We start from the raw sequence: 115,343 nt of genomic DNA on the forward strand, positions 1-115,343 counted from the left end.
GGCTCTTGATTCGCCAATAAAATTAAAGCTGCCATAGTGGAAGGCCCGGCAATCATAGGCACCGCCAACGGCACGATAAGCGGCTCTTCACCTTCAGGTAAATTCATGATCCCACCTGGTTTTTGGAAAGATCATTTTGATCGCAATTAAAAATAAAATAATGCCGCCAGCAATGCTCACTGTTTCTTGTTCTACTTGTAAGAATTCTAGTAAGGCTTGACCACTAAATAAGAAAACAAACAAGATCACAAGGGCGATACAAAGCTCACGGAAAATGACGAATGTTCTTCTTTTTGGATCTAAAGATTTTAATACCGACATATAAATCGGTAAATTGCCCATAGGATCCATGATTAAAAACAGCATTGTCGCGGCTGCTAAAATATCAAACATAAGTACTCCAAACTGTATTGATGCCGACTAATACTCCGACACTTTAATTACTAAACGGCGCAAGGATAGTCCTTGTGTATGCATAGCACAAGGCATATATTAAAGTTTATGATGTGCTTATATCTTTGGCACTAACTGACGTCTATTAGGGATTTCAAAATGAAAAAATGGTTAGGATTAATCGCAATGACACTAAGCTTAATGGGCTGTGCAGATAATGAAGTGGGTGATGTATCTTTGGGGGTATTTACCACAAAAGATATTAAGCTTGATGCCTTGCAAGACCCTATAATTACCGGGATCACATGTCACATTTCAAGCATTGAAGCGAACCTAGACTTATCAGACCCTTCCGATAGTTCTATTGCGTGTAGGCAGACAGGTGAAATCACCAAACAAATGATTGAACAAATTGATAAATCAGCGTCAGGCGAGGTCGTCTTTAAAAAATCAAAAAGTATCTTTTTTAAAAACATGAAAGTACGTAGGATATTTGATGCTTCCTCGCAAACCATCATGTATGTGTCATATTCAACAAAAGAAACTACGGGAAGCTACAAACATAGTCTATCAACCGTACCCTTATGGGGAACCGATGCTTACATTGAAAGTGTTAATAAGTAAAACAGGCCCTGTTAATAAGGGCCTTAACAAACCGAATTAGAAGGAACCCACTACAGAGAACATCGCATTTATAGGCGCTGCCACTGTTGCTTGATGGGTAGAGTGAGCGTTAGGGAAATACAGCTCGTCAGTGAGGTTTTCGATATTAACCTGCAAACGTAAATCATCTGAAACATCATAAAAAGCACTCGCATCTACTCTGGTGTAACTTGGTAATTTAGCGCTATTACTGTTATTGATAAAACTCTCATCTTGATAAGTCACACCAAGACCGATACCAAATACGTCGCTTACTTGATAGGCACCCCATGCAGAAAATGTATTTTCAGGTAACTCACGAGGGGATAATCCTGTTGGTCCGTTGCGATCAACAATTTCCCCATCTAAGTGACTATAATTAAGCGATATCGACAAGTCTTCGCTAAGCTCACCTAATAGTTGTAATTCAAACCCCGATATTTGTGAATCAATCACGTCCAATGTCGAAGGATCACTGTCTGCTACTTGAGGAGAACTTTGCTCGTTTTCGAATATTGCTGCTGTGAAACTTAATGCCTCTGTAAAATCCCACTTTAAGCCAATCTCTTGGCTTGAGAATGTATTTGGGTCAAGTTGATTGTTGCTACCATTAATATTGGCGTATTGCTCCCCACTTCTTGGCAAAAACGATTCGCTATAGCTGGCGTAAATAGAAATGTTTTCTTGGGGTTTATAGATAATACCCGCGCGAGGCGACACTTCTTGATCTTTACGAGAGCGAGTTTCAAGTACAGCAGGATCAGCATTAAACACTTCAATATCAAAGCTATCAAAACGTGCACCGATCACAATATCAAGGTGCTCTGAAACTTCGATTTCATCTTGAATGAATAATGAGTAGGTGTCTAAATTGACTCGGGTATCGTCATTAAAATCTGTAAATGCAGTTGTAATTGCCTCACCAGTGGCATTAACACCACTAAATGCCCGAAAATTGAGTGGGCGTGACGCAATGAAGCTTTCACGATCATCCATGGTCGAGCTAAACACTGGGTTAAATCTGCTCTGATCAGAGCCGGTTTGAATATACTCCCCACCTACTAGTAAAGTATGACCAAAACTACCGGTTTCAAACTCGTTTACTAACGTTGCAGATAAAATTAGGCTATCACGTACGGTATAGTCGATGTAACCATCTAACTCTACTACATTGCTAGCTTGATCATAAGCAGTCGCATAAAAATTTGCATAAACCTTATCATAATCGCCGTAAAAAGCGCTAAAGTTACCTTTCATGTTATCAGAAAACTGATGGTCTATATTGGCTCTAAATACATGCGCTTCTAATTCATGATAGTTATTATCAGGGTCTGCAAACACAACATCTTCAAGCGCTTCGACGGGTCTGCCATTTGCGTCAGTAGGGATACCCCTATCGATAAAACGCTCATGATTAATATACTCGTAAGACAAATCTAGTAAGGTGTTATCACTAAGTTCAATGCGTGCTGTTGGGTTAAAGCCCAAACGCTCACCATCAAAAAAGTCACGGTGATTTTCAAGTTGCTCATACATTGCATTTATGCGAACAGCTGAGTCATCTCCAGTGGCAAAGTTTGTATCAATCTCGCCGTTGATACCTCCAAACGTATTAAATGCTGCTTTATAAGCTGAAAACTCATCGTTTAGTGTTGCTTTTTTAGAGACACGATTAATGATCCCGCCCGTTCCACCACGTCCAAATAACAAGGCATTGGGGCCACGAAGGATTTCTACTTGCTCAACATTGTATAACGCTCGGTAGTATTGCACATCGTCACGATTACCATCCATGAAAAAATCTGCTGTTGAACGAATACCTCTAAATACGACTGAGTCTCTGTGCCCTTCTCCCTGAGAAGTATTAACACCTGGCGTATAATCTATTAACTCACCAATGCTCGTCACACCACGCAAAGTAATATCCTGTGCGGTGATAATAGAAAGGCTTTGAGGTACATCGATAATAGGTGTAGGCGTTTTTATTGCATTTGACTCGCTGCTAGACAAATACTGGCCTGAAACTGTGATAACTTCGAGCTCTTCGGTACTATCTACAATTGACGTACTTGCGGCGAAAGCTAGGTTTGATGAGATAAGAGCGCAAGTAAGAACGCTAAGCTTGAGTTTCAAAAGGTGATTCTCCGATAAGTATACTTAAGTTGATTGTGTATGTTAATGATAATTATTCCTATTCACACATTATAGTAGAAAGTCACCCAATAACAATCATTAAATCGTATTAATTTGCGCTAACACGATCTATTAGCTACACTTATTTCTGTAATAACAGAAATAAGTGTAGCTAACTATGCAAATAGATAATAAAAAATCTACAAATGGCTCAAATACTGTGCCTTTAAGCCCCGTCATGGAGCAATATATCCTTCATTGGGGAGAAATGGGCACGCGCTGGGGTGTCAATCGAAGTGTTTCTCAAATTCATGCTTTGCTCTACCTTGTGCAAACTCCCTTAAATGCTGAGCAGATATCTTCCACCTTAAATATTGCACGTTCAAATACCAGCAATAGTATTAAAGAACTACTTAGTTGGAATTTAATATCGGTCAAATCTAGATTGGGCGACCGAAGCGATCACTTCATCGTAAAAGGCGACACTTGGGAAATGCTTAAAACCATTGCCCAGCAGCGCAAAAAGCGCGAAATAGACCCCATTATGGCAATGCTGCAAGACTGCGAGACCCAAATGGCAAACGACAGCATAACGCCAGATGTCACAAAACAGCAGATCATCAAAATGCGAGTGTTTTTATCTACGCTGACTAAATGGTATGAACAACTTAATAGGCTTCCCACTTCCAGTTTGCATTCAATTATTAAAATGGGCGCCAAAATAACAAAGTTTCTCCCTAATAAGCATTAATTCATTGAAGGAATGATTTGATATGAAAGATACTGTGACTCCCATTGGTCTTAGGGCAAATCGTAATAACAAGACTAGACAAACAAGTACAAATGTATCTGAAGACATTATTCAATATTACTCTGAAGTCGGCCTAGACTATGAGCCATGGAGCCCTAATTTTAATATGCATTTTGGTTACTTTCGCAAAGGAGTAAACCCATTTCAGCGCGAAGAATTATTAATTGAGATGAATAAGCAGATTCTGAACAGATTATCTATCACCCAAGATGCCGTATCACAAGTATTAGACATGGGGTGCGGAGTAGGTGCCACTGCTCGTTATTGCGCTCAATCATACCCATATAGTTATGTTACAGGCATCACGGTTGTACCATGGCAAATAGATAAGGCACAAACCTTGACGCTAGGTACTGACATCAAGCATAGGATAAGTATTAACTTAATCGACTATCGAGATACTCCTTTTTGTAACGATAGTTTTGATGCTGCTTATGCGATTGAAAGCAGTTGTTATGCAGACAATACCGACAAAGCAAGCTTTATAAATGAGGCTTTTAGAGTGTTAAAACCAGGCGCTAAATTAGTAGTTGCCGATGGTTTTAGAAAAAAGTAAAGAGCAATCCAATTTTCGAAAAAGCCTTCAAACTAGTATGTAAAGGATGGTCTGTAGATACCTTTGCCAATATAAATGATTTTGTTGGCGCAATGAAAAATGCAGGCTTTGAAAACCTTAAAGTAGAAGAAGCATCGTGGCGTGTTTTGCCCAGCGTGTTGCATGTGCCTTGGGTATCTATTAAGTATTTTGTCAGCAGTATCTTATTTAAAAAAGGTAAATTGAGTACTCAAAAACAGCATTTGATTGCGCCTTTGATGGGAATTGTTATTGGTATGCATCGTTTCGACTATGGCTACTATATAATTACGGCACAAAAGCCTAAAACAAGTAAGCGCTAAAGATGGCTATTTTTGCGCGTCATGCAGCGTACATACTATTTGTGTTGACAGCTTGTAGCATTATCGCCTGTCAACCAAATATTGATGCCAATAAAACCGTCGCTATATTACCTGATAATACTTATTTTCAGCCATGGCTTGATGCATCCGAGCAGGTCTTCATCAAACAAAACCCAAGCGCATTAGAAGAACTGGTTAGCTCTATCGAAAGCGCTTTTATTGTTGGAAATGCAAAGGTCCAGGGCAACACTTCTTCGAGTATATCTTTGATTGAAACCCTTAAGCTTGCTGAATTTAATCAATTTCATCCTGCCAAACAAGAGATTTACCTCAAGCAAATCGCGTTGTTAATGATGCACCAAATCAGCCTATCAAGTGATAATTATGTGAACGTAGAGGATAACTTTCAACTAGCGTCAATTAACAAGCCTGTAAACTCTTTAGAAGCTCTGATGAAACAGTATCCTGTGCTAAATAATGGTGAAGTAAAGGTATATTATTTCAATGTGGAACAACAGGTTTTTGCCTACAGTCGCACAATGGGAAAGCAACGCGCCTTTGTTGCTATAAATTTATCATTTGATATACACCAAATGCCCTTGCCTTTTGGCTTTATGACGTCGACCAAGGTTGAGGTGTGGGATTCCGATAGGCTACAAATAGATAGCTTTGTCACACAGCAGGCTATCATGCTGCAGGGATTTAGTATGAAAATTGTCTTTGTCGGCTAAAATTTAGCGAACAAAAGATTACTGAGTATTTACAAAGCTTGCTATACCATATTGGTTGATGGCGGCTAATGCTTTGTCAGATATTCGCTTATTATCTAATACAATAAGCTTTCTTTGATAGACACCTTGCTGCAACATTACGTCTTGGTAGTGAGTTTTAAACAAGTCATAAAAGCTACCGTTATCAAGTGTAATCTCCATCGCTGCTTTGAGGTGTTCGTAAAGCTCAGGTTTTGCTTTATTAATATAGATGAAATCCGCATTTGGATAGACAAAAACAACCTTGTCATCAACATCGATATTGTCATAGGCATAGCGCTCAAGCTCATATGCAATTTCATTAACGCTACGTGAAAAGCAATCGAATTCTTGTTCATTTAACATGGTAAACAAACGTTCATAGATTGGGCTTGTTACAACCTTAAAGCCGTTTTGTTCATATATATAACGATCTGGTAAGGCGGCTCCTAAGCCAATCGAAAAGCCTCTTTGAATAAATTGTTGAGAAGTCCGAATACCGTCAAATTTATTGTTCAATTGATTAATCAAACAAAGCCGAAAACCAAGTAAGCCTCTATCTAAAGGAACATATATCACGAAGTGTTCTGCTTCTCTTTTGCTATCAGCCCCTGCAATCACAATATCGACAGAACCTTCAGCTAATGCGATAAACGCTTGCTCTTGTTCTAGTTCATCTGAGGGAACATAGCTAATCTCACCAAAGTTTCTATCACCGGACTCAGCTAAATTTTGTAAGCTCGCTTGTAAAAATGGTTTTTCATAATTTCGCTCCCAAACCACAACTTGTGAGTCGGCAAACACCTCAAAGGCAATAACACTCAAAAGAAAGCCCAGAAAAAACTTCATTATTGCTTTTATGTCCAAAAATTATGAATACACTTTACACTATAGCCCAAAATGCCTCACAATGTCGTTATATTGAATCACTGCGTACCCGTGAAATTGAATAATTCTCTAATAAGTTATTGCAGTAAACAGATAACAAAATGCTCTCTTGTTGTAGCGTTTATTATCCCATCTGTTTTTGCATTAGAAAACACTACGAGTGTGCAAACACAAGATACACCAGTGAATAATATCGACTCTGCTACACAGGTTGCATTACTTGCAGATAATGCATTTAGGCCTTATAGCTATCTTGAAGATGGTAAACATAAAGGATTGTTAGTCGACATAGTCAAAAAAGTAGATGAACAATTACCACAGTATTCAATCAGTTTAGAGCCCATCAACTGGAACAAAGGAAAAGCACAGGTTCGCGCGGGACAGAGCATTGGTTTGCTAGGTGTCTATTTTCATGGTCATGATTGGCCTTATATGTACCCTTATTCATATCCTATCAATTATGAAACGATTGTAACCGTATGCAATGCCAATTTGGTGAAAGAACCACCCCAAGAATGGCCCAAAGACTACAGTCAATTTAAAATTGGCAATATTGCAGGTTATGATGGGTGGCTGGGCTCAAGAAAAGCCTTGCGCTCTATCAATAACCTTAGTTTTTTTGAATTTCCCAATACAAACTTAGCACTGCTTGGCGTATATAATGAAATTGTCGAATGTACACTTTTTGAAAAAGCGACTTATCAACAAACGCTGATATATTTGCGTGATAAAAAACAAATGGCTGACTTAGACAAATTGTTTATCGCCAATATTTTATCTGTAAACTCGGTGCATATTGGATATTCAGAAAATGGCATTCAAGCAGGCAAGTTTCCTTTTGCCTATGATTTTCAAAAAGCGTTTGATGTTGCTTTTTTTACACTTAACGAAAGTGGCGAGTTAGATGCTATTTTTAAAAAGTATGAAACAAATTACCAATAGCACTATATTACAAACCGGTTTCTACCTGCGCTTTTAGCTTGATATAGCTTTGCATCTGCTACTTTAAGCAATGATCGTATACTTTTGTCATCGTGAGATGAAGACCAAGCAACCCCCATAGAAAAGGTCAACTCCTCATCATGTATAATTTGAGGCTTATGCTGATTATAGCTATCACGTAGCCGCGTGAATAATACTTCGATAAACGCCTCATCTGTGTCGTGCAGCACAATAAGCCATTCCTCTCCACCAAAACGACCGTAACGATCTTGTTTTCGTAGGGTATTCTCGCAAGCTACCACAAATGATTGAAGCGTTTCGTCTCCAATATCATGGCCATATTGATCATTTATGTTTTTAAAGAAATCCAGATCTATCAAGACAAGCACTACTTTCTGTTTAATATTAGCAGCTTGTTTTAACTGAGTTTCAGCATATTGCAAAATAGCTCTTCTATTTGGTGCGCCTGTTAGCTCATCCTTTAGCGCCATCGTTTTGAATTTATTTCGCCTACCAATTTGCCAATAAAGTAAAGCCAATACGAACGCTAACAATAATGAAACAAGGACAGTCACCAATAACCAAATTTTTTGGTTTTGTTCTTGCTCATTTAGTCTTAAGGCATTGAGTTCAACTTCTTTTTGTAAAGCATCATTATTTGCCCGTTGAAGTTCGGTATCAAAAGCAACCTGATACTTCTGTAATTCCTCACGTTGCGTCTGCGCGTTATATTCTTGCTCTACACGATAAGCTTCTTCTTGCTTGTCATATGCTTCTTTGTATTGACCAGTTGCATAAGCTAATTCGGCTTCTAGCCAAAGGTAATAGGCGTCATAATTCAACAAAGAAAGCGGCGACAGAATATCCTTAATAGTCTGAAGTTTTTCCTGAGCCATCGCGAAGTCTTCTGAGCCTATGCTTGTTTCCACTATTCCAAACAACACTTCTATGGAAAACTTCACATTTCCAGAGTCTTCTACTATATCAATAATGGATGAATATAAGTCTAGTGCTTCGTCATGCCGAGACTCGGCACTGGCAATATCGGCTAATAATCTAACTGGATAAACCGAGCCTTGTTCGTCGTCTTGCTGTTTATGTATTATCAGTGCTGAATTGGCTAACTCTTTTGCTTTTTCTAATTTATTGGCCCAGAAATACTCTTGTGCCAAATTATAAGTATCAATAGCCATATCGATTTGATTATTTTTTTGTGTTGAATATTGTAAGCTTAAACTGAAATACTTAATGGCAGCTTCGTGGTCTCGCATTTGCCCATAGCTAGTCCCTAGAGCAGAATAAATGGCACTAGCATTATATTCGTCCCCTACAGACTGAAATAATTCGTAGCTTTTTGTCAACGAGTCAACCGCTGCAGTAGTTTGGCCACTATCTAATTGACTATAGCCAACGTGAACGTAAATACTTGCGAGGTCTTTGCTATTTTCCAGTCGGGCCAATCGTGCTAGGACTGCTTGTTGTCGTTCGACAATGTTTTCCGTTTTACCAAGTAAACCATCGATACTAAGCTGTAACGCCATAAATTGTGTAGTTAAGCCAAAATCGTTAACACTTTGCTCTATTGCGCTTAATTCCTTGATTAGCATTTGTCCCTGATTGGCATCTCCTAATGCCATATGTATGGTGCCTTGCCTAAGCAATGAGCGCATGTATGCCTTAAGCCAATTGCGGCTTTTGCTAATATTCGCTATTGCTTGTAACTGATTTATACGTTCTTGAGGCGAAATGCCATGATCTTCAGAAACATCCGTGATCATTTGGACGGCTTCTTGTTGCGTTTGGGGCACTGGCTCTTGCGCTTCGCTCCCAAAAGCCCACAAGATAAGTATTAGCGCAAGTAAACGTGACAAAAGAACCTCTTAGATAAGAATAAAAAGACCTATAACAAAAAGGCCGAAATAATCTCTTATTTCGGCCTCGTTGCTAGATACATTAACTATTAATGGTCTGTATCTTCATTCGTTTGTCCCTCATTTTGTTTATGGTCAAACGTTGGCGTTAATAATGGACTGTTTCCCTTAACCAAATCCTCTAATCCTCCTTTACCAGATTCAACCAATCCTAGTTCTTGTAAAAGCGCATCGACTACCGGTGCATTTGCTCTGTAGTTTAATGCTGCACCTGTTACTTGCTCTGCAATCGAACCTCCAGCGTTCGATATTGTGCTACCGTTTGCATCAGTAACACTGCCAGTACCATAGCCTTGCAGAATCTTAATACCATCAATGTTTTCTAACGGTTTGACAGCATTTTCGACCACTTGCGGTAAGATTCTTAAAATCGCGAGCGAACGTTGTAATGCAATTTGCTCGTCTTTGAGCGTATTCTCAGCTTCGTGTAATGCTTGCTTACCGGCAGCTTCAACCGATAATACTTTTTCATCGGCTTCTGCTTGCAAGATTTTCGCATCCGCGTTCGCTTTTGCTTCTGTCAAAATTGCTTGTGCGGTATTTTGTGCGGCGTCTCTTTTTGCTTCAGCTTCTACGGTAATACCGACCGCTTCTCGTTCTGCTTCTTTTTTGGCATCAATGACTTCAATTTCTTTAAGTCGGTTAGCGCTAGCGACTTGTCTAGCAGTTGTTACTGCTTCTTCTTTCTCAACTTTGGTTTTTTCCGCTTCGGCTGCTTTTGCTCTTGCAGCAGACTCTTCTTCTGATTTTACCGCAACTGCAATCTGTTTAACCTGCTCTGCCACTTCAACTTCTTGTTGTTGTCTAATACGAGCTTGTTCTAAGGCTTGGCGCTTTGCAATTTCTTGTGTCTCAATTTCTCTTGATTTCTCAATCTCGGCGGCTTCAATGGCTCGATTCTTAGCAATTTCAGCCTCCCGCTCTTCACGTTCTTTATTTTCTCTTTGCTTCGCAATTTCAGCACGTTGCTCTTGACGCTTAAACGCTAAGGTTTGTTCTTGTGTTAATCGTGCTTCTTCTTCATCACGCTTGATATCAAGTGATTGTTTCTCAGCATCTAAATTACGCTGCTCAATCTTAACGCGGTTTTCTTGTTCAATGTCATTTGTTTCTTTGCGTTTTTCTTCGATAATTTTTGCCAATCTGGCTCTACCTTCGGCATCAAACGCATTGTTTTCATTAAAAAACTCTAAATCAGTTTGGTCAAAACCCGTTAAGGATACCGATTCAAGCTCTAAGCCATTTTTCTCAAGATCATTGGCCACACTTTGCTGGACTTTTTGCACAAAATCAGCACGTTGTTCATGCATTTCTGTCATTGTCATTTCAGCAGCAACGGCGCGTAATACATCAACAAACTTAGACTCCATCAGCTTTTTGACTTCTTCAGCACGTGTAGTTCGTGTACCCAATGTTTGGGCGGCCATCGAAATACCATCAGCATTAGGGGCAACGCGCAAGTAAAAATCAGCTTTCACATCAACACGCATTCTATCTTTGGTAATCAATGCATCCTTTTGCGTCTTTTCAACTTCAATGCGCAAAGTATTCATATTTACGGGGATTGTTTCGTGCACGATTGGCAACACGATTGCGCCACCATCTTTAATGACTTTTTCGCCACCAAGTCCGGTTCTGACAAATGCAGTTTCTTTAGTTGCGCGCGTGTATAACTTTGCAAAGACTAAACCTACAACAAGAAAGCCAACAATACCTATACCAATCATCAGCAAAACGAATACGGTACTACTGCTATTTAATTGTTCCATTTTTTTATTCCTTTATTGTCTAAATTAAAAGCTGGTTGCTTGCCAGCCGTTAGGTCCTTTTTGGACGAGTACAACTTGTTGGCCTTGACCAAACTCGTGTTCAGTTTCTAATGGTTCAACCATTACATAATGTTTTTGTTTAAAATCGTCAACAAAGCTCGCTTCAGCGGGTGAGCCCACTTTTGCGGTGCCCGTTGTGATTGTCGCTATACGACCACCAAAGGTATCGCTACCAATCGCTGAGCTTTGGTCCTTTGGCATCAGTTTAGCCAGTGGAATACCAATGCGTCCCGTTAAGACTAAACCTATAAAAAATGCAGCGGGAATACTAATAATTGGGGGGATAAGCCCGCCAAATATGCTGAGTGAAATAAAATTTGCGCTAAACCCAGTAATGCAAAAACAACATAAAAAAAGCAAGATCCAAATCATTAAGGGTAAGCGATTAAGGCTCAACCAACCCAAAAATTGAGTCAATCCGCCTTCGGTTATGCCAGTGCTTACATCGACTTCATAATCAAGTTCGAAAGGTGAAATATTGTCAAATAATGCGGATATACTTAATCCTAGTAGTAATCCTAATCCCTCAAGTATGCCAACAAGTAAAACTATACCGATAGCAACTAAAAATACCGTATTTTGATCTGAGAAAAGAAACTCAAGCATACTCACTCCTTAAGGGCTTTTGATTTTCCAATACGGGTAAGTATAGAGTATTTTGAATGGCGAATAAAAGAAGTCTTTATCTGTGTATATCTTCGATAAAAACCTTTTTTAGTCTTTATTGTGATGTTTAAGGTGTAAATGCGTTTTATGTGTTAGGTCAGTTTTCTTTACCTCAGCTAACGCTTTGTTCAAAACTTCAATTTGTTGCATGAGTGAAGCAGTACTGTCTTTTATCTTTTGACGTGCGCGTTCGTATTGATCTAACTGCTGTGTCTCGGCATTTTGTTTATCGATAAGCAGATTTACTTGCTCTGCAAAATCCAAGGCCTGAGCATTTTGTTTCAAAGAATCAGCATTAATTGCTTTGCTTTTAGTTTGTTCAATATCTTGTTTAATTGCGTGTAGCAGTTGTTGCTGAATGGATATTTTAGCTACAAGTTGCGCTTCACCGGCTCTGATATCGTCTACCTGAGCATGTAAACTTAAAATTTGGTTTTCGAACTCAATAATTTCGTTCACGTTAACAGGCTCATCCATTGAAACAAACTGCCCTTTAAACCACTTAAATAGATTTTCCAGCATGACAAATAATTACCAACAGTGCATGTAGCTTGACACTATACCATCACTTATCTGCATCGTCTGTTGCAAAAGCAGTGTCCGTTAAAGCCAATGGACTATATGGCAAATAACGCGCTGAAAACACAATTTTAGGGTGACAAGTACTAGTGTCCACTACGGGCTTATATTGCATTTTTTTAGCTTTAAACGAAGTAGTAGCTGGATACGTTTCTTCAAATATTTCTTCAATCACAGAGATATCACAAGGAAGATGCCTAATAAGTTCGTTAGCAACCGTTTGTTTTAACAAGCCATTACTTCTTTGTACCCAAACCTGTACCCCTGTATCTCTTATATGAACAATATCTGTTAAGGATTGCTGTATCGTGGTATCCGCGCCTAGAAAATAGCTAATGGCTACAGGCTCACTGATTTGTGATTTAAGCGCACCAAGCACGCTCAAAATAGTCTTATCGTCGTGTTTATTATCTAGAGCATAAGAATGAGTGAGCTCTGTAGGTAAATACCATCCTAAAAAGTGATGGCTATCCACTAAAGATAAAATTTCTAGTCTAGACAATAATGTAAGATTGCGTTGTATTACTTCTGCAAAGTAGTCATGGTTGTTAATGTCTGGATTAGCCATAACATCGTAATAATCCTCAGGCAGATAAAGCCCCAACCAAAACGTCATATTCTTTGTTTTTGCGTAATTAATAATCTTAACTAAGCTTTTGTCGGGTAAATAAAGCTTTTGCTGACCAAATTGAGACCACTGAAACACTATCGAACGGTAACCATCATCATACATCTGGTCAATAAATTGATGCCACTGTTTAATTGAGATGCCATCATCACGGTTTAGGGGTTGATAGAAAATTGTATCAGCACGAGAAGAAGAATTGATAGACACCATAACAATAGTAAGAACAAAACATACAGCCTTATACACAGACGTTCGCCGTCTAATACTCATATGCCACGATTAAAAATACACTACTATCGTCGTTAGTCAGATCACCCGATACTTTGAGTCGCCACTCCAAAGAAATATTAAGGCGATGGATTCTATCAATATCAGTGTCAGGTGTGCTCAAATAACGCCATTGAATACCCAAGCCAAGAGAGCTTTGGTCAAATGTTGAATTGCCATTAATGGTATTTTCAAATTGCCTAATGTCGTATTGCGCTAACGCATAATATTTAAGTACTTGTTTAGAATCAGTATTCAAGCTATCAACATAGCCAATATCAAACCTTCCCAAACCAAGAAATTGACCTGATTCGAGCAACCATAATAAGTCAAAATAGAATTGTCGCTCATACCAAGCATCATCAAAACGCCAGCCTTGACGCCATTCATCTTGGTTAAACATGTCGCCATTTATCCGTAAAAGACCTTCCCAATCTCCCGAGAAGAAACGTTGCGCGCCGAGTGTCGCTCGTATATTTAAATCATCAAAAATTTTATATGTGACACCCAATTCCTTGCTCCAGTCGCTAAGAGGATCATCATCGTTACCATTGCCCGACAATTGAGCATACGCTGACCAATCGCGTGTGCTCGGGTTAAAGAAGTACTCCGCTCTAGCAGTTATATTATTCGTTGGAGCAAGTGCTTGGGAATTATTGTTATTGAAGAAGACTTCGCCAAGAATGCCTCCAGTTCCTTGTGAAGCAAACGCACTAAAGCGCCAATTAAGATCGTTATTACGGTGATACTCGCCTAACTCCCACCGTTTTTCTCTTGCTGATTGGGAATCTATATCGACTAGTTTCGAAATGCTAGTTCTGATGTGCTCAAGAGCGGCGTCGAAATCTTCGTTGGTGGCGGCCAAATATCCTAATTGTTCCCATAGTTCATGTGCATCAGTGAAATCTTGCTCTACTGCGCTTTTCATTAACTCGTAGGCTTTTTCGTTATCGGTATCAAGTAGGCTATATGCCCAAGAAAGTTGAAACGTCATGTTAGTGGGCGCTTTTTGCGACGCAATTTGCCATGCTCTTATTGCTTGCTCGTCTTGCATGGTGTTTTGATAGATCAGTGCTTGCCTTGCCCATTGAGAAGCGTTTAAATCACCATTTTTCAATAGCAAGCGTTGTGATAACTCCTGTGCTTTAACAAAGTCTCGTTTTTTTATCGCGATTTCTGTACCAAGATCTAACCATTCATTCGTATCTTGCTCAGCTAATAGCCAGAACCGTTCAGCTTGCTCCAAATCGTTGAAACCATAACTTATTTGAGCGGCAAGCAAAGCATCTTGCGCTTGCCAGTTTTCGATGCCTAATGATAGTAAGTTGCTCAGACTGTCTTGGCTAAAACCAAGGTCGTGTTGAGCATAGGCGAGCGCTCTAAGATTATTAGGACTAGGATCAGACTCATAGGCCTGTTGCCATAGACTCAATGATTTTGTTTTATCAAGCGCTTGAAGACATAAAGCTTGGGTTTGTAAGTTTTGTGCCGAGGTATCATCAGAGGCTTGCGCGACTAACAAGGCGTCATCGCAATTGCCTTTAATGCGCAGTAACTCTGCCACTTGGTTATGAGCTACATTGGTCGTTAGCAATCTGGCTTGTACGTTTTCAGGTATTGTACGAGACTCGTTTTGGTACAATGATAACAAACGAGAAACAAGTGTTTTATCTAATTCATTTACTGTACGAACAACATATGACTCTAAAAGCGATAGTGCAGATATTTCATTATTTTGCGCTAAATACAAAAAGCTTAGTTTATCCAGTAAAGGTTCTGAGGGCGCCGTTTGATAGAGCAAATTAAAATATTTAGCTGCATTAGATAAGTCATCAACCGCCTCATAAGCAAATGCTAATTCACTAATGAATTCATCTTCCCTATTTAATTGTGTGAGGATAACAATAAGCTTTTGATACGCTTGGTCAGCGATATAACGTTTAATCAATATATCATTTGCATCAGATGGAATTGACGCAGTCAAAAGTAAGGATTCAATTTCTTGCGTTGTTAACAAGCTATCGATGTAACGTAAATGCTGCTCTTTTGCAATTACTTCACCACATGAACGCAATGTTTCTCTTGCTTTGTCACGGTCATTAAAGGTAAGCGCAAGTTCGATCTTTTTGTCACATGGAATATTAAGCTCATCTGAAAGTGAATACGCTAAGGTCTTTATTATTAGTGGCTATAGCGTGTTCAAATTGTTGACTACGCATTTGCGGGCTCAAAGTGTGATGTTGCTCAAGGTAAAGAAAAGCCTTGTCTATCGCCTTTTTATCATTATTAGCAATACTCATCTGCAAGTATTGTTCATATATATCATAGCTTAGCTGACTAGCGGGTTCTTGCTGAGCAAATAATAATGCCTTTTGCATATTACCCGTTTGAATAAGTGAAAATGCATATAGGCGAGACGCCTGTTCATTCTTTTCTTCAACATCAAGGCTTTCATAAATCTCTTCTACAACCTGAGGTAATTCAAGTGTTGCGGCTAGCACAAGTCGTTGCTGCTTAATCTCTTTATTATCGCTTTTTAATGCCGTTAATAAATCATAAGCAGATTGATTTTCACCTCTGTTTATCAGTCGTGAAGCCAATACGCTTGAAATTTCTTGCCTTTGTGCAGGCTGCGCGTCGGCAACAAGCGTTAACAAGCGTTGATCTATTACCAGTGATTCGTCTTGAATTTGCGCTTCAACTAAAGTTGACAGTAAATTTCCACGAGCTTGTTCGGGTAGCGTTTCATAGGTTTTGAATGCTTCGGTAAACTGTTTAGCTTGGACTTGCAGCTCAAACTTAAATACTTTGAAAGGGCTGTGATTTGGCGCAAGCTCAATGGCTTTTTCAAGCTCTTTTGCCGCTTCATCTAGTTGGTTTTGCGCTTGATAGCGGTAGGCCATATCTACATAAGGATAAGATACAAATTTTTCATAATCACTTAATTCTTCTTGAGAAAAGCCAACTGAAGGAAAGCATCCGACAACAATTGCAAGCAAAATGATCACTTTATTCATTCTTTCACTCCGCTTGCAAAGTGTGTACTTAAAAGTGAATTAATGCTTTGTTGACGCTGGTTTTGTAAAGACAATACAGTATCTACAACCTTTTCACTAATTAAGCTATTTTTTACCAAATAATCACCAAGCTTTTCACCACGATTATAGTCGAAACCGATTATAATCTGATTAAACACCGTTTGCTCAATCAAACCAGCTTGTTGCAAAGCATCACCGAATTGCACTTGTGAGCTGTAATACTGATCTAAGACGGATTTTGCATCTTCAGTGCTAATGTCTCCAGCACTTACTCGTTCATCTAATTCAGGGTGTGGATTGCAAGATTCATCACCTAAGTAATGATAACGCATCCCCAAGGTAGCGGCACCTTGTTGACACAGTTGATGCTGAATTTTGCAGGCTAACTGCCTACCTATTGATGAAAGGTAAACAGGGGATAGACTATTTTCGCTTGTAATAATTAAGGTGTCTTGGATTTTGCGCAAGGGTAATATTCGATATTTTAGTGCGATAGATTTTGGTATAGCTGAAATCACATCGCTTGGAATATCAAACGGTTCAATATATTCATAAGTCGTATCAGCTTGAATCGCTAAGGCATTACCCAATTGATCTAAGGTGATTATATTCAAACGCAATAGTGTTTGGCCAATTTTTTCATCACTTAAGCGCTTCTCTAAAGCATGCACTATTTGTTCGTTCGATACTTCAAAACGCTCCATCAAAATGGAACCTAAAGAGACTAATCGAGTTCTTATACTCAAGGTTGGATATTCATGTTCAGTCTTATCCCATGCAACTCTTTTGAAGCCGCCTTTTTGAGTAAGTACTAATTTGATGGCTCTAATATTAGCCAAGAAGTTAATAATATTTCCCCAGAATAAACGAAGAGGACTGAGCAAGGCTTCAATGATGCCATAATATCTGCGAACAAAAATAATGCGTTGAACTACTCTGTTTAGGAAAAAACAGAAATTGGCAATGATGAGTAATTCAGGTAACCAGCCTTCTCTAAATATCGATAAAAAACGATACCCCTCTGGAAAGAATAGGCTGGCGAGATAAATCAGGGCAATCTGTATAATGATTAATGTTGCCAAGAAACTTAAAAAATAGGCAATAACGCCTTTTCTGTCTCGCCATAAAAAGTAGTTTAAGCGCCAATTACCAGACCATCTATGTGACTGAAACCCTTGAAACACAATGCCGACTATCCAACGCGCCTTTTGTTTAACCGCCGCTGATACGGTAGAGGGGAAATATTCCCTTACACACACAACGTTGCCACCTATTTTGCTGCGGCTTGCCGACGTTTCAGCAAATGATGCATATTTGTTATCGCTAACAGAAAATTGTACAAACACCTCTTCCATGCCCCAGGTTTTGAGCCTAAAACCGATGTCATAGTCTTCCGTTAGCGATTGAATATCAAAAGGCAAGCCGTCACCTTCTTCTAATAGTTTTAAAATTGCCCGACGACTAAAACAAGTACCCACCCCCGCGCTTGGTACTTGTCCAGCGAATGCTTCACGAACAACTACATCTTTGCCATGCATCTCTGAAAATTCATCAAGATAATGCCCTGAAGTAAACTTTAGGGGGCTTCTAGCAAAAGGATATACTGGCAATTGGATAAGGTCTTTCCACTGCAATAAATAGTTAAACAAGCGCAATTCCATTGCAGATACGACATCCTCAGCATCGTGCAAAATAAAGCCTGCAAATTTTACTTTGGTTTTCTCTTCAAACTGCAAAATTGAAGCAATTACATTATTTAGACAGTCAGCTTTGCTAGTGGGACTCTGGTCTAGCACAAACCACTTTGTGCACATTGGGAAAGCGTGCGCAGACAGCATCAACATCATCTTGTGTGGCAAGATCATTGGGATAAGTGCCAACAAATATTTGATAATTTTCATAGTCGAACTCGATTGCAGCAAGTTCCGCCATTTTGCCAACAACACCGACCTCTTGCCATGCCGGCACCATTATAGCAAGTGGTTTTTCTTTTTGCTTGAGTAGCGTTTCTTCGTCAAACTTGTCACGTTTTCGATAAACAAAGAGGGCTCGCCAAACACGTCTTCCCCAATAATAGATATCAATAAACACATCATCAATTGCAAAAATTAGCATCAATATCATGAGCGCTAATGCAATATAACGTAAACCGTAAAGATAATTGATGAAGAGATCTAACAGGGTCATTAAAAACACCAAAAGCTGCTAGAGAGCAGCTTTAGAGGGATGAGAAAAAAATGTTGTGTCCTATAAAAACCGCCTAGAGCCCACCAATAAGATGACACCAAGTAGGCTTAAAATCAAAGCAGAACCTTCCGAAACATTGGCTCTTACCAACAAAGGCGCAACGTTGATGGTTGCATTTGCTAATGCTGAAGGGGCTGTGTATCCAAGCCTTTGATTCGCATCTGCATCTAAAAATCCAAAGAAACAGTTATCGCCATTTACCGGGCAACCATTCACGGTTGGGTCAATAAAATCAGCCAACCATGTCTGCTCAAAGTCACCTGTTATGTAAGTCCCAAAATTCCAGTAGGTGTAACCTTGATTATCGAATCCATCAATAAAAGCTGGACCGAAACCGTTGAGTTCAAAAAACAGCTCAGACCCTACATTCTGGTCAACCGACCAACCTGTGTTAACTAAATCGGTATCGAACCAATTCAATACATCATAAAATTCTTGCACTGTCGCCCAACGCCAATCGCCACCAACAAAGTTGTTGTAATCAGCAAGGCTTTGTTGTTGCCCTTGAGCATCACCAAGCGTGTCTACCCACTCTAAACGCAATAAATCTAGTGACAAATCTTTATTTGTCCAATAGTTATTAGCGCTATCAGACGTGTAATTAACGCCTTCAATTAATGATGCATTTGCGCTAGTGCCAACAATCAGAAGGCTTAATATCAAAAATCGCTTAATATACTGCATGCGTTTTGACCCTTTGTTAAAAACTATACCTACATAATTATACATATACTTAATGCCCTCAACAAGTATTTGATCTTTTTTTATACAAATTTATTAGCATAAATAAGGCCAAGTTTTATTAAAACCTATTAATGAGCGATTATTTTATTGCAAACAAGACAAAAAACCCATTCGAAACGCCTGTTATAAGCCATACTAGTATTAGCCGCTTGGGATATCTTTGGGCACAGTAAATGCAAACTGATAGATTGATTAACAACCATAAAACAAGCATTAGTTCGCCAAATAGTAATAAAGCGCCAATAAACAAGCATATTCCTATCGTTCCACTTAAGTAATATTGGTTAAGAACACTATCCTTTGTGGCAAAATGTGAGCGGTAAAACAAGGAGTGTTCTTCAATAAAGCGAGCTACCGAAAGTTGAATAAGACTTGCTTGCAAAATGAATAGCTGTAAGCACATAAAACTAACAAACAGAGAAAAATCAGGACGATTCATGCACACAATATAGCCTGACAGATACACGAGTGAAGCTGTACTTATGGTGATAAATAACCTGCTTTGTCCATGGTTGTTAGATGAGGATTGTAGAAAGTTTAACCAAAATCTTAGATTCGAGGGTGCAATACGAGGCCACTGGAGCTTCGGCAACGAAACAAAGTACAAAATGAAGATAAGCGATAGGAAAAACAATAATACCGCCATCAAGTTTGCTTGCGCAGGCATCACTGCATGGGTAATAAAGGCTAATAGACTTAGGCAAAAAAACGTATTTAGCTTTTGCGCATGATAAATACTCAAAAGTGCACATAAGATTTGAATAAACACAAATAAAAAGCCATGCAATGCCAAGTCCCATTCACTTGGCGAGATTGCCAACAACACACCAATATTGATAATGAGTAAGGGGCTGCTGATAAATAACAAGCCTAGATCCGCCCCCAATTGTTTAAATTGGTGTTGATTGATGCTAGCGAGATACAAAGTATATCGCTGGCCTAAAATCGCCTTACTTAGCATAAAATAGATGCACGTTTGAAAGAGCAACATAGCCCATGCAATTGCAGTACTTTCATTTACTGAGGTAGTTGGGTCCAAAAAGATACCAAATGCTAGCAGGAGTGCAAAAAAAAGCGCCGGAATCGCAATGCCCAAAAACATTACAATCGCTAGTATTAATTGCTCAAATTGTTTTGCCCAATGTTTGATTTCGAATACGTAGATACTTTTTCGAAGTAAAAAATAGTGCATTGTTTACTATTGTACTGACTGAATATTAAAGCCTTTGCTGGCATACAAACTAGGATCGTTTGTCGCTATAATGATGCTACCTTCAAAGGCTTCTATTTCATCAAACAAAGTGCTCTGACTAGCTGCATCTAGCGCAATATTTGGCTCATCAAGCAAGAGTACTTTTGGCTGGCGCATAAAGGCAGAAATTATATTGAGTTTTTTTAGATTCCCAGCAGATAGTGCTCCAATGTGCTTATTGAGGTGGGGCATTAAGCCGAAGCTCTTAGTAAGTTTTTCTGGAAAAGGCTTATCAAAAAGGGATTGATTCAACGCTAACACATCCGTTACTGACATAAATTCTGGCACCCGAATGGCATCTGACGCTAGTGCGAAAGCCCGCTTCGGGTTTGACGAACTGTCATCTTCAAACAAAATTTTACCATCTTGTACGTCAATAAGTTTTGCAAGCAAACACAAAAGTGTAGTTTTCCCACTCCCGTTGCTACCCGTTATGCATTCGCGACGATGCTTAAAATCTATCGAAAAATTATCAAAAACAATATTATGCTTATAACGATGCGTTAATTGTTCAATGGATAACATTCGCAAATAGCCTCTTTTACCTAATCAGTAAACCTTACTGTACTTTGACGCTCGCGATTTACGTGCAATTGAGTTACATCTGGGCGTGAATAATGGCCAACGGGATCAAAATTTTGCCTTTCTTGTCTTACTTTTTTGTGATCAAGTTCAACGACAAAGACACCTTCACTACCCACTTGAGGTTCAAGAATCCATGTGCCATCCGGTGCCGCTACACATGATGCACCACTGGCAAGCACATCTTTGGCATTTGCCATGATTTCATCATACATGGGCGTATCTTTTGGAAAATCTTGCTTGCGCATCAACCCTGATACAGATACCACAAAGCTTCGACCCTCTTTGGCAATAAATCGAGTAATGTCGTGAGTATTATGTTCACCGCCTTAGCCAACTAGCTACATGCAAATCTTCACCTTGTGCATACAATGATGCTCGTGCAAGCGGCATCCAATTTTCCCAACAATTTAAGCTTCCTAGCGTAAAATCTTTAAGCGGAAAAGTACGTAAACCATGACCATCTCCAGGCCCCCATGCAAGGCGTTCTTCATAGGTTGGCATAAGCTTTCGGTGAACATTAACTATCTCTCCTTGGGCATCAATATAAACCAAGGAACAATAGATAGTATGTCCTCCACGATCCCCTGCGCGCTCGGCGATGCCTAACACAAGCCCCGTTGAATAGTGCTTGGCAGCTTCACAAATTGTATTTAAATCGCCTCTTTCAATGCTTACTGCCTGATCAAGATACAAAGAATGCATATCTTTTTGACGAGGAGAGTTAAAAGCAGCGCCACCTGTTAGCTCCAGCCAAAACGGATAACCCGGTAACAGACATTCACCAAAAGTGACTAATTCAGCGCCTTTATTGGCGGCCTCAGCAATAGCATCTATTACTTTTTGCGTAGTTGCTAACCTATCGAGCCACACTGGTGCAATCTGGGCTAGCGCCACTTTTATAGTTGAATTTGTCACTATTAAATTCCTTAAGAGCTTCTATTTTGTTCATAAACTGAGACGATTGCTTTTGAAAATCGTTCAGGACTTTTGGGATCCATATTAAAATATAGCGAAGGTTCGATAAGTTCGACCTCTATAATTTCAAGGCCTCTTCGAGTATCTAGCATATCTACTCTGGCATATAGTGTTTTACTAGGTAAAGCATTAATAGTTTTACTGGCCAAGGTTTTCATCGCTTCGCTTGGTTCTATGGTTTGTAATTGACCACCATGTTCTTCTTGTACTCTAAAATCATCCTGTTTAGGTGCTTTATTAATTGCGTGACTATACGCGCCATCGAAGTAAAATAATGAAAACTCGCCTTTTTGTATAATACTGTCTTCAAACGCTTGCACCATAATAGACTTGTCCCCAAAGGATAGCTTAATGTCATGCTGTTGATTCAAAAACTCAGCTTTGGTCAAACGATAAGTAAAATCGGCATTAGCACTAATGCAAGGCTTGATAATTATTTCGGATGCTTGGAAGTAGTTGAACGCGTTAAGGATAATTGGTTCATCAAATCGGTCTAACCACATGGTAGGAAGTACCGGAATATTATCAGCGGCTAATTGCTTTAAATATGTTTTTGATATGTTCCACTTCATCAAGTCAATCGGATTTTGAAGAAGTGCAGAAGACGAATTGATTTTTTCAAGACACTTCATGAATGCTTTTGGGTATGACTGATAATCCCAGGTACTTCGAACCACTACCATTTCATATTGATCATAATCTACTTTATCATCATGCCATGATAACTCTTCAAGTTGCCACCCCATGCTGTTCATATATGGTTTGCAAAGCATGTCGTATACAAAAAAATCTTCTAGATCGTTTGTGCTTAAAAATACACACTTTTTCATTATCTAACCTACTAATAGTATTAATAGTTTTAGCTTATGGGAATTGCCATGCAAGGTAAACAAATTCTTATGTTGATGGGGTTTTAGTAGATACACAAAATAGTGATTTACTTAGAAATAAAGGTTCCATTGTTATCGTTGGCAACAGCCGTCATTAACGTAGAAAATTTTACTGTCTCGCCAGTTAAATTACGTGATTGAGGTCTAAAACCAATAGCGTGAATACGCGCGATTTTGTCGCCATTAGCATTGGTGTTAAGCTGATTAATTGCTTGTAGACTTGCGTCATAAGAACGCCCATTAAAATCATCACCAAATACATATAACGCTAGAGAGTTTGTTCGCTTACCATAGGTCGCTAGGGCCGCTTCAATTCCTTCAACTGGTGAACTATTCGAATTCCCGTTCCAACTTCTCATCATCTCCAAGACAGCTCTTCTGGTAGCAGGAGTGTCTTTACGCCATTTACCTTGGGTATTGGCAAGTAAAAATTCGCCATTATCTGATATTACTTGAAAACCTTTTACTTGAGGGTGGTTATTCAAAACCTCACGCATATTATTAATGACGCGATTCCACATACTTTTCATGCTACCTGAGGTATCAACAATGAAAATGACATAGTCACTATCTACTGGTATGCCCCCTACTTCGTCATCCCTTTCTTGAGCCGTGCCCACTGAAATTGCTGCACGTTCACGTTGTTCAAGTACAGCTTCTAGGCCAGAAGCTTGATCAGTTAATGCCATCAAGTCACGCTGGGCTCGCGCAATTTCAGCTTCAAGTTGTTGTGCTTTACTTTGATTGCTTGCCCCCTCATTTTTTGCTTGTTGACGTTTGGTTGACTGCATTAAAAGTTGTGATTCAAGCGTATCAATCGTTGTCTGCGCTTTACTCAAAGCTTGAATACTTTGTGTGATATCAGCAAGATCAGCGTCTTGACTAAACTCACCATCATCCCCGTTTCGTGCAAGCAAAATAATCATCACAACTGCGCCAAATGCACAAGAAATAACGTCTAAAAAAGACAAGCTAAAGACTTCTACTGGCGCCCTACTTTTGCGTCTACTCATGGCCATGTCCCTGCAGGACTAATAAAAGTACCGCCAGTACTGTTTGCCCATTGCCAGTAAAAGGCGGCTGCTTGAGGATCACCCTCAAGTGGTAATAAGATTACGTTGACCTTCACCCCTGCAGGTGCACTTTTATTTAAAGTATGAGAAAAGGCCTGTAATCTGCATTCACCGGTGATGGTCGCTTGCTGTCCGAAAATCGGGTCACAATTACGAGTTGAATTAAACCCAGAATTTGCATTTACCAAAGAAGGTAGGCCATCTGTAATAATGTATAAATCCGTCATATTTGGCATAGCTTGCTCGATGGTCTTGAGACCTTGTTGAAGATTAGTACCGTTTTGAGGCACTATTTCAGTCACATCGGCCACTAGCCGTTCCATGCTAGCACTGACACGCGCTGAATTAATGGGATTCATGCCATGCACTGTCGCGCTTTTATTAAACGACACAAGGCTGACTTGCGAATCATCAGGGACACGAGCGAGCATCCACCTTGCAATATTTTGAGTACGTAACCACTTTGGGCCCATTCGTTTAACTTGGTCACTTGACAGCTTTCGTTTGATAACGTCAATTAATACTTCGTCGGTCATCGAAGCACTACTATCAAGCAAAATACCAATCCGCTTACCTGACACGATTAAGCCCAACAGGTATTTTTCTTCTGATACATCTGGTAGCGCTAGTGTGTCATCCGCAACTAAAGGAGCAGCGGCAGCAATAGCATCTTCAAGCTCTGCGATAATAGCTTCTTGTTGAGCTATCGCTTGTTGTAGTCCTTGCTGCTTGATTTGTAATTGCGCAATATTGTTTGCTTGTTCATCCGCAGTTGCTTGTTCATTAGCAATTAAAGACTGCTGCGCAGCAATACTGCTGTTTAAGGCTTGTTGTTGATCCTGTGACGCTGCAAGTTCTTGTTTAAGACGTTCAATTTCATCACTAGGGATATTAGTATTTTCATTAAAATCCACCAAGATCAGAATCAACAAGACAGCACCAAGACCACATGCCATGACGTCTAAAAACGCCAAATTAAACCCTGTGTCTTGGCGTTTTCTTAGCATAATATTGCTTGCTTAACGATCATAATGTTGTGCATTTATGCAGAACTTGCCGAAGAGTCAACATCGTCAGTGTGTAAAGCGCTCAATAGATGCTTTTCACAATTCTTTTGGGTATTTATAACCATCTCATCTTGACGCTGATTGAGTACATGCAAAATGTACATTAGCAAAATAGAAATAACCAACGACACAAGGGTAGAGTTAAACGCGACGCCCAATTTATCTACCATTCCCGAAATATCACCTGATACTGCCTCTTCGGCCTTAGCAAGCGCAGAACCGATGCCTCTTACTGTACCAATAAAGCCAATGCTAGGAATCGCCCAAATAAAGTAGCGAATCATGCTATTACCTGATTCGAGTTGGGCACCTAATATTTCAACACTATCGGTAATTGCATCAGCAGCATGTTGGACATTATTTGTATTTTTGTAGCGCTTTAGACAATTAATCCAAGTCGACATCGAACTGTTTTGTGAATAAGCGCTGCTTTGAAGTTCATTAAGCGCTTTATCAACGTCTAATGCACGCTCTTTGTCATAGTTAACAAGATAGTCCATAGTGAAAAGTGGCTCTTCATGAAAAACAATTCGCTGATATTTGTAGATAATTAAATACGCACAAAATATCCCAATTGTAATACTAGCCTGTTGTTCAAAATCCTTCAGAATCACCCATAAATTAGTGGTTGCCTCACTACCGTTTGCGATCAAAGCTGCTTCAGCAAAAGGTCGCACCGCACCTTCATATAGCAAGTGCACAAGGGCCAATATTGCCAAAAACACAATAAGTGAGACGACCGGCTTGGGATTCATGTTGCTTTGCTCAGACGCAATTTTGCTCATAATAAAACTCTTTTATTGTGTGATGAATTAAATATCACTTGGTAAGGTTGCGGGTGAATCAAGACTGATTTGTGCCACAGTAACACTGGTGCCAACCAAAACCATTAGCACCAAAAGACAGCCCATAAACAAGCGGCGTCTGCTTTTAACTATTTTCATCGTTTTTACTCCCACTTTATTGATCATAACGGGCAATTCTAAAGCCGATTGTATCTTTTCCTTCAATCGCGAAATCTCGAAACGAAACACGTAACTCTCTTAAACGACCACTGGTATAGTTAGAACCCTTAACCACGAAAGCATCTCCACTCATTGCACCGGTATAATCCACAAATGTATTACTTAGGTCAGGGACACTGTTAGTGTATCTGTCATTAACCCATTCACTTACATTACCTGCTAAATCAAATAAACCAGCGCGGTCTGCTGGAAAACTGGCAACATCGGCGATTCCTGCAAAACCATCATCGTAGTCTTGTAAGTATATTGCTTGCTGTTGTTGCCTAGACTCATCCCCAAAGTTGCCCGTGTTTCTGCGGATGTTTTCTTGATTACCCCAAATATAGGTTGTCGATGAAGATCGCATCGCCTTTTTAGCTAGCCATTCCCATTCCGCTTCGGTAGGCAATCGATACCCTGTAGATAGATTATTGAACCCAAGATACCTAGCACCACTAAAGCGGTAAAACGGAGGAAGACCTTCTTGTTCACTTAACCAGTTGCAAAAACGCGCAGCGTCAACCCAACTTACATTAGTCATAGCTTGTTTACTTGTTTCGTTTTGACCCAAGGCCTTTGCAAACTGAGCTCGTGTAATTTCTGTTTCTGATACCCAAAAGCGGCGGTCAAAATCCACTGAAACTTGATGTTCGTTACGCCTTCTTCCTCTTTCATTTGCTGGAGACCCAAGGACAAATGCATCACCTGAAAAGCGCTTCATCTTGATACCTATTTGCTCAACAAATAACGGTACTCCCTCTTGCCGTCTTGCTTCAAACTCGGTAAGCAGTTGCACTTTTATTGGTGTGCGCTGATTAGGCTTTGGGGTCACCACTTGAGTAACTGTACGATATCCTGGAGCGCTAACTTCAACAGTTTGCGCAAGCGAAGGAAAACTATCACTAAATGGCGTGTTGCCCTTACGAACACCATTAATTTTCACAGTTGCTGGTACATTACTAGCAACACTAAGTTGGCCAAACAAGGCTTGAAGAACAATATCAAGGTCCGTGCGGGTTTTTGTGTTAACGTTTACTTCTTGTTTAAAGGTGGTAAACCCAGGCTTTTGATACTCAACACTATGGGACAAATTTGCATCTAACATCACGGGGCCAAGCGAGACTGATTTTCCGTTAATAAGCAACACACCATCACTTGGGTTGGCAGAAATATTTAAGGTACCTTGCTTAGCGGCTAATTGATACTTTCGGATTTGTTCAGGCCTATTTAGCGTAAGCTCTATGCTTTCTTCAATGCTTTGGTAGTCGTTACTAGTTAGTACGATTTCATAAATTCCGCCATCTTTACTCAAAGTAATGGGAGTTTGTCCTATCTGTATGCCATCAATCGACAAACTCGCACCTTGGGGCACTGAATCAATACTGATGCTTCCCTCAAATGAGCTTAGCGTGAAGCGCATATCGATTTGCTGGGCTCTCTTGGTGGTAATTGTTTTTGTTTGACCCAGATAGTAAGGGTTATCCAGCGTAATATCATAAGTCCCGGGGGAAAGTTGGTGCACAAATTCTTTACCAACATGCACAAGCTCACCATCAACTGACCACTGACTTTGTTCTGCAAGCGCTTGGGAAACGTCATTATCTATTATTGCGTTTATAGTTGAAGGACTAGGTTGTAATACAATCTCGATATTTGATGGACTTGACTGGCTAACAATAGCCTTCGCTGGAACAAAAGTATCTGCGGTAACGTTAATAGTGACCTCAGATCCTAAGGTATATACTTTATTATTGGTAATCCATGCTATCCCAGATTCAAGGGAGATCTGTGCATTGGGCAGAGCTTCTTTAGGTCCCACAATGATGTTGTAGCCTTTGACTAAAAATAGCCAGAAAATAAATAGTAATACGACTATCAGAGTCAAACCGCCTGACAGCACATAAACACCAATACCCTTGCGTTGCGCTTTTTTTATTCGTTTATCGATATCTGGTTGAGTAGTGCTAGATGTCAACACTTCGCTATCTTGTTTATCTTGCTCTGTTTCGTTTGGAGATGTCATGATAATTGTGATTCGATATAGTGATTAATTAAATAAGCTCATCACATGCAAGAGATACAGTGATGGGGGTATTGGCAACGACATCAAATGGTAGTCGTTTATTCTTAAATCCGTCTCTTGTGGCCTGTAATACATAACTACCCGGTGTGAGTTGAATGGTTTTTTGCTCGTGTGAACCAACGTGTCCTACCCCAATGACAATTAAATAACTCTCGCCATCTGATTGTACTGTGATATCAACGGGGTCCGAATAATTTTCAAGAGACTGAGCAACTTGTGCGATCATGCCTTGTAAACTCGGTGAATTTAAAGAAGGCGCAAACGCATTTTGCAGCGCATTTTGGGCTGCATTACGAATATTTTCATCAGCTAAACGCTCGGGTCGTGCAGCAAACAAGGCTAAAGACTTTTTTGCATTGACAACCTTACTCGCTTTTTCAGACAAGGCTATTAGCTCAGCATCATTAGGATATTTTTTCAATAAGACATTTACCTGAGATAAAACGCCATCCCAATCGTCGCTTTGTGCTTTTGCTAAAAGGCTTTTCTTACTCCCAGCAAGCGATTGACTTGCCTTCGCTTGATCAAGCTTTGCTTGCAATACGGAAATACCTTGGCTCCTAGAACGAATTTTCTTTGCTTGATTCAACAAAGTTTGCGCATCCGATAACTTACCCTCATCAAATGCTCTATTTGCTTGTTTTAGTGCATCAGTAAACCGATTATTTTGACGTTCAAGCTGCGCTTTGGTTAGACGTGATTCTAACTCTGTGCGTTTTGGGTCAAGGCTGATAATCGCTTTTATAAGCGATATTTGCTTATCTAAGTCTCGCTCTAAATCTGCAACAAATAAGTCCTGTAATAAGACTTCAATCTCAGAGAAAGCCTCGATTCTTGATTTTAAAGACAATGCTTCAGGGTTATTAGGCATCAAAGAGAGTGCTTGGTTAATTTCGATGCTTGCTCTGGCAATATCCTCTTGTTCAAAAAACTGTCTTGCCGCGTTGATATGACTTTCGGTCTGCGTCTCCCACTGATTAATGATTTGATTTGCATCTGCAAATAACTGTTCTAAATTGGTGTTTGCTTGCATAAACATGCCTTGCGCAAAGGCTGTTAACGTTCGGTCTTTGAGTAAGTTAAGTGCACTAATTGATTGCAATTCAAAGTCAGCAAGCACGACTTGGTCAATTTTTGTTTGCACTTCAATCTCATACTGCGTTAATTTTGATTGAAAGGATGACCTAAGCTCAGAGATTTCGTTCTCAGATAAATCTGTTTGCCTAGGATTTATTACTTGTGATTCTGCGTCTGTACTAGGCGTGTTCAATAAGTCGAGAAGTTTAGGCGCAGAAATAAGCAAAGCCAACAGGACAATGATGGCTAGGGCTATGGCGAATACTTTTTTTTGTTTAGCTTGATGCGCTAAGCGGTGCGCTTTAATTTGCGCATCTGCTTGATTGTCAGCTTGTGCTAGTTGATTATCATTATCGGATGACACTGTATTATTCTCTCCTAGATCTACAGTTGAACATCAGGCGTAGCTTCTTCTTCGAAGATTTTTCTCAAGTGAGTTTTCCATTGCAAATACTGCTCTTGCGCAGTGCCTTGTAACTCAACTACTTCATCTTCAAATTCCATTTCAATGGGACCTACGCTTAAATCTAGAGCCTGACCTTGCTCTTCAATAACTGCATTTTGTACTTTCAGACGTGAATTGTTTTTAAATGCTTCATTAATGGCATATACCGAACCTATACCAGCTAACACACCTCCGATTTCCATCGCTGTTCGATCGCTATCTCCTCGTTCTTTTTCTGAGCCTTTGGCAATTAAAATAGCACCCAAAATGGCAGCTCCTATACCTAATGCGGCTTTTGAATTACGCTCTGACCGAGCTTTCTCAGCAGCAATGATCTCAGGAAGTGTCTCATTTTGCCATGTCGTATAGGCATCTTTGGTCTCTGCCTGAAATACATCATAATTATCTTGTAACTTATCCACAAACAATAGCTCTTGCGCTCGAAGGTCTGCGATGCGTTTAAGCATTGGGTCATTGGGGTCTGGCATTTTGCTTAGTGAAAACTTGTAATAGCGTTGCCCCTGGAACGCTCTATTTCAGATTCAATAAAATCATCATAATTTTCTGGCGAATAGTACCTTGCGTAGCGCATCAACGACATATTTTTGATATACGTTTTATCCTCGGTAGACATTTTTTGCAGCAACGATACAACATAATCACTTGCTCTTAAAAATAGAGGCTCATAGGGATTTCTATTGGCATTTCGCTGATCACGTTTAAAGCCAGGAGAAACTTCATGCTCAAATTGTTCAACCCCCAAAATCTCACCTGTGCTATCTAGTACCATAATTTCAATACCAACATCTTTGCTGGTTGACTCAAGGATAGTTCCCAATACAAACAAATCTGACGGAGTGCTAGCATCTGGCACAACACTCACACTACCAAAGACTCTTTCATCGTCCATCGCCGACTTTAAGTCCGCAGCAAATAGCTTTGCTTCAGTTCTTCTTAGTTGTGGCCAAATTCCCTGCTCGTCCAACTCTGCGGTATCAATCAAACCAAAACTATCTTTGGGAAATCCTGGCTCGAAAGTGGGTATAGCGACATCTAAAAACACTTCGGCATTCACTAACTCATTCGGGTTGGCGCTATCTTGAGTGATTTGAGTTGCCTGAGCAGAAGGGCCAACCAAAATAGGCTGGTTACCCACTCGGTTAGATGTGCTATTGCAACCTGCTAGTACTACACAAACAGCCATTAAGGCTAATGAAGATTTACGCAGTAAGTTATCGGTAAGGCTTTTCACAATTACTTCCTTTTGTCGTCCACTTTACAATGGCGGGTGTTAATTACATTTATAGTCGTTATATTGTTGCTTGAGCCCATCAAGCATAGTGGTATCGCTTGTTTTTTGAATCTCGGCATATAAAAGCTTACAGATGATTCTATCATTATCTTTAGGTGCAACCACTTCTCTTTGGCTTGCATTAATTGTTTCGCTTTGCGGGCTTGTTTGCGGATTAGTAATAGGATCATCCGGATTAGTAGGCGAACCATTAGTCGTGTTAGATGTACCTTGGCCATCTTGGGTAGACTGCTGGGCTTCTCCTTGACCTTCTGCTGACCCCGCTGAAGAGCCATTGCCATTGCCACCACCACTGAACGATTCTTGAACGGCACTGACACAAGTACTAAAGCTATTAATAGAGTCTGTTAAAGAACCATCAAGTAATGCGATTCTCTCTTCTTTGGTCAATAATTGGGGATCTACATCTTCAATAGCCACTTGCGAACATTCATAAGCGGTCGTCGGTACAGGCGCTTGTTGGGCATATGCTAAGGGAACAGCCACTACACAAAGGACAAGTCCTAAAGTATTCAATATTTTTGAACGCTGATCGCTTCTATATGTGTTGCTCACCTTTGTTTTATTTAGCCTCATAAGCTGTCACCTTTACCGTCGTACATCTTATTCATAATAAACCTTAGAGTAGCATAATTATAAAAAGGTTCTGTAATTATACATAATTACCATGCGCTTATGGCTAGACAACTGCCTAATCGCGCAAAGAATGCAAATCCTTCCAATTCAAATCATACTTACGTAAATATTTTTGCAAACGACTTGAGTCGTTTGTCATCGATTTTTCTAAACGACTAACGTCATAAAGCGCACGGCCTGCCGATGCCATAGAGCCATGTTCAAGGCATACCGACAACACAAAACTCAACTGGTGTTTTTCAAAATAATCAAGTTTCGCACACCGGCTATGACCAATCGCTTTTTCTACAAGCTTGTCATTTTGCATGGGTGCCTGAGGCATTTTAGTATTTGACAACAGCCGTTTACTAAGCGATTTTCCTAACATCGCGAGATCTTTAACTGACTCTGTGAAACTTGCTAATTGTTCTTCATTTTGCAGCGACGCATTATCCGAACTTATAACTTTTGTGCCATGATTTTGATGAGCACTTGGTTTTATCTCGACACTATTATTACTTGACGAGGCAAACGAAAAGCAATTTAACATTCCCTTATAAACATTATCCTGTATTTTTTGCCCGAAAGTCTGAGCAAGTTCAAAATTTATAAACTGCCTTTCAGCCAACATTAGCATCGCTGTTTTCACAATGTCAGATGCGGTGGTAAGGTGAAAAAACAAGTTTGCAGCCTTAAATTCATCTTGATGTTCTTGACTCCATGACTTTAGGCGCTCGTATATCGCATTGTATGGCTGAGAAGACGAAACTAACATCGCTTGCATCACTACTGTGGTATCAGGCGATATTTTAGTAATGTCTTGTTTAAGCACTAAAGCCAATTTTTCACTTTGGGGATTTTTTGTATCATAAAACAAGAAAAGTTTGTCAAAAACGCAGTCGCTTTGTGCACATAAGCCAACGGAGGGACGCCATTTGTCCCATCTATTTATTCGCTGGCTAGCATAATCTTGTGTGGTGCTGACAAAACTTATAGCAATATTAGTAGATTGACTCATTATTATCTTACTGGATAATTATTATATCTATTAATATATGGGTATTTACATAAAATAGCCCATTGTTTTATCGACAAACTACCAATTATGTTCACAAAGAAACCTAGCGCCGCACACAGCCTCTTGTTTACTCTTGAGTTAAGGGCTAATCTTTGGCTAATTTATTATATTTAACAAAACAAAAGTGATGTCAAAGCAAATGAGTGTTTACTTAGTGGGAGGCGCCGTTAGAGACAAACTGCTTAATAGGGCTGTTTTTGATAGAGACTATGTTGTTGTTGGCGCTTCTCCTCAAACAATGAAGCAAGAGGGTTTCATTCCTGTTGGTAAAGACTTCCCAGTTTACCTTCACCCTAAAACAAAAGAAGAATATGCCTTAGCTAGAACGGAACGTAAAACATCAGCTGGGTATACCGGCTTTAGCGTTGATGCAAGTACCAGTGTGACACTAGAAGAGGATCTTGCTAGGCGTGATTTGACGATAAATGCGATGGCTCAAGACCATAGCGGCAATATTATTGACCCATTTAATGGGCAAAAAGATCTTCATGAGAAAGTACTCAAACATACTACTAATGCCTTTCAAGAAGATCCCGTAAGAGTATTGCGAATTGCGCGATTCAGAGCCAGATATGGTTATGAGTGGAGCATTGATAAGGGTACATGCGACTTAATCACGACCATGAGAGACAATGGTGAATTAGATGCCTTAGTGCCTGAGCGTGTGTGGAAGGAAACGGAAAAAGCATTAGGTGAGCGCGAGCCTCAATTATTTTTTGAAACCTTAGATGAGCTTGGCGTTCTTTTTGATATTTTCCCTGAAATTTTCGTGATGAAAGGGGTAAAGCAGCCGCCGCAACATCATCCAGAAGGTGATGTCTTTATTCATACAATGCTTGCTTTAAAGCGTGCCGCCGAGCTAGGTTTTGATAAACCTACGCGATTTGCAGCGCTTTGCCATGATTTTGGTAAGCCAATTTGTATGGAGCAACGAGGAAACCTGCATGGCCATGAAAAAGCAGGCATTGATATCATTATTACTTTTTGTGAGCGCCTAAAAGTGCCCAATATCTATCGAGATCTGAGCGTTTTGACTAGTGAATATCACCTGCATTGCCACAGGCTATTTGATTTAACTCCTAAAACTATTTTCAAGTTTATAGTAAAAAGCTTCAACGCCATCAAAAAACCTGAGCGTTTTACACAATTTATTCAAGCTTGTCAGTGCGATGCGCAAGGTAGAGGGGAAAAACTTAAACAAAGGCCTTATGTTACAGCTGACTTTGCTTTTGCCATTTTGCGTGATTTAACAGCCTTAGATAACAAAGGGATTATCCAAAGTGCGATAGAAGCAGGTCGTAAGGGTGAAGCACTAGGGGAAGCCTTAAAACAGGCACAAATTAATCAAATTAAAGCAACAAAACTTAGGTTTTCAAAAGAAGAATAGCGCCTTGCTCAGCAGTTAGTATTGGCTTTACAAGCGCTTTACGACAAGTCTCAGGCAGAAATGCTTGATACGCTTGAGCTAAACCTCCAACATGTGCAATTTTTGTTATGCCAGCTTGATTCAAAAAATCATACAAGCATGTTATGTAATCGACACCCTGTTTAATCAATCGCGACGCATAATCGTTGTTGGCTATTGCATGCTCAAATACCATTGGAGCAAGTTGTGCAAACAATGCCGGTTTTGCCTGTGAATATTGACTCACCAAATCGGCGCTTAAACTGCACTTATGATATTCAAACAAGTCAGTTGTAAACTCATCAAATTCATTAAAGCCATCGATGGTTGCTAATAAGTGATGAATAGCTAGTTTTCCCAACCAAGCACCGCTGGCTTCATCCCCCAGTATAAATCCATGGCCACCCAAACGTATGCGCGTATCGCCCATTACTCCTAAAGCTGAAGAGCCGGTTCCAGTAATAATAAGACCACCTTCTGCTTGGCCATGGGCACCTGCTAAGGCAACTTGCAAGTCTTCAAATAGCGTCGTTTGCATGAAACCAAATGCGCATAGTTTATTTTTTTGCGATTCTGAAAGAGAATTTATACCTGCAAGGCCAAAACCTGCTTTTGTCATCAAATAAGCATCTTGGCCTAAATTAGCTTGTTTAAAAAGCGCATCACATGTTTGTCTAATATGTAGCAAAGCGCTTGTAAAATCTGAAGAGACGTTCGCCGCGCCACAATGAGCTGTAGCGAGCAAATTTCCCTGTCTATCCTCAAGCCTTGCACGACACTTTGTACCCCCGCCATCGACACCAAGGTAATATTGCGGATCCGTCACTAAAAATACCCTTCGCGCTTCTTCTTTTCCATAGAGCCTGTTTGGTCTTTATCTAACAAACGCCCTTCACGTTCACTTGTTTTGCTAGTAATCATTTCAGTCACAATACCTTCAAGCGTATCAGCGTTGCTCAATACTGCGCCTGTTTGTGGATAGCAACCTAAAGTACGAAAACGAATCATACGTTCTTGAAGACTACCTTTTTCTTTTTCGCTTAGGTGTGGCAGCATTCGCTCATCATCAAGAGCCAAGATTTGGCCACTTTCCTCATCAACCCAACTCAGGCGCGAAGCGGCAAAGTACAATGGAACGATGTCTATCTGTTCTTTTAGAATATATAACCAAATATCAAGCTCTGTCCAATTAGACAAGGGGAATACTCTTACCGATTGCCCTTTATCTATTTGCGTATTATAAATTGACCATAGCTCTGGGCGTTGACTCTTGGGGTCCCACTGATGATGTTCATTTCTAACTGAAAACACCCTTTCCTTAGCACGTGATTTTTCTTCGTCGCGCCTTGCTCCACCGAGCGCTGCATCAAATTTATGTGCATCGACCGCTTGCTTTAACGCTATGGTTTTCATGTGATCATTATACTTTACGGAACCAGACTCGATTGGGTGCACTCCCATGTCTAGGGCTTCTTGATTAATATGTACAATCAAATCAAATCCAAGCTTTTGCTGAAGATTATCTCTGAACGTTCCCATTTCATGGAACTCCCAAGTTGTATCAATATGCAATAAAGTAAAGGGAATTTTATTTGGTGCAAATGCCTTTCTTGCTAAGTGCAACATCACGGTTGAATCTTTGCCAATGGAGTAAAACATGCATGGGTTATCAAAACTTGCAGCAACTTCTCGCAAGATATGAATGGCCTCTGCCTCAAGTTGCTGTAAGTGAGAGAAATTATGCATATTGACCCTTAATGTGTACTTTATTTATTTGCACATTATACGCAAAAAGTATAACAAGCTTTAATTTGTTTATACCAAAACTTAGCGTTGTTTCGAATATCAAAGATGAAATGGCTTTAAAGGCATAGAAAAGCATGCAGCCTTGCTAAAAGCTTTCAAATGATTTTGAAAAATATGGAGATCATGATTCAGATAGGACGCTTCGTCCTGTACCTAACTAATCAATTGTCGCTTTGCCGTCTAGTTTATAGACCTTGCCACCTTTCATCACCATATCTACATTTTGTAGAAGATTAATGTAACGCAGCACATCGCCTTTTACGGCAATAATATCAGCATACTTGCCTGCTTTAATAGAACCTGACTTGTCACTTACTTTCATTAACACCGCCGGCCAGTATGTCGCTGCTCGGATAGTATCCATAGCCGATATTTCCATCTCATCTACCCAAAATGCCATTTCATTCCAAGTACTTTGGCAATGGAATTTGGTCGGGATGCCGCTATCGGTGCCAATAAGCATAACTACACCAGCATTTCGTAGCTGTTTAAGTTTGTTCTTAAGCGTAGGTTTACGTAAAGGTGTTAATTGCATGTAGTCGAGTTGCCCTACATTTTGTAGTGAAGCTCGAATATCTTTTATGGTGCTATCTTTTAAGCCACGATGCCAGCATTTATTGTCCAAGCGTTCTGGATTGGCTACGGTTAAATCATAGTTCCATAAACCTTCAACCGTCGGTGTCCAATAAAGTGGTCCGCCTGCAACTCGACCTTTTGCGGTGCGTTCAATCAATTGTTCAATTATATCGTCAGGATAAGCAGGCGCAGTAGTTAACCCTGTGTGCTCAAAATTATCGACACCTATTTGTAAGCCTCTTCTAATTTCATCAGGTTTGTGTGAGTGCGCAACCACAATCAATTCCCGTTCATGGGCCTGATCAACAATAGCTTGTGCAACCTCTAAGTCCATCATGTCATGGTCGATTAATTTGATAATGTCCACACCAGCATCAGCTAATCGATTTACCTTTTTCTTTGCATCTTGGACACTTTGTACTCCCCACCTGAAAGCTTCAGTGCCAGGATACGCTTTATGTTGCAAAAAAGGGCCTGATACATAAAGTCTTGGACCCGGTATGTCTCCATTGTCAATTTGGGTTTTAATGTCAATAGACTCTTTTAGAGGGGCGCCTAGATCTCGAGCGCTGGTAACGCCTGCAAGCAGCAATTGCACTGCACTGGCAGGCATAATCTCGGTACCTAATTTATCGATATATGCTTTGTCCCAATAGGTATAGTCCGAATGCCCATTTAACATCAAATGGGCGTGGTTTTCCCAAAGACCTTAGCAAAACATCCATCCCTTCTGTAGAAATAATTTCGTAGCCTTCAGGAACAGCTAAGGTATCAACGCTGCCCACTTTTTCTATCAAACCGTCTTTTATTAATATCACGCTATTTGCGATAGGCTGATGGCCATAACCATCAATTAGACGACCGCCAACCAGCGCTTTGGTGTCGGCAAAAAGTGGAGCAGACAGGACAACACAAATGATGAGTATGAAGACTTTTGATATAGACATAGAATGAGTCACTTTTTTATTTTTTGAATGCTTAGTATGGTAATTATGGTGGCAAAACACAAATTGGCTTGATAGCATAAATTTTCGCCGATTGTTGATTCAAACTTTTTGCAAACTTGGAGTGTTTATGACCTTTTTCAAAAGCATGCTTCTTATAGGCTTATTAGTGCTAGCTGGATGTGCATCCTATACCACACTCTGGTGGAAGTGTTCAGTTAAGCGGGCTAGCTGATGCTGACATAAATGTATTGATGTCTAAGGAGCCTGCTGCAAATTTTCCCGCCAATATCGCAACTGCAAGAATTCAGGCACTATGGATACGTGTCACACACAGCCAGTAGCTTTGGTACAGGTAGATACAGTATTGTTAGTACCCGTGAAGTCGAAAGTGAGCAAGATTTTGAACGATTATTAAATCTACCTGAAGTTGCAGGTCTTGCCCCCTTGAACCGCATATTATTGCCATCAAACCTAGACTCAATTAAAGCGTTACGTGAAGCCTCTGCTCGCTTGCAAGCTGATATCTTACTAATTTATACATTTGATACGACGTTTCACGTAGGAGAGCAAAAATATGCACCACTGAACGTTTTTACTTTAGGCTTTCTTAAAAATAAAGAAGTGTCTGTCATAACTACCGTCTCGGCTGCCTTTTTTGACGTTCGTACTGAGTATTTATATGGCCTAAGTGAAGCAACCGCTAAACAAACAAAGAGCTCAAGTGTTTGGAGTACCTCAAATGCAGTCGATGATATGCGCGTTATTACTGAAAAGCAGGCTTTTCAGAAACTAATTCCTGAAATAGAGAATACTTGGTCAACGATTCTTTCAAAGCATGTTTTGACTGGCCAAGTATCCGGACATTAGCCACAAATACCCCGCCTAGCACCAATTTACAACATGGTTTCTAGGCGTTTCTTGGCCTTTTCAAAATGCGCTTCAAGCTTCGGAATTTGGGCATCACCGTAACCCTCTTTTAGCCTAGTGCGAGCATTTTCAAGGATATTTAACAGTAATTGCGCTGATTGTTTTTGAACTTGTGGGTCGACGCTACCGACTTGACCAATCCAAATAGGGCTCGATTCAGCGTATAAATAACTGTCTTGCGCTGGCCAGCCTGTATTATTTCCTAAAACTCGTGCGGTCACCCATCCTCCAACTGGTAAGCTTAACTTTCCACTATAAGATGTACTTTTGCCCTGATTCGGCAAAATGGTATCAACGACCTTCCCATTTACATATATCTCGATTGACTCAACGGGCAACGCACTGTGCAGATTAAGTGACCAATTAAGCGTTTGTCCGCCTTTAGCAACTGCTTCTCCTGGCCCCTTCTCGTCTAGCAAAAATTCTAGCATCGGTCCGTTGGACACAACACTTTTACCTTGCTTGAGCGCATTTTCAAAACTTGAGCGAGACAAGGGTTTTTCTGGTTTTACATAAACACGCGTCGAGCCAATAGGCATTGTATGATAGTAATTGTTCATGACATCACTACCCGCTGTTGCTGCAAGAGGTACTCCAATATTTAGAATCTGATGCCAAACAGCCGCAGTTCCAATCTCGTCAGTCCATAAACATGCAAGCTCAATCACATCGGTATGTTGAAGTACCGCATCTGCTACTAAGCCAATCGGTATACTTGAAAAGTTATCTGGAACAAGTGGGTTTTGAATAGCAACTGGATGAACATATCCGCCTAGACCACCACTTTTGTGCGCGTGTTCAAGTGGCTCAGCATTGGCCCGATCGTCGTCTTTGTAAATCTCATAAAATGGCCCCCAAATCCAAGGCCAGAATAATTCATCCATGCCAAAAATACCGATGTGCCCTAAAAAATGAGATCGCACTTCTTGACCAAAATAAATAATAGGTGATTGACTACGCTCCCAACCCCATAAGGACTGTTGCAAAAAACGATTGTGCAAATTAGCAAGCAAAGGCACCCCTACATCAACTCCTTCCGCTATCATGTCCGGCACAATATCGGAAGGATCTAGACGATAAGTACCGCCATAGTTCAAATGAAAATGAGTATCTGCTGAATACCATCCTTTAGAAGAGGCGTCCCAAATACGTTCAAGTGCAATCTCACCTGTTATCGTTTGGTCTTTTTTTAAGTTAAATGTTTGTGTAACCGCTTGCGTTTCGAAACCATAAACAGCGGTAACAGTAATCTTTCCTACAGGTGCTAATAATTCAATGTCCCCTGCGCTAGAAGAATAGAAAAACACATTACTATGTTCCATTTCTTTTCTTACTGCACCAATATCAGGGGCGATTGGATGACCTTGTGCATCAACAACCTTGAGTCTTACAGGCATTGGTTTACCATCAACCTTGGTGGTTAAACGTATTCGGCCAATGTTTTGACCCCAATCCCAATTATTAATAAGCAGTTGGCGCGCATCTCCCCCCACCACTGGTATCTGATAAATACGTTTTTGTTCGTTTTCGTCCGCTTCTGCAAAGTATATTGTCTGCCCGTCTGCACTAAATGAAGGACTCAATGGCATACCTTTATTTTTGCTTAACAGAACTGAAGTATGTGGCGATTCAATCGCCAATAGCCTAAGCTCCCAGCCACCGTCATATGGCCAAACATATGCCATATATTTTCCATCAGGCGAAATTGAAAAATCGGCTTGTGCAGTAATGCCATCACTGATTAAGGTTGTTGCGCTTTGAGAGTCGATATCAAAACGTTTAATGCTGTCTTTGGTATTTTGTTTATTGACATACACTATAGTTTTGCCATCAGAACTCATGCTGGGTTTACGAAAAACTTCACGGCGTCCTTGTTGAGTATTTGGTAAAAATAAACGGCTTGTTTGGCTGGCAATTTCATATGTCCAGATATCCATTGGGCCTGAACGAGAAGATGAATATAATATCGACGTATCATCATTTGAAAAACTTGGATCAAGATGTATAGCATCTGTATCTTCAATGACGGTTTCACTAAGTGTATCAAGCGCCACTGTCACCAAACTTATCGCTTTTTTGTTTACTCTGACAAACACTAGCTGATTACTATCATTTGACCAAGCTGGCCTAGCGTCAACTCCTGCTGCTTGAGTAATTCGACGAGCCTGCTTTGTCGCTAAGTCATACACCCAAATCCAACCGCGAGAAGCAAATGCAAGTGATTTGCCATCAGGTGATAAAGCGGGATCTGTTGCTCCTGCATTGAAGATGGGGACTTCAAAGCCCTCTAAATAAACATGATGTCCAAAATTTTCAATTAATGGGTAGGAATTAGTCCACTCTGCATGACTAAAAAACGCAGTGCTTAAAAGGGTTGCGGCTAACCATTTCTTCATGATGATCTACATATTGATAGCAAATTATTGTTTAGTAAGCATAATCCTATCGTCACCACTTAGCAATATTGACACTTTTTTGTATTTATTGAGCTTGCGCGTGGCATACTACTGCTGGCTTACGCCTCAAATTTCTGCCAAGGCCCTGTAATTGCCAAGGTAGCTGTTGGTGAATATAGATTTACAAACAGGGTGTTTCCATCAGGAGAAAAACATGCGCCTGCTGGCTCTGTTTGCCAGCGTACTTTTGCAAAATCGTATATATCGCCATCTGGTGTAACGCCTTTTAAATTATTATTTACGGTATCTGAGTATTGATCTTCACAAACCAATAAATGACCGTTAGGTGCGACGGCTATGTTATCACCATAATTAAACGAGGCTTTGTCTGCGCTTTCAAGAAACAAGCTCAAAATGCCAGGTTTAATATGTTCTTTGTCCGTACCCTCAAACTCTGATGGCCGATAGCGCATTATTTGGCCGAGCTTTTTGGCTCCTCCATTAGTACAGCAAAAATACATTTCTCCATTTTCATAGTAAATTCCTTCGCCTCTAGCAAATAGCGCAGCGCCTTTTTCAAAGCCTCTCACTCTTAAATCATCTTGTTCGGAATCAACATTATCTAAATCGACCCAAGTTACTGTCTTTTCTTGATTTAGCATCAAGGTGCTAGATTCCCAATTACGGGTATCAAATTTAGGTGCACCCAAGACAATAAGTGCTTGAAGTTTGCCCCCTTTTTGCAATTGACCCGCTTGATTAGGGATAAATCGATAAAAAAGACTATCGTGACGATCTTCAGTCAAATACACAATACCTGTTTTAGGGTCTACAACAGCTGCTTCGTGATTAAAACGTCCCATTTGTTTTAATGGAACAGGGTCAACAAGACCTGTTGCTTTTGACGGAACTTCAAACACGTAGCCGTGGTTCTTATTTATCGTATCTGAGGCCGTTGCGACCGTTTCTTCACATGTTAACCAAGACCCCCATGGTGTTGTGCCCCCTGAACAATTTCTGATAGTGCCTAACAAAGACATAAACTGCTTTTCAACTTTACCTGTTTTTAAGTTATAAACCATATGGCTCGTTCCACTAAGGTAATGGATAACCTTGCTTATCGCTATCAAACGCCTTTGATGCCAATGTTTGACTGACTTTTGCATCACTATCGCTTTTCATAGGTGATAATTCATGATTCCTAATTAACGCGACTGTATGTTCGTCAATGGGAATACAACCCATGCCATCGGCTCTGTCGGGCACTTTCAAACCGTCATCCATTAATTCACCAAGCTGTGAAATGACTTTGTAACTGAACCCTTTTGGCAAATCTAACATCCCTTTAGGATCGGGTATCAAAGGACCGTATGCACGATTTCGCCCCATCAATACGTTTAAGCTAGGACTTGCATGCAAATGACTTGCTAAGCCCGCTAATGCTAGTGCAAGTAAACCTTTATTGAACTGTCTTCTGTTTAGCATACGTATTCCTTTAAATAAGATGGTAGCAATGATTAAATTGTGCTTTAATTTTTTTACGATATGTTATAATGTATCAAAATATCAAAGCTTACATCAAACTTCAATCACCAACTGATAAGTGAGTAATGAATGTTAACCCGATTTTTACTATTAATATTACTTTGTTGTAGCAACACTGTTGTTTTCGCACAAAAACATATACATGGTCAAGGTCAACTGCTGATTGCACAAGACGCGAATCAATGGCAGTTTCAATTCATCTTGCCTGCAGGGGATATTTTAGGCTTTGAGCACGCGCCTCAAACCGAACAACAATTTAAGGCGGTAGATGGATTCATCCAAAAGATCAATGAAACCAGCAAAATAATGACACTTCCTTCACAGTGCCAAGTAAGCTCTGCATCCCACTCTCTTGAGAACTTAACAGCGCATAATCAAGACAAACATTCCCATAAGCATTCCCACGATGATAAGCATAATCACATTGATATCAGCATAACTTATTTAGCAACATGTGAAGCTACTCCTGATTCGATTGATGTCACTTTATTGTCATGGGCAAACTCCATTAACACTATTGATGCTCAGTGGATAAGCACGTCACGGCAAGGCGCTACAGCATTAAATCAAAATAATAGAATAATCAGGCTGAACGAATGAATAGCAACACCAATATTTCATTTTATGTAGTTGGCACTTCATTATTGAAGAGGGTGTCATGAAGCGCTTGGTAAACATAAGTGATAAAGCCGCAATTGCTTTGTCGTTTATTTGTGTGCTGCACTGTATAGCTATTCCGCTAATTCTTATCGCAATTCCATCTCTTTCGGGAATATTTGGAATTAATGATGAGCATTTTCATCTTCTACTATTATTTGGTGTTATTCCCATTAGCGTCTTTGCAGTAACCTTCGGCTATATTCATCATCGTAGTAAAAATGTGTTTTTTATAAGTGCGCTAGGCATGTTGGTACTGGCAGTAACTGCGGTGTTTGGCCACGATATCGTATCAGAACAAGGCGAAGTATTGATGACCTTGATAGGCTCGTTATTAATCGCTTATGGTCATATACGCAACTTTCGGCTCCGACAGAAAAAACAACGCGCTAACATCTAGCACCTCGTCTAATTATTTAAGCCCAACGCCAAGTCAGGAAATTTATTATGAGTCATACTACCTCAAATAGTCTGCCAACAAATCCACCTATAAAAAGGCTTCCCGTAACCGTTTTGTCCGGATTTTTGGGAGCGGGTAAAACAACTGTATTAAGCCACGTTTTACAAAATAGAGAAGGTAAAAAAGTGGCCGTCATCGTAAATGATATGAGTGAAATAAATATTGATGCCGATTTAGTCAAAAAAGAAGTATCGCTTAATCATAGTGAAGAAAAACTTGTCGAGATGAGCAACGGGTGCATATGTTGTACCTTGCGAGAAGACTTACTTGTTGAAGTAGGCAGACTAGCTGAAGAAGGTAAATTTGATTACTTACTTATTGAATCTACAGGAATTTCTGAGCCAATGCCAGTCGCTGAAACCTTCACATTTGCGGATGAGAACGGCATATCACTAGGCGACATCGCGCAACTTGATACCATGGTGACTGTGGTAGATGCCGTCAATTTTTTAAAAGACTATGAAGAAGCCAAGTACTTACAAGAAACGGGCGAATCGCTGGGGGATGGGGACGAACGTACCGTTGCTGATTTGTTAATCGACCAGGTTGAGTTTGCGGACATTCTGTTGGTGAGTAAAACAGATCTAGTAGATGAATCTGAGCTTGACCGATTACAAGCGATTTTAAAAACCCTTAATACCAGTGCTCGCATCATTCCGATTAGCAAGGGTATGGTCGATATTAATGCAATCATTGGTACTGAGTTATTTGATTTTGACAAAGCCCAACAAGCGCTAGGATGGCTGCAAGAAATGCGCGGTGAGCATGTACCTGAGACACAAGAATATGGAATCAGCAGCTTTACCTACTCTGCAAGACGCCCATTTTACCCCGAAAAGTTTTATTCGTTTTTGCACGATTCCGAAGGTTACGGAAAGCTTTTGCGTTCAAAAGGCTACTTTTGGCTTGCAACTCGTCCGCAATTTGCTGGGCAATGGAATCAAGCAGGCGGCATTGCTCATTATGGATACGGTGGAATGTTTTGGATGGCTGTACCAAGGGACCAATGGCCAACTGACAAAGAGTATCTCAAGTCTATTGAAAAACAATGGGAGGAGCCTTTTGGCGATATGCGACAAGAGCTGGTTTTTATTGGTCAAGGTCTAGATCAACATGCAATAACGCAAGCCTTAGATAACTGCTTATTAAGCGATAAGGACTTAATGAGTGGGCAAAAAGCATGGTTAGAGTTTAATGACCCATTTCCAGCATGGGAGCAATAAAATGGAATTACAATTTAACGATAGCGCTTCTACTCAAAACTCACATACACTATTTGAGACTGAAAACTCTGTGACGCATCGACATGCTTGTTCATCGTCATCTCCAGAGATTTTAACAAATATCTATAAAGAGCAGTGTAATATCGCGATATGGCAGCGCTCGCTTGACCAGAATTTTATATTAGCACTACAAAATGACATCAAAAACAGGCCTTTACCGAACACAAACATACAAATTTCTTCAACTACTATCCAACAAGATATCGCAAAGATTGCCTATGATCGAGATTATGGCGAAGAATTTCGCAATGAAATAGCACAGACAATCGATATGTTTTGTACGCTGTTTGATGCGCCGAAGGTTGGACTGCGACTATCAACACTAAATACAGCAATGTGCCCGCGTTTTCATGTTGATAAAGTCCCTTGCCGCTTAGTTAGTACCTATGCAGGGGCAGGAACGCAATGGCTCGAACATAACAGCGTTGATCGTTCCAAACTTGGTCATGGTAGTGCAGGTAAAGCCGATGAAGTCTCTGGTCTTTATAAAAAGCCAAGTGATATTAGGCAGCTTGAGTGTGGACATGTTGCTTTACTAAAAGGCGAAACGTGGGAAAACAATGAAGGTGCAGGGCTAGTACATCGCTCACCTGCTCTAAAACCTAAGGATGCACGTATATTAATGACTTTGGATTTTGTGCTCTAAACCGGCATGACTTTCCAACAAATTCAATTGCTCAAATTTTTATCCATTTAAAAGAAGAAAATAGGACTCAGTATGAAATATGACAATTTTAAATTACGCAAAGTCGCGATTGCGATTTCAGCCGCGCTGATGCTAGGTGCTTGTTCTGTGCCCGAGCAGCAAAGCGTTGAACAAAGTCAGCCTGATGCACAAGACACTGTCAGCGAAACACAACAGGATAATCCATTTTTTAACGATTGGGATACGCCATTTGATGCACCCCCTTTTGGTTTAATAGAAACAAAGCACTATGCGCCTGCCTTTGAACAAGCAATGCAACAACATAAAATTGAAATTGACGCTATTGCCACAGGTGATAGTTTGCCTACGTTTGAAAATACGCTAGCACAAATGGAGCGCTCAGGTGGCGCACTAAGCAGAGTCAGCCGCGTATTCTTTAATGTCGCCAATACTGAATCAAACGAAGAGCTGCAAAGCTTACAGCGAGACATATCCCCTAAACTAACTCGCCATAGCAATGAAATTCTAATGAATGAAGGGCTATTTAAACGAATCAAAACGGTATATGACACTCGAAAAGAGTCTGGTTTAAATGCTGAGCAGTTGCGTTTAACCGAGCGTATCTATTTTGATTTTGTGCGCGCTGGCGCGAACCTAAATGAAGCGGATAAAGCGACACTTGCGGATATTAATGAGCGCCTTTCTTCACTAACAACGCAATTTGGCCAAAATGTCTTAAACGATACTCGCGCCTTTACACTTGTGCTAAGCGAAGAAGACTTAGCCGGTTTACCTCAAAGCGTGGTTGATGCTGCCGCAGCGCAAGCAGCAGCAAGAGATCTTGAAAATAAATACGTCATCACTTTAAATCGCTCAAGTGTTCAACCGTTTTTACAATTTTCAGAAAGACGTGATTTACGCCAAAAAGCATTTGAAGGTTGGGCACGACGCGGCGACAACGACAATGAATTTGATAACAAAGGGATTATTGAAGAAATAGTGACCTTAAGAGCCCAGCGCGCTCAATTGTTGGGATATGAACATCATTCAGATTATGTTTTGTCAAACGCAATGGCCAAAACACCGCAAGCAGCGATGGATTTGCTCTTAAGGGTTTGGGACCCTGCAGTTAAAAAAGCAGAACAAGAGAAACAATGGATCTTAGAATTGATGGCTCAAGAGGGCGCAGAACACGAACTCGCACCATGGGATTGGCGTTTTTATGCCGAAAAAGTGCGTAAATCACGTTTTAACTTAGATCAGGGTGAGATTACTCAATATTTTGAGCTTGATAATATGATTGAGGCTCAGTTTCATGTTGCCAACAAGCTTTTTGGCTTAAGTTTTGAAGAACGTAGCGATATTCCTGTATACAACCCTGTTGTTCGAGTATGGGAAGTCTTTGATGCCAAAGGAAGGTCTATAGGCTTGTTCTTTGGAGACTATTATGCCCGCAGCACAAAACGTTCTGGCGCATGGATGAGTGCATTTAGAATGCAACAAAAACTTGAGGGCAGCGTAAAGCCACTTATTTTAAACAACATGAATCTTAATAAGCCTGCTGAAGGTGAACCTACACTAATGAGTTATGGTGACGCCGTCACGCTATTTCATGAATTTGGTCATGCACTTCACGGTTTACTCTCAGATGTAACCTACCCCACACTCTCAGGCACAAATGTCCCAAGAGACTGGGTTGAATTTCCTGCCCAAATATATGAGCACTTTATTGCCCAACCTGAGATCCTAAAGCAGTTCGCACGCCACTATCAAACAAACGAGCCCATGCCTGATGCTTTGCTAGAAAAAATCAAAGCTGCAAGCACATTTAACCAAGGTTTTGCCACAGTGGAATTCACTGCATCTGCGCTTGTTGATATGGCATATCACCAAATGACTGAAGTAGACGGGCTAGATGTAAGAGCATTTGAAGACAAAGTGCTCAGTGAATATGGCAAGCCTGATGAAATCATCATGCGTCATAGAAGTACCCACTTTGGACATATCTTCTCAGGCGGATATTCATCAGCATATTATGCGTATATGTGGTCTGAAATTTTAGATGCCGATGGCTTTGATGCGTTCTTAGAAGCAGAAAACATCTTTGATGAAGAAACATCAAAACGCTTATATGATTTTGTTTTTAGCACTGGCGATACGCTTGATTATTTAGACGCATATGTAGGGTTTAGAGGAAGAGAGCCGTCAACAGATGCTTTGTTAAGAAACAGAGGACTTGATGAGTAGTTAGTGTAAGGCCTGCATTTAGCAGGCCTTTTTTTATATCACTTAATGCTGTCTAAAATCGTCAGGGTTTTGATAGTATGTATCAATCGATACCACTTCAAGAATGTACGCTGATGTGCCCATTGGGTCCTCGAACAATCCCCTTTTTAGCATACCGTTTAATTGATAGGCCTGCGTAATATCTAACTCAGTAAACCCCTCATTTAATTGTGCAAAAATAATTTGATTGGGTGGCGGAGGCGGGAAATGAATACAAGCACCAAAATACGGTACGATAAAAATGTTGCGCACACTTTTATCTTCATAATAATCAATCGGCACAATAAACCCAGCAATTGACACTGCTTGGTTATCAAATTCATTAACAGTATTTACTGAGGTCATCGCAGCGCTATATTGCTCATCAGTAGCCGCTTGTAATGATAAGAGCAAATTATCGGTAAATTCCGTAGGCGTGGTAGCTTGGCGTTGTTGATATTTTTCTAACACGAATTTTTCGTTGTCGGGCAACAATTGTGACCATTGTATCGTTTGGCGCTCAGAGGCTTGAAAACGCTCTTTTAGTTGAGTATTTTTTGAATAATACAAAGCAGAATCAAAGCTTAACCATGTTTTGATCGCGCTGTGATAATGCGTATACGCAAAGCCAATTCCAACGCCTAACAAAATACAAACAACAAATGCAATCACAAGCTTCGAATTGTTATTCATTTATCCAACCATTCATTGTAGACAAAGCAGCGAGCAAAAAAATTAAGTGCTTAGTCTTCATAGAGATAGGCAGCATCTAAACGCATTGTATATGCAGAGTTTCCTAAAGCGGTATCGGTACGATCAATCATCACGGTTCCCTCAAACCAAAATGCGTCTTGAAGTGTGGTTAGCTCAACCCCTTCTTTAGATTCACTGAAGATAATTTGATTAGGAGGAGGCGGTGGAAGGTGCAGACAAGCGCCAAAATACGGCACAATAAAAAACTGTGTAACGCGTTGTTCATCGTTTGTTTCAAGCGGCACAATAAAACCAAGGCAAGCGAATAGCGACATTATCAAACTCTTCAATAACGCGTGTTGATTCAAGCGCTTGGGCAAAGCGCATCGCGTTTTCATCGTTCACAGCCATGCTGCGCAACGACTGCACATTATCGGTATTGCCACCATCTGGGATTTGATTTAAAAAGTCTGGAGGATTAAGTAAAGCGGCTAAATCATCCATGGGCATCAATTGCGTCCATTCAATTTCTTGATAGTCGGTTTTGGTATCGGCTTGTAGTGGCGGAAAAATAATATTAAGCCCAATAAAAAAGACAACTAGGATCGCTTTTTTTGCTTGTTTTATCATAAATACACTCGCCTCCAATCGTTTCTACCCACCATAAAATATGATATAACATTGCTATGGTTAAGACTACAAAAGTTAAAATGTGAACGCATTAAATAATACCGATGACGCGCCCGTTGCGATCAAGATTGAACAGATGCAATTTGCCTATGCAAAAAATACAAAGCCCGTACTATCAATTAAAAATTGGGAGCTAAAACAGGGTGAAAAAGTATTTTTGTCGGGTAACTCAGGAACCGGTAAAACGACTTTTTTAAATTTAATGTGCGGAATCGCGGTGCCAACATCAGGCCGCATTATGTTGTTTGACGAAGAGATAAGTGCCTTATCTAACCGGAAACGAGATACATTTAGAGCCCAAAATATTGGCGTTGTCTTCCAGCGTTTCAACTTAATCCCATATTTAAGCGTTGCGAAGAATATTGAGCTTGCCCATTTTTTTGCACGTAAGTCTGAAAAAAAGATGAGTAAAGACAAACTGCAAAGTACTGCTTTGGCACTTATTAAAAAATTGGCTTTGCCTGATGAAGTGTTACAGCAACAAGTAGGGGCCTTGAGCACAGGCCAACAACAGCGCGTAGCGATAGCTAGAGCATTAATTAATCAACCTAAGTTGTTGTTAGTAGACGAACCTACCTCAGCATTAGATGCATCAGCGCGTGACGCCTTTATGGAAGTATTACTTGATATGTGCCAGCAAGCGCAAGCAAGCTTGGTTTTTGTCAGTCATGATAGTCAGCTTAGTACATACTTTGATCGCAAGGTCGAACTGTCTTCCCTTAATTCATCAAGTGGGAGTGTTTGACATGAATACTTTGTTGTCTTTAGCTTGGCAAAGTCTGCTAAGTCGCAAAAAAACCGTATTGTTAACCTTCACTTCACTTTGCGTCAGCGTCATTGTGTTAACCGGTGTTGAACATATTCGTTTGCAAGCCAAAGAGAGTTTTAACCGCACCATATCAGGCGTTGATTTGATTGTTGGCGCGCCTAGCGGGCAGTTAAATATGCTGCTGTATTCTGTTTTTAGAATGGGTAGCCCGACGAATAATATTAGCTATGAGAGCTTTTCAATGCTCCAAGCAAATGACCAAGTCAAATGGGCTATTCCAATTTCCTTAGGCGATTCTCATCGCGGGTTTCGCGTTATGGGCACGACACAAGCGTACTTTGCCCATTATAAATTTGGTAACAAACAACATTTGTCTTTTAGCGAAGGGACGCAATTTAACGGTATGTTTGAAGCGGTGATAGGTGCAGATGTTGCTAAAAGACTAGGCTATCAAGTCGGAGATCCAATTGTCATTTCACATGGCATTGGGAACACAAGCTTTACTAATCATGATAAAGCCCCATTTGTCATAAGCGGCATTTTAGCTGGTACTGGGACACCCGTTGATAAAACTGTTCATATCAGCCTATCGGGACTTGAAGCGATTCATCTATCGCCGACAGCGCTGCAGGCTATAATTGAATCACCCGATACGGTATCAATTCAGCCTAAAAGTATAACGGCCGTCATGCTAGGGCTTAATAGCAAATTCGCGACATTCGGCATGCAGCGCGCCTTAAACGAATATCAAGACGATAGGCTAATGGCTGTTTTGCCTGGTGTTGCTATGGCGGAGCTATGGACACTGATGTCAACGGTTGAAAACTTGCTTCGCGCGATTGCCATATTAGTATTAGTATCTGCCTTATTTGGCCTAGCGACTATGCTTTTAGCGTCTATGAATGAACGCCAGCGCGAGATAACTATTTTAAGGGTGCTTGGTGCCGGGCCTTTTACAATTTTACTGCTGATACTATTAGAAGCGTTAATATTGATTTGTTTAGCATTAGCTGTGGGTATTGGGGGGCTTAAGCTTCTGCTTATGAGTTTAGAGGGTTGGCTTTCGTCTGAATTTGGCCTGTTTTTAAGCCATACCATTTTATCCCCGGATGTTGCGCTGTTAAGTGGCCTTAGTGATCCTTGCAACAATCATTGTCTCTTTGTTTCAGGAATCGATGCCTACAAAAGCGCGCTTCACAGCAAACTAGGGTAAGTGATTGCGCTTAACCCATTGCCAAGCCTCTTCCATTTGCTCTAGGTTCGCATCTTCGATGTTAATATCTTGGCGTTGAAGATGCAGGCGCAGTTTATCAAAGCGTGAAGCAAATTTTGCGTTCGCTTTTTGAAGTGCAATGTGGGGGCTAACCTTGATATGGCGAGATAGATTTAATACGGCAAACATCAAATCACCGTATTCTTCTTCAATTGCAGCTTGATTATCAATAGTGGCCGAGTGCTCTAAGAGCGCTTCATTTAGCTCGTCTATTTCTTCTTTGATTTTTTCAATAACTGGTCCTAGGGCGTCCCAATCAAAGCCAACAGATGCGACGCGTTTTTGTATTTGTATGGCTTGCATCATAGGAGCGCCATTGTGACCAATACCTTGTATAAGAGCATCGCCTTGGTGCCCAGGCTTCCCTTCTCGCTCTTTTGCTTTAATATCCCTCCACTGATTAAGCGCTTGTGCTTCGCTTAAAGGTGCATCTTGTTGAGATTGATTTGAAAATATATGAGGATGACGACGCGTCAACTTGTCAATTAAACCTTCAGTGATATCGGTAAAATCAAATGCTCCTTGTTCATCTCCCATTTGCGCGTAAAACACGACTTGAAATAGTAAATCACCCACCTCATCTTTTATCGCGGTCATATCCTTTTGAGCTATCGCATCGGCTACTTCATACGCCTCTTCAATCGTGTAGGGCGCAATACTGGCGAAATTTTGCTTTATATCCCAAGGGCATCCGACCTGCGGATCACGTAGTCGTTTCATAATGGCCAATAATGCGGCCAAAGAAGATATTGCTGTATCGTTATTCATGATCATATATAAAAAAGCACAGTGACTCATAACCATAACAAGGTCAATAATTTGATGCCATACAAACTGCAAAGAAACTTTCATAATAACGCCAGAATAACGTTCGTAACGACCGCTTCGTCTCATTTTGTCCGACATATTTGTCAAGATGCATTTGATCACGTAATGTTAAAAAAATGTTGTGATTATTCCTGCGAGTAAATAGCAAAGTCACACAACTCAATAATAATAATTCAGGGTGTTACATGTCTTATAAACCTTCTTACTCACTTTATTGCGCCATTGTAGTTTCGATGGGGGGCTTTGTATTTGGCTTTGACGCGTCGGTTATTTCAGGCGTGATAGGCTTTGTTAGTACTGAATTCAATTTAAGCCCCGTTCAAGCAGGCTTTGTAGTAGCAGCACCGACTCTATCAGGTCTATTTGGCACCATGATAATTGGCCCAGTAAGTGACTTTTTAGGCCGCAAGAAGGTACTTTTGGCTATTGCCTTTTTATATTTGCTATCGGCTTTAGCGTCTGCGTTTGCGACAAATTACGAAATGCTGGTAAGCGCTCGTGCCCTTGGTGGGTTGGCCTTCACTTCGTTGATGATTGCTCCGATGTATATCGGCGAAATATCCCCAGCGGCTTCTCGCGGAAAACGCGTATCAATTAATCAGTTGAATATTGTACTGGGCTTATCTGCTGCATATTTTACCAATTACTTTATTCTGGACTTAAGCACCTCAGGCGCTGCATGGGTAGAATCTATTGGTTTACAAGCTCATACATGGCGATGGATGCTTGGTTTAGAAATATTGCCTGCACTAGTGTTTTTCTTAGCCCTATTTACGATTCCTGACACGCCGCGCTGGTTAACTGCGAATAATCGGGAAGATGAGGCTCTAGCCGTCGTCAATAAGTTATTGCCACCGGATGAAGCCAAGCAAGAGCTTTTAACTATTCAAAACAGTTCTGCGGCCCAGCAAGAGTCATTATGGGCAAGACTTGGTGATATTTTTGGCCCTAAGATGAGATTAGCGCTTATCATCGGTATTATTGTCGCTGTGACCCAACAAATTACGGGTATTAATGCGATCTTCTTTTACGCACCGACGATATTTGAACAAAGTGGTATTGGCACCAACGCTGCATTTATGCAAGCAGTATTGGTTGGTCTTATCAATGTTGTATTTACGGTTGTTGCGATGAGTCTTATTGATAAATGGGGCAGAAAACCCCTTCTTATTGTGGGTTTGTCAGGTATTATTGTAAGTATGGCTTTGTGTACTTATGGTTTCGCAAAGGCCACATATACCATCAGCCCTGCCAGTTTGATTGAAATCCAAAATACACAAGATATTGAAGAACAATTTGATACCTCTCTTTTGATGCCTTTGGTAAATAAGCGCTTTGATGATGATGTTACTTTTAAGCAAGCACTACAAGACACAATAGGCGTAGAGGCCGCAAGAGATAACGAAAGCTTGCTCATTAGCAAGAGTATCAATATGAACGCAATGTTGATTTTGATTGGGATATTGGGCTTTGTTGCCTCCTTCGCCATCTCTTTAGGGCCAGTTATGTGGGTATTATTCTCAGAAATATTCCCCAACCAATTACGAGGCGTCGCGATTTCATTTGTTGGTCTTATCAATGGACTAGTTAGCTTTTGTGTCCAACTTATCTTCCCAATAGAGCTTGCAACTCTTGGCGCCGCTATCACTTTTGGCTTATATGGAGCATTTGCTATTATTGGCCTTGTGCTTGTTGTATGGCTACTTCCTGAAACCAAAGGCAAATCATTGGAAGAGCTTGAAGGTATTTTTGGTAACAAACAATCGACTATGGAAAACTAACGCATTGAGTCCTTAAGCCAGATCTTAGGTGGAAAGTAGATTGCTAAAATGAATCCCAAGCATATTTTATTTATGAAATAGCACCGCGGATATTGAAATAGATAATACTTATCTACTCTTCAAAAAATAAAATGTCCTCCTCGGGTTCTTCGGCTTTTGTCTCCTTTTTAGTAGCCTGATCCGGCGCATCTACCTTGAACTTTTCAATCAGTTTAGAGACTGATTCACTCATAATAATGACATAAGCATTGATAGAGGAATTTTCTTGCGCAATACTCAGTGTTTGTTGATTACTGGTGAGTATTTCTGCGATATTACCTTTAATTTCAGTTAACATTTGTTGCTGTGCTCCAACATCATTTGTAATTTCTTTTGAGCCTTGCGAACTAACCCGTATTGCCGCATGAATTTGTTGGAAGGTGTTTTCAGCTTTATCAACTGATTTTACATTATCTTCAACAAGACTCAGGCCGTGTTTCATTACATCTAGTGTTGCAGAAGACTGCGTTTGTAGTTTTTCGATAATTTCTGCGATTTCGCCTGTAGAAACTTGAGTACGCTTTGCAAGTGTTCTTACTTCATCTGCCACAACAGCAAATCCACGACCTTGTTCTCCAGCTCTAGCTGCTTCGATAGCTGCATTTAGTGCCAATAGGTTTGTTTGATCAGCAATCTCTCTGATGACTTCAATGACCTGAGTAATAGATTGTGAGTGGCTTTCTAATGCTTCTGTTTTTGCAGTTGAATCATTAATGCTTGCCTCTAGTTCTCTAATCATCGTTGCCGCTTGTTTAACCGTTTGCACGCCTTGTTCTGCTAAGTCAGTCGTTTGCTTTGTCGACTCAGCTGACGCATATGCTTGCTTAGCAACATGCTCTGAACTTGTGCCAAGTGCTTCAATTGCTAGTTGAATGTCACTAACGCGTGTGTTTAATATCGTCACTTGCTGATTGAGTTGGTTCACATTTCCTTGACTATCATGAGTAGTTTTATCCAATTGCACTGAAACTTCTATCACTTCCTTCACAATATTATGCACATGATTGATAAAATCATTAATATTTCGTGATAACTCACCTAACTCATCATCACTGTCATATTTAACACGTTTAGTTAAGTCACCATCACCTTCAGCAATTTCTTTAACGCGAGTATTAATGGTATCGATAGGAGTTATAACAAGGCGGTCACTCATGGCGCTTATCACTGCTACCAAGCATAGCGTTAATAACACAAGCTGAATAATGCCATTGATAATTGATTGATAAAAAATCGAGCTTAGTTCAGCGTCATCGAATAGCAAATCAACGGCACCTGTCTTGATTGCTTCACCTTGACCAATGTATTCAATATTTTTTGTCGATTTAATATAAACATCTTGATTATAACGTTCTTCTCGCACCATCAAGTCAGCTGCATCCCAACTTAGCTCAAAAAGGACCTTACCTTCATTGTCATATGCAACAACACCCACTAAACCATTGGTACCAAGTTCTGCACCTGCTATTTTTTTTGCAGCATCTATATCGTAATTCCACATCGCAGAGGCAAGTGTGATCCCGAGTCGCTTAGTCGAACTTTCAGTTTTTATTTGAAGTTCATTTTGCATTTTAGACTTATTTATCGCAATGGTACTGATAGTGAATACAACAATAGTGACGGCAACGACAAGAGTAATGGCAGTTGCAAGTTTCTTTCTCAAATTCATTATTAATACCTAAATAACTTTGGCCGATAAATTAGCATTGCTCATGAATGTAACGGCCTTGGAGAAAATAAATTGAATATAGTTAGGAATGTAATAATGATTTGCTTTGTTTTATTACTTGGCTATACCAAGGTAAACGCCGAAACGATTGAAATTGGAGTTTTAGCGTCTACATCAATCCAAAAAGAAATTTATATTAAGCATGCAAAACAATTTGAAAAAGACCATCCGAAAGTTACTGTTAAATTTATATTTAAGCCTGATGCAGAATATAAGAAATATTTCAATGATTGGCTGATTAATCGCGATGGCCCCGATTTGTTGACTTGGCAAGGTGGACAGCGTCTTTATCAATACATTGACAGAAATCAAGTTCATGACCTAAGCGATGTCTACACAAAGTATGATTTACACAATATGTTTAGTGAAGGCTCTATTGATGTATCGAGTTATAACAATAGTCAGTATGCAATCCCGATTTCTTATTATCACTGGGGCTTTTATTATCGGGAGTCCGTTTTTGCAAAACTTGGTATTGAGCCACCTAAAACATGGCCTGAATTTATTGATGTTTGCCAGCAATTAAAAGCAAACGGTATAACACCAATCACCATCGGGGCGAAATTTAATTGGCCATCTGCAGCTTGGTTTGATTATCTTAATTTGCGTATTAATGGTTTAGATTTTCATCAATCATTGCTTAAGGGCAAACAAAGCTTTTATGACCCACGTGTTAAAAAAGTATTGGTGACGTGGAAAACGCTAATTGATGCTGGCTTTTTTCTTGATTCATTAACCCAATATAATTGGTCTGAAGCAATGCCTTACCTTTATCATAAAAAAGCGGGCATGACTTTAATCGGTAATTTTTTTGCTAGTTCTATGCCACAGGCTCTTTCAAATGACTTTAAGTTTTTTAAATTCCCAATCATAGATCCAACTATCAAGGAGTATGAGGAGGCACCACTAGATTTAATCATTGTCCCTTCATATACAAAAATCACAAACAACATTGAAAAGCTTTTAATCATGTTTGCAAGTGTTGAGTTTCAACAAGATTTAAATGAAACCGCAGTCATGATTTCACCAAATCTTCACACTCGTGAGAATCCAGATTATTTTATACAAACAGGGCAAACACTGCTAAATAACGCCGATGGTGTGTCACAGTTTTTTGATAGAGATACTGAAGCCGATATGGCAGCTGCATCAGTAAAGATTTTTACTGATTTTATGCAAGATGCAAATATTGAAAAGGTAGCTCGCTCGCTAGAAGAAGCTAGATTAGCCCACTTGCAATAATCCTGCAGCTTCGTCAGCTCTTTCACTATTTTATTGGTCAGACTGTTACGATCATTGCTCTTTGTTAATTGGCAATGGGATATATTAAACGGAAATGATTTTTTGCCTTATACTGCACAGTAGTTTCTTTACAATGCAAAAATATAGGATAAATCTTGGAAACGGTTATTGCGCTATTCACTGAACATAAGTTTGCTGCCAGCATAGCGATTGTTCTTTTCTCGCTCAGCATAAAATACTGCCTTATTTCAATAATTCGATGGCAAGCGAAGTCAAAAAATATCGATAGACGTGGCTTAGTTAACCACACAAAAAATCTAATAAACTTATTGCTGTTTTTAGTACTGTTGACGTTTTGGGCAGGTGAACTGCAAAATTTTGCGTTATCTATCGCTGCCTTTGCTGTTGCCATTGTCATTGCTACCCGAGAACTTTTACAATGCGTAATTGGGTTCTTTTATTTGCTGTCTACTCGTCCGTTTCGAGTAGGTGATTGGATACAAGTAAATGACAACGGTGGTGAAGTCTCTGAAACCGATTATATCAAAACAACGTTGTTAGAGGTCGATTTACATACCTATCAGTTCACTGGAAAAACGCTCTTCATTCCTAATAACAAGCTCATTACCAGTCCCATCAAAAATCTTAATTTCTTGAAGCGTTATGTTAATCATAAGTTTGTCATTACTCGCGACTCCAGTGTTAACCCTTTTACTCTTTTGCCCGAACTGCAAGAAAAAGCTCAGCGATATTGCGCCGAATTTAATGATGTAGCGACACGGTATAACCAAACAATTGAAAGACGTTTAGACGTTACAATCGCAGGCCCAGAGCCAGAATTAAGAGTGTTTACCACCGATATTGGTGAAACGGCCTTAGAATTTAGTTTATTTTGTCCTACCGAGAGAGCACTTGAGATAGAACAAAAGTTAACGCAAGACTATTTAACTCTCTGGTTTGAAAAAAGCAGCGCTACGAAACAAGCCGATACATTGCCGATCATTGAACAAGGACAACAATCATGAATAAATATTTAGAGCAATTGTCAAAAACCTTTTTTAATAGCAAGCATGACAATTTAGATAAAGGCGAACAAAGTGTCTTAAATGCAATCGTCAATCAAGAGCCCATCGCAACGAACTTGAACGACTCATTTACAATTCAATTAACGTTTGGTCAACGTGTAGCAGATAAAGTAGCAAAATTCGGAGGTTCTTGGACCTTTATCATCTTGTTTTTATCAGTAATGTTAATTTGGATGATAGTAAATTCTTTAACCTTATTTAAAGCAATTCCTTTTGACCCTTTTCCTTTTATTTTGCTTAACCTTGTATTGTCATCATTAGCTGCGCTGCAAGCGCCGATTATTATGATGTCGCAAAATCGCCAAGCAGATAAAGACCGTATGGCGGCGACATTAAATTATGAAGTCAGCCTAAAAAGTGATTTAGAGATAATGCGCTTGCATCAACGATTAGACGAGCTGACAGAGCTACTTAAAAGTAGCCCCAGCAACAAAGAACCAACTAACTTAGAGTAAATACTCTAGTTCTGGATCTACCGTAAATTTGCCGCTCAGCGCTTCGCGCCCTAATAACATTAAATATGTCATTTCAGAACGGTCCGTTAGCGTCAATTGAATCTGCCAAGTCTGTTTTGCCATAACAATATCAGTCTCGATGACATAACGTTTTTGTTTGGTTGCAGTAGAGCTTTTGACTTTGCGCTGCCCAGCAACCTTACTTGAGCATCTCACTAGTCTGTCGACGTCGTGGATATCTGGATGAATATCAAAGCGTATCCACAGCTGGTCGTCAATATTATATTCTTCAATGTTATCTACGTGCAGGGAAGATGTCGCGGCGCCCGTATCAACGCGCACATGTAAATCCTGAATCCCTAAATTAGGTAAATCACATTTTTCTAAGCTGCCTACCATCAGTTTTTTTGTCATGAATGTGTATCTGCCATACTTGTATCTGGTAACACCAAATTATCTTGCAACATTTCAACGTGCTCTGCTACTTCATCAGGTTTTTTAAAATACGCGATATGATAAACAGCTTCGCCCTCTTGGGCCAAGGGTATATTTTGCTTACCAATCACAATACCGGTTGCTGGGGAATACATCACCCCTAATTGTTCACCAAATGGATTAGAGATAGTTGCAAGAATATCGCCTTTTTCGACATGATCGCCAAGCTTCGCCTTATGCACAACAAAGCCGCTCTCGTTTGCTCGAACCCAACCACTTTGCCTAGCCACAAAAGGTTTAATACTATGTCCTTTTGACTTTGCCTTGTTAAGCATGCCGATATTACGCATCACTTTAATAATACCTTTGATGCCGGCTTGAATCGAAAATTCGTCATAACGAAGAGCTTGCCCAGCCTCATACAACAACACCCTAGCGCCTTCGTCAGCTGCTGCTTGACGCAACGAACCATCGCGTATATCCGCATTTAATAATACTGGTACTCCAAACGCTTCTGCCATTTCAAGTGTTTGAGGGTCGTCAAGATTAGCGCGTATTTGTGGCAAATTAGAGCGATGAATAGCCCCTGTATGCAAATCAATGCCAAAATCACACTTACTCACAATTTCATCTAAGAATAAGCGGGCTATTCTTCCCGCTAATGAGCCTTTTTTACTGCCGGGAAAACATCGGTTAAGATCTCGACGATCGGGTAAATATCGGCTTTGATTCAACACACCGTAAACATTTACCATGGGAATAGCGATCAAAGTACCGCGTAGATTTTTTATGCCTCGGCTTTTAATAAGGCGACTAATAATTTCTATGCCATTTAATTCATCACCATGAATTGCAGCGCTGACAAACAGTGTTGGTCCTTCGCGTTTGCCATGCTGAACATAAACCGGTATACCCATGTGCGTGTCGGTATATAGTGGTGGCATCTCAAGTTGCAGATGTTTTTTTTCACCCGCTTGTATTGTCACACCCCCAATAGTAATGCTATCGCGCTTCATGCTTAGCCCTTACCTTTCGTTTTTGTTTTATTTGGCGTCGCTGTTTTAGCAATGAAGTCAATTATCATACCAGCAACATCCTTACCGGTAGCCGCTTCAATGCCCTCTAAGCCTGGCGATGAATTAACTTCCATCACCATTGGGCCATTTTTGGAACGCAGGATATCAACCCCAGCCATATTCAAACCCATTGTTTTAGCTGCATCTACGGCGGTTTTACGTTCAAGCGGCGATAATCTGACAAGACTTGCAGAGCCCCCTCGGTGCAAATTGGAACGAAACTCTCCTAGCGCTGCTTGACGTTTCATCGCAGCAATGACTTTACCACCTACGACCAAGCATCGAATATCTGCACCACCGGCTTCCTCAATATATTCTTGCACAAGAATTGATGCCTTTAGCCCCATAAACGCTTCAATAATTGATTCGGCGGCTTTAGCAGTTTCAGCCAATACCACACCAATTCCTTGAGTGCCCTCTAGCAATTTGATAACCACAGGTGCACCACCAACATTCTTTATCAAATCATCAATTTTGTCTGGATGATTAGCAAAACCAGTACGCGGAAGACCAATTCCTTTGCGTGACAATAGTTGTAAAGAGCGCAATTTATCGCGAGAACGGCTAATAGCAACAGACTCGTTGATTGAAAACGTTCCCATCATTTCAAATTGGCGAACCACAGATGTACCATAAAATGTTACTGAGGCGCCGATTCTAGGAATAACTGCATCAAATTTAGGCAGGGCCTTACCTTTGTACCTTACGGATGGCCGGCTACTGGTGATATCCATATAACAATGCATAGTATCTACAACACGAATTTCATGCCCTCGTTGCTCTCCTGCCTCGATTAATCGTCGCGTTGAGTAAAGATTTGGGTTACGTGATAGCACTGCAATTTTCATATTAAACCTTAGTATAGTTATTTGCCCGATGATAGTACGGTAACATTTACAAATCTCATAGTTAATTTATGCACATATAAAATTTTAGTTGGATGTAAAATCTCTTCTAAAAACCATTTGAATGAATAAGCATGATGTTCTACAGTCATTGTCCTTGCGAAGGATTGTCACTTGGACAACTATCATAAAAAAGGAACAAACTAATGAAGACATTATTGACAGTCATATTGTTTATTACATTTACACTAGGTTTTGCTGTTCAAGCTGATAATGACAACAACCATTTCCCATCACTTCAAGCACCTGATCTTGCTACAGCCCTTTGCAATATTAAAAACTACAACAAGCAGTTGGCGCAGATCACTAGTAAGGATGAGCTTAGCGCTTTAGATATGGTTAAAATACATGAATTGACCTACACCCTAGAGAACGCTGTCATTCAAATGCAAAAGGACTTAGCCACAATTGCTGTAGACCTCGAAGAAGTGCACCTTGGATCAGAAACAATGGATGGAGAAGCCGTCATTGATAATGCTAAACGTTATCTTACTGCTAGTGATATGATTGTTAGTGCGACTCAATGTAGCTAATTTAAGTGTCCTGGTGATCGTATAACGAATTGTTAAAGGCTCAACACAAATGCGCATATCGCATCTAATTGAGCATCTATTGTTTGCTCTTTTGACAAGGTGAGCGTATTAGTTTCGTTTCGTGGTGCCTCAAGTGTATCCAACTGACTTTTTAATAGCTCACTGGGCATAAAATGTTCCCGTTGTTTCATTCTTGAGCTCAGCGTTTGCTCATCAAGTTCCAAAAAGATCGTAACCAGTGCGCTATCGCCTTCACGTAAAATATCTCTGTATTCTTTTTTCAATGCTGAGCAAGCAATTACTAATGCTTTGTTTTGTTTTTTCGCATCTTTGTAACACGCAGAAATAGTGGAGAGCCACGGCAACCTATCACTGGTGGTTAAAGGGATAGACTGACGCATTTTTTCGATGTTAGTGCTTGAATGCAAATCATCCCCATCAATAAACTCACTATTGATTAAGTTAGCCAACGCTTTACCGACTGTGGATTTGCCAGAGCCACTGACGCCCATCACCAAAAAACGTATTGCCTTATTATTCATAGAGTTGCCCTATACCTACTTTTTGTTCAATGCTGCCTTGTTTGATTAGACTGCTTATTGTTTTAGTTGCTGTTTCAGTTTACAGTCAAATTTACATAAACACATGGTGCAATACACTATTACATGGAGCGTGTTATTTTGCTTGCTGATCATCCACTTTTGTTAGCTATTTTTGCCATTGCTTCATTACTGTTACTCATCATAAAATTTCGTGTCCATGCATTTGTTTCTCTATTTGTTATCAGCACGCTTACTGCTATTTTGGGCGGTATTAGCGTTAATATGTTAGTACCAACTTTGATGTCTGGTTTTGGGTCTACCCTTGCATCGGTGGCGATGTTGGTTGGTTTAGGGGCCATGATTGGCAAGCTATTGGAGGTAACCGGTGGCGCGCAAGTATTGGCCAATAGTCTAATCGCTCGCTTTGGAGAAACTAACGCTCCTATTGCCATTGGCGTGGCTTCTTTACTTTTTGGGTTCCCTATTTTCTTTGATGCAGGCTTAATTGTCATGCTTCCAATTATTTTAAGTGTTGCCGCTCGCTTCAAAGGTTCGTTGTTGTTATATACCATGCCCGCTGCAGGTGCGTTTGCTGTTATGCATGCTCTTGTGCCTCCTCACCTAGGCCCTGTTGTAGCTGGCGATCTTCTTGGTGCTGACATTGGCCTACTTATTATTGTTGGTATTTGTATTGCAATCCCCAGCTGGTATGCAGGAAGCTATCTTTTTTCGCAGTTTTTAGGACATCGGATAAATATCCCCTTACCACGCTTATTTACCGCAACTGATGTTTCTCCCGAAAAACAACCTAAGTTATGGCAGGTTTTGCTTATTTTGCTCTTACCCTTGGTGCTTATTTTTTGTAACACTGGCATTAACACTTACAAAGTAATGACAAATTTTGATGGTAGTCATGCTATTTTTGATATTTTACAAACACTTGGCCAAACTCCTATTGCACTGGGAATAACCCTGATTGTAAGTATGGTTTTGTTTATGAATCGATTAGGTAAACAAGCTATTCATGACTTAAGCGATCAAGCCTTAGGACCTATTTGCGCTATTATTTTGGTCACCGGCGCAGGTGGGATGTTTGGTGGTGTGCTTAGGGCTACGGGCATTGGTGATGCCTTATCAGATTCATTAAGCGACTTGGGTGTGCCGCTTATTGTTGCCGCATTTATTATTTCAGCAAGCCTTCGCGTCGCGCAAGGCTCTGCTACTGTTGCGTTAACAACAACCGCTGCGCTTATTGCGCCTATGGTTAGCGCTCAAAGTACTTTGAGTCAATTCGATCTATGCTTTATTGTCATTGCCATTGCGGGTGGAGCAAGTGTGCTATCTCATTTCAATGATTCAGGCTTTTGGTTAGTCAGTCGTTTATTTGACATGGATGAAAAAACAACCTTAAAAACATGGACGCCGATGGTCACACTAATTGGTTTAATCGCTTTTGGATTAGCGTTTATATTTAGTCTTATGCTGTAACAAAATCAAAGAGGTTTTATGGAGACCGCAAGCAATTTATCATTTAGTTTAAGCAACATATCAATGACTTGGCTTATTGTTACCGCATCAGCTGTTATGTTGTTTTCGTTGCTAGAAGCTTGGTTAGCTACACTTATTGTTTATGGGAAAATTGCTGTTCTAAAACGAATATTTCCTGTTCCGCATAACCTAGTTCGATCGCATGTAGATTACTTAATTATGGCAACCTTATTGAGCGTATCGTACTTTTTGTGCCTATATCTTGATATTGATTTACCCAAATGGCTAATTGCTGTTTTGTGTTTTGGCGTTATCTATAACCCCTTTGGTTTCTTTTTACAGGCGATCAACCCTAGATTAGGCAAAGCTCAGACTGCGCTTGGTCGATTCATGGTATGTGCTAGTTTTGTGCCTACGACCATTGGATTTGGCTACATATTTGTCCAAGTCATTGCGGTTCTAACGTAAATATAAAAAATCCAAGGGAGTAACGAAATGAAACTCGTGTTTAGTGTTTTTATAACGATCATCGTACTTATATTCACGGGCATCAGTGTTTATGTATTTATGAACAAAGTTCCCGATGTCCCTGTTCAACAACTCCTTGAAAGGTGGGCTCCTGCCCCTTCTCAGTTTATCGATATTAACGGTATGCAGGTTCATGTCCGAGACGAAGGTCCCAAAAATGATAAAGCGCCCATTATTCTTATCCATGGCACTAGCGCGTCTTTGCATACTTGGGATGGGTGGACCCAGCAACTAAGTAAAGACCGACGAGTTATTCGGTTTGACTTACCAGGTTTTGGTTTGACGGGTCCTGAACCTAATAATCAATATCAAATAGCGTCTTATGCCACTTTTGTCATTGAGGTGCTTGATTTTTTGGGTATCGATCGCGCTGTAGTAGCAGGCAATTCCCTTGGTGGGTATATTGCCTGGGCGACCGCGATAAAGTTTCCAAAACGAGTGTCACAATTAATATTGGTTGATGCAAGCGGTTATCCTTACGACCCGGAATCCGTACCTTTAGCATTTAAACTATCGCAAAATCCAGTTGCTAAAGTCTTGTTAAAAGACTTTTTACCAAAATCATTGGTTGAACGAAGCGTAAAGAATGTTTATGGCAACCCCAAACTAGTGACTGATAATTTAGTAGAACGTTACTATCAACTCTCGTTAAGACAAGGTAACCGAGAAGCACTGCAAGCAAGATTTGAGCAAACGACACCTAATAACTTAGCTTTGCAAGTACCCACTATCAACGTGCCCACCTTGATTCTATGGGGTGCCAAAGATAAATTAATTCCCCTAAAGTTTGGTGAACGCTTTCACCAAGAAATAAATAATAGTGAATTAGTGGTATTTGACGAATTAGGTCATGTACCACATGAAGAAGACCCTACCGCTACCATTTTTGCCGTTGAGCAATTTTTGCTAAAACAATCTTCAAACTTTTCTATGCCCTGAGTTCAATAAATATTTATCTAACCGTGAGGGTTTTATAAACGCGTTTACGCTTCTAATAGTAATACGGTCAAAATCCCTGTTACGGAGCGAAATATGAAAACAACTGGAAGCAATTTACCTAAACTAAGCGTGTTATTTCTTTTACTAAACATAGCAGCATGTGGAGGCGGTGGAGATGATCCTAGCCCAACACCGACTCCCACACCAACCCCACAACCCACTAATAGCGCACCAACAATCACTGGTACTCCAGCCAATAGCGTTAGAGTTGATGAGCAATACAGTTTCACCCCTCAAGCCAGTGACGTAGATGGTGATACACTAACGTTTACGATTGCTAACCAACCAAGCTGGGCAAGCTTTAGCGCAGGAACAGGTCAATTGTCAGGTACGCCAAAAGAAGAAGATATTGGCAATTCTACAGATATACAAATCAGTGTATCTGATGGCACAGTTAGCACAAGTCTAAGCGATTTCTCAATTGCGGTTGTTGCAAATCCCAGTACACAAGATACTGATGGTGACGGTTTAACTGACGCCATAGAAACTTCCTTAGGAACCAACCCCAATGTAGCAGACACTGATGGAGATGGTTTTTTAGATAAAGAAGAAGTCGACAATTGGGACCAATTTAGTGGAACTCATTTGCGCTTTAATCCACTTGTGGCTGATGTACCGCGTTTACGTATGCAACGTCTAGGGCGACCAGTAATTCAACTGTATGCTACAACGACACAAAGTGGCACCATAAGCAAAGGAATGACCGATGAAAGTGTCAGTGAAATCCAAACTACAACGGATAGAGGACGCGAAAATACCAATGTAATTGAAGAGCAACATGCTGTTAATGTTAATGCTGAGGTGAAGAAATCTGGCCCGATTACAAGTGGAAAAGTAGAAGCTTCGTATGACTATAATCATACAGATACAACCACAGAAACAAACTATTGGAATGAGACAACTGTTGAAACGAACCGCCAAGCTAGCTCTGAGTATTTTGAGACTTTAAGTTCAGAAACAGTTCAAACTAGCGGCGGTGAAATAAAGGTGTTAATGGGTTTGTTAAACGATGGCGATGTCAGCTATACACTTAACAACATGAATATCTCCGCTTTTATGGAAAACCCAGAAAGACCTGGAGACTTAATCGCTGTTGGCACCCTTTTATTCGATGGTGATATGACCTTTACTCCTCCACCTTTAGGTAGTTCGGTTCAGCCATCCGATAATGATTTTACGCCCTTCAATTTTGTTTATCGGGCAGAGAATAACCCCGAGGAAATCAGCAGAATCTTAGAGAATTCTAATCAATTGATTTTCGAAGCAACTAATTTGTCATTGACGGGACAAAGAGCAGATGTCGATCTTAATTTAGCCGCTCAAAATGTTCGTGCTAGGACCGCTGAGATAATTATCGACTTTGGTGATAATCAAGCCATCGAAACACAGAGGCATCGTGTTGCCGTAGATAATGGCACATCTGATAGCCTAAGTTTTGATGAGCTTATGCGCCAACGTCTAAATTTTACTTATGAATTTTCACAAGAATCATTTCCCGGATTTCCAAATAGTAAAACAGGCTTAAGTGCCATCCGTGGTATCACCATGAATAGCAGCACCAATAGCTACTGGTTGGTGGCACATACTTTTACGCCTGCTAATGCGCCATCAGGTGCAACCGAGACAATACTTTACAACATACTTGCTGAAGACTACTCAGATACAGATATTTCGCTGCGAAAAGGCGATACATTGCATATGGTTTATATCACCGATAGTGATCTAGATGGTCTAAGTGACCGGCTAGAGATTCTCAATGGTACTCAACTAGATCAAGCTGATACCGATGATGATGGTTTAGATGATGCAACAGAAATTTATGGGTGGTTGAGCAATTTAGATCAAGCGCCATGTGAACAAGGCGACAGACTCTTTTTAATTAACTCAAACCCTTTACTAGCTGATACTGACGGAGATGGCACAAACGACGGTATTGAGTTTGCCAATTGTACGGATCCGCGTGGTGATTTGATGGTTGAGGCCGGTCAAGATGGATTAGTGAGTATAAATGAATCAATTTCTTTAGAAGCAACACCAGAAAACTTTAGAGACCGTTCTAATCTGTCATACATGTGGGTGCAAACTGGTGGTATTTCAGTCGGTACTTTACCCAACACCGCAAAAATTACCTTTGACGCACCAAATGATGTCACCAACCTACAATTTACCGTAACGGTGAAAGACACCAGCTTAGAAGACTCATCAACAAGCGATTCAGTTTCGGTGTTCGTTGCTAAAGACAAAGAAAATGCCGTATTTGTTGACCCTGACAATGGCCATGACTTTAATAACTCTGGACGGGCACCGCTCGACCCTGTTCGTACATTAGAAAGAAGCCTTGAAATAAGCTTTTCAGGCGCTGATATCTATCTCAATACGCCTGATTCTGGCTTCTATGAACTAACAAATACACTTGTATTACCAAGTTCGGCAAGCATTTATGGTGGATTTGATGAAAACTGGACTCATGAGCCAGAAACAGCCCCAACCCCAATTATGGTAGATAGCCTGTATTGCAATACAAATAGAAAACTTCACTAATACTGTCGTAAGCGGTTTAAGTCTGGAGGCAAAAGCTAGTAACGGTGAAAATGGACATTCTATGGCAATTTTAGCGAACTCTGGCAGTAACTTAATTATAGATAGAGTAGTTGCTAAAGGAGCTGACTTGCCAGTCACTCAAACTGATGCAAACAACAGAGCAGCTTCTAGTTATGGGCTGTTTGCCAATAGTATTGGTCGAGTCGATTTAATCGGTAGTTCTATTTTTGCAGGAACAGGCGCAAACGGCGCAAGTGGTAACAAAGGCAGTAATGGTGACGCAGGTGATGACGGTAGTAATGGTTCTGCCAGTCGCACAGGCGGAAATGGAGGTGCTGGTCATAATGGTCAAAATGGTGGTAAAGGCGGAACAGCGAAAGGCGGCGTGGTTGTTTGTGCTGATGGCGTTGCAGGTACTAAAGGCACTGATAGCGGTTCAATAAAAGGAGGGAGCGCGGGCAATGGTACAAGTGCACAGCTCTCGATAACTCTGCAATGCGAATGGAGTCGTTCTGGCGCTAATGGAGGTTCTGTCAGTACCCGCGCGGCCACAGGTACTCAAGGCAATGGTGCGGATAATTCATCTAGTTTCGAACAGGGCATATTTGTTCCTAGCAATGGTAAGTCTAATGGTGGCCAAGGTAGTGGTGGCGCTGGTGGCGGTGGCGGTGGCAGTGGCGCTGGTATTGACGCAAACTTTGGTGGCGGCGGCGGTGGCGGCGGTGAAGGTGGTGAAGGCGGATACGGCGGAACAATAGGTCGAGGCGCAGCAGGTTCATTCGCTATGGTATTACTTGGTGTCGACTTTGCTAATGTTAGCGATAGTCTATTACAAACCGCAAACGGTGGCATCGGTGGTGCTGGTGGGTTAGGCGGAACAGGTGGTGATGGTGGCAGTGGCGGCACCGGCGGTGACACAGGCGGTCGCAAAGGTGGCAATGGTGGTAGTGGTTCGCCTTAGCGGTAATGGTGGTGCAGGTGGCGGTGGAGCCGGTGGTCCAGTGGCAGGTATTGTATTATTGGGCAACTCGCAGCTTGACATTAGTGATTCAAGTATTAATACCGGGAATGCTGGTAACGGTATCAACCCTAACCGTGGTCAAGGCGGCTGGAACTATGGCATTTTTGCAAGTGACGGAACGATTGGTATAAACTCAAATAATACCTTTCAACTCGGTGCTGCCGGCAACAACGCTGAAGCACCTACTGAAGTCAAGCAGTAGTGAAAGATATAGCCCTAGGAATACTTTGTAGGCCTAGGGTGTATCTATCAGTTGAGCAAAGACAGATAATGTGGGTAAGCGATGAGCAGTGATATGAAACATAAGCAGCATGATATTGATGATACGTTCAGTCAAATAAGCTTTGACGGTTTAACACAGCAAGCCTTAGATGAATTACATAAAATCGCACAGCGATGCATGAACAAAGAGAACCCTAGTCATACCCTACAAGCAACTGCTTTAGTTAACGAAGCATATCTATCTTTGCATTCGGCTAACATTGATACTCAAAATCGGCTTCATTTTTTTGTCCTTGCTGCTAGTCATATGAGACGAATTTTAGTAGACCATGCAAGAGCAAAAGCTGCGAGCAAACGAAAAGCCTTTGCCCTTGCAACCACATCAAATGATGAACTGTTAATTGACGTTGGTAACACTACTTCGCTCGTTCTGCTTGATGAAGTGCTAACACTGTTTTCAAGCTTAGATGAACGTGCAGCAAAAATGTACGAAATGAGACTCTTTGCCGGCTTAAGCAATACAGAATTAGCACAAGTATTTGAAACATCCGTGGCGACAGTAGAGCGAGATATTCGTTTGGCCAAGGCATGGATAAATAAGCAATTTGTTAGTTAACGATCAAAATGCTATGGCATCAAAATCAAGCCTATTTCATTGTGAGATAAAGGATTTAAATATGCATAACGCTTCTGCTATTTCAGATATGGGCCGCCAACGAAGAATGAATGAAGATAGTTATGTCATCAGAGAAGATATTGGTCTTTGGATGATTGCAGATGGCATGGGCGGTCACGAACATGGAAAATTTGCCAGCGAAGTTAGCTGCAAAATTGTATGTGAATATGTGGAACAAGGTAAAAGCGTTAGCTCGGCTATTATTGCCGCTAATCTATACATACAAAAAGTATCTACTCACATGGATATGCGCAAAGGTATGGGCAGTACAGTAGTGATACTACAGAGAATAAAAGAAGCTTATCGGGTTTTTTGGGTAGGCGACAGTCGAGCATATTTGGTGGATAATAATTCTATGACACCACTGACATCAGATCATTCCGTAGTACAAGAAATGATTGATGCTAAATTAATATCTGCTCAAGATGCTATGTCTCATCCCAAACGCCACATCATCACCAAATCAATTGGTTTATGTCCAACATTCGAACCTAAAACTGATAGCGTGAGTGTTAATTTACATCCAGTGCTCAGAGATATTTTTATGTAGTGACGGCGTAAATGATGAACTAGATGACCAAACAATAAACGCGATTCTTACTCAACAACTGAGCAAAAAAGCGCGCTTACAAATCTTAGTTGAACAAGCGAACAATAATGGCGGGCGCGACAATATTACGGCGATGTTAGTTAGCCCATAAGGCCAATATCACAGAAAAAGGAATATGTTATGGATAAAACTCAAAAAGACTGGGATGAGATCAAATCATTGTTCAGTCACGCTATGGATAAACCCGCTAGTGAACGTTTATCATTTATCCAAGCTAGTGATGCACAGCAAAATATCAAAGAAGAAGTAGTGTTGTTGCTTAATAGTGCTGATGTAACTGGTTTATCCTTTGAATCTTTAGTAGCCGAAGCATCTGCTCAAAGCCAGCAAGTAGGCCAAATAGATATGCTAATTGAGCAATATCGGATAGTTAAAAAAATTGGTCAAGGCGGGATGGGTGAGGTATATCTTGCTGAACGTGCTGATGAACAATATCAAAAGCAAGTCGCCTTAAAACTTGTTAGTAATCAGTCATCCTCTGCTCAATTAATTGAGCGCTTTCGGTACGAGCGGCAGATTTTAGCCAAACTAGAGCATCCCAATATAGCTCGCTTATTGGATGGCGGTGAAACGGATAACGGTTGGCCGTTTCTAATCATGGAGTTTGTCGATGGCTTACCGATAAATGAATATTGTGATTTACATTCACTAAATACAAAACAACGAATTGGCTTATTTATGGATGTATGTAAAGCCATTCAATATGCCCATCAAAGTTTAATTGTGCATCGTGATGTAAAGTCTTCAAACATTTTAGTAGATAATAACGGCACCGTTAAGCTATTGGATTTTGGTATTGCCAAAGCAATTGAAGAAAACGCACCGTCACTAACTCAAACCGCTGGTCGGATTCTATCTCCTTTGCATGCAAGCCCTGAGCAAATTCGAGGCGAAACGATTACAGTTGCCACCGATGTCTACTCGCTAGGTGTGCTTTTATATCAGCTATTATCTGGCTTGCATCCGATTGATAGCGACACCACAAATCCAATGCAAATTGAACGTGCAATTTGCGAGGAATATCCAAGCAAGCCAAGTAATCGCTTGAGTAAACTAACAAAAGAACATGGTTTAAACACAATATCTGAATCCAGAGCATCAAAACCAATTGATTTGGTTAAACAGCTTGGCGGGGACTTAGATAACATTGTCATGAAAGCTTTAAACAAAGAACCAGAAAGAAGATATAACACTGTTCAAGACATGTATGACGATTTAAATCGATTTATACAAAATCGCCCTGTGCATGCTAGAGCAAGTTCTGCGCTTTATAAAACACAAAAATTTCTTCAACGGAATAAAGTAACTTCGTTAGTCAGTGCATCGGCACTAGCTTTAGTTCTGTCTGTCTCTGCTTTTTCTTATAATCGGATAATAGAAGAACGTGATCTTGCTCAAGATGCTCAAAAAAGTGCTGAAGCCGTAAGCAGCTTTTTGCAGGATATTTTTAGCAGTGTTGAACCCTCTGTAGCGCTTGGAGATGAGATAAGCGCTATCGATTTACTGGATTCAGGCAAAACCAATATTGCCGATTCGCTGCTTGATGAACCTCACACAGCCATGGTCATGCATCGAGTATTGGCCAGATCATATTACTCTTTAGGTGATGCAACGAGCGCGTCTGAACAATTGCTAGCGGCAGAACAAATGGCGGAAAAACTTGAGCAAGCGGATTATGCTGAGCTTGCTAACATTAAACTGCTACAAGGCATTATTGCACAAGATAATAGTGACTATGAAATCGCGGAGCAGCTAATGGAAGAAGCAAAAACATACGTTGAGCTTGCTTATAATGAACCTCATTTCGCTATTGTTGAAGCGCTCCATATACAAGGATTCTTACAAGATACGCTTGGCAAACACGATGAAGCTATAGCCTTGTACGAACAAGCAATTCAAATGAATGACACTTTGCCGCCTGACGAAATGTTTGACCAGGGCTGGACAGAAGCTCGCTTATCCGATGTATATCGAAAAGAGGGGCGATATCAAGAAGGAATAGATATTTTACAAATAGCCATACCGAAAATGATCGCCAACTATGGTGATTTACATCCGTATTTATCAATTGCTAAACGACAACTTGCGATGCTATTTAAGGACACGAAACGATATGACGAGAGCGAAGTCCTATATTTAGAAGTCATTGAGGAGCATAAAAAGCTCTACGAGCCCCCTTCTCGCGAGCTTTCAATCACTTACAGTGAATATAGTATTCTGTTGCAGAAACTCGATAGATTAGATGACGCCGTTGAAGCTGCGAATAAACATATGGAATTGTTAGACCAGATATACAATGACACACCTAATGCCATGTATGCAGCTTCATTTAATAATCATGGGTACTTCTTAAAATATGCGGGCAAGTACGAACAATCCATTATAAGTTTTCAAAACTCTATAGAACAACAGGATCTTATTGGTTTAGCCAAAGATCATTTTCATCGCTCATTTCCTATGCAAGGAATGGCACTAACCTATATTGAGATGCAGGACTATGAAAAAGCAGAGGATATACTTCGTCAAGTATTACCAATGAGGCTGCAACACATGGATGAATCACACCTGTATGTCACTCAAGTGAAAAGCTCGCTTGGCGATGCTCTTATGAGACAAGGCAAGTTGGACGAAGCCGAGAAATACTTAAACGATGCCTTGGCATTTTTTAAACAGTACCAAGGCGAAGACAGCATTGAAGTTGAAATTGTTAGTGGCTTTTTGAGCGAACTGAGCAAAATGCGTCAACAACAAGATGGAAACTAGTGCTTTATTAGTTATTTATTGAGCATACGCCATAGTTGCTGATTGATAACAAGGGCATTATTGAAACTAAAACGTCCTGTAATGGGCGGCAGTTTTTGTGAAACTTACATCAGGCTTATTTTTATATTCAGTCAATCCACATTATTTTTTTAATGTCGGTGACACAATCTTGTCAGCAAACCAACTAACTCTATATGCACAATTAATAAAGTGAATTATGCAAAAAGACTTTAAAGCACTTATTGCCAACAATCACGGAAGGATACGATATATAGCCGCGCGTTATAGTCGTGGCAGTGAAAAAGAAGACTTATATCAAGAGATTTTGATGCAGCTATGGCGAAGTTACACATCATTTGCTGGTGACTCAGCAATTGAAACATGGGTCTACAAGGTCGCTTTAAACACAGCATATGCTTACGTTCGCAAAATCCAAAAACATACGAACACATTTAACAATGATTCAAGCTCATATGAAGCAAAACAGGAAGTTGAGCAAAGCAGCCATGAAGGGACGCAAGCAGATATCCTAACTTCATTTATGGATACGTTAGAAGATATCGATGGAAATTTGTTAATGATGTATTTAGATGGTCTTAGCTCCGATCAATCAGCAGAGGTATTAGGCATTTCAAGCAATGCAGTGCGATCTAGAATTAAACGAATAAAGCAACAATTTGAGCAACAGTTTATCGAGGTGCAGGCATGAAACTTGATGATTTAAAGCAAAACTGGCGTCAACAAATCGTACATTCCAATGAGCAGACAGATGAAATAGAGGAGTCGTTGAACATGTTAGAGCAAAAAATTGAAACCATGGATAGTAATATTAAAAAGCGCGACAGATTAGAAATTGGTGTTGCTTTATGCCTTATTCCGATTTGGATTTTAGGTTTATTTATTAGCAATAGTACTGTTCAAAGTATCGGCTTTATCGTCGCGATTGTTAGCTGCCTATATATTCCCTATCGTATGCAAAAAGCAAAACAAACTGATGGATATAGTGGTGCAAGCATGCTTTGTTTTTTACAAACCGAGCAACAAAAAGTAAGGCAGCAAAAAGAAATGTTGGAGTCTATTGTTTGGTGGTATTTAGGACCATTAGGACTATGTATTGCGCTAATTTCCTTAGGGGCAAACGTGAATGATGTAGGTCTTCCGATTTTAACAACCGGTAAAGTGTTGTATCTAAGCTTTGTGTTAGTACTTTACACTGGTATCTATTTCATGAATAAAAAAGCAGTGAAAGATAAGTTTGAACCAATGCTAAATGATATCGAGCAAAAGTTAGCGGCATTGGGCAAGGACAGCTAACTGATTAGGACAAAAAACCCGTATTACCTTTATGGCAATACGGGGCAATTTTACGACTTTATTATATAACTACGCTCCCGGTACGCGTGATACGCCCTTGCCCGGACGTCCATTAGTCACATACATACTAACTTCATAATTACCGGAGCGGAACTGACCATTACCCGTAGCGTCTAATGAAATAATGAATCCATTACCTAAGTTTAGAATATCTGGAGAGAACACTTCCATTACATATTCGCCATCTTTGTCTAAAGGTGCGTCTACCAATAATGCATCAAATCCCTCGAAGTTTTGAAAGTTCTGTCTTACAAGGGTTAAAGAACCATCGTCTTCAACAAAATAAAGCGCAAGAGCACCAATAACAAAATCGGCTTGTTGTTGAAGTTTAGTTGGCAGCGTGTCAAACCCAAAAAATTCTGCATTCAAAAATTGGCCAGCTTTTGCTTTAAATCTGTAACTGTCTACTTCACCAGCAACATCAATCCTGCCTTCGACTCTAGCTTCGAGAAGCTCAAGTTTACCTTCTGCATTGTCACCTGATTCAATCGTGTTCGGAGCAAGCACTCTTCTGAGCTTCACTTTTTTATTTCCACCAGTTACATCTTGCTCGTTTAATATCAGTGGACGTTGATTAGCGGCAAGTTTAAGTGCAGAACGCTCAGAGAAAAAGCGCAAGTCTACAGTACTATCAGCAAAGCCTGTACCCACACTAGCACCTGAGGCCATAGTATGATCAAATGACTCCAAAGCAGCGAACGGTCCGTCAAACACAGGGAAGAAATCTCCAGTGCCTAAAGTCACGCCATCACCCGGCGCGCCAAAGCTATCATGATGACGAAGTCCTAAATTGTGTCCAAGTTCATGGGCACCTGTATTAGAGGCTTGATTTACAACCGCTTTAGAAAGCGCAGCTTCAACGTCACCATCAACTATTTCAATTCCAGAAAAACGAGAAAGTTGGAAACCAGAGGGATCTATCTGAAAAAATACGTTCCAAAGATTCGCATCAACGAACGCACTGTCGTTTCTATTTTCATTTCGAATATCAATCGACTGAGCACGACCAAACAAAATACCGCCGAAGAAGTTGATACAAGGGCTGTCATTTTGACATTCAAAATTCAGCGTAGAGTAATCTCCTTCGGTAGGTTCTTCTTGAGTAAATTCAATATCGAAACCCTCATAGCGCTCTGCGATGTTTGCTTGAATTAAATCTCTTTCTTCCTGCGAGTAGTTATAAGAATCGAAGGTTTCTAAAATACCGGAGAACGGTATCGCTTGGAATGTTGGTGAAGACTGGTCAAAATTAAGGAACACGACTTGTGTACTGTTGTCATTCTGTCCTATTCCAAAACCTTTTCCATGTTTATGCTTATCGTTATTTGAGGCCTTGTTTGCATTCTCACGTAAAGCACTTTGACGATTTTTAGCATCTGATAACATTGATAATGTTTGTTCGATAGTAAATTCACGTCTATCTGCGCATGAAGTCACTCCACAGTCATCGGTTATGACTGGTAGGCTAACAATTGAAGGGAGATCTTCAGCTAATATAGAAATTGAATATGTAATTGCGATTGCGGCACTAACGCCTGCAGCTAGTCTTGTTTTGAGTTTTCTCATTTTATTATTTTCCATTTATCTTTGACTAAGAATCTACCATCCATTTTGTAGTGATTAGCCAGTTATTTTTATTATGTAGCTTTTCGGATTGTGTAGTTTTTATTCAAAACTTAAAAAAACATACAGTAAATTTACTATGTTTGAAAGCCATAATTTATGTAAGTGATTTAGCAAGTTGCCACACAGACTATTCTTTGATGATAAAAACAAATAGTTGTGTATCTGTGACTCGGTATTTTATTAAAAGCTGATATTCAAATGTCGATATCAGCCTTAAGCGAATTGCATGTTGGCTTGCTTAAATTACTAGCTAAAATATCGATAAACTGCCTTATAGCAGGACGTAATTGCTTTCTTGATGAATATGTCGCATAAATATCCAAACTAGATGTGTAATAGTTTGGAAGCAGCCTTAATATAGTCGCATCATTAGCCATAAAATCAGGCATAGTAAATATATAGTCATTGTCAAAACTCACGGCCTTTATAAGCCACGGGTTGGTTGATACTAACATTGGTAGGCATGAAATCTCATGTGGCGTTTTATTCTCGTCAAGCGCACTAAGTGTATTGTTTGCGTTAAGCTTTGGACGAAGTAAAGCGATAGGCTTGTGTTTTATTTCTTGTAAATCTTTGAGCTTCTTGTGAGCGCTATCTTTTTTGCAATAAAATCCGGCAGACAGTTTACATAACTTTTTAGCTATTACATCCATATCTCCCGGGTGACCCGCTCTAATAGCAATATCATAGCCTTCATGCACAATATCTACTTGGCGATTAGTTAATTCAACCAATGCTTGGCAATTTGGAAATGCCGATAAGAACTGACTTATGCTTTCATTTAATAGTCCTTGTCCAAAGTTTAAAGGGGCACTAATTCTCAAAGCGCCCGAAGGCTTATCCTTTAATGATTCTATTAAGTTTGAAGCACTTTCTGCTTCATCAATCATTCGTTGTGCATGTTGTTCAATAAGCTTTCCCACTTCGGTAACATGAAGAGACCGTGTAGTGCGGTCAAAAAACCTCACGCCTGCTCGTGACTCCATTTTTGCAATTCTGCGACTGAATGTTGCTACTGGCATATTCATTTGCCTAGCCGCTTTAGCGAAACTACCCGCTCTTGCCGCTTTGACTATGGCATAAGCGTCATCAAGTTGTTTTATTATCATTGTTCCATTTTAGTCAATAAAGTAACTCATATTCACATACTACCCTCATTTTAATTAACAATCTATGATGGCTACGTCTTAAAGCAAACAATCAATTTAAAAGGTGAAATTATGAAAAATTCAATTAAAGTTCTAGGTTTAACTACAGTATTATTTTTAGCTATTGCATTTCAAAATGATACCATCGCAGCGCCTGCTCCATTAGGCGATTCGTACATAAGTGAAGCGCATAACTTAAGCCCAACAAACGATATGCAACTTCGTCAAATTATTGCTCGGTTAAACCATGCGATAGACCTTGGTAACTATAAAGCTTACGGTGCATATTTTGCTGATGAGGGTGTATTTGATACAGCGTTTGGAAAAGCAGTAGGACCGAAGCAAGTTGAAGCAGCATTGGAACAATCTCGCCCATATATTAGCGGAAAGCGTCACGTCGCATCAAATCTAGTGATAAGCGGTGATGATAAAAAAGCAACGGTCACAAGTTATTTAACCGTTTATGAAGCAACCACTTCTTTGGATTATTTGGGTTCTGCAGTCAATGTAGATGTATTGGAAAAACGCGATAATCAATGGGTAATCATAGAGCATAGAACCTATATGGACCCAGCCACAGTCGCTGCGATGCAAAATAAGTAGTGCTAGATTATAGTAATGCGCACCAAAAGTGATGGTGCGCAATATTTAACGCGTAATTAATAGCGAGTTACTTCATATGAAAAAACTTATCCCCGCGCTTTTATTAACCTTAGTCAATACACTGTCATTTAGTTTACTTATCCCCGTTATTCCTTTTATTTTGCGAAATTGGCAATTAGCAGACTGGACATTTGGTCTAATCTTAGGTGTGTTTAGTTTTTGTCAATTTTGGGCTGCCCCTATATTTGGCAGTCTTTCAGATCAGTATGGTCGACGTAACATTTTGTTAGTAACTCAGGCCGGAACTTTTGTATCTTGGATTTTGTTCATGCTGCTATGGCTGGTTGAATCATCTTATACATTACCAGTGCTTTTGTTGCTTGCACTGTTATTACTTGTTCGTGTGGTAGATGGCATAACAGGTGGCAACTCGTCTGTTACAAACGCTTATTTGTCTGATATCACTAGTAAAGAAGAAAAGGCCACCTACTTTGGTTATTTAAGCGCGACCATGGGCTTGGCCATGATCATTGGTCCAGCAATTGGCGCATACACAATGGCGTCTTCCTATAACTATTTAGCTACAGCTGGCGTTGGCGCTCTACTGAGCATAGTCACGCTGATATTTGTCTTTTTTGTTATAAATGATGCGAAGCAAGAAAAGTCAAAAACTTCGCATATTGACTGGTTTAAGCCATTTAAAATAGGAGCATCTTTTGCCGATTTAAAAGGTCAAACTGTGGTACGAAATGTCTTAATAGTTCGCTTGTTTTTAGGCGCCTCTATGGCATCTTATACCTCCGTAATGGTGTTTTATTTGATTGATCAGTTTGCACTCAATCAAATACAAATAGGGAATTTTTTATTCTTCGTCGGAGGCTTTGCTATTTTTAATCAAATTGTATTAATCAAACCCATTGTGGCCCGAGTAGGTGAAGCAAAAGCCCTCGTATTAGGGTTAACACTATTGTTTTTAAGTTTGGTTAATTTTCCATTTGTAGAGAACTATTGGTTGTTATTGGGTGTTTACTATGCCGCTAACTTAGGATTTAGTATCTGTTTTCCTACCATAAAATCTGTTTTAACGACGCAAACTGATAGAAGAAACCAAGGTAGTATTTTAGGGCTAGAAGAAAGCCTAGGTGCTTTAATGATGGCAATAATGCCTGTGGTATCCACGTCGATGTACGTGTTAATTGGCGTTAATAGCTTTTGGATTTGGGGTGGCTTGTCGGGTATTGCTTGTATTTTTCTGTTAACCGCTTGCTCAGGAATATGGAAACCTAAGGCTTTGCGGATATAGCCAAATAATGTAGCTATCAAAAGCAGTCCAAATAAAGAATATACACAAGTTGTAGTTAATATGGTTAGCTTCATTAAAGGCCAAAAACGCTTGCATTAATACCTAAATCAGCAAAAATGATATGGAAATGTAGCACTTGACTAAGGATAAGTTGTAATGAGCAATGACGCTTATAGCTCTTCAACATGATGACTCAAGACCAAGCAAAAGAATTTGTTAAGTCAAAACCTAAACTAGACTTCGAAAACGAGTCATTTTATGACTTTTCACATCGGTATCAGATACTAGGTAAGTTGGTCACACAAACCCTATATTTGCTAAGGAGGCAAATACATTGATGTGACTAAAACGTATTTAAAGGCATTTGAGAATGACGCGATTAGCAATCCTTGGTTGAGTAAAGAAGGCAAAAAACTCGCAAATAAAATTTTTGGCCCATTGTGGGCAAATTACATTCCTCAAACGTGGGATTTAATTTTTACTTTACCGTTTCAAAAACACTACATGCGACGCGCTTACAGGGTGGCGCCAAATAAGCGGCATCTAGGTAATGCAATTGATATACTGCGCGATATGTGCGTTGCTGCCAGTCAAGGCTTACACGCTTGTTCATTTGTTGAAGTAGTTCGCTTGTTGCCACACTTCTCTGCGCATAATTTGTCTTATTTGTTAGCCGTAGCTACCAAAGACATAGGCGCCCAAACAAACTCACCCAGTCAATCCAAACTTACCGAAGTAATCAAGGATATCATTAATGGTGAGGACGACCACGGTGGTATTTCAAAAGACTTAATTAAAGCACTTCTATTAAGTGACGAGGAATCGAATTGGCACTTAGTTGGTCGTTTATTGCTAGCTGCCCAACGTCAAGAAGGCTTGCGTCAAACTATACTTGAGTGCACAGACGAAACAAATATCAATTGTTTACGGTACTTTATAGGGTTAATTTTAGACAATGATTTAACGCGATTTAGCAGTGTAATTCGCGCCATTGATGTTTGGTTTGGTTTCGCTTGGGAAGCACCAAAAAAGAAAACTATCACCAAGATACTTAGCCTTGCGAAAGATTTTTTAGATCATCCAGGCAAACGAAAAGCTGCCTTTTTAAGCAAGGACAACGTAGAGACTTATGTTGCACTTTGGAGTGAAGGCGTCAGCGATGCAGCGGTTGCCAACAAATTTGCTGCTGACATTATTATTGATCGTGATACACCCAAGCATACCAAGTTAGTTGCTCTATTCTTTATACACTCTTCCGATTTACGCGTAACCGAGCTTATTGCTTATATGACGAAACATTGGGGCGAGGATATTGAATTAGATTATTGGTTATTGCAGAACACGCCTACCTTTGCATGGGATTCTACATTTTTAAATAAAGTAAAAAATACTGCAAATAGCTTGCCGAAAAAAGGAAAAAGGTTTGGTGGAGACATATTTGAATGGAAATTTTACGATTTAAATGCGGAGGATTTTTACAGTGAGCTAATAGAACAAGCTTCAAATACAGAACTCCAGAAATTAGCTAAGGATATAGCAGAAATTCCCAGTGCTTCGCGCGAGCAATATATTCAAAAAATATTCCCAAAGCACTTTCGATATAGTTTTTACGCTCATAGCAATTCAAATAAGAGCACAGCCAAACTAGACTTAGAACCGAAACACTGGAAACGTCATGTACTGTATCAAGCTTTAAAAGACCGTAATACAACGGTGATGGCGACAGGTTTGTGCGCTTTAAAGCATCTTCCACTAACTGAAGCTGAGTTTACACTAATTGTAGATTTGCTATCTCGTCAACATAAAGATTTGCGAGGCGAATTAATTACCTTGCTGATGGCTCAAGATATCGACCATTTGCATAATACGACAGAGGTATTGATTGGGTCTGCAAACATTAATCAGCGTCTAGCTGGCTTAGAAGTGCTGACAAAGTTGGATAAAAAGTCAGGTTCACAAGGCTTTATTGAAAAGCAACTTGAGATATACAAAAAGCGTAAAAGCTTTGATAAAAATGAAGAAGTTTTACTGGCATATTTTTCGTCTAACTCAGACGCAAGCGATTATTCATTTAAAAATGGTTTTGGTGTAGTTGATTTTAGTAATATGCGACCGCTGATGCACCCACAAAAAACGATACCCGCTAAAAAAGGTATTTTTGGTCTTATACAAAGTCCACAAAAAGCGTTTTTAAAAAAGCATGTTGATACCGCTAACGTCATACAACAAATTAACGCTTTATTCTCTTTATTTGAAAAACATCGTAATACTGAATATACATCACAAGGCTGGCAAAAAGAGACCCAAACTCAATTAGTAGGCAATGTTTGTGACTACACAGTTAGGGACACAAGAGGGATGTCAGCAACGCAAAAATATGCAACGTTTGCATTAGCTGATGTATGGGAATCGTGGTATCGCCAGTCAAACCTAAATCAATATGAGCTTTTTTACGCTAAAGCATATGTAGATAAGAACAGTCGTCAACATCAAGATTTAGGAAAAATGAGGGACTATATGCTGTCATATTATCCTAATTTGACAGGTATAAAAATTAGCGATAAACATTATTACCAAAGTGACAATTATAAAATCAACCAAATTCTAGATGCATTAATTGCGGCATTCTGTGACTTAACGAGTTTGAGCATTTTTTGTATATCTATACTTGAAGATATGATTGCAAGATGCCCAGCATCTCTAAAATCAAGTACGATTGGTAAGCGCAACTCTTGGCTCGGTAAGGCAATATGGGTCGACATACTTGCCTATTCTGAATTTGGCCGATTTATTGGAGACACGCAAAGCACAAAAGAGCTCACACCAGAATTAGCCATCAAGCTTTATGATTTACGTCAATATGTGTTTGCTCAACAGTTGGGCTTTCCAAACGTCATAAATGATCCCCAAGTATTGTTATCCACTGAAATTAAACTAGAAAAACATAACACCTTGTTTCCGCATGTAGAACTAGCGCTAAGACTTTACGATAGTGGAGAAATACCTGCAGAGAATCTCTTTTTTCAAGCTATGTTTGACGACCAAATGCTAATTGCTTTAGAGGGAAAAAGAGAAGTACGCGGCGTATCTACTAAAGGTCTAAATTTACCCAATAGTCAGGTAGACAGGCTTAAAAAAAGGCTGTTAGATATAGAACTTTCACGCGGTGAAACCAGGACAGAGGCGACCAAATACATAAGGCAGCTAAGTGTATTTGAGGGCTACCGCTATATGTTAGAAGCACTCACTCGATTACGCAAAGAAACGCTCAATAGAGGCTATAGCTATAGCTATGACAGTAAAAAAGTGTCTTTTAGCCGAATTATTGCCAACAGTAAACCGGCTCCCAATGATACATTTGAAGATTTCAGCAAAAGTGTTGAGCAGTCAGGGTTAGACAAAGGACGATTAGTAGAACTTGCTTGTTATGCGGTCGTGTGGGCTGATTGGATTGGGCAACACTTAAAGCTTAACGATTTTACTTCTGCAGTGTGGTGGTTTCATGCACATGCCAGCGATTATAGAAGTGCGCAGAAAGAAACTGAAATTGCGCGTCATTCAGTTATAGAGGGTAATGATTTTCAAAATGGTGCCATTGATATCGTTTGGTTTAATCGAGTATATAGTGCACTTGGAAAGTCTAATTGGAAGCTTTTACATGACGCGGCTAAATATATAACTGATGGCAACGGACACCGACAGGTAAAGCTTTACTCAAGCGTAATGCTTGGCGAAGTCAAGATTACCGAAACAATAAAAAAGGTTATCGATAAACGTGATAAAGACTATCTTCGAGCGTTGGGGCTCATCCCATTAAGCAAAACAGTCCCAGAAAAAGACATGCTCAAGCGATACAATCTTATTCAAACCTTTTTGAAAGAGAGTAAACAATTTGGCGCTCAGCGTCAGGAAAGTGAACGCAATGCCTGTGAAATTGCATTAGATAATTTAGCACGAAATGCAGGTTATGAAGACCGTACTCGCTTTGAATGGGCGATGGAGGGCAAAGCGACGCAAGCGATTATGGATAAGTCGACAGTAGTGTTCGATGACGCAACTATGACCTTGCAAATTGATGAATTTGGTAAAGCGCATATCCTTGTGCAAAAAGGCGATAAAACACAAAAGTCTATTCCAGCTAAGTACAAAAAAGACAAACAAGTAATATCACTAAAAGATGGCAAAACTTATTTGAGTAAACAATACAGTCGCACTCGCTTGGCTTTGGAAAATGCGATGTTGCGTGAAGACGTATTTACAAACGTTGAAATAGACAAAATAATGCAACACCCTATTGTTAAAGCTATGTTTAGTAATATTGTTTTGTTTAATCAAACACAACAAAGTTCGGGCTTTTATAAAGAAGGGTATTTACTGGATGCGTGCGGAACCCATCATGAAATAAGCAATAACGATGAGCTAGTCATTGCGCATTGCGCCCATCTGCAAAAGATTGGCTTGTGGAGCGAATATCAGCAATACATGTTTGAAAACAAAATTAGCCAAGTATTTAAACAAGTGTTCCGAGAATTGTACCTCATTACAGAAAATGAGAAAGAGCGAAGTAATCGCTCTGAACGCTATCAAGGATATCAAATACAGCCGAATAAGACGGTAGCACTTTTACGCAAAAGTGGCTGGACAGTAAGCTATGAAGATGGCCTTCAAAAGGTATTTCATAAACATGGCTTTATGGCGACTATTTACGCTGTTGCAGATTGGTTTTCACCCGCTGATATTGAAGCGCCTGCGGTTGAATATGTATGCTTTCATTCTTTAAAAGACTACAAAAACATTCCACTTCAAAACGTACCCCCAGTGATATTTAGTGAAGTCATGCGTGACCTTGATTTAGTGGTAAGTATTGCGCATGTTGGACAAGTCGACCCGGAGGCTAGTCATAGTTCAATGGAAATGCGCGCTGCTTTAGCTAGAGAATCAGCGCGCTTGTTTAAACTAAAAAATGTGGAAGTAAAAGAAAGGCATATAATCGTAACCGGGCAATTAGCTGAATATAGTATACATTTAGGTAGCGCGCGGGTGCAGCGAAAAGGACTTGATTTGAATATAATTGCGGTACAAAGTCAGCACAGAGGTCGAATATTCTTACCGTTTATAGATGACGACCCTAAGTCAGCAGAGCTCATTAGCAAAATGAAGCTTTTGGCTGAAGATCATAAAATCCAAGATCCGACAGTGTTAGCACAAATTAATAAATAAGCGAGATCATGAATTTAAAAATAAGGCTAAAACGTTTAGGAAAAAAGAAAGTACATCTTGTTGACTTTAAAATTGATAGTAAACCAGATTCTTTGCAAGCCCTTATTGAACGCTGCGTGATTAGCGAAGTGAATCGTTACAATATAGACAGAAAAAATTCAAACAATGAGAATCCGTCAGTTTTAGCTTTTTTAACACCAAGTGAGATTACTGGGCAAGCTGAAAGCGGCAAGGTAAAATTTGCTGATATTAGTAACAACACCATGGCAAATAAAAACAAAGCAATTAAAGATGCCTGCGAAGCGTTTGCCGACGGCTTGTTTGTTGTTTTTATTAATGACGAGGAAGTCAAGGAGCTTTCAACACAAATAAACCTTGATGAGGATAGCGAAATCACTTTTGTTCGTATGACATTTTTAACTGGCACATATTGGTAGGTTTTTCACTTGGCTTTTTTTGGGATACACGTTTGCCTATTAATATTTGTGAAAACGTTGTTATTCCTAAGCTACCCGCTACAGTAATTAGTAGAGCTTAGTTTTTTTAAAGTAAAGGATATACCAATGTTAAAGCAACACAGAATGATCATGGTAGTGATTGCGGTATCGTTGGCTGGACCGCTGACGGCGAATGCTGAAAATATCGGTTTTACCTACATCGAGGGCGGTATCGTCGGCGGCTTTGTCAACGACATTGAGACATCCACAGCAGTGACAGGGGGCGTTCCACTCGAGCTTGAAAGTGATGCTGATGGCGGCGGATTTATTGGTGGAGCGTGGCAGTTCAAAGATCAAATGCACCTGTTTGGCGAGTACGCATCACTTGGCCAAGAACTTGAAGTACGCAGCGGCACCAGCACTATAGCCGGTGAGTACGACATGACGCGTTGGCGTATTGGAGTTGGATACCAATACCCTGTTTCGGATAATTTATCTTACTACGGTCGGTTGAGCTTTGACCAACTTGAGTTCAAGGACGCGCGTGCTGACGGCTTCGATTTAAATGTTGACGCTGAAGACAGTGGCATTGGCGCGCAGATTGGTGTTAATTGGGTAGCAACGCAGACTTTCCATCTGCAGGGTCATGCGCGTTACACAGCGGTTGGTAGTATTGCGTCCAGTGGTTCAGATCCCTTCGAATCCGACATATTGATTGGTGTGAACGGACGCTGGAATTTCCTTTCAAACATCTCACTGAGCACAGGCTACGAGTTCGGTAAAATCACGACGGTTAATGTGGGTGTGCGTTTAGTGTTTTAAGTACCTACAAAGTGACGATAATGTTGATATTGAAAAAGATAGTAGTTCTTAGGTATCGCACTATGACATCTATATTTATTCAACTTAGAAGCGCGTTTGTTTCATGATGCTATTCATAGAAACATTCAAAGAATTCGCGCTTACTTTTTGCAATAAATTCACAGTTTCCAAAGCGCCCTGATCTTTGTTCAAGAGACGCTCTCATATCATTGAACTTGCGTTCAAAGTACGATTCGTCAATCTCTTTATTTGAAAAATTTTGGTTAACTTGCTTACCTTGATATTCGGCACTCACCGTAACGCCTTGATTTTTTATCAATTCACTTGGTTGCACCTCGCTATTGTATAGCGCGTCTGCAAAGTTATACTGCGCGCTCCCTTTGTTATCAGTAAAAAGTGCTTTAGAAGGCCTGTTATTTATGAAAAGCTGTACTGTTTGATTAGTCAATGGGGACATTTTATAAGTAAATTTATCGGTTTCATCGACAATAAAGTCGTCGGCTAATTTGTCTTTGATGGTTTTCCATTCATTACTGTCTTTTGTCCAAATTTCTGCGGTTGCGCCCATCATCCCGAGTGTCATCACATCTAAAAACAAGGCCCCTGGGGTGCCAACAATTGCCCAGAAAGGATTGTCCGTCACAGTCGTACCTTCGGTTTTTAGATTAGTACTTTTTATTTTTTCATAAATCTTAATATCGGTATATTTGTAGATGAATTTTTCATTTAGTTTTATGGAGTCTTTATTGATAGCTAATTCGAAATCTGTTGAATCAAGCACTTCAGGCGTTTGCTCTGACTTTAATAGTTCACCTCGCTCATACCTTACATCCGCTACTTTGGTTGAGGTACAGGCGCTAAGAATCACGCAAAATAATACAACAATAAATTTATAAGCTGACATTCTTATCTTCCTCAAATATTAAAACGTGAAATTATAATCAGTAGCATTGCACAAGCGTGCATAATGAGTAATTGCTCTTGCGAGGCGCCTTGATTTGGTAATATTTAAGTCTAATATGGGTCCCGAGTACTTACTCACATTACTCACTGTAAAGTCATAATAGGAAAGAGGCGACCATTTTCCTATGTTGTCTTGGCAGAAATTGTTTTGCTGGTTACATTCGCGCTCCATTCCAAAATCACCAGAATATCTTTCTTTAAAGCGAACGCGAACAAATGCATCGTTTGATTTGCCTTTGCGAATCACTTCTACGGGAAATAATATACCTTTGAAATTCATGATAGCGCTTCGGTTGTTGCGCATAATTTGCAGCCGACAATCATTACCCTGTACAGTTAGCTTGGTATCTTCATCCCAAGCAACAATATGTTGGGACAGCCAATCAGAAATTTGTTGTTTAGTGGCTTTAGGGAGTTGAGAATTAGCCGGAGTAGTTTCAGCTGATTGTCCAGTCGTTTGACTGGAGAAAGCGAATATTACCAAAGTAAGCACAATGACTGATAATTTCATTTTAAAGTTCTACTGTTTAATCTAAATCAATGTCAGCGCTTATGACTAGGGCAAAAAAAATCACATTTTATTTGTCGCAGTCTTCTTCTTTTAAAAAATGCAAACAACACAGCCTAAAATTAAAGCACAGGTTCGCGTTTAAATTTTCTTGAAGGTAACGCCATATCTTTTACACTTTTAAAATAGCCCAAATATGTTTGCCTTGCAAGACCTCTAAGATCCCATTAATCAATGCATTGGGGCTAATATAATCTTTGACAGACCTCAAGTGGGGTTAACTTAGACGCGTAATTGCTACACACCTTTTTAGCTTCATTTGTTTGCTCACGTTGTTGTAACGTGCCGACTAATACAGTTGACGCCTCGCGATGGAAAGGCACAAGTTGCAAGACACGCTGCGCCCATATTTGCGCCTTATCTAACTCTCCTATTGTTAAATAATGTGCCGCAATATAATTACCGACCTCGGGCTGCCATGGTCCTATGTTTTGAGGCTCAACTTGATATATCGTTTCCATTGCCTCAAACGCATTTATAAAAGAGTGAATACCTTTATCTTGCTGGCCGTTTAAAAAATAAAGCTCACCTATGTTAATCATCGACCGCCAAGCATTGTCATTTAGCCTTATAGCGGTTTGATATTGCACAATCGCCTCATCAATTTTACCTTCTGCTGAATAAACAAAGCCAAGCGACTTTAGTGCTTCTGGGTTGTTTGGGGCCAAACGCACAGCTTTTTCCGCAATGAGTCTTGCTCGTTCTAGCATAAGTTTAGATTCAGGCGTACTGAGTTGACCGGACGCTAATGCCTTAGTAAGCGAGACGCCTGTGACATCAACAGAAAACTCTTTGGATGGCCAACGTACCAATCGTTGTACCATTGCATTGGCAATTCCGGCCCTTGCTCTTGCATTGTTTGGAGCAATTTCTAGCGCGGCTTCATAAAGGGCTAGTGCCGCTTCATTGCTTTGCTCATTGAAGGTCATATATAGGCCATCTGCGCGCCCAAGCATGTCACTTAGTTCTTTGTTTTCTTTGGGATAGAAAACAAAAACAGCCAATGCAAGCCCAATGCAAATCATTACAGATACATATGCATGAGGAACCAATCGAGCATGTTTTCTTTCCCTCTTCGCTGTAATCTTGGCCTTGAATCTGTATCCCTTTTTGGGAATTGTTTCAATATATTTTGGGTTCGTTGCGTTGTCCGACAAGGCATTGCGTAAGCGAGAAACCGTTCTGGCCAACGTATCGTCACCTACAATTAAGTTTTTCCACAATTTTGACAGTAGGCTTTCTTTGGACACCAGTTGTCCATCAGCCTCAAGCAAAATATGTAACAACTCACCCACTTTTGGCTCTAAGCGCGTCATCGTGTTAGCAGATACATGCATAAGTGTGTTGGTATTAGCGTCAAACCGCCAATCACCAAATTGTCGAGTCGTAATTTTATTAGCCTTTGTCGTCATAATTACCTGTTGTCAGGAAATCGTCAGGTTAAAAAGAGCTTATTGCCATGGTTTTTTTGCTCGTATTTATGACAATACCAATGCAATATTAACATCAAATAGGTAATGAATAGAATGACCAAATTCAAGCAAATTATATTTGTGGTATGCGTAATAATATTTGCAAACGCTAACGCAAATGATACATCAAATGTCCTATCGGTCGCGCAAATAAAACGCGACCTTACGCAGCTTTATACCGATCTTCAAGTGTCTCATATTGACCTGTTTGCGAACATAACAAAAGACGAGTATGACGCTCAATTTGCCTCGTTTATACAAAGCATTGATCAACCAAAAACCACATTACAAGCCCATATCTTTTTTCAAAAATTTATTGCGTTGGGAAAAGTCGCTCATGCGAAAATTGGATTTCCCGACGCCGCATATACACTGTACCGTGATAATCGCGGTACTGCATTTCCGATATATGTGCAAATTAATGAATCAAGCTGGCGAGTATCAGAGAATTATTCCAATCAAAAGTTACCAGACAATGCTGAAATAACTCATATTAACGACATACCTGTTGATGCTTGGTTTGATCTTATTTTACAATATATCTCGTCAGACACCTCAGATATCGCCGCCTCATTGCTTGAGTTTCAACTACCACAATATTTATGGTTGGTTGGCATGGACCAAGGCAGGGTCCCCTCGAAGTACGACATTACCGTAACAGACGGCGAAGTGATTAGCACCTACACCATCACTTCGCTCGACAGAGAAACACTTCAAGCAAATATCGACAAGGCCCACATTAAGGAGCAAGTCGAGAAAAACCTTAGAGACTTTAAAATGTTAAGCACTGACATTGCTTATCTCAAACCTGGACCTTTTTATAATGCTGAAAACCCTAGCGATGTCTGGGACAATAGATCTTTTGTTACTTTTATTGACGACGCATTCACTCAAGTGCTAAAAAATAATGCATCTAAATTGCTTATTGATGTTCGTGAAAACCCAGGTGGTACAAACTCTTTCAGCGATCCACTTATAGCTTGGTATGCAGACAAACCCTTTAAGTTTGCATCTGAGTTTATCGTTCGCTCTAGTCTTCACGCAGAAACGTCAAATGCCAAACGACTAGAACAGGCATCAGGCGAGATGAATTCGGCATCTCAGCAGTTAGCGAAAAGCTATGATAAACACCTATATGGCACCACATTTTCGTTTCCGATTGATACGGTTAAGCCAAGAAAAGCTAAGAAATTTATAGGCGAGGTTTATGTATTAATCGATCGCTCTAGCTATTCTAATGCAGTATCGCTCGCTGCAATTACCAAAGACTATGGTTTTGGCACCATTATTGGCGAAGCGACCACAGACTTTGCTACCACGCTCGCATCGATGGAGAGCTTTACATTACAAGAAAGTAAAATTGTAGTGGGATTTCCAAAAGCACGCATCGTAAGACCCTCTGGTGATAAAAAACCAGGCCCTGTTTATCCAGATATCACGCTCGACTCATTTGAGTTAGACCACATAGTGGATGTATTAACACGCTAATTATTCTAATAGACCGCAAACTGCATAATCTTAGTTTGCGTGCGGGTACGAAAGTGCAAATCAACAACAAAAAAGGCTGACCTAGCAAGCCGTGGTAAATCGGTCGCAAGTATCACTTAACCTTTGCTTAACTTTGCGCAGTTCACATGTTAAAAGCAGTCAGGTCTATTCGCATATCACAGAGAAGTAGTCGTCATTGTGGTCTACAGCGAGCTGCGGAAAGTCTTTTATTAGGTTTGTGTAATCGCTTTCACTTTTGAGTTTTAAACTGTAAGAGGCTCTTAAGTGATGGGCGGAGGGACTAATGCCTTTTTGCTGAAAATACTCAGTAAATTCTGTATTTGAAGATACTGTAAAATTAAGTATGCCACCTGCGTTACGTAATGAGGTATAGCCTTTGACGAAAAAATAGAAAGGGTCGAGTTCTTCAGCGTCATTTTGCTCTAATTTGTCCTTTATTTGCTTATAAAGGTCAAACTTGCCTTCTTCAGCTAGGGTATTTAGTAAAAGATAGCTTTTGGGAATACTATTAAAGTCTATGTCATCTATCCAAAGAGGAAATCCGTCAGTTAATACAATTTCGTTTAAGACGGCGAGCTTGTTCGTATTGGGCTTTAGATTAGCTTGCGTTAATTTCTGAATGATCTCGTGATCTGATAGCGTATTCATTCGCTGCAATTCTCCTGTCAAAACCATGCTGAAAATTGCGCGCTGCAGATCATTCATAGCACCAGCTTCTATTATATTCAATTCGGCTTCGGCCAAATTTTTGTCTGTTAATTGCATATTTTTCTTTATCATATTGATGCTGCTTTGGATTGCATCTACATCAGTGTGGGATAAAGAAGTGAATGCCACGTTTTTGACCTTGCAATAGCGATATTCAAAAGAGTTGACAACATCTGAGACAAATCCATCGGGTGCAAATTGTTGCCACTGTGCGTAAGTTAAATCTCTATCTTGCATCCAGTTTTTCTTGGCATTGCACTGTGTTTCTGTTGCTAAAACGAGCTCATAAGCCTCCTTGTCGTACCACAATGGTATAGAAGATTCTGGGGCATCCACTTCGTTCATAACTTGATATGGTATGTTGATATTTTGCTCTTGCAATTTAGCCAACCTTTCGCGAAGACGAAGCCTATTAAAAAATCCTGACAACTCATAAAAAGCTAAAGCAGTGTCATATACATCAAGGATTTCGAGTAACTGATTTACGTCATTCTTTAACTGCGGTGTGTTTAATTCGTAATTGAGTGATGCCACTACGTTTGCTCGCAGATAGTTCTCGTATGGGCTAGTAAACTGAGCAAAACTCGGATATTGGTCAAATAACGCAATGGCGACGTCTATTCGTTTTGATGCAACAGCAGACACAATAATATTGCTTACTGGGCTTATTTGAGTGTTAGTTAACAATTGATTAGGTACGTCACTCAAAGCGTCATTCAGTTTTGCCAAAACAGTATCAACAGATTCATCACTTAATAATGCTTGATTAGCCTGCTCTAAATCAATATGGCGCCATAACGAGTCTTTGTTAGAAGACAAGTCAATCATCTGGTTGATTTGCTCACCCGCTGCTAAACGAGCGTTGTATTCTTCTAATAACATCACCAAACTATCGGCTGTAGGTAATGACTTAAGAATTGGTAAATCTTTATTCAACAATTCAAAATCAAGCGCTTCATTATACCACGTGCGGGCATTCATCCAGCTTAATTGAGCCCAAATCCCATCCGCCACTTCTTGTTTTGAGCTTCCCGCAAAGTAAGCTTGAGTCGCCGCTTTCATAATTTGTCGGTGCATAAGACGAAAACTAGCGTTTCTCTCGAGCAAATCGCATTCATCTTCTGGAATTGACGAAATAGGCATCGGTACTTTCTTAAAAACCGGTAACTTCGACTCTATAGAGGTAAGCGAAGTAAATTGTTTATTTTGATTAAAGTTATTGTTGTTGCCACCTTCACTTATGCTCAGGCTGGATGCTGAGCCGTATGAATTTTGTGCTGAGTAGGTAATAACATAGGCTGCAGCAAGGATGAAAACTAAGGCCAATGAATATAAATCCTTTATTGTTCATATAGTCTTAATTGCATGGAAGATAAAAAAAATATTGATGATAATAGTACCGTGACAGATTAGAGAATTTCAAGCAATGCAGATGTTAGGTTTTGATTGTTATTTTCAACATAGCATAGTCAGTTATGTTTTTGATATTGAACAATATAAAAATCACAAATCAACGTGCTCCAATAGCTAGGCAAGCTATTAAAAAGAATGATTTATGGAAGGGACTAATGCCCACAGTACATAACTATATAGGTAGAGGGTGTCTAATAAGTCGCTTAGGTCGTTCCCTAGGGCAACTGGGACAGCAACGCAGCTGTGTCCACGATTATACCGCTACGCTTCTGTCCGTTAGCAAATTGTTAGCACCTCTAATATAGGCCGTGGCCTGCTAAATAAATACCCCTGCGCATATCTAATGCCCGCTCGTTTAAGGGTTTCGGCTTGGTATATTTCTTCAACACCTTCGCCAAGTGTATGCGCACCTAGCTCATCTAGACGTTTTCTTGTGTCTTGGAGCTCACCTTCTATGGCGCCAACTTGATCTATGCGTCTAATCACTGAAATGCATAACTTTACGATTGCAGGTTTAAGTATCTCCGCCGTTGAAATATCAAAGAAACCGCAACCGGTATCATCCAATAACACTCTAATGCCTATGTCTTGAAGTTTTTTCACTTTATCAACAATATTTTGAACGTCGATTAATGGTAAATGCTCAGTTAACTCAAAACATAACCTTGTATAATAGGGGTGCATATCTGGGTTTTGCAATAGTTGGCTTAATTCTTCACTGGCAAGCACTTCAGGACCTAAGTTTATCGTTAGGAATTTATCGGCAGGAAGTGCGGCTAAGTATCCTAAAGCTTGTTCAATACAAGCCAACTCAAGCTCTTTAGTCAGGCCAAAATGCGAAGCGGAACCGAATAGTTTGTCTGCTCTTTCTACGGTTGATTCTTTAGGCCCTCGAGTTAAGACCTCATATCCAACAATAGAATCGTTTGATAATTCAATAATTTCTTGAGCGTAAATCTGGAGCTGTCTTTTATGGATTAAACTCAGCAACTCGCTTTTAGTGATCTGACCATGTGGAGAAGATTCACTGGTATCTTCCTCACTAATGCCTGACTCCAAAACGGCCTCGTTAGTTAACCACTTGTGCAAGTCTTCAGAACTAAGTGAGTGACGATTGCCTATTTCTTTGAATAAAAGTGCAAAGTTGATCTTTCTGCCACTTCCGGCGCCAAAGTATTGAATTAAGGCCTCGCGAACGTATGCCTGTGCAGTTTGAATAAGCACGGTTTTCTGCTCTTCTATATCAAGAAGTGTACTTTGACTCTTATGCGAGGCTAATACTTGAATAGTGTATTGATCGGTAGATGCCACATCAACGTTTTGATATCGACTAAACATTGCGTGCAACCTAGGGATTAAAGCCAACGCTATTTCTTGCCATGCGTGCTGAACAATAAAATCACCGAGTATACTTTCGAGTAATCGAGGTTGCTCAAGTGTTACCACGAAAATATAGTTTTTACAGTTCATTAGATATTCTCTTTGTGTGCGGATCCTTTATATCGGGCGCGAGTTGTGTCGCTTTAGAGAATCCGTCATGTTTATTGATTATTTTAAGTCTTGGTTCAAACAACACTAGCTTATAGGTTTGACACGACGATTTTCCCTTTGCGGCCGCACACTTTCATAGGCGGGTGCGCCTCGCTTACCTTACTAAGACTTCAAAACTCCATATATGCTGATTAAAAATAAATATGCTCAAAAGCAAAGTAAAACAAATAAGAAATTACTAGTGCCGGAATAGCTGTATAAAAAGTAGCAATAAGAGAAGCTTTAGGCATTTTAGCAATGGCGGGAAACAAGGCATCACCGTCGTTTGATATTGCGTTTGCTAATTGTGCAGATAACGGAATCGCGCCTTGCAAAAATAACCCAGTTGTAAGCAGTTGCGGAGCACTACCAGGAATAAGCCCTATCAATACACCAATTAAGGGCAGAAAAATACCCGCTGACGCAAAAGCTGAACGTAGCTCCCAGCCAGTCCACTGCATCAACATTTCAAACATTAAAAATGAAAGCGTGATCCACGCTGCTATATTACCAACCTCAGAGGAAACTGTGTGTATTACTTCGTGGGCTTTGTTTGGCCCAAAATGTATTTTCAAGAATGAAGACGATGGGCCGAAAGACCAGATAAGTAGTGCTACAGCCGAGCCAACAGCACCTACGTAAAACGCCATGCTGTGCTCATGAGCATGCTCAAGTGATTCATCGTGAGACATATGCTCTAAGCTAAATACAAACCCTACAATGAGTAATAACACCCATACAAGTTGTAGCAAGTTGACGTGATGGCACTTTGTTTTTCGAGATTCAAATTCAAAGGGAGCGAGCATAAACTTCTCGCCATGTTTATGCTCAACCAACAAACCAGAGATGCAGCCAACAATGATACTAAGCGATACGATCAAGACGCTGGTGGAAGGGTCTGAGACCATTAACAGAAAAGCCGCATCTCCCATAGTTGAAATAAGAGCGGCGATTACCGAACCAAAACGCGCTCGGCCTATACTAAATTGAGTTACTACAATTATTGCGCCACTACAGCCAGGCAAGGCACCTAGTAGCGCGGCGATCGGGATCTGGGCATGTTTGTATTTTTCAAGCACAGCCTTGGTATCATAGTTGCCAATATGTTCAAGGCTATAAAAAGTTAGTAAGGTGACACCTATGAAAACCGTAACATCCAAAAATGCATGCGATAGTACTTCCCAAATTGCAATCTGAGCATGACTCTCAAGCAGATAGGCACAGACAAATACGATTAATGTAGTAGTTATTCTGCCTAGGGAATATCCTTGAGGAAACCAGTTGATATGCGAAGAATTAGTATGTGTTGTCATTTTGAGCATCTTTTCAAAACTTTGCTTAACTTATTAAAAGAGTCAAGTCGTAGTGGTAAGGAGTAAGTTCACCATCTAGATAAATGGTGAACTTAAATAACGCTAATTTTTTAAGGCGACTTTAATTGTGCCTTCGGCGCGTGTTCGCATTAGCTCGTATCCTTTGACTGCCTCGTCCAGTGGCAGAATGTCGGTAAAAATTACGCTTGGGTCTAAACGACCACTTTCAACCATTGGTAGTAATATGTTCATATAAGCAGCAACGTTTACCACACCCGTGTGTATAGTTAGGTTACGAAACAAAGCGTCATTATATGGTGCTTCAGCAGGTGCAAATAAATGACCGAAGCCCAGTATGCTGATATTGGCACCTGCTTGTGCCATATCCATACTTTGTTTAATTGATTCAGGCGAGCCTGCAGTATCAATAACAGACAAGGCGCCATATCCTTTGGTTAAGCTTTTAACATAGTCTACTGGGTCAGTGTTTTTGCTGTTTACAACATGAGTAGCTCCATTTTTCAAGCCATGCGCAAGTCGTCCATCGTGTCGTCCAACATGAATTATTTGTGCCGGAGCAAACAAATTTGCTGCCATTACAGCGCTTAAACCAACCGCCCCATCACCAATAATGACGACAGTTTCACCAGCTTGAATATTAGAGTTCATTGCACCATGAAAACCCGTAGCAAAGTTATCTGCTAACGGTAGTACTTTTGCATCATCGGCACCTGAGCTTAGATTTTCTGGCAATTTAAATAAGGTGGTGTTTGCGAAAGGGACGCGGATGTATTCTGATTGACCGCCTTGTATATCGGCGCCGCCGTGCTCAACAAACATAGGTGTACCAAAAAGACCACCTTGTTCACAAGCGGAATTAACGCCCTTTTTGCAATAGTGACATTCTCCATCTACAAACATGGCTGAGGCAACAACGCGGTCACCCACACTCAAGCTTTTTACGTTGTCACCAATTGCTTCAACCACACCTACAAACTCATGACCAAGACGCATCCCTTTCTCAACACCCAATTCAGGGCCATTTTGCGTAAAATCCATGTCTGCGCCACAAATACCTGCTAATGTCATGCGCACAATCGCATCAGTACTATCAATAAGCTCCGGTTTTGGGAGATCCACTACCGCTACTTTGGCTCTGTCTTCATATATTGTTGCTTTCATTTTAATTTCCTCTATTACGTATTTTATATTGATTACTTAAGTTGTATTTAAGAGTACCGCATATTTTAATATGACCAGTCATCTTTAATTTATATTAAAAAAATACTGGTCAACGACCAGCAATATAGTACTTTCTATCAAGCTTCTAGAAAATGCATTACTAAATGCCCATTTCGCTCCATCAAAGACGAGTCTTGATTAACTTTTGCGGTGAGCACAGAACCCTGTAAACAACTCACCACGTAATCAGCAAGATCATCTGCTGACGTATCCGCAACAATAGTGCCTTCTTTTTGGCCGTCTTTAATGCAAGAAGCGATATGAACTTTCCAAGTGTTAATCAGGGTTGATAATTTATTCCTAAATAAGTCCAAATTAGCTACTTCCCCACTAAAATTACCAATTAAGCAGCCGCACTCATGATAACCCACGTTAGCTAAATATTCTTTTAATCGTTCTTTAGCCGGTATATTAGGATTCAATAGTTTTGTCCGACTAAGCGAATTACTCTCCCAATAGACCTCTAAAATTTCAATTCCCAGCGCGTCTTTGCTCTTAAAATGATTGTAAAAAGACCCTTTCGGCACATTTGCTCGTGCGACTATGTCGTTTACACTAGTCCCGTTAAATCCATTTTCATGAAAAATAGCGAGAGCCGCATCTAAGACTTTTTGACGATTATTAGCTTTAGGCATAAGCTTTTTATATTGTTAGTTATTTGAAAGTGAAAACATAATATGACCGTTCGTCTTGAAAATCAAGCCTCAATGTGAAATTTTTTCATTAAGCCAACATGTGTGACCGCTTGAATCGTAAAAAATAACCTTTAATTTCAGTATTGAAGTCGTTCTAAAATAGGACTCTACAGCCCTATTTCAACAATCAAAGAAGCTAGTCAAAGCATCTTCTACCACCTCAGGATCAGCTTTTACTCTAGCAATAAGCAAAGACCCTTCTAGTGAACTAAGAAAACGTAAAGCTTGAAAATTTGCATCGACAAACCCTAGCGCTTTAAATTGTTTTGCAAGCCAAGATTGAAATTCAGTGAAATAAAGATCGACCTTTTTTCTTACTTTGGGACTCACAGACTGTAGCTCGGCTGCTATCATTCCGCAAAGGCAAAATTTGTCACTATGAATATAAGCCTTAAAGTAATCTTTTACCGCAATAAGTCGATCGATTGGATTTTGAATTTCGATATCCATATTACGAAAAGCCAAAGTATGCAACTCTAACGCTCGCTCAACCAAAGCTAAAGCAAGATCGTCTTTACTCTTGAAGTGATAATGAATACTGGCAGCCTTTATACCAATTTCAGCTGCCAGATCTAAATAACTAAAGGCGTTGAAACCTTTCATTTGCGTATAACTTTCCGCTAACTCCAAAATTTTTGTTTTCGTATCTTTCATACTTGCTACTTCTTCATCTCTCTTAATTCACACGCATGAGCATGTTTTAGTGTTTCTCACCATCGACCATTACATTTTGCATGGAATACCAATAACTTACATGCATATAGGTAAAATACTTCAAGTGAGGGTTGTTTGCAAGTTGCCAATTTTTGAATAAAACATCAGTAAAATTGTTCGATTAATAGTGTTTTTTTCTTGACAAGTATTATTTTTCCATATTATTCTATATGCATGTAGGTAGAATTGTTGATTAAGCCATATTCCTTTTTAACTGCGAAATATGAGTTTAACGAACATAAAAGCATGAATTCTTTTATATATTCTACTTCTTTACTTAAACAGCCTACCTATATATAGGTAATTAACAAGGGGCGCTAAAATGAAATTATTCGCAGCCAAATTTTCTTATGTACTGTTCACTGTTCTAGCAATGAGCATTGGTAATCTTGTTCATGCAAAAGAAACCAAAGAAGACGAAGTACATAGCTTCAAGGAATACAACGAAGTGGTTGCTGCCTTGCAGCCTTATATAAAAAGCGCCAAATCTGGTAACGGCAAAGTTATCCGCACCGCGTTTTACGAACATGCGCATATAGTTGGGTCAATCAATGGCACCCTTTATAACTCTGACCTAAGTAGTTTCGAGCAAAGTGTTAGCGCTGGTGGCCCGTCTCCAGATGTCGAACATCGTATCGTGTGGATAGACATTTCTGGTCCTGCAGCGGCAGCAAAAGTTGAATTTATTAACTGGGGTGGCTTTAGGTTTACTGACTTTTTTATTTTATATAAGCATGAAGGCCAGTGGAAAATTAGCGGAAAAGTATACGATTCACACTCCCAGAATTAAAGGGTTTAGACGACCATCAAGTCGAACTAATAGAAATTAGGCACTAGAAAGAGAGAAATAATAATGACTTACCCAATTATCAGTAATGCGAAATCGCTTCAAGAATTTCCCATTAACAAGAAATGGCCTGCAAAAAATCCAGACATTCTTCAACTTTATTCTATGCCTACTCCCAATGGGCAGAAAGTTTCGATAATGCTTGAAGAATTAGGGCTAGAATATGAAGCGCACAAAATTCCTTTGAACGAAGACGGAGTGGGCAATCCTGAATTTTTGTCCTTAAATCCCAACCACAAAATTCCCGCCATTATTGACCCAAATGGTGCAGATGGTAGTGCAATAGGCATATTCGAAAGCGGTGCAATTCTTAACTACCTTGCAGACAAAAGTGGCCAGTTTAACGGCAACTCACTTGCCCAGAAATACGAAGTACAACAATGGTTGATGTTTCAAATGGCTGGCTTTGGTCCAATGGCTGGTCAATTCGGCTTCTTTTTTGCGTTTGCTGGCAAAGATTTTGAGGATAAGCGCCCCTTAAAGCGTTATACCAACGAAGTTAAGCGACAACTATCTGTGCTAGACAGGCGTTTAGAAGGAAGGGAGTGGATTGCAGGAGAATACTCTATCGCAGACATGTCGATTGCGCCTTGGTTTAACAGCATAGAAAGCTTTTTAAAAGCCGGAGAAATCATAGGGCTGCGTGATCTAAAAAATATTTCTAATTACATGGATCGATTTAACGCAAGGCCTGCCGTGCAAAAAGGCAATAACGTCCCAGCGCATAATTGGTCGTAAAAAATGAGCACCTTCCCACTGGAAATAACGTTGCTCTGGGATGGCTCGCTGGATTTTGCCGCGCGTTATTACATTGCCCTATAAAACCAGTAATTAATATTATTAAAATCAAAGGAAAAAATCATGACTCTAGTCACTAAACCAAACACTGCACACGAGCTTCATAGCTTTAACGAATACAAAGCCATTGAAAAAGCGCTCCAGCCTTACATTACCTCGGCAAAAAGTGGTGATGGCAAACACATACGAACCGCGTTTTTTGATCACGCTCACATAGTTGGGTCTGTTGGCGGAGAATTCTACAACATGGATGCAGATGTCTTTGCTGATGTTGTCAGTGAAGGCGGGCCATCACAAAGCGTTGAATATCATATCGCATGGATAGACATTTCTGGCCCAGCAGCTGCAGCAAAAGTGGAATTTATCAATTGGGGTGGGAATCGCTTTACCGACTTCTTTGTTTTATACAAGCAAGATTCTCAGTGGAAAATCAGTGGGAAGGTCTACGACTCACACGCTAACAATTAATTTTTGATACATGGACTTTTTATTTACTAACCGAGGAATAACTAATGACTAATTTTACCATTCACACCCACGAAACTGCTCCACAAGGAAGCAAAGGGGTGCTTTTAGGTGCAGAAAAAGCCTTCGGGTTTGTGCCAAACCTTATGGCGACTCTTGCTGAGTCTCCAGCAGCAGTAGAAGCATACTCAACGTTGATGGGAATTTTCGACAAAAGCGATTTTACGGCAACTGAACGCCAAATCGTACTTATGACGAATAATCGCCTTAATGGCTGTACATACTGCATGGCCGCACATTCTACCATCTCCAAAATGCAAGGGGTTCCGGCAGATATCATTGCAGACTTGCGCGCAGGCACTGAACTTAACGACAACAAGCTAGAGGCGTTAAGAACATTTACCATTAAAATCGTTCAGAGTCGTGGCTATGCCACTGAGGAAGATATTGAAACGTTCGTTGCTGCCGGATATACCAAAGGCAATGTTTTAGAGGTCATTCTTGGAACTTCATTAAAAACGCTTTCAAACTACAGTAATCATGTAGCAAATACACCTGTAGACAACGCGTTTCTAGCAGACAGTTGGTCATCTGACGATATCGATGCAGCATGAGTCTAATAGCAGGGCCTGATTAACCTCAGGCTTAGCTTCCTTATAGATCCTAGCCCATCTAGTTTTAAAATAACTAAACAAATTTCTATATTAGTGAGATAGATTAATCTGACCAAGGCGATGAGACGGAAGTAGCCTTTTCACTGCATTGGGCGTTTGCTTGATAATTGAATACGGGTTGAGCATAGAATATACTAGTTTTTTAAACTTTTGGTAGGCGTAGTATTGTTTCAGCTATACGCCTTACTTACGTCGGGTAAAAACTTACCCGCACCAGTCTTTGTTCTATGTATCTTGGCGCCAACACGATGAACTTAGTTTCTAATTTATCTGTGCATCCATTCAAACCAATTAAAGTACAATTATTTGGTCGTTTTCGCGTTATGGCGGAAAACGGCGATGAAATTGTTATTAATGGCAAACGAGTTCGAGCACTGCTGGCCATATTGTGTTTGCAACCAGGCGAGGCTATTGAGCGAGAACACATTAGCCAGTTACTGTGGCAAGGTAAGTTCAGAGCTCAAGCACGTGCTAGCCTTCGCCAAACCTTACTAGAATTAAAACAACAACTTGCTGCGGTTTGCGACGACCCGTTTTTAGGCACTCGTGAGCAGGTAGCGATTCGTTCTGAGCTAGTAAATTCTGACCTAACAGATTTACACAACGCACTGGCAAGCGGTCATTACGAGTCAGCAGGTGCACAACTGCAGACTATTGGAACAAAACCACTTCTTGAAGAGCTAGATAGCGGACAAGATTTAGGACTCGGGTTTGCTAAGTATCTGGATTCGCAACGAATTCAATATGAAGCACAGCTAGCTCAATTAGTTGAACAAACATTTACCGACGCAAGCGAACACCATCTTGATTATGCCCGTACTTGCTTGCGAGAAGCTATACAAAAACGGGGGCAAGGTGACAAGACACATGAAGCCTTGGTTAGAATTGCGGTATTGCCGTTTGCGGTGAAGTCATCAGACGAATCCTTGCAACTCTTCGCCGATGGTTTATTTGAAGAACTCATCACCACGCTGGCTCAGATTCCTCAGTTACGAGTGGCCGGTCGCGCCTCGGCGCGTCAGTTTGCTTCCAGCGCATCAGCAATTGATACAGCTTCTAAACTTAAAGTGACTAATTTAATAGAAGGCACAGTGCGCCGCCAAGGCACTACCATTATCGTACATGCTGCTACACTCGATGGTACCGACGGTTGTCAAGCCTGGTCTGGTCGTTTTGAGCAACAAAGCGATGATCTATTTTCTCTTCAGCAAACACTAGCAGTCTCGCTTACTAAAGAGCTTGGACTAGCGCTTACACGTCAGATTAAACCACCACCACGTCGACGCAGCACTATAAACAAAGAGGCATATTCTTTATACCTGCAGGGGCGTGCCTTGACCGTAAGAGCGATTGGTGATGGTGTGTTGGCCAAAGCTATTGAACTGCTAGAGGCCGCTCTTGAAATCGACCCAACATTTGCCGCGTGTTGGACTGCATTGGCCGAAGCACATGTTTATACCGCAGTTTATACACCTTGTTTAGACCGATTAGCACAATCACAGAAAATGGCGCAGTGCGCCACGCGTGCTATCGAGTTAGACCCAAAACAAGGGCATGCTCGCGCTATGCTGGGCATTCATCGTTGGACACAAAACGATCCACTTGGAGCACTCGACCTAGCTTTTGAAGCTTATCGTCTAGAACCCAATAATCCAGATGTAGTGCTGCGCCTAGGTTCTTTTTTACTTTATATCGGCCGCACCCGAGAAGCTTTGCCCTATATTCAAGCGGCCGTCGACCAAGATCCGGTTAATGGACGTAACTATGCGATGCTATCAGTGGTTCATCTAAATTTAGGCAATATAGATTCGGCCATAGAAGCTGGGCAGCGAATGGTCGACTTAGGCCTACCTTCCATGTGGCTTGGCGTTGCCACTGCAGCATCAGGAGATCGCAAGCTAGCAATTAATCAATATCGGCAAACCATGAAGCTAATGAATAAGACGATGTTTCCACCGGCTGGTTCTAAACCTCTTAGCGGCCCCGCCCTTTACGCCTTTTGGGAACTTGCTGCACGTGGGGTCTGCAGCGGCAAAGCTACACATCGAAAGCTTTACTGTGTTTTGTTAGACCGTCTACATACTACCCTTCATGACCCATGTGACACAAGTATTGTTCAACCTGCAATTTGGATGGGGTATTCAGACATGGTTTTCAAAACTTTAGGTACTCAAATTACGCCTGCCAATATGTTTTGCATGATGTCACTTTGGGCTGATTTAGAGCCAATTAAGCAGATTCGCTTACATCCCGATTTTCTACCTTTTGCCAAGAGTATTGGATTAGTGGCAGCTTGGGATCGATATGGCTGGCCAGACTTATTGCCATGTCCCATATCAATATAGCGGTTCACTTTGAATCTATAGCGCTACAGATGCGCAATGCATTTAATTTCAATTTGTAGTTCTGGCTGAACGAGCGCAGCTATCTGCACTACAGTTTGGCTAACTTCGGGCATACCGCCATACGCAGATTCTCTTACCCCATATACGGCTTCAACGTTATCCATCAAGGCATTCATATCTGTGACGAAAAAGGTTTCATCAACAATATTTTCCATATTTGCGCCAAATTGCGATAAAACATGTTTCATATTTGAGTAAGCAATGGCGGTTTGTTCAGCAATACTATCCGGTGTTATTCCGTTGTCGTCTATCCCTACTTGCCCTGCCATATAAAGCACGTTTCCGACTTGAGTACCTTGTGCTATAAAATCTTTAAAAGGTCCATTTCGATACGTTTTTTTGTGAAGTGTCATTATTGTATTTTCCTTTGATAGCTGGCTGGCTTTTGTAGTTCAAAAAGATATTAGAGAGTTAGCGGGGTGACAATAGTGCGAGCGTAAAAATGACGCTACTTTGACGCTGGCAATATTGAGGCATAGCTCACTTTCTCGTAACTTAGTGCTTACGTTGAGTGATGTACTTACTAGCAAGGGGCTGAGGGGGCTACACCAGCGTTATAAATAAGAGAACGCTTCGATGACATCCTTTAAAATCGCTATTCTTGTATGCCTACTCACAAGCTTAACGCAAGTCCATGCTGCAAATTGGGACATTATTCATGCTGGTAAACTGTTAGCCGTGCCAGGCGAGCCAGTAACCGAAAAGCAAAGCATCATTTTAAAAGACGGTAAAGTCTACGATATCAAAAATGGTTACATGAATGCTAAAGACTTGGAGCTTGGCAGTAGCGATTCACTTGAAATCCACAATTTAAGAAGTCACTTTGTGATGCCCGGCTTTATTGATGGGCATGTTCATTTAACCTTAGCACTTGCGCCGGGTGCCGCACTAAGTTGGGTGCAAATGTCAGACGCTGATACCGCGATAATGGGTGCAAAACATGCCCGAGATACCTTGATGGCTGGTTTTACCAGCGTTCGCGATATGGGCGCATTCACTGATGATGCGGTCTTTGCGGTAAGAGACGGCATCAATGCTGGTTATATTATTGGCCCTAGAACCTTTGTTGCCGGCAATCCTATTGCCATTAATGGTGGTCATGGCGACTTCACCCACAGCTTTAAAGAGCCAGTGGCTGATGTATTGCGAACAACTGGGGTATGCGACGGAGTTGCTGAGTGTCGCAAAGCGGTGAGGGATCAAATTAGGCGAAAAGCTGATCACATAAAATTAACCGCCACTGCAGGGGTTATGTCTGACAGTAATGCTGGCCTAGAACAGCAGTTCTTTGAGGATGAGTTAACTGCCATCATGGACACAGCAAAGCTTATGGGTCGCAAGGTAGCGGCTCATGCCCATGGTGCAAACGGTATTAACGCTGCACTTAAGGCAGGGGCAAACACCATTGAACACGGTACGTTTTTAAATGATGAGAGCATCCGTTTATTTATTGAAAACGATGCTTATTTGTCGCCCACACTTTCAGCCTTTCAATCCGTAGAACCTGCACTAAAAGATCCCAACAGTTTTTTAACCGACAATCAACGCGTAAAAGCGCAGCAAGCCATGACCGCCGTTAAAACCTTTGTTTCAAAGGCTCATACAGCGGGCGTCAATATTGCGCTGTCTACCGACGCAGGTGTAGGCCGGCATGGTGATAATGCTAAAGAGTTTGAATTACTAGTCAAATACGGCGGCATGACTCCGATGGAAGCGATTATTGCTGGGACGCTCTCAGGCGCCGAAAATATTGGCAAACTCGATGAGTTGGGCAGCCTAGAAGCAGGTAAATGGGGTGATATCGTCGCAGTTAATGGCGATCCCCTTACCGACATCACCATCTTGCAAAACGTCAGCTTTGTGATGAAGGAAGGCGTGGTATACAAACATAAAGCAGACTGAGCCTCTAGCTTGGCGCTGGTTAAAATAGCTAAATATTAAACGGAAGATATTAAACGATGAACAAACCCAGTACTACTGCTGTCGATGCTACACCAATACCAGCAAGCACACGCTACGATATTTTAGATGCCCTACGTGGATTTGCTTTATTCGGCATCTTTTTTGCGAACGTGCAATATTTTGCGGGGTGGCTTTTCGTAGATTCCCAAGCAAAATCAACGATAGATGGCGCGTATATTTATGATGCGTTTATACTGATGGTTATTGATGGTCGCTTTTATACCATTTTCTCCTTTCTATTTGGCTTGGGATTTGCGCTGCAGTTATCGCGCTTACAAGACAAGGTAGCTACCAAAGCAAATAGCTTATATCTTCGTAGACTAAGTATCTTGTTACTTATTAGCTTGATACATATGTGTGTATTCTGGATTGGCGACATTCTTCTTCTTTATGCATTGTTAGGTTTCGTACTGTTTTTTATGCGCAAATGCGCTGACCGCAGTTTGGTAATTATTGCAGCGATTTTGTTTATGGTACCTATCCCAGGATATTACTTATTTTGGAAGCTAGGTATCGATCCATCGTTAGGCCTATACCAAGTAGCAAGCTATTTAGTCGATGGCAGTGATGATATAAGCGGCTTTTTTGCAGGCTTCTACGAAACAGTCCATACCACCAGTGTTATTCGTTATTTTGAATTAAACTTGGAAATCGCTATTGGCAGACTGGGATACTATTTTGATACTTGGCGCATACCAAAGGTATTAGGGATAATGCTTCTGGGTATGTGGGCTGGGCGTCAGCTGATTGCCGGTAAAATACTAGACAACACCGCTTTTTTGAAAAAGATTATTTTATTTGGCCTGATTGTAGGTTTACCTTCAACTGTTGTGTATGCTTATCTGTCGGGGCTTAACTCGTTCCAAGCTCACTCTTTAGATGGCTTTTTATCGGTAATTGTTTATATGCTTGCTGTCTTTCCAATCGCTTTCGTATATATCGCCATTTTTGCGCTATTGTGGCGTAAATACCCGTCGGTATTAGGCGTTTTTGCCGCGTCAGGACGCATGGCCTTGTCTAATTATTTATTGCAAACATTTTTAGGCATTTGCATATTTTATGGTATTGGCTTTGGCTTACAATTAAAGGGAGGGCCTTTGAGTTTAGCCGTCATCGCGATTGTGGTTTTTGTTTTTCAGATTATTGTATCAAACCTGTGGTTTAAACAATTCGCCTATGGGCCTGCAGAATGGATTTGGCGCATGTTGACCTATAAAAAGCCCTTGGCTATTAGAAGGGGGAATAGACATATACTTACCACACTGAGAAGCAAAGAGTACTATTAAATTCTTCTGTAAGCTTGAGTATATTGGCGAACTGCTGAGTGTTACTTATTAAACGGAATAGGTTTGTGCTTATTACTTGCTGAAATGCTAACGATCTTCCATTTATCATTTGTTTTATGCCAGACTTGAGTTCCGCCGCCACTGACAGTCATTGATTCGTCATTTTGTAGAGTAAATGACTGGATAAATTCGTTAACAAGAATGGCTGTATGACTATCGATTACAGATACTTTTAAATTGGTGAACTCTAATGAAGAAATCGTTTTGATAGCACTAAAACCTCCAGTGATAAGAGGTTTTAGATCTTCAATTGAGTTCCAATTAGTGCCATCACTGTTTAAGCCAACAAATTTTTCTGTGTCAATGAGATTAAAGTAATTTTTAGCATCCAAATTTTTAGAAGCGGTTACCAACTGCTCAAATGCTGCTAGCACTTCATGCTCGATTTGCGTTTCAGTATTTGCTCCGTCTTCAGCCATAAGTCTAGTTTGTTGATGCCAACCGGAATCAGTCAACACAAAGACATAAGCTGCTCGGGCATTATTGATACTGTTAACATCCGCTTTATAAGCGCCAACAAGCAAGGTTTTACCATCGATAGCCGCGCTGCAATCAAAATGGTCCTCCGCCTTGCCGTCATTTGGTAAAATAAGGGTTTGATTGGCTAAACCGTCTCTCACGATTAAGCCGATGATCGCAAAGAGGCAAAGTTTGTTAACATAACTAAGTTTCATTGTTCTCTTCCCATTGCCATTAGTTTCATTTTATTCGTATAACGCCCTTTTTTTCAACGCTACCTCAGTTTATTAAAAACGTATTGAATAAACGAGCATGTGATTTCGAGCCATAACTTGATAAAAAGCGGATATTTTCGAACACTTATTTCTTGCTTAATGAGAGAGAACTTAGTCCTGCACAAAAAATGGCTAGCATGCGAAATATTGAGCCGTGCCCGAGTATTGAAGAGCAAAGCGATTAAAGTAGGGAAAAGGCTTAGGCGTGACATTAATAATATGAAGCGGTCCATTAATTGGACCCATTATTCCATCCCTAAAAGCACGTTTATTCAAAGAAAGCTTGATTAGAGCTGATAGGCTAGTTTGGTTTTTTGCTAATAAAAGGAAAACCAAAATGCTTAAAAAAGTTGTAGCCTCTGCTTTACTAGTCGCTATCTGCGCAAGTCAGGTTCAAGCGATTACATCGACTAAAAAGGATAAGTGTGAATATTGGCAAGAATTAGCATATTACCACCATGCTAGTCATCTGATTTTGATTGAAACACAAAGTGAACCAAAAGCCATATTGTTTATGAAAGACTCTGCACAGTATCAGGATTACGAAACGAATAGCGCTGGAAGAATACTACTGGATAAGATCATACAGGGTTTGAAGTCAGAACTATCAGTCTCTGATATGAAATCAGCGGTTAATGACTTGTGCATGACGTTTTCCGAACAGGCGTTACAGGAAGAATGGACAAATCAAGATTACGTTAACTATTAGAAACCGATAAGCTGATTCACTGCGATATGCATAAGATGAATTGTCTCGATTATTTAAAATTAAATCCGTGCTTACTCGCATTATTTTGGTTAACAGTATCAATGACTAGCGCCTTTGGGTTAGTCATGTACGTTGAAGAGTTTCATATCATCGATGAAATGTTTATTCCAAGCGAGATATTAGCGCATGTAGATTTGATGAGTGAGCGGCAAAAAATAGTTCATATTTGGTTGACTGCGACCCTCGATGTTGCATATCCATTTGCATACGGCGCTCTATTTATTGGTCTAACTCTTCGGTCATTTCCAGTGTACGGATACTGGCTAATGCTGCCTAGTATTTTGGTCATTCCGGTTGATTTAGTAGAAGGCGTTATTCAAGTTTTATTGCTTCAAGGACATTCTGATCTTGTGACAATAAAGAGTGTGGTCACTCCAATGAAACTGATTTTATTTGTCACGGGACTGACGGTTGGTATAGTCGCAAGCATACGCCTTTTGACTCGCAGCAAACGATGTAATTCTTGACGTAAGTACTTTACTTCAATCTAAACTTGAAGCTATTAATTTTTTGTTTATATGCTATCTTCGAATTCATTGTTGCATATAAGCAGAGGAGTTACCGTCACAAACCAAGCGACCCAACACAAAGCGCAGTTTAGTTGCCTTGAGTGGGCCTAGTCAAAGGTCAGCAAGAAGTTCAACAAATTCTCGAACGTGGGGAATAAAGTTATTACAGCGCATCGGCTCAGGGCGGCGGCAGGATCTACATTTTTGTGATTAAAGAATTAGAATTGGTTGTAACTATCACCGCTCACGATCGGAATATTGCTACTCAGCAATTAGTTGCTGAGAGAATTTTGCCTAAAAGTGAAGGCTGTTGTATTTTGTATTGGATAATTCTGTAAAAGATGTAGATGAATATCCTTAGCACCAAACAATGTGAGGTGGATATGACTATGATGACAAGTCCTTGGTCTATGAAATAAACGTCGATATTCCTCGCAAGCTACTAGCGCCAGCTGTTGGCGTCAAACCAAACACCTCTCGGGCTGTTCGAGTGGTATGAGCGGCATCAGAAAACCCCGCATCCAATCCTGCATGACTAATTATTTCACCGTCATTAAATACCAGTGATGTGAGCATTACACTAGCCGCCCACTTCTTAAAACGTCGGAATGTTTGCCCGGTTTCGCGTTTGAACATTTTGAGCGCTTGGGTTCTTTCCAATCCCATAAGGTCAGATAACTGTTCTTGACTCATGCGCTCAATCGGGTTCTCAAATAGCTTATCAATCACTGCCAGTACCTTTGGATCTGAGGAGTGATTATTACTGTCTAATGCACTTCGCAGTTTGTTGAGTCTAGCGCTATTTTTACTGAAAAATGCCTCAGGAATATCGGCCCAGTGTTTGCCGAGTAAGGTGAAATCTCGCCGATCTTTGGGGAGTTTTACCCCATCCAAATACAGCACCTCTGCACCACCACTTTGCACAAATACACCATGCATCACATCGGGTTTAATGCAGACTATGCGGCCAGATATTTCGTCATTTTTTCCAACAACTTTCACGTCTTGCCCATTACCAAAAATGACACAGGTAATAAGATTCTCATGCATCGCTAACTCTACTTTCGCCAAGGAAAAAATGTGTGAGCGATAGCGGTACTGATTGGTTTTCATCTATACATTCCTAAACATGCACGTTTATTCAACGACGTTGGAGCAAACCCAGTTAGAGTATACAAAAGCGGAGACACTATGAAACGATTGATTATCACACTTTGCACACTACTTGTTCTGGCGTCTACTTTCACTTGGTTTGTTCTTCCACAAACAATGAGTCAATTTCTACTGACCTTAAACAATGCGTCTGCGGGGTTAACTGCAAAAACAGTTGAAACTTCGTTAGGCGTTATTCATTACCTCGAAGGTGGCATTGACACAGAAGGTAATGAAACGGTGGTATTACTACATGGCATTTTCTCCCGGAAAGAGCACTGGGTTGATTTAGCCCGTGAGCTCACTCCACATTTTCACGTAATCGCTCTTGATTTACCGGGCTTTGGCGACAATTTACAGTTACATACTAGTCAATATAATTTGCACAACCAAGCGCAAAATTTAATAACAGTATTCGACGCTTTAAATATCGAACGCGCCCACATTGCAGCAAACTCAATGGGTGCCCAAGTCGCAGGTTTAGTAGCCACTCAGCAACTGGATAAATTCAGTTCTCTAGCATTCATAGGTAGCCCTCTTGGCGTGAGTGGCTACACAAAAAGTGATATGGACCTCGCTATTGAAAATGGTTTACTACCGCTTGTTGCGCAATCTGAAACGCAATTCATGGAACGAAACGCCTTGGTTGTTTCCAGAAACGCCGAGTATCCCAACGCCCATTCTTAAGAGTTGGATGCAGCAAGAAATCAATACACCACGGAAGAACAAAGCCATTTGGTATGCTGCCAATAACTTTGAAAATACGCCGAAGTTACTCGAATTAGCTCCCGTACTTAACATGTCTGCACTCATTATTTGGTGTGAAGAAGATCGAATTTTTCATGTCAGCGGCGCTGATTCGCTACATTCAGCATTGCCAAAATCGCAGCGAGAAATACTCAGCGGTTGTGGCCATGTACCAATGTTGGACGCACCTGAAATTGTAGCGGATATTTACCATGACTTTTTACTCAAGCAGTCTTAATGAAAAGCCTAGGAGACAACAATTCGTTGATGGCTTTCTATTAGAATGGTTCGTCTTGATCAATGGCTTTTCTAACCGAGTTTGGTCGTTATATTATCAATAAAAAAAGGGAGCGCTTTGTATAAACGAGCAATTTTTCTTCGTTCAATCTAAAGACACTGAAAAATCTTTTACCCATGTTATACCGAAGCCACTCAACAGTTCGTTACCAAGTTCTATGTCAGCAATATAAAGATTGCTGTAAATTAGTTGTTCAGTTATTGCATGTTACAAAAGTTAGCAACAGACCTTATTTATAGTTTAGAAAGATTACGAATAGTCATTTCAAACTCTTTTTTAAACCGCCTTGATAGCTTAAGAACTAAGCCATTTTTCAATGTGATTTTTGCATCACCAGAAGAAAGCTTTTCGATATGTTGAATCCACATTGTATTAACAATCTGAGAGCGATGAGTGCGAACGAAATGATAGTTTTGTGCTTTTTTTCAAAATCTGTCATTGTTATACGCATTGGGTAAACATCCTTTCCTATGTACAAATTTACGTAGTTGCCTGCAGATTCTGCCCATTGCACTTCATTTGTTTTGATTAGAAACTCTTTCCCTAACTTTTTTACTAGCAATATTTCTGGGAGCGATTGTTGTGTATCCGAATTGGTGCCAGAAGACTCATAGATGGGCTTAGTGTCACCCAACCATTGATTTAAAGCATAGCGGTAGACTTCAATGGCAACAACAAAGAATACAAAGCTCCATAGATCTTTTCGAAATTCGTAAAACAATTCAAATATTAGACTTTCTGTACTTGTCGCAAAGTCATATTCGAGAGCTGTGAAGCCATATGCAATCTCTCTCATAGCAACCATTAAACCAACATGTAATAGACAGAACACAACTGCCACAATGAAATATCTCAAACTGGAAACAAGAGGTCGCTGCCATTGCCAAGCGCAATGCTTAGTATAAATAGCTAACAATAGAATGAGTAACAAGGTTGAATAGGCACTTGAAAATTCCCAGACAACAGGTTCCCAAGAGTTGAATGCACTTTTGCTAGTGCGCATATCTTGCATAAGCACGGTCGATGCATTTATGAGTGCATTGATGGTGAAATATATTGACAACAGTACAAGTTCGACTGTTTTTTTATAGGATTGAAACCACAGTCTATTTAACATTACCCTTGTACTCTTGTCCCGTTAACTAACCGTTCGTCACTTTTTACTGTCAAAATACTCGCTAACTCATGATCAAGTAGTCATTTATTGTAAACATAAACAGGTGTTCCTTTAGACTAACAGCCAATGAAATCACAAAATACATTTATTGATGAACGTATACCCGCTGTAGATACATTACGAGTATGCGCGATATTAGTGCTCGTAGTATACCACCATGCGATGATTTACGTACCAGAATGGGACTTTCATTTTAAGATTGAAACCTATTGGACTAGCCTACAACACCTGATGCTCATTACCTCTCCATGGCGGATGGGCCTACTATGGCTAATATCTGGCATCGCTCTAAACTTTATGCTGAAAAAGATGAGTATTCCTTTTGCTATGATAAAAAGAAGCACACAACTGCTTTTTCCGTTGCTGATTGGCGTGCTAATAATTGTTCCTCCCCAATTATATGTAGAAATGGTGCAAGCCAATGCAATGCCATACAGTTATCTTCAATTTAAGTACGCCTTGTTCTTTGAACAAGCGGACACGTTTAAAAACTACACTGCTGGTATCTGGTAAGGCATCGATGTCAATCATTTGTGGTTTCTTCGATCACTTTGGCAATTCAGTTTACTATGTATTGTCATTTCTCCTATACTCGCTAGCAGCTTATGCATAAGAGTATTAACTTCAATAGCCAAAAAAACTTGGTTGCTCGTTTTAATAATTAGTATTTTGTGCGCGCTGATACAAGTCACTTTTTCGGGTGAATTAATCAGAGAGTCTTATGGCTTTATGTGGTTTTTCGTGGGATTTACTTTGGGGCGCTACACTGCGTTTTGGCACAAACTTTCAGAGCATGCAGTTTTACTGCTTTTATTATCTGTCTTAAGTATTTTAGCCATACAAGTAGGCTTCATAAGCGTTTGGAAAAATGACAATCCTCAGCATTGGGTAGCGCTACTTGCTGAATTTTCATATATTTTAAATCGGGCTGTCCTTCCTCTAGCGCTACTTGCAGTGTGCTACAGGTGGTTCAACCATAGTAATGCTAAAATAAGCAAACTTAACACCTTGGTGTTTCCCCTTTATATTATTCATCAAAGCGTTAGCGTTGTAGTGGCTTTTATATTATCCAAGCTACTGCCTGAAATCTCTGCTCTCCTACATGTATTTTTGAGTAGTTCGCTCGTGATTGCTTTGTGTATATGCATTGTGATAGTTGTTAATTACATTGAAATATTGCACCCTGCATTTGGAATCACAACAAAAAAAGCTCTTCAAGGATGCAACGATGTCAACTTGTCTTTATTTCACTTTGCTGCATACCAATTGGATTCGAGATTTTAATTTAGGGCTACGATTTTGGTGCTAGACTTCCTCTAAAGAACAAGAATTCATTCTTATCGTCATTAAGGTTAACATTTTTTAGTAATAAAAAACTGATAGCCAAATTCGCCAAGGTGAGACTTGAACAAATTCACTTCAGTCTGAATATCAATGACGGCTTGTGAGTTTTTCATTGTCGGCGCAAGTTCATACAAGCGCTGCTGAAGGGGCTCATAAAAGCTTTTCCAAGCTTGCTCTGAAACAGTAAATGATTGGATTAATTCATAGCCTGCCTCTTTAATTTGTGACTGACGCGTGTCAACCGTTTGTATATCAGGGTAATCACTCTTCCAATGCTTGATTGATTCGGTGCTAGGCTTATCGGTTAACCAAACTAAATCGCTAAATACAAGTATCCCTCTATCTCTTAGTAGAGGTTTCCATTTTGAAAGCGCTTTCTCAACTCCCATCACGTACGCCGATGCTTCCGCCCAAATAACATCAAATTTCTCAGCGCCAAAATCTAGTTCGGTCATACTGACGCATTTTGTAGATACCATGTGATTCAGGTCATACCGTTTGATTTTTTGCTCCAATTTGTTCAACGCTAACTGTTCATTATCTGTTGCAACAATCTCCGCTTTAGATAGGTTAGCAAGGACTATTGTAGAATTACCATTACCACAACCAACTTCTAAAATCCGTGCAGGACTAATATCGAGTAGATTAAATGCTTTGGTAGTATCTTCTTCACTGTTAGGTCCCCATAACTCAAGTGCTTCAAATACCCTCATAAAGTCTTGCATATATTTGTCATGTTCGTTCATATCTTTTGATAACCATTTAACTCTGAGGGCTTGTTTCTCGTCAAACCCTTGAACTTTTAACCAATCTATATGTGCATCAGGTGCGATTTCAGAAAGCGCTTCATGCCAAGGTTTACTTGTCTTTTCTCCCAGAAGAGAAGACAGCAAAGCTAGTGACTTTTCCTTTTGCTTTATCTCGGCCTCAAGCTCGTCATATCTTAATCGAAGCACAGACTTATCTAACTTACTTTCGAGACAAGATTTACATTCAGCTAACGTAAGCCCTCCATCCCGCAAGTGTTGAATCAAGCGAATTTGTTGTAAATCTCTATCGCTATATATTCGATAGCCATTTTCCAACCTATCCCCATTTATTAAATTGAGCTTTTCGTAATAAAGCAACGCCGTTCTTGATAAGCCAACCAGTGAAGCTAATTCAGAGATACGATACACATATAACTCCATACATTTGACATGCAATAATTAATGTAGACTATAAAGTAATAGACAGGTCAAGGGGTAATTTTAGGTAGATTAAAATCTATGTCGCTACACAGTCAAAGACCGCTTACTGCACAAACCTGATTTGCAATTCAATTTGAATTCAAACAAAAGCGCAAAACCAGCCGTTCGGGACTAAGATTTTAGTGAATGGTGAAATACTAATTTGTGACAGGATGTAGCAGTTTAATGAAAAAATTTCTCCGACGGTTGTGTACGTCTAGGCGTCGTTCAGATTTAAAGGATGGTGAGTTTCTATCTTTACATCAAAGCGGACGTGCAAGTAGGGCTCGTTTTAGCCTTTTCTCTGATTGATTGTTGAAGTAATTTACCAATAGGGATACAGTCAAAGGCTACGTGTAATAGAGCTTTGTCATCCATGGAAAGAATTAGTATCCGAATTACTCTTTTAACCTTAGTTTTACTCATCCTAGGTTGTACATCTAACGTTAATGTAAACAAGGATCAACCTCCATCAACGTTAAATGAGGCTGTTTCAAGACTTCTATCAACTCTTCCTCAAAAAGATTTAAACGTTATAAAAAGTGGGACAGAACAAGATTTGTATAGATACCATCATGGTTTTGGTACAGGCCTAAGGAATTCATGGGGCCTATGGTCAAATTCGAAACTTTCCATATGGTTTAACGATAAAGGTATTCACCACCCTGATGATATGAGCAGTATTATTATTAAGAGCTTATATCGTGAACTTAATGGCCTTCCGTGGGAGGTAGAAAAGCAAGTAGGAATTTATCAAGCATATTGGGATGAAGCTAAAGCGCTTCAAAAGCAAGAGGCATTGCTAGATATCGAAAGACAAATAAGGCGAAAAACAGCCATGTTGAACTGGAGGTGGAAGACAAACTCGGCTCCAGAGGCTCTATTGCCAAAACAGTCTGATAGTAAAGACGTTTGGGGGCTGGAGCCTTACGAAAATGGTTTTATTGCAACCTTGAAAGGCTGGAGAAAAGAGCCCAAAAGCGTTTGGCACGACGGAATATACTTCATCAATGTCAAATCAAAAAAACTAAAGCCAGTGACTGTTCAGGGTTGTCCAGAAATTCATGACGTTATTATTCGCGGAAAGATTGCCCATTGGCTTTGCAAAGATAATGACGACTGGACTCTTATCACAACTAAGCCTTCAACTACTTTCAAACGGCTAACTTTGAAATTGCCAACACAAGCCGAATGGTTGAGATTGGGTAAAAGTAATGATGGTTTACTAATTGTCTCACAAGATTCAATCTTTGAGCTTAAATTAGATAGATTGACTCAAATATACCAAGCCAAATCGAGTAGACGCCAATATCCAATATTCGATAGTGATGGCATTGGTAATCAAAAGGAAGATGATTTTTTCTTTCCAAAAAGAAGTGCCACACCACTCCTTTTTGATGGTGCAGTCTACTTTCAAGTTGAAGATTCAGGAAATGAAACAGACTTGTATCGGATAAAACTAACAGAACAAGAATTAGAAGGCTCCGATGATATTTTTGTTTATGACTATGTTGGGAGATGGTCCGTTCATGTGAGTAACATAGTAGCCGA

109 protein-coding genes and 2 pseudogenes (2 of these 111 cut by a window edge) are annotated in these 115,343 nt (G+C 40.2%); 51 read left to right on the top strand and 60 right to left on the bottom strand.

Translation table 11 applies throughout. The annotated features are described in order from the left end of the window. Positions 1 to 393: pseudogene (locus tag ACZ1G6_RS14325) on the bottom strand (YhgN family NAAT transporter) (it extends 208 nt beyond the left edge of the window). 159 nt (positions 394 to 552) lie between these two features. Between ACZ1G6_RS14325 and ACZ1G6_RS14330 the strand changes: the two are divergent. Beyond that, positions 553 to 1,017, top strand: coding sequence for a CreA family protein (locus ACZ1G6_RS14330; RefSeq protein ID WP_472616902.1), 465 nt, complete (start codon positions 553 to 555; stop codon positions 1,015 to 1,017). Positions 1,018 to 1,053: 36 nt separating this feature from the next. Here the strand turns inward: ACZ1G6_RS14330 and ACZ1G6_RS14335 are convergent, their stop codons facing one another. After that, a complete protein-coding gene (locus tag ACZ1G6_RS14335) occupies positions 1,054 to 3,168 on the bottom strand; it encodes a TonB-dependent receptor (RefSeq protein ID WP_472616903.1) in 2,115 nt (704 codons plus the stop codon). A gap of 178 nt (positions 3,169 to 3,346) precedes the next feature. Between ACZ1G6_RS14335 and ACZ1G6_RS14340 the strand changes: the two genes are divergently transcribed. The 4 genes from ACZ1G6_RS14340 (at position 3,347) to ACZ1G6_RS14355 (ending at position 5,607) form a co-directional block, all read left to right on the top strand. Beyond that, on the top strand, positions 3,347 to 3,919 hold the full coding sequence (locus ACZ1G6_RS14340) for a GbsR/MarR family transcriptional regulator (RefSeq protein ID WP_472616904.1): 573 nt from the start codon (positions 3,347 to 3,349) through the stop codon (positions 3,917 to 3,919). Positions 3,920 to 3,941: 22 nt separating this feature from the next. Beyond that, positions 3,942 to 4,535, top strand: a complete 594-nt coding sequence (locus tag ACZ1G6_RS14345; RefSeq protein ID WP_472616905.1) for an SAM-dependent methyltransferase — start codon at positions 3,942 to 3,944, stop codon at positions 4,533 to 4,535. 92 nt (positions 4,536 to 4,627) lie between these two features. Further along, the gene (locus ACZ1G6_RS14350) at positions 4,628 to 4,876 is read left to right on the top strand and encodes a hypothetical protein (protein ID WP_472616906.1); all 249 of its coding nucleotides are present in this window, start codon (positions 4,628 to 4,630) and stop codon (positions 4,874 to 4,876) included. Positions 4,877 to 4,878: 2 nt separating this feature from the next. Continuing rightward, positions 4,879 to 5,607 (top strand): hypothetical protein, encoded by a 729-nt coding sequence (locus tag ACZ1G6_RS14355; RefSeq protein WP_472616907.1) that lies wholly within the window; start codon positions 4,879 to 4,881, stop codon positions 5,605 to 5,607. An 18-nt stretch (positions 5,608 to 5,625) separates the two neighbouring features. Here the strand turns inward: ACZ1G6_RS14355 and ACZ1G6_RS14360 are convergent, their stop codons facing one another. Continuing rightward, positions 5,626 to 6,474, bottom strand: coding sequence for a hypothetical protein (locus ACZ1G6_RS14360; RefSeq protein WP_472616908.1), 849 nt, complete (start codon positions 6,472 to 6,474; stop codon positions 5,626 to 5,628). Positions 6,475 to 6,564: 90 nt separating this feature from the next. On the opposite strand from ACZ1G6_RS14360, the gene ACZ1G6_RS14365 reads away from it, so the two are divergent. Next, a complete protein-coding gene (locus ACZ1G6_RS14365; RefSeq protein WP_472616909.1) occupies positions 6,565 to 7,455 on the top strand; it encodes a hypothetical protein in 891 nt (296 codons plus the stop codon). Between the two features lie 2 nt (positions 7,456 to 7,457). Here ACZ1G6_RS14365 and ACZ1G6_RS14370 read toward each other — a convergent pair whose 3' ends face one another. The 25 genes from ACZ1G6_RS14370 to ACZ1G6_RS14490 form a co-directional block, all read right to left on the bottom strand. Beyond that, entirely contained in the window at positions 7,458 to 9,326 is a 1,869-nt protein-coding gene (locus tag ACZ1G6_RS14370) for a diguanylate cyclase (RefSeq protein WP_472616910.1), read from the bottom strand. An 89-nt stretch (positions 9,327 to 9,415) separates the two neighbouring features. Continuing rightward, positions 9,416 to 11,155: a flotillin family protein gene (locus tag ACZ1G6_RS14375; RefSeq protein WP_472616911.1), complete on the bottom strand. Its 1,740-nt coding sequence runs from the start codon at positions 11,153 to 11,155 to the stop codon at positions 9,416 to 9,418. 24 nt (positions 11,156 to 11,179) lie between these two features. Next, a complete protein-coding gene (locus tag ACZ1G6_RS14380; protein ID WP_472616912.1) occupies positions 11,180 to 11,821 on the bottom strand; it encodes a YqiJ family protein in 642 nt (213 codons plus the stop codon). Between the two features lie 108 nt (positions 11,822 to 11,929). Beyond that, entirely contained in the window at positions 11,930 to 12,403 is a 474-nt protein-coding gene (locus ACZ1G6_RS14385) for a hypothetical protein (RefSeq protein ID WP_472616913.1), read from the bottom strand. Positions 12,404 to 12,446: 43 nt separating this feature from the next. After that, positions 12,447 to 13,334, bottom strand: coding sequence for a DUF4434 domain-containing protein (locus ACZ1G6_RS14390; protein WP_472616914.1), 888 nt, complete (start codon positions 13,332 to 13,334; stop codon positions 12,447 to 12,449). A gap of 13 nt (positions 13,335 to 13,347) precedes the next feature. After that, positions 13,348 to 15,429 carry an NfrA family protein gene (locus ACZ1G6_RS14395; RefSeq protein WP_472616915.1) on the bottom strand — a complete coding sequence of 694 codons (2,082 nt, stop codon included), beginning with the start codon at positions 15,427 to 15,429 and terminating at the stop codon, positions 13,348 to 13,350. A gap of 73 nt (positions 15,430 to 15,502) precedes the next feature. Then, on the bottom strand, positions 15,503 to 16,372 hold the full coding sequence (locus ACZ1G6_RS14400) for a tetratricopeptide repeat protein (protein WP_472616916.1): 870 nt from the start codon (positions 16,370 to 16,372) through the stop codon (positions 15,503 to 15,505). Further along, positions 16,369 to 18,189 carry a glycosyltransferase family 2 protein gene (locus ACZ1G6_RS14405; RefSeq protein ID WP_472616917.1) on the bottom strand — a complete coding sequence of 607 codons (1,821 nt, stop codon included), beginning with the start codon at positions 18,187 to 18,189 and terminating at the stop codon, positions 16,369 to 16,371. The genes ACZ1G6_RS14400 and ACZ1G6_RS14405 overlap by 4 nt, the downstream gene beginning before the upstream one ends. Beyond that, positions 18,167 to 18,580, bottom strand: a complete 414-nt coding sequence (locus ACZ1G6_RS14410) for a glycosyltransferase (RefSeq protein WP_472616918.1) — start codon at positions 18,578 to 18,580, stop codon at positions 18,167 to 18,169. Before ACZ1G6_RS14410 ends, ACZ1G6_RS14405 begins: the two co-directional genes overlap by 23 nt. Positions 18,581 to 18,640: 60 nt before the next feature. Beyond that, a complete protein-coding gene (locus ACZ1G6_RS14415) occupies positions 18,641 to 19,324 on the bottom strand; it encodes a hypothetical protein (RefSeq protein ID WP_472616919.1) in 684 nt (227 codons plus the stop codon). 139 nt (positions 19,325 to 19,463) lie between these two features. Further along, positions 19,464 to 20,576 carry a DUF6136 family protein gene (locus ACZ1G6_RS14420; RefSeq protein ID WP_472616920.1) on the bottom strand — a complete coding sequence of 371 codons (1,113 nt, stop codon included), beginning with the start codon at positions 20,574 to 20,576 and terminating at the stop codon, positions 19,464 to 19,466. 6 nt (positions 20,577 to 20,582) lie between these two features. Beyond that, entirely contained in the window at positions 20,583 to 21,161 is a 579-nt protein-coding gene (locus ACZ1G6_RS14425) for an ABC transporter ATP-binding protein (protein ID WP_472618994.1), read from the bottom strand. Positions 21,162 to 21,181: 20 nt separating this feature from the next. Next, positions 21,182 to 21,487 carry a hypothetical protein gene (locus ACZ1G6_RS14430; RefSeq protein WP_472616921.1) on the bottom strand — a complete coding sequence of 102 codons (306 nt, stop codon included), beginning with the start codon at positions 21,485 to 21,487 and terminating at the stop codon, positions 21,182 to 21,184. A 52-nt stretch (positions 21,488 to 21,539) separates the two neighbouring features. Next, a complete protein-coding gene (locus ACZ1G6_RS14435) occupies positions 21,540 to 22,136 on the bottom strand; it encodes a nitrilase-related carbon-nitrogen hydrolase (RefSeq protein WP_472616922.1) in 597 nt (198 codons plus the stop codon). An 11-nt stretch (positions 22,137 to 22,147) separates the two neighbouring features. Next, positions 22,148 to 23,026 carry an ATP-grasp domain-containing protein gene (locus tag ACZ1G6_RS14440; protein ID WP_472616923.1) on the bottom strand — a complete coding sequence of 293 codons (879 nt, stop codon included), beginning with the start codon at positions 23,024 to 23,026 and terminating at the stop codon, positions 22,148 to 22,150. A 107-nt stretch (positions 23,027 to 23,133) separates the two neighbouring features. After that, positions 23,134 to 24,099: a hypothetical protein gene (locus ACZ1G6_RS14445; protein WP_472616924.1), complete on the bottom strand. Its 966-nt coding sequence runs from the start codon at positions 24,097 to 24,099 to the stop codon at positions 23,134 to 23,136. Beyond that, the gene (locus tag ACZ1G6_RS14450) at positions 24,096 to 25,166 is read right to left on the bottom strand and encodes a VWA domain-containing protein (protein WP_472616925.1); all 1,071 of its coding nucleotides are present in this window, start codon (positions 25,164 to 25,166) and stop codon (positions 24,096 to 24,098) included. The genes ACZ1G6_RS14445 and ACZ1G6_RS14450 overlap by 4 nt, the downstream gene beginning before the upstream one ends. Before the next feature lie 35 nt (positions 25,167 to 25,201). Beyond that, on the bottom strand, positions 25,202 to 26,011 hold the full coding sequence (locus ACZ1G6_RS14455; protein ID WP_472616926.1) for a MotA/TolQ/ExbB proton channel family protein: 810 nt from the start codon (positions 26,009 to 26,011) through the stop codon (positions 25,202 to 25,204). A 27-nt stretch (positions 26,012 to 26,038) separates the two neighbouring features. After that, the gene (locus ACZ1G6_RS14460) at positions 26,039 to 26,170 is read right to left on the bottom strand and encodes a hypothetical protein (protein WP_472616927.1); all 132 of its coding nucleotides are present in this window, start codon (positions 26,168 to 26,170) and stop codon (positions 26,039 to 26,041) included. 16 nt (positions 26,171 to 26,186) lie between these two features. Then, positions 26,187 to 28,253, bottom strand: coding sequence for a PEGA domain-containing protein (locus ACZ1G6_RS14465; RefSeq protein ID WP_472616928.1), 2,067 nt, complete (start codon positions 28,251 to 28,253; stop codon positions 26,187 to 26,189). A 28-nt stretch (positions 28,254 to 28,281) separates the two neighbouring features. Further along, positions 28,282 to 29,754 carry a tetratricopeptide repeat protein gene (locus tag ACZ1G6_RS14470; RefSeq protein ID WP_472616929.1) on the bottom strand — a complete coding sequence of 491 codons (1,473 nt, stop codon included), beginning with the start codon at positions 29,752 to 29,754 and terminating at the stop codon, positions 28,282 to 28,284. 20 nt (positions 29,755 to 29,774) lie between these two features. Beyond that, complete coding sequence (locus tag ACZ1G6_RS14475; protein ID WP_472616930.1) at positions 29,775 to 30,323, bottom strand: hypothetical protein; 549 nt, start codon at positions 30,321 to 30,323, stop codon at positions 29,775 to 29,777. A 5-nt stretch (positions 30,324 to 30,328) separates the two neighbouring features. Then, on the bottom strand, positions 30,329 to 31,087 hold the full coding sequence (locus tag ACZ1G6_RS14480; RefSeq protein ID WP_472616931.1) for a hypothetical protein: 759 nt from the start codon (positions 31,085 to 31,087) through the stop codon (positions 30,329 to 30,331). Positions 31,088 to 31,126: 39 nt separating this feature from the next. Then, a complete protein-coding gene (locus ACZ1G6_RS14485) occupies positions 31,127 to 31,723 on the bottom strand; it encodes a hypothetical protein (protein WP_472616932.1) in 597 nt (198 codons plus the stop codon). A 115-nt stretch (positions 31,724 to 31,838) separates the two neighbouring features. Then, positions 31,839 to 32,780 (bottom strand): RNA repair transcriptional activator RtcR family protein, encoded by a 942-nt coding sequence (locus tag ACZ1G6_RS14490; protein ID WP_472616933.1) that lies wholly within the window; start codon positions 32,778 to 32,780, stop codon positions 31,839 to 31,841. Positions 32,781 to 32,964: 184 nt separating this feature from the next. On the opposite strand from ACZ1G6_RS14490, the gene ACZ1G6_RS14495 reads away from it, so the two are divergent. Beyond that, positions 32,965 to 34,227: a multifunctional CCA addition/repair protein gene (locus ACZ1G6_RS14495; RefSeq protein ID WP_472616934.1), complete on the top strand. Its 1,263-nt coding sequence runs from the start codon at positions 32,965 to 32,967 to the stop codon at positions 34,225 to 34,227. Here ACZ1G6_RS14495 and ACZ1G6_RS14500 read toward each other — a convergent pair. From ACZ1G6_RS14500 to ACZ1G6_RS14515, 4 genes are all read right to left on the bottom strand, one after another. After that, entirely contained in the window at positions 34,205 to 35,071 is an 867-nt protein-coding gene (locus ACZ1G6_RS14500) for a glucosamine kinase nucleotide-binding domain-containing protein (protein ID WP_472616935.1), read from the bottom strand. The two genes, ACZ1G6_RS14495 and ACZ1G6_RS14500, sit on opposite strands and share 23 nt — an antisense overlap. Beyond that, a complete protein-coding gene (gene cysD, locus ACZ1G6_RS14505; protein WP_472616936.1) occupies positions 35,071 to 35,991 on the bottom strand; it encodes a sulfate adenylyltransferase subunit CysD in 921 nt (306 codons plus the stop codon). The genes ACZ1G6_RS14500 and cysD overlap by 1 nt, the downstream gene beginning before the upstream one ends. Before the next feature lie 217 nt (positions 35,992 to 36,208). After that, complete coding sequence (locus ACZ1G6_RS14510) at positions 36,209 to 37,309, bottom strand: amidohydrolase family protein (protein WP_472616937.1); 1,101 nt, start codon at positions 37,307 to 37,309, stop codon at positions 36,209 to 36,211. Then, the gene (locus tag ACZ1G6_RS14515; protein ID WP_472616938.1) at positions 37,257 to 37,574 is read right to left on the bottom strand and encodes a hypothetical protein; all 318 of its coding nucleotides are present in this window, start codon (positions 37,572 to 37,574) and stop codon (positions 37,257 to 37,259) included. The genes ACZ1G6_RS14510 and ACZ1G6_RS14515 overlap by 53 nt, the downstream gene beginning before the upstream one ends. Before the next feature lie 321 nt (positions 37,575 to 37,895). Between ACZ1G6_RS14515 and ACZ1G6_RS14520 the strand changes: the two genes are divergently transcribed. After that, complete coding sequence (locus tag ACZ1G6_RS14520) at positions 37,896 to 38,441, top strand: hypothetical protein (protein WP_472616939.1); 546 nt, start codon at positions 37,896 to 37,898, stop codon at positions 38,439 to 38,441. 26 nt (positions 38,442 to 38,467) lie between these two features. Here ACZ1G6_RS14520 and ACZ1G6_RS14525 read toward each other — a convergent pair whose 3' ends face one another. Together ACZ1G6_RS14525 and ACZ1G6_RS14530 are read right to left on the bottom strand one after the other, a co-directional pair. Beyond that, the gene (locus ACZ1G6_RS14525; protein WP_472616940.1) at positions 38,468 to 40,897 is read right to left on the bottom strand and encodes a CehA/McbA family metallohydrolase; all 2,430 of its coding nucleotides are present in this window, start codon (positions 40,895 to 40,897) and stop codon (positions 38,468 to 38,470) included. Between the two features lie 119 nt (positions 40,898 to 41,016). Further along, a pseudogene (locus ACZ1G6_RS14530) lies at positions 41,017 to 42,382 on the bottom strand (alkaline phosphatase PhoX). 129 nt (positions 42,383 to 42,511) lie between these two features. Here ACZ1G6_RS14530 and ACZ1G6_RS14535 point away from each other — a divergent pair. The 5 genes from ACZ1G6_RS14535 (at position 42,512) to ACZ1G6_RS14555 (ending at position 47,735) form a co-directional block, all read left to right on the top strand. Beyond that, positions 42,512 to 43,042 carry a ZrgA family zinc uptake protein gene (locus tag ACZ1G6_RS14535; RefSeq protein ID WP_472616941.1) on the top strand — a complete coding sequence of 177 codons (531 nt, stop codon included), beginning with the start codon at positions 42,512 to 42,514 and terminating at the stop codon, positions 43,040 to 43,042. A gap of 58 nt (positions 43,043 to 43,100) precedes the next feature. Beyond that, positions 43,101 to 43,499 carry a MerC domain-containing protein gene (locus ACZ1G6_RS14540; protein WP_472616942.1) on the top strand — a complete coding sequence of 133 codons (399 nt, stop codon included), beginning with the start codon at positions 43,101 to 43,103 and terminating at the stop codon, positions 43,497 to 43,499. A 47-nt stretch (positions 43,500 to 43,546) separates the two neighbouring features. After that, a complete protein-coding gene (zigA, locus tag ACZ1G6_RS14545) occupies positions 43,547 to 44,782 on the top strand; it encodes a zinc metallochaperone GTPase ZigA (protein ID WP_472616943.1) in 1,236 nt (411 codons plus the stop codon). Position 44,783: 1 nt separating this feature from the next. Next, on the top strand, positions 44,784 to 45,488 hold the full coding sequence (locus ACZ1G6_RS14550; RefSeq protein ID WP_472616944.1) for a DUF1826 domain-containing protein: 705 nt from the start codon (positions 44,784 to 44,786) through the stop codon (positions 45,486 to 45,488). 72 nt (positions 45,489 to 45,560) lie between these two features. Continuing rightward, positions 45,561 to 47,735, top strand: coding sequence for a M3 family metallopeptidase (locus ACZ1G6_RS14555; RefSeq protein WP_472616945.1), 2,175 nt, complete (start codon positions 45,561 to 45,563; stop codon positions 47,733 to 47,735). A 42-nt stretch (positions 47,736 to 47,777) separates the two neighbouring features. Here the strand turns inward: ACZ1G6_RS14555 and ACZ1G6_RS14560 are convergent, their stop codons facing one another. The 3 genes from ACZ1G6_RS14560 to ACZ1G6_RS14570 are packed head-to-tail and all read right to left on the bottom strand — an operon-like array spanning position 47,778 to position 49,076. Beyond that, positions 47,778 to 48,446: a DUF3299 domain-containing protein gene (locus tag ACZ1G6_RS14560; protein ID WP_472616946.1), complete on the bottom strand. Its 669-nt coding sequence runs from the start codon at positions 48,444 to 48,446 to the stop codon at positions 47,778 to 47,780. A gap of 50 nt (positions 48,447 to 48,496) precedes the next feature. Beyond that, positions 48,497 to 48,844, bottom strand: coding sequence for a DUF3299 domain-containing protein (locus tag ACZ1G6_RS14565; protein ID WP_472616947.1), 348 nt, complete (start codon positions 48,842 to 48,844; stop codon positions 48,497 to 48,499). Then, positions 48,741 to 49,076: a hypothetical protein gene (locus ACZ1G6_RS14570; protein WP_472616948.1), complete on the bottom strand. Its 336-nt coding sequence runs from the start codon at positions 49,074 to 49,076 to the stop codon at positions 48,741 to 48,743. Before ACZ1G6_RS14570 ends, ACZ1G6_RS14565 begins: the two co-directional genes overlap by 104 nt. An 82-nt stretch (positions 49,077 to 49,158) precedes the next feature. Here ACZ1G6_RS14570 and ACZ1G6_RS14575 point away from each other — a divergent pair, with 82 nt between their 5' ends. Next, the gene (locus tag ACZ1G6_RS14575; protein ID WP_472616949.1) at positions 49,159 to 49,881 is read left to right on the top strand and encodes an ABC transporter ATP-binding protein; all 723 of its coding nucleotides are present in this window, start codon (positions 49,159 to 49,161) and stop codon (positions 49,879 to 49,881) included. Position 49,882: 1 nt separating this feature from the next. After that, positions 49,883 to 51,118 carry an ABC transporter permease gene (locus tag ACZ1G6_RS14580; protein WP_472616950.1) on the top strand — a complete coding sequence of 412 codons (1,236 nt, stop codon included), beginning with the start codon at positions 49,883 to 49,885 and terminating at the stop codon, positions 51,116 to 51,118. Here ACZ1G6_RS14580 and mazG read toward each other — a convergent pair. Further along, a complete protein-coding gene (gene mazG / locus ACZ1G6_RS14585) occupies positions 51,110 to 52,030 on the bottom strand; it encodes a nucleoside triphosphate pyrophosphohydrolase (protein WP_472616951.1) in 921 nt (306 codons plus the stop codon). The genes ACZ1G6_RS14580 and mazG overlap by 9 nt on opposite strands. Before the next feature lie 161 nt (positions 52,031 to 52,191). Between mazG and ACZ1G6_RS14590 the strand changes: the two genes are divergently transcribed. Then, the gene (locus tag ACZ1G6_RS14590) at positions 52,192 to 53,787 is read left to right on the top strand and encodes a sugar porter family MFS transporter (protein ID WP_472616952.1); all 1,596 of its coding nucleotides are present in this window, start codon (positions 52,192 to 52,194) and stop codon (positions 53,785 to 53,787) included. A gap of 112 nt (positions 53,788 to 53,899) precedes the next feature. Here ACZ1G6_RS14590 and ACZ1G6_RS14595 read toward each other — a convergent pair whose 3' ends face one another. Further along, the gene (locus tag ACZ1G6_RS14595; RefSeq protein WP_472616953.1) at positions 53,900 to 55,495 is read right to left on the bottom strand and encodes a methyl-accepting chemotaxis protein; all 1,596 of its coding nucleotides are present in this window, start codon (positions 55,493 to 55,495) and stop codon (positions 53,900 to 53,902) included. 96 nt (positions 55,496 to 55,591) lie between these two features. Here ACZ1G6_RS14595 and ACZ1G6_RS14600 point away from each other — a divergent pair, with 96 nt between their 5' ends. The 3 genes from ACZ1G6_RS14600 (at position 55,592) to ACZ1G6_RS14610 (ending at position 58,337) form a co-directional block, all read left to right on the top strand. After that, positions 55,592 to 56,797, top strand: coding sequence for an ABC transporter substrate-binding protein (locus ACZ1G6_RS14600; protein WP_472616954.1), 1,206 nt, complete (start codon positions 55,592 to 55,594; stop codon positions 56,795 to 56,797). A 155-nt stretch (positions 56,798 to 56,952) separates the two neighbouring features. Continuing rightward, positions 56,953 to 57,822 (top strand): mechanosensitive ion channel domain-containing protein, encoded by an 870-nt coding sequence (locus ACZ1G6_RS14605; RefSeq protein ID WP_472616955.1) that lies wholly within the window; start codon positions 56,953 to 56,955, stop codon positions 57,820 to 57,822. Further along, positions 57,819 to 58,337 (top strand): DUF1003 domain-containing protein, encoded by a 519-nt coding sequence (locus tag ACZ1G6_RS14610; protein ID WP_472616956.1) that lies wholly within the window; start codon positions 57,819 to 57,821, stop codon positions 58,335 to 58,337. The genes ACZ1G6_RS14605 and ACZ1G6_RS14610 overlap by 4 nt, the downstream gene beginning before the upstream one ends. On the opposite strand, the gene ACZ1G6_RS14615 is transcribed toward ACZ1G6_RS14610, so the two are convergent. The 3 genes from ACZ1G6_RS14615 to rimK are packed head-to-tail and all read right to left on the bottom strand — an operon-like array spanning position 58,329 to position 60,696. Next, positions 58,329 to 58,751, bottom strand: a complete 423-nt coding sequence (locus ACZ1G6_RS14615) for an ATP-dependent zinc protease family protein (protein WP_472616957.1) — start codon at positions 58,749 to 58,751, stop codon at positions 58,329 to 58,331. The two genes, ACZ1G6_RS14610 and ACZ1G6_RS14615, sit on opposite strands and share 9 nt — an antisense overlap. Continuing rightward, positions 58,748 to 59,788: a succinylglutamate desuccinylase/aspartoacylase family protein gene (locus ACZ1G6_RS14620; RefSeq protein ID WP_472616958.1), complete on the bottom strand. Its 1,041-nt coding sequence runs from the start codon at positions 59,786 to 59,788 to the stop codon at positions 58,748 to 58,750. The genes ACZ1G6_RS14615 and ACZ1G6_RS14620 overlap by 4 nt, the downstream gene beginning before the upstream one ends. Before the next feature lie 2 nt (positions 59,789 to 59,790). Beyond that, complete coding sequence (rimK, locus tag ACZ1G6_RS14625; protein WP_472616959.1) at positions 59,791 to 60,696, bottom strand: 30S ribosomal protein S6--L-glutamate ligase; 906 nt, start codon at positions 60,694 to 60,696, stop codon at positions 59,791 to 59,793. 203 nt (positions 60,697 to 60,899) lie between these two features. Between rimK and ACZ1G6_RS14630 the strand changes: the two genes are divergently transcribed. Continuing rightward, on the top strand, positions 60,900 to 61,286 hold the full coding sequence (locus ACZ1G6_RS14630) for a DUF6746 family protein (protein ID WP_472616960.1): 387 nt from the start codon (positions 60,900 to 60,902) through the stop codon (positions 61,284 to 61,286). Positions 61,287 to 61,318: 32 nt separating this feature from the next. Here the strand turns inward: ACZ1G6_RS14630 and ACZ1G6_RS14635 are convergent, their stop codons facing one another. Next, positions 61,319 to 61,828, bottom strand: coding sequence for a gluconokinase (locus ACZ1G6_RS14635; RefSeq protein ID WP_472616961.1), 510 nt, complete (start codon positions 61,826 to 61,828; stop codon positions 61,319 to 61,321). Positions 61,829 to 61,966: 138 nt separating this feature from the next. Between ACZ1G6_RS14635 and ACZ1G6_RS14640 the strand changes: the two genes are divergently transcribed. The 11 genes from ACZ1G6_RS14640 (at position 61,967) to ACZ1G6_RS14690 (ending at position 73,990) form a co-directional block, all read left to right on the top strand. After that, positions 61,967 to 63,316 (top strand): GntP family permease, encoded by a 1,350-nt coding sequence (locus ACZ1G6_RS14640; protein ID WP_472616962.1) that lies wholly within the window; start codon positions 61,967 to 61,969, stop codon positions 63,314 to 63,316. Positions 63,317 to 63,379: 63 nt separating this feature from the next. Next, positions 63,380 to 63,784, top strand: coding sequence for a hypothetical protein (locus tag ACZ1G6_RS14645; RefSeq protein ID WP_472616963.1), 405 nt, complete (start codon positions 63,380 to 63,382; stop codon positions 63,782 to 63,784). Between the two features lie 27 nt (positions 63,785 to 63,811). After that, a complete protein-coding gene (locus ACZ1G6_RS14650) occupies positions 63,812 to 64,783 on the top strand; it encodes an alpha/beta fold hydrolase (RefSeq protein ID WP_472616964.1) in 972 nt (323 codons plus the stop codon). Positions 64,784 to 64,876: 93 nt separating this feature from the next. After that, positions 64,877 to 67,384: a putative Ig domain-containing protein gene (locus ACZ1G6_RS14655; RefSeq protein ID WP_472616965.1), complete on the top strand. Its 2,508-nt coding sequence runs from the start codon at positions 64,877 to 64,879 to the stop codon at positions 67,382 to 67,384. 61 nt (positions 67,385 to 67,445) lie between these two features. Beyond that, entirely contained in the window at positions 67,446 to 68,345 is a 900-nt protein-coding gene (locus ACZ1G6_RS14660) for a hypothetical protein (protein ID WP_472616966.1), read from the top strand. Beyond that, positions 68,332 to 68,607 carry a hypothetical protein gene (locus ACZ1G6_RS14665; RefSeq protein WP_472616967.1) on the top strand — a complete coding sequence of 92 codons (276 nt, stop codon included), beginning with the start codon at positions 68,332 to 68,334 and terminating at the stop codon, positions 68,605 to 68,607. The genes ACZ1G6_RS14660 and ACZ1G6_RS14665 overlap by 14 nt, the downstream gene beginning before the upstream one ends. 93 nt (positions 68,608 to 68,700) lie before the next feature. Continuing rightward, positions 68,701 to 69,243, top strand: a complete 543-nt coding sequence (locus tag ACZ1G6_RS14670) for an ECF-type sigma factor (protein WP_472616968.1) — start codon at positions 68,701 to 68,703, stop codon at positions 69,241 to 69,243. 61 nt (positions 69,244 to 69,304) lie between these two features. After that, positions 69,305 to 69,853 carry a PP2C family protein-serine/threonine phosphatase gene (locus tag ACZ1G6_RS14675; protein WP_472616969.1) on the top strand — a complete coding sequence of 183 codons (549 nt, stop codon included), beginning with the start codon at positions 69,305 to 69,307 and terminating at the stop codon, positions 69,851 to 69,853. A gap of 180 nt (positions 69,854 to 70,033) precedes the next feature. Beyond that, positions 70,034 to 72,676 (top strand): protein kinase domain-containing protein, encoded by a 2,643-nt coding sequence (locus ACZ1G6_RS14680; RefSeq protein WP_472616970.1) that lies wholly within the window; start codon positions 70,034 to 70,036, stop codon positions 72,674 to 72,676. A 217-nt stretch (positions 72,677 to 72,893) separates the two neighbouring features. Continuing rightward, a complete protein-coding gene (locus ACZ1G6_RS14685; protein ID WP_472616971.1) occupies positions 72,894 to 73,385 on the top strand; it encodes an RNA polymerase sigma factor in 492 nt (163 codons plus the stop codon). Further along, positions 73,382 to 73,990, top strand: coding sequence for a hypothetical protein (locus ACZ1G6_RS14690; protein WP_472616972.1), 609 nt, complete (start codon positions 73,382 to 73,384; stop codon positions 73,988 to 73,990). Before ACZ1G6_RS14685 ends, ACZ1G6_RS14690 begins: the two co-directional genes overlap by 4 nt. A 69-nt stretch (positions 73,991 to 74,059) precedes the next feature. Here the strand turns inward: ACZ1G6_RS14690 and ACZ1G6_RS14695 are convergent, their stop codons facing one another. Beyond that, positions 74,060 to 75,616: a hypothetical protein gene (locus ACZ1G6_RS14695; protein WP_472616973.1), complete on the bottom strand. Its 1,557-nt coding sequence runs from the start codon at positions 75,614 to 75,616 to the stop codon at positions 74,060 to 74,062. Between the two features lie 254 nt (positions 75,617 to 75,870). After that, positions 75,871 to 76,785, bottom strand: a complete 915-nt coding sequence (locus ACZ1G6_RS14700; protein ID WP_472616974.1) for a LysR family transcriptional regulator — start codon at positions 76,783 to 76,785, stop codon at positions 75,871 to 75,873. A 111-nt stretch (positions 76,786 to 76,896) separates the two neighbouring features. On the opposite strand from ACZ1G6_RS14700, the gene ACZ1G6_RS14705 reads away from it, so the two are divergent. The 5 genes from ACZ1G6_RS14705 (at position 76,897) to ACZ1G6_RS14725 (ending at position 85,209) form a co-directional block, all read left to right on the top strand. Next, entirely contained in the window at positions 76,897 to 77,427 is a 531-nt protein-coding gene (locus tag ACZ1G6_RS14705; protein ID WP_472616975.1) for a nuclear transport factor 2 family protein, read from the top strand. A gap of 76 nt (positions 77,428 to 77,503) precedes the next feature. Beyond that, complete coding sequence (locus ACZ1G6_RS14710; protein WP_472616976.1) at positions 77,504 to 78,730, top strand: MFS transporter; 1,227 nt, start codon at positions 77,504 to 77,506, stop codon at positions 78,728 to 78,730. A 339-nt stretch (positions 78,731 to 79,069) separates the two neighbouring features. Continuing rightward, positions 79,070 to 83,950 carry a DUF5724 domain-containing protein gene (locus tag ACZ1G6_RS14715; RefSeq protein WP_472616977.1) on the top strand — a complete coding sequence of 1,627 codons (4,881 nt, stop codon included), beginning with the start codon at positions 79,070 to 79,072 and terminating at the stop codon, positions 83,948 to 83,950. Between the two features lie 8 nt (positions 83,951 to 83,958). Next, positions 83,959 to 84,387: a hypothetical protein gene (locus ACZ1G6_RS14720; protein ID WP_472616978.1), complete on the top strand. Its 429-nt coding sequence runs from the start codon at positions 83,959 to 83,961 to the stop codon at positions 84,385 to 84,387. A gap of 126 nt (positions 84,388 to 84,513) precedes the next feature. Next, a complete protein-coding gene (locus ACZ1G6_RS14725; protein WP_472616979.1) occupies positions 84,514 to 85,209 on the top strand; it encodes an outer membrane beta-barrel protein in 696 nt (231 codons plus the stop codon). Between the two features lie 109 nt (positions 85,210 to 85,318). Here the strand turns inward: ACZ1G6_RS14725 and ACZ1G6_RS14730 are convergent, their stop codons facing one another. The 3 genes from ACZ1G6_RS14730 to ACZ1G6_RS14740 all read right to left on the bottom strand — a co-directional run bounded on the left by ACZ1G6_RS14730 (position 85,319) and on the right by ACZ1G6_RS14740 (position 88,152). Continuing rightward, positions 85,319 to 86,113: a hypothetical protein gene (locus ACZ1G6_RS14730; protein WP_472616980.1), complete on the bottom strand. Its 795-nt coding sequence runs from the start codon at positions 86,111 to 86,113 to the stop codon at positions 85,319 to 85,321. An 18-nt stretch (positions 86,114 to 86,131) separates the two neighbouring features. Next, positions 86,132 to 86,683: a hypothetical protein gene (locus tag ACZ1G6_RS14735; protein WP_472616981.1), complete on the bottom strand. Its 552-nt coding sequence runs from the start codon at positions 86,681 to 86,683 to the stop codon at positions 86,132 to 86,134. Positions 86,684 to 86,925: 242 nt separating this feature from the next. Further along, positions 86,926 to 88,152, bottom strand: coding sequence for a winged helix-turn-helix domain-containing protein (locus tag ACZ1G6_RS14740; protein WP_472616982.1), 1,227 nt, complete (start codon positions 88,150 to 88,152; stop codon positions 86,926 to 86,928). 114 nt (positions 88,153 to 88,266) lie between these two features. On the opposite strand from ACZ1G6_RS14740, the gene ACZ1G6_RS14745 reads away from it, so the two are divergent. Then, on the top strand, positions 88,267 to 89,700 hold the full coding sequence (locus tag ACZ1G6_RS14745) for a S41 family peptidase (protein ID WP_472616983.1): 1,434 nt from the start codon (positions 88,267 to 88,269) through the stop codon (positions 89,698 to 89,700). Positions 89,701 to 89,865: 165 nt separating this feature from the next. On the opposite strand, the gene ACZ1G6_RS14750 is transcribed toward ACZ1G6_RS14745, so the two are convergent. The 6 genes from ACZ1G6_RS14750 to ACZ1G6_RS14775 form a co-directional block, all read right to left on the bottom strand. Then, positions 89,866 to 91,755, bottom strand: a complete 1,890-nt coding sequence (locus ACZ1G6_RS14750; protein WP_472616984.1) for a hypothetical protein — start codon at positions 91,753 to 91,755, stop codon at positions 89,866 to 89,868. Between the two features lie 363 nt (positions 91,756 to 92,118). Beyond that, positions 92,119 to 93,312, bottom strand: coding sequence for an EAL domain-containing protein (locus tag ACZ1G6_RS14755; RefSeq protein ID WP_472616985.1), 1,194 nt, complete (start codon positions 93,310 to 93,312; stop codon positions 92,119 to 92,121). Positions 93,313 to 93,524: 212 nt separating this feature from the next. Then, positions 93,525 to 94,685: a putative manganese transporter gene (locus tag ACZ1G6_RS14760; RefSeq protein WP_472616986.1), complete on the bottom strand. Its 1,161-nt coding sequence runs from the start codon at positions 94,683 to 94,685 to the stop codon at positions 93,525 to 93,527. 102 nt (positions 94,686 to 94,787) lie between these two features. Continuing rightward, entirely contained in the window at positions 94,788 to 95,867 is a 1,080-nt protein-coding gene (locus ACZ1G6_RS14765) for a zinc-dependent alcohol dehydrogenase (RefSeq protein WP_472616987.1), read from the bottom strand. Between the two features lie 137 nt (positions 95,868 to 96,004). Then, complete coding sequence (locus ACZ1G6_RS14770; RefSeq protein WP_472616988.1) at positions 96,005 to 96,562, bottom strand: TetR/AcrR family transcriptional regulator; 558 nt, start codon at positions 96,560 to 96,562, stop codon at positions 96,005 to 96,007. Positions 96,563 to 96,742: 180 nt separating this feature from the next. Further along, positions 96,743 to 97,276: a TetR/AcrR family transcriptional regulator gene (locus tag ACZ1G6_RS14775; RefSeq protein WP_472616989.1), complete on the bottom strand. Its 534-nt coding sequence runs from the start codon at positions 97,274 to 97,276 to the stop codon at positions 96,743 to 96,745. A 382-nt stretch (positions 97,277 to 97,658) separates the two neighbouring features. On the opposite strand from ACZ1G6_RS14775, the gene ACZ1G6_RS14780 reads away from it, so the two are divergent. The 5 genes from ACZ1G6_RS14780 (at position 97,659) to ACZ1G6_RS14800 (ending at position 102,465) form a co-directional block, all read left to right on the top strand. After that, positions 97,659 to 98,126, top strand: coding sequence for a nuclear transport factor 2 family protein (locus ACZ1G6_RS14780; protein WP_472616990.1), 468 nt, complete (start codon positions 97,659 to 97,661; stop codon positions 98,124 to 98,126). Positions 98,127 to 98,189: 63 nt separating this feature from the next. Further along, complete coding sequence (locus ACZ1G6_RS14785) at positions 98,190 to 98,921, top strand: glutathione S-transferase N-terminal domain-containing protein (RefSeq protein WP_472616991.1); 732 nt, start codon at positions 98,190 to 98,192, stop codon at positions 98,919 to 98,921. Between the two features lie 123 nt (positions 98,922 to 99,044). Further along, the gene (locus ACZ1G6_RS14790; protein WP_472616992.1) at positions 99,045 to 99,449 is read left to right on the top strand and encodes a nuclear transport factor 2 family protein; all 405 of its coding nucleotides are present in this window, start codon (positions 99,045 to 99,047) and stop codon (positions 99,447 to 99,449) included. A 44-nt stretch (positions 99,450 to 99,493) separates the two neighbouring features. Further along, positions 99,494 to 100,060, top strand: coding sequence for a carboxymuconolactone decarboxylase family protein (locus ACZ1G6_RS14795; RefSeq protein WP_472616993.1), 567 nt, complete (start codon positions 99,494 to 99,496; stop codon positions 100,058 to 100,060). 308 nt (positions 100,061 to 100,368) lie between these two features. After that, positions 100,369 to 102,465: a hypothetical protein gene (locus tag ACZ1G6_RS14800; protein WP_472616994.1), complete on the top strand. Its 2,097-nt coding sequence runs from the start codon at positions 100,369 to 100,371 to the stop codon at positions 102,463 to 102,465. A 23-nt stretch (positions 102,466 to 102,488) separates the two neighbouring features. On the opposite strand, the gene ACZ1G6_RS14805 is transcribed toward ACZ1G6_RS14800, so the two are convergent. Continuing rightward, on the bottom strand, positions 102,489 to 102,878 hold the full coding sequence (locus tag ACZ1G6_RS14805; RefSeq protein ID WP_472616995.1) for a RidA family protein: 390 nt from the start codon (positions 102,876 to 102,878) through the stop codon (positions 102,489 to 102,491). 223 nt (positions 102,879 to 103,101) lie between these two features. On the opposite strand from ACZ1G6_RS14805, the gene ACZ1G6_RS14810 reads away from it, so the two are divergent. Next, positions 103,102 to 104,427: a metal-dependent hydrolase family protein gene (locus ACZ1G6_RS14810; protein WP_472616996.1), complete on the top strand. Its 1,326-nt coding sequence runs from the start codon at positions 103,102 to 103,104 to the stop codon at positions 104,425 to 104,427. 56 nt (positions 104,428 to 104,483) lie between these two features. Next, positions 104,484 to 105,773: a DUF418 domain-containing protein gene (locus ACZ1G6_RS14815; RefSeq protein ID WP_472616997.1), complete on the top strand. Its 1,290-nt coding sequence runs from the start codon at positions 104,484 to 104,486 to the stop codon at positions 105,771 to 105,773. Between the two features lie 41 nt (positions 105,774 to 105,814). Here ACZ1G6_RS14815 and ACZ1G6_RS14820 read toward each other — a convergent pair whose 3' ends face one another. Continuing rightward, the gene (locus ACZ1G6_RS14820) at positions 105,815 to 106,507 is read right to left on the bottom strand and encodes a nuclear transport factor 2 family protein (RefSeq protein ID WP_472616998.1); all 693 of its coding nucleotides are present in this window, start codon (positions 106,505 to 106,507) and stop codon (positions 105,815 to 105,817) included. A 397-nt stretch (positions 106,508 to 106,904) separates the two neighbouring features. Here ACZ1G6_RS14820 and ACZ1G6_RS14825 point away from each other — a divergent pair, with 397 nt between their 5' ends. Then, complete coding sequence (locus ACZ1G6_RS14825) at positions 106,905 to 107,276, top strand: hypothetical protein (RefSeq protein ID WP_472616999.1); 372 nt, start codon at positions 106,905 to 106,907, stop codon at positions 107,274 to 107,276. 101 nt (positions 107,277 to 107,377) lie between these two features. Further along, positions 107,378 to 107,803 carry a hypothetical protein gene (locus tag ACZ1G6_RS14830; RefSeq protein WP_472617000.1) on the top strand — a complete coding sequence of 142 codons (426 nt, stop codon included), beginning with the start codon at positions 107,378 to 107,380 and terminating at the stop codon, positions 107,801 to 107,803. A gap of 450 nt (positions 107,804 to 108,253) precedes the next feature. Here ACZ1G6_RS14830 and ACZ1G6_RS14835 read toward each other — a convergent pair whose 3' ends face one another. Continuing rightward, a complete protein-coding gene (locus ACZ1G6_RS14835) occupies positions 108,254 to 108,958 on the bottom strand; it encodes a helix-turn-helix domain-containing protein (RefSeq protein ID WP_472617001.1) in 705 nt (234 codons plus the stop codon). A gap of 78 nt (positions 108,959 to 109,036) precedes the next feature. Here ACZ1G6_RS14835 and ACZ1G6_RS14840 point away from each other — a divergent pair, with 78 nt between their 5' ends. Beyond that, complete coding sequence (locus ACZ1G6_RS14840) at positions 109,037 to 109,684, top strand: alpha/beta fold hydrolase (protein WP_472617002.1); 648 nt, start codon at positions 109,037 to 109,039, stop codon at positions 109,682 to 109,684. A gap of 7 nt (positions 109,685 to 109,691) precedes the next feature. Further along, positions 109,692 to 109,982, top strand: a complete 291-nt coding sequence (locus ACZ1G6_RS14845) for an alpha/beta fold hydrolase (RefSeq protein WP_472617003.1) — start codon at positions 109,692 to 109,694, stop codon at positions 109,980 to 109,982. Positions 109,983 to 110,275: 293 nt separating this feature from the next. On the opposite strand, the gene ACZ1G6_RS14850 is transcribed toward ACZ1G6_RS14845, so the two are convergent. Both ACZ1G6_RS14850 and ACZ1G6_RS14855 read right to left on the bottom strand, forming a co-directional pair. Beyond that, entirely contained in the window at positions 110,276 to 110,410 is a 135-nt protein-coding gene (locus tag ACZ1G6_RS14850; protein WP_472617004.1) for a hypothetical protein, read from the bottom strand. Then, positions 110,356 to 111,159: a hypothetical protein gene (locus tag ACZ1G6_RS14855; protein ID WP_472617005.1), complete on the bottom strand. Its 804-nt coding sequence runs from the start codon at positions 111,157 to 111,159 to the stop codon at positions 110,356 to 110,358. Before ACZ1G6_RS14855 ends, ACZ1G6_RS14850 begins: the two co-directional genes overlap by 55 nt. A gap of 126 nt (positions 111,160 to 111,285) precedes the next feature. Here ACZ1G6_RS14855 and ACZ1G6_RS14860 point away from each other — a divergent pair, with 126 nt between their 5' ends. Then, on the top strand, positions 111,286 to 111,732 hold the full coding sequence (locus tag ACZ1G6_RS14860; RefSeq protein ID WP_472617006.1) for a hypothetical protein: 447 nt from the start codon (positions 111,286 to 111,288) through the stop codon (positions 111,730 to 111,732). Between the two features lie 18 nt (positions 111,733 to 111,750). Beyond that, positions 111,751 to 112,503 (top strand): acyltransferase family protein, encoded by a 753-nt coding sequence (locus ACZ1G6_RS14865; protein ID WP_472617007.1) that lies wholly within the window; start codon positions 111,751 to 111,753, stop codon positions 112,501 to 112,503. Positions 112,504 to 112,571: 68 nt separating this feature from the next. On the opposite strand, the gene ACZ1G6_RS14870 is transcribed toward ACZ1G6_RS14865, so the two are convergent. Beyond that, complete coding sequence (locus ACZ1G6_RS14870) at positions 112,572 to 113,741, bottom strand: MerR family transcriptional regulator (RefSeq protein ID WP_472617008.1); 1,170 nt, start codon at positions 113,739 to 113,741, stop codon at positions 112,572 to 112,574. A gap of 427 nt (positions 113,742 to 114,168) precedes the next feature. Here ACZ1G6_RS14870 and ACZ1G6_RS14875 point away from each other — a divergent pair, with 427 nt between their 5' ends. After that, positions 114,169 to 115,343, top strand: partial view of a DUF6794 domain-containing protein gene (locus ACZ1G6_RS14875; RefSeq protein WP_472617009.1) — the 5' portion only. 481 nt of this gene lie beyond the right edge of the window; 1,175 of the gene's 1,656 nt are visible here — the first part of the coding sequence; it begins with the start codon at positions 114,169 to 114,171; the stop codon falls past the right edge of the window.

It is taken from the genome of Glaciecola sp. HA4-3 (assembly GCF_055693685.1).

Coding starts and splice junctions, on each gene's coding strand:
- ACZ1G6_RS14330 (WP_472616902.1), top strand. CDS start 553: ATGAAAAAATGGTTAGGATTAATCGCAATGACACTAAGCTTAATGGGC.
- ACZ1G6_RS14340 (WP_472616904.1), top strand. CDS start 3,347: ATGCAAATAGATAATAAAAAATCTACAAATGGCTCAAATACTGTGCCT.
- ACZ1G6_RS14345 (WP_472616905.1), top strand. CDS start 3,942: ATGAAAGATACTGTGACTCCCATTGGTCTTAGGGCAAATCGTAATAAC.
- ACZ1G6_RS14350 (WP_472616906.1), top strand. CDS start 4,628: ATGAAAAATGCAGGCTTTGAAAACCTTAAAGTAGAAGAAGCATCGTGG.
- ACZ1G6_RS14355 (WP_472616907.1), top strand. CDS start 4,879: ATGGCTATTTTTGCGCGTCATGCAGCGTACATACTATTTGTGTTGACA.
- ACZ1G6_RS14360 (WP_472616908.1), bottom strand. CDS start 6,474: ATGAAGTTTTTTCTGGGCTTTCTTTTGAGTGTTATTGCCTTTGAGGTG.
- ACZ1G6_RS14375 (WP_472616911.1), bottom strand. CDS start 11,155: ATGGAACAATTAAATAGCAGTAGTACCGTATTCGTTTTGCTGATGATT.
- ACZ1G6_RS14380 (WP_472616912.1), bottom strand. CDS start 11,821: ATGCTTGAGTTTCTTTTCTCAGATCAAAATACGGTATTTTTAGTTGCT.
- ACZ1G6_RS14385 (WP_472616913.1), bottom strand. CDS start 12,403: ATGCTGGAAAATCTATTTAAGTGGTTTAAAGGGCAGTTTGTTTCAATG.
- ACZ1G6_RS14400 (WP_472616916.1), bottom strand. CDS start 16,372: ATGAATAAAGTGATCATTTTGCTTGCAATTGTTGTCGGATGCTTTCCT.
- ACZ1G6_RS14410 (WP_472616918.1), bottom strand. CDS start 18,580: ATGACCCTGTTAGATCTCTTCATCAATTATCTTTACGGTTTACGTTAT.
- ACZ1G6_RS14415 (WP_472616919.1), bottom strand. CDS start 19,324: ATGCAGTATATTAAGCGATTTTTGATATTAAGCCTTCTGATTGTTGGC.
- ACZ1G6_RS14420 (WP_472616920.1), bottom strand. CDS start 20,576: ATGCACTATTTTTTACTTCGAAAAAGTATCTACGTATTCGAAATCAAA.
- ACZ1G6_RS14425 (WP_472618994.1), bottom strand. CDS start 21,161: ATGTTATCCATTGAACAATTAACGCATCGTTATAAGCATAATATTGTT.
- ACZ1G6_RS14440 (WP_472616923.1), bottom strand. CDS start 23,026: ATGAAAAAGTGTGTATTTTTAAGCACAAACGATCTAGAAGATTTTTTT.
- ACZ1G6_RS14445 (WP_472616924.1), bottom strand. CDS start 24,099: ATGAGTAGACGCAAAAGTAGGGCGCCAGTAGAAGTCTTTAGCTTGTCT.
- ACZ1G6_RS14450 (WP_472616925.1), bottom strand. CDS start 25,166: ATGCTAAGAAAACGCCAAGACACAGGGTTTAATTTGGCGTTTTTAGAC.
- ACZ1G6_RS14455 (WP_472616926.1), bottom strand. CDS start 26,011: ATGAGCAAAATTGCGTCTGAGCAAAGCAACATGAATCCCAAGCCGGTC.
- ACZ1G6_RS14460 (WP_472616927.1), bottom strand. CDS start 26,170: ATGAAAATAGTTAAAAGCAGACGCCGCTTGTTTATGGGCTGTCTTTTG.
- ACZ1G6_RS14465 (WP_472616928.1), bottom strand. CDS start 28,253: ATGACATCTCCAAACGAAACAGAGCAAGATAAACAAGATAGCGAAGTG.
- ACZ1G6_RS14475 (WP_472616930.1), bottom strand. CDS start 30,323: ATGCCAGACCCCAATGACCCAATGCTTAAACGCATCGCAGACCTTCGA.
- ACZ1G6_RS14485 (WP_472616932.1), bottom strand. CDS start 31,723: ATGAGGCTAAATAAAACAAAGGTGAGCAACACATATAGAAGCGATCAG.
- ACZ1G6_RS14490 (WP_472616933.1), bottom strand. CDS start 32,780: ATGAGTCAATCTACTAATATTGCTATAAGTTTTGTCAGCACCACACAA.
- cysD (WP_472616936.1), bottom strand. CDS start 35,991: ATGCATAATTTCTCTCACTTACAGCAACTTGAGGCAGAGGCCATTCAT.
- ACZ1G6_RS14510 (WP_472616937.1), bottom strand. CDS start 37,309: ATGTTAAATGGGCATTCGGACTATACCTATTGGGACAAAGCATATATC.
- ACZ1G6_RS14515 (WP_472616938.1), bottom strand. CDS start 37,574: ATGTCTATATCAAAAGTCTTCATACTCATCATTTGTGTTGTCCTGTCT.
- ACZ1G6_RS14525 (WP_472616940.1), bottom strand. CDS start 40,897: ATGAAGAAATGGTTAGCCGCAACCCTTTTAAGCACTGCGTTTTTTAGT.
- ACZ1G6_RS14535 (WP_472616941.1), top strand. CDS start 42,512: ATGTTAACCCGATTTTTACTATTAATATTACTTTGTTGTAGCAACACT.
- ACZ1G6_RS14540 (WP_472616942.1), top strand. CDS start 43,101: ATGAAGCGCTTGGTAAACATAAGTGATAAAGCCGCAATTGCTTTGTCG.
- zigA (WP_472616943.1), top strand. CDS start 43,547: ATGAGTCATACTACCTCAAATAGTCTGCCAACAAATCCACCTATAAAA.
- ACZ1G6_RS14550 (WP_472616944.1), top strand. CDS start 44,784: ATGGAATTACAATTTAACGATAGCGCTTCTACTCAAAACTCACATACA.
- ACZ1G6_RS14555 (WP_472616945.1), top strand. CDS start 45,561: ATGAAATATGACAATTTTAAATTACGCAAAGTCGCGATTGCGATTTCA.
- ACZ1G6_RS14560 (WP_472616946.1), bottom strand. CDS start 48,446: ATGAATAACAATTCGAAGCTTGTGATTGCATTTGTTGTTTGTATTTTG.
- ACZ1G6_RS14565 (WP_472616947.1), bottom strand. CDS start 48,844: ATGAAAACGCGATGCGCTTTGCCCAAGCGCTTGAATCAACACGCGTTA.
- ACZ1G6_RS14570 (WP_472616948.1), bottom strand. CDS start 49,076: ATGATAAAACAAGCAAAAAAAGCGATCCTAGTTGTCTTTTTTATTGGG.
- ACZ1G6_RS14580 (WP_472616950.1), top strand. CDS start 49,883: ATGAATACTTTGTTGTCTTTAGCTTGGCAAAGTCTGCTAAGTCGCAAA.
- mazG (WP_472616951.1), bottom strand. CDS start 52,030: ATGAAAGTTTCTTTGCAGTTTGTATGGCATCAAATTATTGACCTTGTT.
- ACZ1G6_RS14590 (WP_472616952.1), top strand. CDS start 52,192: ATGTCTTATAAACCTTCTTACTCACTTTATTGCGCCATTGTAGTTTCG.
- ACZ1G6_RS14595 (WP_472616953.1), bottom strand. CDS start 55,495: ATGAATTTGAGAAAGAAACTTGCAACTGCCATTACTCTTGTCGTTGCC.
- ACZ1G6_RS14600 (WP_472616954.1), top strand. CDS start 55,592: ATGATTTGCTTTGTTTTATTACTTGGCTATACCAAGGTAAACGCCGAA.
- ACZ1G6_RS14610 (WP_472616956.1), top strand. CDS start 57,819: ATGAATAAATATTTAGAGCAATTGTCAAAAACCTTTTTTAATAGCAAG.
- ACZ1G6_RS14615 (WP_472616957.1), bottom strand. CDS start 58,751: ATGACAAAAAAACTGATGGTAGGCAGCTTAGAAAAATGTGATTTACCT.
- ACZ1G6_RS14620 (WP_472616958.1), bottom strand. CDS start 59,788: ATGAAGCGCGATAGCATTACTATTGGGGGTGTGACAATACAAGCGGGT.
- rimK (WP_472616959.1), bottom strand. CDS start 60,696: ATGAAAATTGCAGTGCTATCACGTAACCCAAATCTTTACTCAACGCGA.
- ACZ1G6_RS14630 (WP_472616960.1), top strand. CDS start 60,900: ATGAAGACATTATTGACAGTCATATTGTTTATTACATTTACACTAGGT.
- ACZ1G6_RS14635 (WP_472616961.1), bottom strand. CDS start 61,828: ATGAATAATAAGGCAATACGTTTTTTGGTGATGGGCGTCAGTGGCTCT.
- ACZ1G6_RS14645 (WP_472616963.1), top strand. CDS start 63,380: ATGACTTGGCTTATTGTTACCGCATCAGCTGTTATGTTGTTTTCGTTG.
- ACZ1G6_RS14650 (WP_472616964.1), top strand. CDS start 63,812: ATGAAACTCGTGTTTAGTGTTTTTATAACGATCATCGTACTTATATTC.
- ACZ1G6_RS14655 (WP_472616965.1), top strand. CDS start 64,877: ATGAAAACAACTGGAAGCAATTTACCTAAACTAAGCGTGTTATTTCTT.
- ACZ1G6_RS14660 (WP_472616966.1), top strand. CDS start 67,446: ATGGCAATTTTAGCGAACTCTGGCAGTAACTTAATTATAGATAGAGTA.
- ACZ1G6_RS14670 (WP_472616968.1), top strand. CDS start 68,701: ATGAAACATAAGCAGCATGATATTGATGATACGTTCAGTCAAATAAGC.
- ACZ1G6_RS14675 (WP_472616969.1), top strand. CDS start 69,305: ATGCATAACGCTTCTGCTATTTCAGATATGGGCCGCCAACGAAGAATG.
- ACZ1G6_RS14680 (WP_472616970.1), top strand. CDS start 70,034: ATGGATAAAACTCAAAAAGACTGGGATGAGATCAAATCATTGTTCAGT.
- ACZ1G6_RS14685 (WP_472616971.1), top strand. CDS start 72,894: ATGCAAAAAGACTTTAAAGCACTTATTGCCAACAATCACGGAAGGATA.
- ACZ1G6_RS14690 (WP_472616972.1), top strand. CDS start 73,382: ATGAAACTTGATGATTTAAAGCAAAACTGGCGTCAACAAATCGTACAT.
- ACZ1G6_RS14695 (WP_472616973.1), bottom strand. CDS start 75,616: ATGAGAAAACTCAAAACAAGACTAGCTGCAGGCGTTAGTGCCGCAATC.
- ACZ1G6_RS14700 (WP_472616974.1), bottom strand. CDS start 76,785: ATGATAATAAAACAACTTGATGACGCTTATGCCATAGTCAAAGCGGCA.
- ACZ1G6_RS14705 (WP_472616975.1), top strand. CDS start 76,897: ATGAAAAATTCAATTAAAGTTCTAGGTTTAACTACAGTATTATTTTTA.
- ACZ1G6_RS14710 (WP_472616976.1), top strand. CDS start 77,504: ATGAAAAAACTTATCCCCGCGCTTTTATTAACCTTAGTCAATACACTG.
- ACZ1G6_RS14720 (WP_472616978.1), top strand. CDS start 83,959: ATGAATTTAAAAATAAGGCTAAAACGTTTAGGAAAAAAGAAAGTACAT.
- ACZ1G6_RS14725 (WP_472616979.1), top strand. CDS start 84,514: ATGTTAAAGCAACACAGAATGATCATGGTAGTGATTGCGGTATCGTTG.
- ACZ1G6_RS14730 (WP_472616980.1), bottom strand. CDS start 86,113: ATGTCAGCTTATAAATTTATTGTTGTATTATTTTGCGTGATTCTTAGC.
- ACZ1G6_RS14735 (WP_472616981.1), bottom strand. CDS start 86,683: ATGAAATTATCAGTCATTGTGCTTACTTTGGTAATATTCGCTTTCTCC.
- ACZ1G6_RS14740 (WP_472616982.1), bottom strand. CDS start 88,152: ATGACGACAAAGGCTAATAAAATTACGACTCGACAATTTGGTGATTGG.
- ACZ1G6_RS14745 (WP_472616983.1), top strand. CDS start 88,267: ATGACCAAATTCAAGCAAATTATATTTGTGGTATGCGTAATAATATTT.
- ACZ1G6_RS14755 (WP_472616985.1), bottom strand. CDS start 93,312: ATGAACTGTAAAAACTATATTTTCGTGGTAACACTTGAGCAACCTCGA.
- ACZ1G6_RS14760 (WP_472616986.1), bottom strand. CDS start 94,685: ATGACAACACATACTAATTCTTCGCATATCAACTGGTTTCCTCAAGGA.
- ACZ1G6_RS14765 (WP_472616987.1), bottom strand. CDS start 95,867: ATGAAAGCAACAATATATGAAGACAGAGCCAAAGTAGCGGTAGTGGAT.
- ACZ1G6_RS14770 (WP_472616988.1), bottom strand. CDS start 96,562: ATGCCTAAAGCTAATAATCGTCAAAAAGTCTTAGATGCGGCTCTCGCT.
- ACZ1G6_RS14775 (WP_472616989.1), bottom strand. CDS start 97,276: ATGAAAGATACGAAAACAAAAATTTTGGAGTTAGCGGAAAGTTATACG.
- ACZ1G6_RS14780 (WP_472616990.1), top strand. CDS start 97,659: ATGAAATTATTCGCAGCCAAATTTTCTTATGTACTGTTCACTGTTCTA.
- ACZ1G6_RS14785 (WP_472616991.1), top strand. CDS start 98,190: ATGACTTACCCAATTATCAGTAATGCGAAATCGCTTCAAGAATTTCCC.
- ACZ1G6_RS14790 (WP_472616992.1), top strand. CDS start 99,045: ATGACTCTAGTCACTAAACCAAACACTGCACACGAGCTTCATAGCTTT.
- ACZ1G6_RS14795 (WP_472616993.1), top strand. CDS start 99,494: ATGACTAATTTTACCATTCACACCCACGAAACTGCTCCACAAGGAAGC.
- ACZ1G6_RS14800 (WP_472616994.1), top strand. CDS start 100,369: ATGAACTTAGTTTCTAATTTATCTGTGCATCCATTCAAACCAATTAAA.
- ACZ1G6_RS14805 (WP_472616995.1), bottom strand. CDS start 102,878: ATGACACTTCACAAAAAAACGTATCGAAATGGACCTTTTAAAGATTTT.
- ACZ1G6_RS14810 (WP_472616996.1), top strand. CDS start 103,102: ATGACATCCTTTAAAATCGCTATTCTTGTATGCCTACTCACAAGCTTA.
- ACZ1G6_RS14815 (WP_472616997.1), top strand. CDS start 104,484: ATGAACAAACCCAGTACTACTGCTGTCGATGCTACACCAATACCAGCA.
- ACZ1G6_RS14820 (WP_472616998.1), bottom strand. CDS start 106,507: ATGAAACTTAGTTATGTTAACAAACTTTGCCTCTTTGCGATCATCGGC.
- ACZ1G6_RS14825 (WP_472616999.1), top strand. CDS start 106,905: ATGCTTAAAAAAGTTGTAGCCTCTGCTTTACTAGTCGCTATCTGCGCA.
- ACZ1G6_RS14830 (WP_472617000.1), top strand. CDS start 107,378: ATGACTAGCGCCTTTGGGTTAGTCATGTACGTTGAAGAGTTTCATATC.
- ACZ1G6_RS14835 (WP_472617001.1), bottom strand. CDS start 108,958: ATGAAAACCAATCAGTACCGCTATCGCTCACACATTTTTTCCTTGGCG.
- ACZ1G6_RS14840 (WP_472617002.1), top strand. CDS start 109,037: ATGAAACGATTGATTATCACACTTTGCACACTACTTGTTCTGGCGTCT.
- ACZ1G6_RS14845 (WP_472617003.1), top strand. CDS start 109,692: ATGCAGCAAGAAATCAATACACCACGGAAGAACAAAGCCATTTGGTAT.
- ACZ1G6_RS14850 (WP_472617004.1), bottom strand. CDS start 110,410: ATGTGGATTCAACATATCGAAAAGCTTTCTTCTGGTGATGCAAAAATC.
- ACZ1G6_RS14855 (WP_472617005.1), bottom strand. CDS start 111,159: ATGTTAAATAGACTGTGGTTTCAATCCTATAAAAAAACAGTCGAACTT.
- ACZ1G6_RS14860 (WP_472617006.1), top strand. CDS start 111,286: ATGAAATCACAAAATACATTTATTGATGAACGTATACCCGCTGTAGAT.